At 68.0% G+C, this 114,602-nt stretch carries 100 protein-coding genes, 1 tRNA gene and 2 riboswitches (1 of these 103 running past the window's edge); of the genes, 54 read left to right on the forward strand and 47 right to left on the reverse strand.

Annotation, left to right across the window (positions count from 1 at the left end; translation table 11 throughout):
- Window positions 1–383 precede the first annotated feature (383 nt).
- Window positions 384–908, forward strand: a complete 525-nt coding sequence (locus AB0M24_RS31555) for a hypothetical protein (protein ID WP_363776089.1) — start codon at window positions 384–386, stop codon at window positions 906–908.
- Window positions 909–931: 23 nt separating this feature from the next.
- On the opposite strand, the gene AB0M24_RS31560 is transcribed toward AB0M24_RS31555, so the two are convergent.
- A complete protein-coding gene (locus AB0M24_RS31560) occupies window positions 932–1,282 on the reverse strand; it encodes a hypothetical protein (RefSeq protein ID WP_363776092.1) in 351 nt (116 codons plus the stop codon).
- Window positions 1,283–1,343: 61 nt separating this feature from the next.
- On the opposite strand from AB0M24_RS31560, the gene AB0M24_RS31565 reads away from it, so the two are divergent.
- Together AB0M24_RS31565 and AB0M24_RS31570 are read left to right on the forward strand one after the other, a co-directional pair.
- A complete protein-coding gene (locus tag AB0M24_RS31565) occupies window positions 1,344–1,880 on the forward strand; it encodes a DM13 domain-containing protein (RefSeq protein ID WP_363776095.1) in 537 nt (178 codons plus the stop codon).
- Between the two features lie 214 nt (window positions 1,881–2,094).
- Window positions 2,095–3,045 carry an AraC family transcriptional regulator gene (locus AB0M24_RS31570; RefSeq protein WP_363776098.1) on the forward strand — a complete coding sequence of 317 codons (951 nt, stop codon included), beginning with the start codon at window positions 2,095–2,097 and terminating at the stop codon, window positions 3,043–3,045.
- Between the two features lies 1 nt (window position 3,046).
- Here AB0M24_RS31570 and AB0M24_RS31575 read toward each other — a convergent pair whose 3' ends face one another.
- The 4 genes from AB0M24_RS31575 to AB0M24_RS31590 are packed head-to-tail and all read right to left on the reverse strand — an operon-like array spanning window position 3,047 to window position 6,957.
- Complete coding sequence (locus AB0M24_RS31575; protein WP_363776101.1) at window positions 3,047–3,196, reverse strand: hypothetical protein; 150 nt, start codon at window positions 3,194–3,196, stop codon at window positions 3,047–3,049.
- A gap of 35 nt (window positions 3,197–3,231) precedes the next feature.
- On the reverse strand, window positions 3,232–5,262 hold the full coding sequence (locus AB0M24_RS31580) for a 3-hydroxyacyl-CoA dehydrogenase NAD-binding domain-containing protein (protein WP_363776103.1): 2,031 nt from the start codon (window positions 5,260–5,262) through the stop codon (window positions 3,232–3,234).
- A 1-nt stretch (window position 5,263) separates the two neighbouring features.
- Window positions 5,264–6,466, reverse strand: coding sequence for an acetyl-CoA C-acetyltransferase (locus AB0M24_RS31585; protein WP_363776106.1), 1,203 nt, complete (start codon window positions 6,464–6,466; stop codon window positions 5,264–5,266).
- A gap of 56 nt (window positions 6,467–6,522) precedes the next feature.
- Window positions 6,523–6,957, reverse strand: coding sequence for a GNAT family N-acetyltransferase (locus tag AB0M24_RS31590; RefSeq protein WP_363776110.1), 435 nt, complete (start codon window positions 6,955–6,957; stop codon window positions 6,523–6,525).
- Between the two features lie 107 nt (window positions 6,958–7,064).
- Here AB0M24_RS31590 and AB0M24_RS31595 point away from each other — a divergent pair, with 107 nt between their 5' ends.
- The 8 genes from AB0M24_RS31595 (at window position 7,065) to glyA (ending at window position 13,964) form a co-directional block, all read left to right on the forward strand.
- The gene (locus AB0M24_RS31595) at window positions 7,065–8,201 is read left to right on the forward strand and encodes an acyl-CoA dehydrogenase family protein (RefSeq protein ID WP_363776113.1); all 1,137 of its coding nucleotides are present in this window, start codon (window positions 7,065–7,067) and stop codon (window positions 8,199–8,201) included.
- Entirely contained in the window at window positions 8,198–9,322 is a 1,125-nt protein-coding gene (locus tag AB0M24_RS31600; protein WP_363776116.1) for a CaiB/BaiF CoA-transferase family protein, read from the forward strand. Before AB0M24_RS31595 ends, AB0M24_RS31600 begins: the two co-directional genes overlap by 4 nt.
- A 329-nt stretch (window positions 9,323–9,651) precedes the next feature.
- On the forward strand, window positions 9,652–9,849 hold the full coding sequence (locus AB0M24_RS31605; RefSeq protein WP_045318201.1) for a hypothetical protein: 198 nt from the start codon (window positions 9,652–9,654) through the stop codon (window positions 9,847–9,849).
- Between the two features lie 164 nt (window positions 9,850–10,013).
- Entirely contained in the window at window positions 10,014–10,508 is a 495-nt protein-coding gene (locus AB0M24_RS31610; RefSeq protein ID WP_045318190.1) for a hypothetical protein, read from the forward strand.
- Window positions 10,509–10,565: 57 nt separating this feature from the next.
- Window positions 10,566–10,949: a hypothetical protein gene (locus tag AB0M24_RS31615; RefSeq protein ID WP_363776119.1), complete on the forward strand. Its 384-nt coding sequence runs from the start codon at window positions 10,566–10,568 to the stop codon at window positions 10,947–10,949.
- A 14-nt stretch (window positions 10,950–10,963) separates the two neighbouring features.
- Entirely contained in the window at window positions 10,964–11,266 is a 303-nt protein-coding gene (locus tag AB0M24_RS31620) for a DUF3817 domain-containing protein (protein ID WP_363776122.1), read from the forward strand.
- A 45-nt stretch (window positions 11,267–11,311) separates the two neighbouring features.
- Window positions 11,312–11,402, forward strand: a riboswitch (glycine riboswitch).
- Window positions 11,403–11,494, forward strand: a riboswitch (glycine riboswitch).
- A 96-nt stretch (window positions 11,495–11,590) separates the two neighbouring features.
- Window positions 11,591–12,685: a glycine cleavage system aminomethyltransferase GcvT gene (gcvT, locus tag AB0M24_RS31625; RefSeq protein ID WP_363776125.1), complete on the forward strand. Its 1,095-nt coding sequence runs from the start codon at window positions 11,591–11,593 to the stop codon at window positions 12,683–12,685.
- A 13-nt stretch (window positions 12,686–12,698) separates the two neighbouring features.
- On the forward strand, window positions 12,699–13,964 hold the full coding sequence (glyA, locus tag AB0M24_RS31630; protein ID WP_363776128.1) for a serine hydroxymethyltransferase: 1,266 nt from the start codon (window positions 12,699–12,701) through the stop codon (window positions 13,962–13,964).
- A 170-nt stretch (window positions 13,965–14,134) separates the two neighbouring features.
- Here glyA and AB0M24_RS31635 read toward each other — a convergent pair whose 3' ends face one another.
- Window positions 14,135–14,803 carry a hypothetical protein gene (locus tag AB0M24_RS31635; RefSeq protein ID WP_363776131.1) on the reverse strand — a complete coding sequence of 223 codons (669 nt, stop codon included), beginning with the start codon at window positions 14,801–14,803 and terminating at the stop codon, window positions 14,135–14,137.
- A 160-nt stretch (window positions 14,804–14,963) separates the two neighbouring features.
- Between AB0M24_RS31635 and AB0M24_RS31640 the strand changes: the two genes are divergently transcribed.
- The 4 genes from AB0M24_RS31640 to AB0M24_RS31655 all read left to right on the forward strand — a co-directional run bounded on the left by AB0M24_RS31640 (window position 14,964) and on the right by AB0M24_RS31655 (window position 19,985).
- Window positions 14,964–16,190: a cyclopropane-fatty-acyl-phospholipid synthase family protein gene (locus AB0M24_RS31640; RefSeq protein ID WP_363776506.1), complete on the forward strand. Its 1,227-nt coding sequence runs from the start codon at window positions 14,964–14,966 to the stop codon at window positions 16,188–16,190.
- The gene (locus AB0M24_RS31645) at window positions 16,187–16,957 is read left to right on the forward strand and encodes a DUF1295 domain-containing protein (protein ID WP_363776134.1); all 771 of its coding nucleotides are present in this window, start codon (window positions 16,187–16,189) and stop codon (window positions 16,955–16,957) included. Before AB0M24_RS31640 ends, AB0M24_RS31645 begins: the two co-directional genes overlap by 4 nt.
- 539 nt (window positions 16,958–17,496) lie before the next feature.
- A complete protein-coding gene (locus AB0M24_RS31650) occupies window positions 17,497–19,545 on the forward strand; it encodes a prolyl oligopeptidase family serine peptidase (RefSeq protein WP_363776137.1) in 2,049 nt (682 codons plus the stop codon).
- A gap of 59 nt (window positions 19,546–19,604) precedes the next feature.
- Entirely contained in the window at window positions 19,605–19,985 is a 381-nt protein-coding gene (locus tag AB0M24_RS31655; protein WP_363776140.1) for a hypothetical protein, read from the forward strand.
- A 63-nt stretch (window positions 19,986–20,048) separates the two neighbouring features.
- Here the strand turns inward: AB0M24_RS31655 and AB0M24_RS31660 are convergent, their stop codons facing one another.
- The 4 genes from AB0M24_RS31660 to AB0M24_RS31675 all read right to left on the reverse strand — a co-directional run bounded on the left by AB0M24_RS31660 (window position 20,049) and on the right by AB0M24_RS31675 (window position 23,783).
- A complete protein-coding gene (locus AB0M24_RS31660) occupies window positions 20,049–20,864 on the reverse strand; it encodes a spermidine synthase (protein WP_363776509.1) in 816 nt (271 codons plus the stop codon).
- A 29-nt stretch (window positions 20,865–20,893) separates the two neighbouring features.
- On the reverse strand, window positions 20,894–21,289 hold the full coding sequence (gene speD, locus AB0M24_RS31665) for an adenosylmethionine decarboxylase (protein ID WP_363776143.1): 396 nt from the start codon (window positions 21,287–21,289) through the stop codon (window positions 20,894–20,896).
- 34 nt (window positions 21,290–21,323) lie between these two features.
- The gene (locus AB0M24_RS31670; RefSeq protein WP_363776146.1) at window positions 21,324–22,490 is read right to left on the reverse strand and encodes a type III PLP-dependent enzyme; all 1,167 of its coding nucleotides are present in this window, start codon (window positions 22,488–22,490) and stop codon (window positions 21,324–21,326) included.
- 108 nt (window positions 22,491–22,598) lie between these two features.
- Complete coding sequence (locus AB0M24_RS31675) at window positions 22,599–23,783, reverse strand: metallophosphoesterase (protein ID WP_363776149.1); 1,185 nt, start codon at window positions 23,781–23,783, stop codon at window positions 22,599–22,601.
- Between the two features lie 157 nt (window positions 23,784–23,940).
- Between AB0M24_RS31675 and AB0M24_RS31680 the strand changes: the two genes are divergently transcribed.
- The 4 genes from AB0M24_RS31680 to pabB all read left to right on the forward strand — a co-directional run bounded on the left by AB0M24_RS31680 (window position 23,941) and on the right by pabB (window position 29,077).
- Window positions 23,941–25,635 carry a glycoside hydrolase family 97 catalytic domain-containing protein gene (locus AB0M24_RS31680; protein ID WP_363776152.1) on the forward strand — a complete coding sequence of 565 codons (1,695 nt, stop codon included), beginning with the start codon at window positions 23,941–23,943 and terminating at the stop codon, window positions 25,633–25,635.
- Window positions 25,636–25,677: 42 nt separating this feature from the next.
- Window positions 25,678–26,175 (forward strand): SigE family RNA polymerase sigma factor, encoded by a 498-nt coding sequence (locus AB0M24_RS31685; protein WP_363776155.1) that lies wholly within the window; start codon window positions 25,678–25,680, stop codon window positions 26,173–26,175.
- The gene (locus AB0M24_RS31690) at window positions 26,172–26,999 is read left to right on the forward strand and encodes a hypothetical protein (protein WP_363776158.1); all 828 of its coding nucleotides are present in this window, start codon (window positions 26,172–26,174) and stop codon (window positions 26,997–26,999) included. Before AB0M24_RS31685 ends, AB0M24_RS31690 begins: the two co-directional genes overlap by 4 nt.
- Before the next feature lie 92 nt (window positions 27,000–27,091).
- Window positions 27,092–29,077 carry an aminodeoxychorismate synthase component I gene (gene pabB / locus AB0M24_RS31695; protein ID WP_363776160.1) on the forward strand — a complete coding sequence of 662 codons (1,986 nt, stop codon included), beginning with the start codon at window positions 27,092–27,094 and terminating at the stop codon, window positions 29,075–29,077.
- Window positions 29,078–29,187: 110 nt separating this feature from the next.
- Here pabB and AB0M24_RS31700 read toward each other — a convergent pair whose 3' ends face one another.
- Window positions 29,188–29,529, reverse strand: coding sequence for an Lsr2 family protein (locus AB0M24_RS31700; protein WP_030466676.1), 342 nt, complete (start codon window positions 29,527–29,529; stop codon window positions 29,188–29,190).
- Between the two features lie 324 nt (window positions 29,530–29,853).
- Between AB0M24_RS31700 and AB0M24_RS31705 the strand changes: the two genes are divergently transcribed.
- The 10 genes from AB0M24_RS31705 to AB0M24_RS31750 all read left to right on the forward strand — a co-directional run bounded on the left by AB0M24_RS31705 (window position 29,854) and on the right by AB0M24_RS31750 (window position 37,959).
- The gene (locus AB0M24_RS31705) at window positions 29,854–30,135 is read left to right on the forward strand and encodes a metal-sensitive transcriptional regulator (protein ID WP_030466675.1); all 282 of its coding nucleotides are present in this window, start codon (window positions 29,854–29,856) and stop codon (window positions 30,133–30,135) included.
- 51 nt (window positions 30,136–30,186) lie between these two features.
- A tRNA-Leu gene (locus tag AB0M24_RS31710) sits at window positions 30,187–30,260 on the forward strand.
- Between the two features lie 131 nt (window positions 30,261–30,391).
- Window positions 30,392–31,636, forward strand: coding sequence for a tetratricopeptide repeat protein (locus tag AB0M24_RS31715; protein WP_363776165.1), 1,245 nt, complete (start codon window positions 30,392–30,394; stop codon window positions 31,634–31,636).
- A gap of 115 nt (window positions 31,637–31,751) precedes the next feature.
- Window positions 31,752–33,053: a LamG domain-containing protein gene (locus AB0M24_RS31720; RefSeq protein ID WP_363776168.1), complete on the forward strand. Its 1,302-nt coding sequence runs from the start codon at window positions 31,752–31,754 to the stop codon at window positions 33,051–33,053.
- A gap of 239 nt (window positions 33,054–33,292) precedes the next feature.
- The gene (locus tag AB0M24_RS31725; protein ID WP_363776171.1) at window positions 33,293–34,153 is read left to right on the forward strand and encodes a cellulose-binding domain-containing protein; all 861 of its coding nucleotides are present in this window, start codon (window positions 33,293–33,295) and stop codon (window positions 34,151–34,153) included.
- A 77-nt stretch (window positions 34,154–34,230) separates the two neighbouring features.
- Window positions 34,231–34,995 (forward strand): hypothetical protein, encoded by a 765-nt coding sequence (locus tag AB0M24_RS31730; RefSeq protein WP_363776174.1) that lies wholly within the window; start codon window positions 34,231–34,233, stop codon window positions 34,993–34,995.
- Window positions 34,992–35,894 carry a sugar kinase gene (locus tag AB0M24_RS31735; protein WP_363776177.1) on the forward strand — a complete coding sequence of 301 codons (903 nt, stop codon included), beginning with the start codon at window positions 34,992–34,994 and terminating at the stop codon, window positions 35,892–35,894. Before AB0M24_RS31730 ends, AB0M24_RS31735 begins: the two co-directional genes overlap by 4 nt.
- Window positions 35,891–36,703: an SMP-30/gluconolactonase/LRE family protein gene (locus tag AB0M24_RS31740; protein ID WP_363776180.1), complete on the forward strand. Its 813-nt coding sequence runs from the start codon at window positions 35,891–35,893 to the stop codon at window positions 36,701–36,703. Before AB0M24_RS31735 ends, AB0M24_RS31740 begins: the two co-directional genes overlap by 4 nt.
- Window positions 36,704–36,760: 57 nt before the next feature.
- Entirely contained in the window at window positions 36,761–37,375 is a 615-nt protein-coding gene (locus tag AB0M24_RS31745; RefSeq protein ID WP_363776183.1) for an ATP-dependent Clp protease proteolytic subunit, read from the forward strand.
- The gene (locus AB0M24_RS31750; RefSeq protein ID WP_363776186.1) at window positions 37,372–37,959 is read left to right on the forward strand and encodes an ATP-dependent Clp protease proteolytic subunit; all 588 of its coding nucleotides are present in this window, start codon (window positions 37,372–37,374) and stop codon (window positions 37,957–37,959) included. Before AB0M24_RS31745 ends, AB0M24_RS31750 begins: the two co-directional genes overlap by 4 nt.
- A 58-nt stretch (window positions 37,960–38,017) precedes the next feature.
- Here AB0M24_RS31750 and AB0M24_RS31755 read toward each other — a convergent pair whose 3' ends face one another.
- On the reverse strand, window positions 38,018–38,371 hold the full coding sequence (locus tag AB0M24_RS31755) for a helix-turn-helix transcriptional regulator (RefSeq protein WP_363776189.1): 354 nt from the start codon (window positions 38,369–38,371) through the stop codon (window positions 38,018–38,020).
- Window positions 38,372–38,520: 149 nt separating this feature from the next.
- Here AB0M24_RS31755 and AB0M24_RS31760 point away from each other — a divergent pair, with 149 nt between their 5' ends.
- Window positions 38,521–39,324, forward strand: a complete 804-nt coding sequence (locus AB0M24_RS31760; RefSeq protein ID WP_363776192.1) for a hypothetical protein — start codon at window positions 38,521–38,523, stop codon at window positions 39,322–39,324.
- Between the two features lie 106 nt (window positions 39,325–39,430).
- Window positions 39,431–40,168 carry a hypothetical protein gene (locus AB0M24_RS31765; protein WP_363776195.1) on the forward strand — a complete coding sequence of 246 codons (738 nt, stop codon included), beginning with the start codon at window positions 39,431–39,433 and terminating at the stop codon, window positions 40,166–40,168.
- Here the strand turns inward: AB0M24_RS31765 and AB0M24_RS31770 are convergent.
- The 4 genes from AB0M24_RS31770 to AB0M24_RS31785 are packed head-to-tail and all read right to left on the reverse strand — an operon-like array spanning window position 40,140 to window position 46,116.
- Window positions 40,140–43,109: a BTAD domain-containing putative transcriptional regulator gene (locus AB0M24_RS31770; protein WP_363776198.1), complete on the reverse strand. Its 2,970-nt coding sequence runs from the start codon at window positions 43,107–43,109 to the stop codon at window positions 40,140–40,142. The genes AB0M24_RS31765 and AB0M24_RS31770 overlap by 29 nt on opposite strands.
- A 43-nt stretch (window positions 43,110–43,152) precedes the next feature.
- A complete protein-coding gene (locus AB0M24_RS31775; RefSeq protein WP_363776202.1) occupies window positions 43,153–44,649 on the reverse strand; it encodes a tripartite tricarboxylate transporter permease in 1,497 nt (498 codons plus the stop codon).
- Entirely contained in the window at window positions 44,642–45,133 is a 492-nt protein-coding gene (locus AB0M24_RS31780) for a tripartite tricarboxylate transporter TctB family protein (protein WP_363776205.1), read from the reverse strand. The genes AB0M24_RS31775 and AB0M24_RS31780 overlap by 8 nt, the downstream gene beginning before the upstream one ends.
- A complete protein-coding gene (locus tag AB0M24_RS31785) occupies window positions 45,130–46,116 on the reverse strand; it encodes a tripartite tricarboxylate transporter substrate-binding protein (protein WP_363776208.1) in 987 nt (328 codons plus the stop codon). Before AB0M24_RS31785 ends, AB0M24_RS31780 begins: the two co-directional genes overlap by 4 nt.
- 144 nt (window positions 46,117–46,260) lie before the next feature.
- Between AB0M24_RS31785 and AB0M24_RS31790 the strand changes: the two genes are divergently transcribed.
- Complete coding sequence (locus AB0M24_RS31790) at window positions 46,261–47,820, forward strand: sensor histidine kinase (protein WP_363776211.1); 1,560 nt, start codon at window positions 46,261–46,263, stop codon at window positions 47,818–47,820.
- Window positions 47,817–48,485: a response regulator gene (locus AB0M24_RS31795; RefSeq protein ID WP_363776214.1), complete on the forward strand. Its 669-nt coding sequence runs from the start codon at window positions 47,817–47,819 to the stop codon at window positions 48,483–48,485. The genes AB0M24_RS31790 and AB0M24_RS31795 overlap by 4 nt, the downstream gene beginning before the upstream one ends.
- Here the strand turns inward: AB0M24_RS31795 and AB0M24_RS31800 are convergent.
- Window positions 48,470–49,198 carry a hypothetical protein gene (locus AB0M24_RS31800; RefSeq protein WP_363776217.1) on the reverse strand — a complete coding sequence of 243 codons (729 nt, stop codon included), beginning with the start codon at window positions 49,196–49,198 and terminating at the stop codon, window positions 48,470–48,472. The genes AB0M24_RS31795 and AB0M24_RS31800 overlap by 16 nt on opposite strands.
- A 119-nt stretch (window positions 49,199–49,317) precedes the next feature.
- On the opposite strand from AB0M24_RS31800, the gene AB0M24_RS31805 reads away from it, so the two are divergent.
- Window positions 49,318–49,770 (forward strand): Lrp/AsnC family transcriptional regulator, encoded by a 453-nt coding sequence (locus tag AB0M24_RS31805; RefSeq protein ID WP_363776220.1) that lies wholly within the window; start codon window positions 49,318–49,320, stop codon window positions 49,768–49,770.
- Here AB0M24_RS31805 and AB0M24_RS31810 read toward each other — a convergent pair.
- Window positions 49,763–50,902, reverse strand: coding sequence for an NAD(P)/FAD-dependent oxidoreductase (locus tag AB0M24_RS31810; RefSeq protein WP_363776223.1), 1,140 nt, complete (start codon window positions 50,900–50,902; stop codon window positions 49,763–49,765). The genes AB0M24_RS31805 and AB0M24_RS31810 overlap by 8 nt on opposite strands.
- Window positions 50,899–51,489 carry a PadR family transcriptional regulator gene (locus AB0M24_RS31815; RefSeq protein ID WP_363776226.1) on the reverse strand — a complete coding sequence of 197 codons (591 nt, stop codon included), beginning with the start codon at window positions 51,487–51,489 and terminating at the stop codon, window positions 50,899–50,901. The genes AB0M24_RS31810 and AB0M24_RS31815 overlap by 4 nt, the downstream gene beginning before the upstream one ends.
- 150 nt (window positions 51,490–51,639) lie before the next feature.
- Here AB0M24_RS31815 and AB0M24_RS31820 point away from each other — a divergent pair, with 150 nt between their 5' ends.
- From AB0M24_RS31820 to AB0M24_RS31830, 3 genes are all read left to right on the forward strand, one after another.
- Complete coding sequence (locus AB0M24_RS31820; RefSeq protein ID WP_363776229.1) at window positions 51,640–53,985, forward strand: glycosyl hydrolase family 18 protein; 2,346 nt, start codon at window positions 51,640–51,642, stop codon at window positions 53,983–53,985.
- A gap of 94 nt (window positions 53,986–54,079) precedes the next feature.
- Entirely contained in the window at window positions 54,080–57,301 is a 3,222-nt protein-coding gene (locus AB0M24_RS31825; RefSeq protein WP_363776232.1) for a S8 family serine peptidase, read from the forward strand.
- A gap of 51 nt (window positions 57,302–57,352) precedes the next feature.
- A complete protein-coding gene (locus AB0M24_RS31830; RefSeq protein ID WP_363776235.1) occupies window positions 57,353–58,498 on the forward strand; it encodes an acyl-CoA dehydrogenase family protein in 1,146 nt (381 codons plus the stop codon).
- Here AB0M24_RS31830 and AB0M24_RS31835 read toward each other — a convergent pair.
- The 3 genes from AB0M24_RS31835 to AB0M24_RS31845 form a co-directional block, all read right to left on the reverse strand.
- A complete protein-coding gene (locus AB0M24_RS31835; protein WP_363776238.1) occupies window positions 58,490–58,786 on the reverse strand; it encodes a DUF6506 family protein in 297 nt (98 codons plus the stop codon). The two genes, AB0M24_RS31830 and AB0M24_RS31835, sit on opposite strands and share 9 nt — an antisense overlap.
- Window positions 58,749–58,943: a hypothetical protein gene (locus AB0M24_RS31840; protein ID WP_363776241.1), complete on the reverse strand. Its 195-nt coding sequence runs from the start codon at window positions 58,941–58,943 to the stop codon at window positions 58,749–58,751. Before AB0M24_RS31840 ends, AB0M24_RS31835 begins: the two co-directional genes overlap by 38 nt.
- A gap of 74 nt (window positions 58,944–59,017) precedes the next feature.
- The gene (locus AB0M24_RS31845; RefSeq protein ID WP_363776245.1) at window positions 59,018–59,884 is read right to left on the reverse strand and encodes a hypothetical protein; all 867 of its coding nucleotides are present in this window, start codon (window positions 59,882–59,884) and stop codon (window positions 59,018–59,020) included.
- Window positions 59,885–59,999: 115 nt separating this feature from the next.
- On the opposite strand from AB0M24_RS31845, the gene AB0M24_RS31850 reads away from it, so the two are divergent.
- The 4 genes from AB0M24_RS31850 (at window position 60,000) to AB0M24_RS31865 (ending at window position 62,512) form a co-directional block, all read left to right on the forward strand.
- The gene (locus AB0M24_RS31850) at window positions 60,000–60,722 is read left to right on the forward strand and encodes a serine protease (RefSeq protein WP_363776248.1); all 723 of its coding nucleotides are present in this window, start codon (window positions 60,000–60,002) and stop codon (window positions 60,720–60,722) included.
- Between the two features lie 77 nt (window positions 60,723–60,799).
- Window positions 60,800–61,381 carry a DUF4232 domain-containing protein gene (locus tag AB0M24_RS31855; protein ID WP_363776251.1) on the forward strand — a complete coding sequence of 194 codons (582 nt, stop codon included), beginning with the start codon at window positions 60,800–60,802 and terminating at the stop codon, window positions 61,379–61,381.
- Window positions 61,381–61,863, forward strand: a complete 483-nt coding sequence (locus AB0M24_RS31860; protein WP_363776254.1) for a GNAT family N-acetyltransferase — start codon at window positions 61,381–61,383, stop codon at window positions 61,861–61,863. The genes AB0M24_RS31855 and AB0M24_RS31860 overlap by 1 nt, the downstream gene beginning before the upstream one ends.
- Window positions 61,864–61,903: 40 nt before the next feature.
- Complete coding sequence (locus AB0M24_RS31865; protein ID WP_363776257.1) at window positions 61,904–62,512, forward strand: LysE family translocator; 609 nt, start codon at window positions 61,904–61,906, stop codon at window positions 62,510–62,512.
- A gap of 193 nt (window positions 62,513–62,705) precedes the next feature.
- On the opposite strand, the gene AB0M24_RS31870 is transcribed toward AB0M24_RS31865, so the two are convergent.
- The 4 genes from AB0M24_RS31870 to AB0M24_RS31885 form a co-directional block, all read right to left on the reverse strand.
- Window positions 62,706–64,943: a LuxR C-terminal-related transcriptional regulator gene (locus tag AB0M24_RS31870; RefSeq protein ID WP_363776260.1), complete on the reverse strand. Its 2,238-nt coding sequence runs from the start codon at window positions 64,941–64,943 to the stop codon at window positions 62,706–62,708.
- A 145-nt stretch (window positions 64,944–65,088) separates the two neighbouring features.
- A complete protein-coding gene (locus AB0M24_RS31875; RefSeq protein WP_363776263.1) occupies window positions 65,089–67,530 on the reverse strand; it encodes a rhomboid family intramembrane serine protease in 2,442 nt (813 codons plus the stop codon).
- Window positions 67,527–68,825 carry an alpha/beta hydrolase-fold protein gene (locus tag AB0M24_RS31880; protein WP_363776266.1) on the reverse strand — a complete coding sequence of 433 codons (1,299 nt, stop codon included), beginning with the start codon at window positions 68,823–68,825 and terminating at the stop codon, window positions 67,527–67,529. The genes AB0M24_RS31875 and AB0M24_RS31880 overlap by 4 nt, the downstream gene beginning before the upstream one ends.
- Window positions 68,826–68,915: 90 nt before the next feature.
- Window positions 68,916–69,908: a maleylacetate reductase gene (locus AB0M24_RS31885; protein WP_363776269.1), complete on the reverse strand. Its 993-nt coding sequence runs from the start codon at window positions 69,906–69,908 to the stop codon at window positions 68,916–68,918.
- 24 nt (window positions 69,909–69,932) lie between these two features.
- On the opposite strand from AB0M24_RS31885, the gene AB0M24_RS31890 reads away from it, so the two are divergent.
- Window positions 69,933–71,783 (forward strand): Xaa-Pro dipeptidyl-peptidase, encoded by a 1,851-nt coding sequence (locus tag AB0M24_RS31890; protein WP_363776272.1) that lies wholly within the window; start codon window positions 69,933–69,935, stop codon window positions 71,781–71,783.
- Window positions 71,784–71,822: 39 nt separating this feature from the next.
- Window positions 71,823–73,814, forward strand: a complete 1,992-nt coding sequence (recQ, locus tag AB0M24_RS31895; RefSeq protein WP_363776275.1) for a DNA helicase RecQ — start codon at window positions 71,823–71,825, stop codon at window positions 73,812–73,814.
- A 1,307-nt stretch (window positions 73,815–75,121) separates the two neighbouring features.
- On the opposite strand, the gene AB0M24_RS31900 is transcribed toward recQ, so the two are convergent.
- From AB0M24_RS31900 to AB0M24_RS31925, 6 genes are all read right to left on the reverse strand, one after another.
- Window positions 75,122–77,137 (reverse strand): hypothetical protein, encoded by a 2,016-nt coding sequence (locus AB0M24_RS31900; RefSeq protein ID WP_363776278.1) that lies wholly within the window; start codon window positions 77,135–77,137, stop codon window positions 75,122–75,124.
- A 75-nt stretch (window positions 77,138–77,212) separates the two neighbouring features.
- The gene (locus tag AB0M24_RS31905; RefSeq protein ID WP_363776281.1) at window positions 77,213–78,718 is read right to left on the reverse strand and encodes a discoidin domain-containing protein; all 1,506 of its coding nucleotides are present in this window, start codon (window positions 78,716–78,718) and stop codon (window positions 77,213–77,215) included.
- A gap of 161 nt (window positions 78,719–78,879) precedes the next feature.
- On the reverse strand, window positions 78,880–79,224 hold the full coding sequence (locus tag AB0M24_RS31910; protein WP_363776284.1) for a hypothetical protein: 345 nt from the start codon (window positions 79,222–79,224) through the stop codon (window positions 78,880–78,882).
- A 42-nt stretch (window positions 79,225–79,266) separates the two neighbouring features.
- Window positions 79,267–79,455, reverse strand: a complete 189-nt coding sequence (locus AB0M24_RS31915) for an antitoxin (protein WP_363776287.1) — start codon at window positions 79,453–79,455, stop codon at window positions 79,267–79,269.
- Window positions 79,456–79,509: 54 nt separating this feature from the next.
- Window positions 79,510–81,285, reverse strand: a complete 1,776-nt coding sequence (locus tag AB0M24_RS31920; RefSeq protein WP_363776290.1) for an FtsX-like permease family protein — start codon at window positions 81,283–81,285, stop codon at window positions 79,510–79,512.
- Window positions 81,282–81,965: an ABC transporter ATP-binding protein gene (locus tag AB0M24_RS31925; protein ID WP_363776293.1), complete on the reverse strand. Its 684-nt coding sequence runs from the start codon at window positions 81,963–81,965 to the stop codon at window positions 81,282–81,284. The genes AB0M24_RS31920 and AB0M24_RS31925 overlap by 4 nt, the downstream gene beginning before the upstream one ends.
- A 108-nt stretch (window positions 81,966–82,073) precedes the next feature.
- Here AB0M24_RS31925 and AB0M24_RS31930 point away from each other — a divergent pair, with 108 nt between their 5' ends.
- From AB0M24_RS31930 to AB0M24_RS31945, 4 genes are read left to right on the forward strand one after another with little or no spacing between them, the layout of a single operon-like run.
- Window positions 82,074–83,150: a histidine kinase gene (locus AB0M24_RS31930; RefSeq protein WP_363776296.1), complete on the forward strand. Its 1,077-nt coding sequence runs from the start codon at window positions 82,074–82,076 to the stop codon at window positions 83,148–83,150.
- Entirely contained in the window at window positions 83,147–83,773 is a 627-nt protein-coding gene (locus AB0M24_RS31935) for a response regulator transcription factor (RefSeq protein ID WP_363776298.1), read from the forward strand. The genes AB0M24_RS31930 and AB0M24_RS31935 overlap by 4 nt, the downstream gene beginning before the upstream one ends.
- A 60-nt stretch (window positions 83,774–83,833) precedes the next feature.
- Complete coding sequence (locus tag AB0M24_RS31940) at window positions 83,834–84,163, forward strand: hypothetical protein (protein WP_363776301.1); 330 nt, start codon at window positions 83,834–83,836, stop codon at window positions 84,161–84,163.
- A 51-nt stretch (window positions 84,164–84,214) separates the two neighbouring features.
- Complete coding sequence (locus tag AB0M24_RS31945; RefSeq protein WP_363776304.1) at window positions 84,215–84,916, forward strand: peptidylprolyl isomerase; 702 nt, start codon at window positions 84,215–84,217, stop codon at window positions 84,914–84,916.
- Here the strand turns inward: AB0M24_RS31945 and AB0M24_RS31950 are convergent.
- From AB0M24_RS31950 to AB0M24_RS31980, 7 genes are read right to left on the reverse strand one after another with little or no spacing between them, the layout of a single operon-like run.
- Window positions 84,903–85,511 (reverse strand): TetR/AcrR family transcriptional regulator, encoded by a 609-nt coding sequence (locus tag AB0M24_RS31950; protein ID WP_363776307.1) that lies wholly within the window; start codon window positions 85,509–85,511, stop codon window positions 84,903–84,905. The genes AB0M24_RS31945 and AB0M24_RS31950 overlap by 14 nt on opposite strands.
- 34 nt (window positions 85,512–85,545) lie before the next feature.
- A complete protein-coding gene (locus AB0M24_RS31955) occupies window positions 85,546–86,709 on the reverse strand; it encodes an acyl-CoA dehydrogenase family protein (protein WP_363776310.1) in 1,164 nt (387 codons plus the stop codon).
- A 1-nt stretch (window position 86,710) separates the two neighbouring features.
- On the reverse strand, window positions 86,711–87,871 hold the full coding sequence (locus tag AB0M24_RS31960) for a CoA transferase (protein ID WP_363776313.1): 1,161 nt from the start codon (window positions 87,869–87,871) through the stop codon (window positions 86,711–86,713).
- Entirely contained in the window at window positions 87,868–88,020 is a 153-nt protein-coding gene (locus AB0M24_RS31965) for a hypothetical protein (protein ID WP_363776316.1), read from the reverse strand. The genes AB0M24_RS31960 and AB0M24_RS31965 overlap by 4 nt, the downstream gene beginning before the upstream one ends.
- Window positions 88,017–89,135, reverse strand: coding sequence for a Glu/Leu/Phe/Val dehydrogenase dimerization domain-containing protein (locus AB0M24_RS31970; RefSeq protein WP_363776319.1), 1,119 nt, complete (start codon window positions 89,133–89,135; stop codon window positions 88,017–88,019). Before AB0M24_RS31970 ends, AB0M24_RS31965 begins: the two co-directional genes overlap by 4 nt.
- Window positions 89,136–89,145: 10 nt before the next feature.
- Window positions 89,146–90,306: an FAD-binding oxidoreductase gene (locus tag AB0M24_RS31975; protein ID WP_363776322.1), complete on the reverse strand. Its 1,161-nt coding sequence runs from the start codon at window positions 90,304–90,306 to the stop codon at window positions 89,146–89,148.
- Entirely contained in the window at window positions 90,287–91,771 is a 1,485-nt protein-coding gene (locus AB0M24_RS31980) for an aldehyde dehydrogenase family protein (RefSeq protein ID WP_363776325.1), read from the reverse strand. Before AB0M24_RS31980 ends, AB0M24_RS31975 begins: the two co-directional genes overlap by 20 nt.
- Before the next feature lie 81 nt (window positions 91,772–91,852).
- Between AB0M24_RS31980 and AB0M24_RS31985 the strand changes: the two genes are divergently transcribed.
- Window positions 91,853–92,770, forward strand: coding sequence for a LysR family transcriptional regulator (locus AB0M24_RS31985; RefSeq protein WP_363776328.1), 918 nt, complete (start codon window positions 91,853–91,855; stop codon window positions 92,768–92,770).
- 7 nt (window positions 92,771–92,777) lie between these two features.
- Window positions 92,778–93,506 (forward strand): HEAT repeat domain-containing protein, encoded by a 729-nt coding sequence (locus AB0M24_RS31990; protein WP_363776331.1) that lies wholly within the window; start codon window positions 92,778–92,780, stop codon window positions 93,504–93,506.
- Window position 93,507: 1 nt separating this feature from the next.
- On the opposite strand, the gene AB0M24_RS31995 is transcribed toward AB0M24_RS31990, so the two are convergent.
- From AB0M24_RS31995 to AB0M24_RS32025, 7 genes are all read right to left on the reverse strand, one after another.
- Window positions 93,508–93,996, reverse strand: coding sequence for a DinB family protein (locus AB0M24_RS31995; protein WP_363776334.1), 489 nt, complete (start codon window positions 93,994–93,996; stop codon window positions 93,508–93,510).
- Between the two features lie 19 nt (window positions 93,997–94,015).
- The gene (locus AB0M24_RS32000; RefSeq protein WP_363776337.1) at window positions 94,016–95,392 is read right to left on the reverse strand and encodes a glycosyltransferase family 39 protein; all 1,377 of its coding nucleotides are present in this window, start codon (window positions 95,390–95,392) and stop codon (window positions 94,016–94,018) included.
- A gap of 29 nt (window positions 95,393–95,421) precedes the next feature.
- Complete coding sequence (locus AB0M24_RS32005) at window positions 95,422–97,008, reverse strand: thiamine pyrophosphate-binding protein (RefSeq protein WP_363776340.1); 1,587 nt, start codon at window positions 97,006–97,008, stop codon at window positions 95,422–95,424.
- Window positions 97,009–97,073: 65 nt separating this feature from the next.
- Window positions 97,074–97,883, reverse strand: a complete 810-nt coding sequence (locus AB0M24_RS32010; RefSeq protein ID WP_363776343.1) for an alpha/beta hydrolase — start codon at window positions 97,881–97,883, stop codon at window positions 97,074–97,076.
- Entirely contained in the window at window positions 97,883–98,179 is a 297-nt protein-coding gene (locus AB0M24_RS32015; RefSeq protein WP_363776346.1) for a phosphopantetheine-binding protein, read from the reverse strand. The genes AB0M24_RS32010 and AB0M24_RS32015 overlap by 1 nt, the downstream gene beginning before the upstream one ends.
- A complete protein-coding gene (locus AB0M24_RS32020) occupies window positions 98,166–102,083 on the reverse strand; it encodes a beta-ketoacyl synthase N-terminal-like domain-containing protein (protein ID WP_363776349.1) in 3,918 nt (1,305 codons plus the stop codon). Before AB0M24_RS32020 ends, AB0M24_RS32015 begins: the two co-directional genes overlap by 14 nt.
- 3 nt (window positions 102,084–102,086) lie before the next feature.
- Window positions 102,087–108,680: an SDR family oxidoreductase gene (locus AB0M24_RS32025; protein WP_363776352.1), complete on the reverse strand. Its 6,594-nt coding sequence runs from the start codon at window positions 108,678–108,680 to the stop codon at window positions 102,087–102,089.
- A gap of 456 nt (window positions 108,681–109,136) precedes the next feature.
- Here AB0M24_RS32025 and AB0M24_RS32030 point away from each other — a divergent pair, with 456 nt between their 5' ends.
- The 4 genes from AB0M24_RS32030 (at window position 109,137) to AB0M24_RS32045 (ending at window position 111,752) form a co-directional block, all read left to right on the forward strand.
- Window positions 109,137–109,493 carry a PLDc N-terminal domain-containing protein gene (locus tag AB0M24_RS32030; RefSeq protein ID WP_363776355.1) on the forward strand — a complete coding sequence of 119 codons (357 nt, stop codon included), beginning with the start codon at window positions 109,137–109,139 and terminating at the stop codon, window positions 109,491–109,493.
- A 59-nt stretch (window positions 109,494–109,552) separates the two neighbouring features.
- Window positions 109,553–110,095: a hypothetical protein gene (locus AB0M24_RS32035; RefSeq protein ID WP_363776358.1), complete on the forward strand. Its 543-nt coding sequence runs from the start codon at window positions 109,553–109,555 to the stop codon at window positions 110,093–110,095.
- Between the two features lie 184 nt (window positions 110,096–110,279).
- Window positions 110,280–111,098, forward strand: a complete 819-nt coding sequence (locus tag AB0M24_RS32040) for a hypothetical protein (RefSeq protein ID WP_363776361.1) — start codon at window positions 110,280–110,282, stop codon at window positions 111,096–111,098.
- 42 nt (window positions 111,099–111,140) lie between these two features.
- The gene (locus AB0M24_RS32045; protein WP_363776364.1) at window positions 111,141–111,752 is read left to right on the forward strand and encodes a response regulator; all 612 of its coding nucleotides are present in this window, start codon (window positions 111,141–111,143) and stop codon (window positions 111,750–111,752) included.
- Here AB0M24_RS32045 and AB0M24_RS32050 read toward each other — a convergent pair.
- Window positions 111,733–113,370, reverse strand: coding sequence for a hypothetical protein (locus AB0M24_RS32050; protein WP_363776367.1), 1,638 nt, complete (start codon window positions 113,368–113,370; stop codon window positions 111,733–111,735). The two genes, AB0M24_RS32045 and AB0M24_RS32050, sit on opposite strands and share 20 nt — an antisense overlap.
- A 226-nt stretch (window positions 113,371–113,596) precedes the next feature.
- On the opposite strand from AB0M24_RS32050, the gene AB0M24_RS32055 reads away from it, so the two are divergent.
- Window positions 113,597–114,602, forward strand: partial view of a branched-chain amino acid ABC transporter substrate-binding protein gene (locus AB0M24_RS32055; RefSeq protein ID WP_363776370.1) — the 5' portion only. It continues 221 nt past the right edge of the window; the window shows 1,006 of its 1,227 coding nt (coding positions 1–1,006); the start codon lies at window positions 113,597–113,599; the stop codon falls past the right edge of the window.

Genomic DNA, 114,602 nt, shown 5'->3' on the forward strand with positions numbered 1-114,602 from the left:
AGTCGACGAAAAGCGTGTCGACTTGACCCAACCCCTCTGGCGCGGCCAACGATCAGCCACGACTCGTGACGGGACCCACCCCACCTGTTCGTTGTGAGGCAAGGGCAGCTCGGCTTCGCCGTCGCCAAAGCACCTCGGCTTCGCCTTCGGCACTGCTCGCCTTCGGCATCGCCAAACCGCCTTGCCCTCGCCCTCGGTACTTCTCGTCCTCGGCATCGCCAAACCGGCTCACCTTCGCCTTCGCCCTCGGGTGCTTCTCGCTCCTCGGCATCGCTTGCGGTTGCCTTGGGCATTGCGACTGCCCGGCACTGTCAGACCCGCTCTGTACGTTGGGTCGCGGGGGACTCGAAATCCAAGGGGACCTTTGCGCGAGCCTGCCCGGCGTGGCGAAGGCCTCGGCGGGCTACTGGCCGTCTTCCAGGTTTTTGCAGGTGGGTGGGGGCAGCGGGTTCAGGGGGCTGCACGGCCATCCCGACGTCTGCGGCGGGGTGGTGGTGGCCGCTGGTGGGGGCGGCGGGGCCGGGTTCGTCACGGCCGGGGGTGGGGTTGTGGTCTTCTTCGTCGGTTGTTGCGTGTCTGAGGTCGAGGGCGGGCTCGACTCCGTGGTGTTCGACTGGGTGGGGTTTTCTGTGGAGCTCGGCGAGGTTCTCGGGGTGGAGGTGGTCCAGCTCGAGGACGGGGTTCTGTTCGGCGGGGCTTCTTCTGCCACGCCGTGGATCGCCATTCCGACCAGGACACCTAGCAACGCGGAACCGAGCACGGCGGAGCCACCTGCGGCCCACAGTGCGCGCACAGCAGTCCTCCTTGAAATGCTCACGGGTTGTGGTCGGGTGATCACGCCCTCGGCACAGTACCGGGTAGGCCGGTTGCAGGAGAACGCTCACCTGCTTGCCTTATCGGCTCCTTGATGGCCCCGGTTGAGTGATCGCCGTCACTGATCTGTTATCCGGGCGAGTACCAAACTGGCCCCGGAAAGGCCTGCCACCAGCACGGTTCCGGTCAGGTGCCACGTTGGAGCGTCACCCGTGCAGGTGAACACCTCGGTGAAGCGTTCCGAGGAGCAGGTGACGAACGGGACTGAGCAGAGGGCGATCGAGGCTGCTGCTACGCCGCCCAGGAGGGCGGAGCCGAAGGTGCGCATGAGCGGGAAGGCGGCGTTGGCCGTGCCCACGGCGGCTATGGCGAAGAGCAGGGGGACGGGTTTCGGGAAGAGGCCCGTCAGGGCGCAGCCGACCATCAGGACACCGAGCACGGCCTGGCCGATCCTCGCCTGCGTCGCCACGGGGAGGACCCTAACAACTCCGTAAGCTCTTTTTGGCCCGGTTTGGGCCAGTATTTTCGGTATGCCGCATCGTCGAATTCTGATACCCGTCGCCGTCGTGCTGGTGGTCGCGCTGGGCGTCGGGTTGTACCTGTTCCAGCCGTGGCGACTGCTCACGGTTCGGGAAACGCACGAAGCGCTGCTGGTGCCTGCCTCGACGCCTGCGCAGACGCAGACTCAGGCGGCGACTGAGACGGCGGTGAAGGCGCCGGAATCGCCCAAGGAGGTTGCGACGGGTGAGTGGCGCTCGCTTGAGCACGCGACCACCGGTAAGGCGAGCCTCATCAAACTGCCGAACGGTGCGCATTCCGTCCAGTTCGCCTCGTTGGACACGAGTGATGGCCCTGACCTGTACGTTTACCTGTCGCCGCACGCGTCGAGCTCGTCGGAGAAAACGTTTGGTCAGGGATTCACGAGTCTCGGCAAGTTGAAGGGAAATCGTGGCGATCAGGTGTACGAAATCCCGGCCGGTGTGGACGTCTCCACCATTCGGAGTGTCGTGATCTGGTGTCAGCGGTTCTCGGCGGGGTTCGCGGTGGCGCCGCTGGAACAAGCCTGAAACCTGCAAACGGACTTGGGCTGTTCACACTATTGACTTTCCTGGTCTAGACCACATAGCGTTAACAGCAGGACACAACATCGTCCCTTGCCGATGGGCGTGCGGAAGCCCCGTTGGCGAGGAGTACGGCTCACTGGGTGGGCCCTCGCCGGCGGTGACGCGACTCCAACTCTCCCCGGAGCCGCGCCACCGCCGGTGGCGTTTACTGTGGTTCGTGCACACCCGGACCGTGGCGATCCACTACGTGCGCGCGGCACTGCGCGCGTGTCCGTCGCCGTCCGAGGTCATGGCGGGAGCAGGTATTCCGCCGAGCCTTCTCGCGGACGACAGGGCCCGCGTCACGCCCGCTCAGTACACGAAGCTGATCCAGACGTTGTGGGAAGTCCTCGACGACGAGTTCATGGGCTTCGGACCGCGTCCGTCGAAGCGCGGCACGTTCGCGATGATGTGCTTGCTGGCGGTGCATTGCCCGGATCTGGAGTCGGCGCTGAGACGCGGCTTGGCGTTCTACGCGTTGTTCGACGAGCCGTTGGACCTGTCGCTCAACGCGGGACGGTTCGAGCTGCACGTCCCCGGCGACCCGGATCACTTTCTGACGGAGTCGCTGCTGGTGCTGTGGCACCGCTTCTCGTCGTGGCTGATCGGCCGCCGCATTCCGTTGCAGGAGGCCGGGTTCGCCTACCCGGAACCGGTCCACGCCGCCGAGTACCACCTGATTTTCGGGTGCCCGCTGACGTTCGACGCGCCCGCCACCGCGATCGCGTTCGACCCGAAGTTCCTGCGCATGCCGGTGGTGCAGGAGGAAGCGGCCCTGCGCAGGTTTCTGCGGCACTCGCCGGCGGAGCTGTTGTCCCGCCGGGACCACGGGGCCGACACGGCGGGGCACGTGCGGCGGTTGCTCGGGCGCGGGATGACCGGGCTGGAGGCCGTGGCGGCGCAGCTCGGGGTGTCGGCGCCGACGTTGCGACGACGGCTGGCCGCGGAGGGGACGTCGTTCCGCGAGGTGCGCGAGCAGTTGCTGCGCGACCAGGCGGTGGCCTCGCTGGTGCGGGGCGGTGAGTCGGTGGAGGAGTTGGCGCTGCGCCTCGGGTTCTCCGAGGCGAGCGCCTTCCACCGGGCTTTCAAGCGGTGGACCGGGTCGTCGCCCGGTTCCTACCGCGCCTGACTCACCAGTCCCAGGAGTCGGCGGCCACCGTGTCGGTGCTCGGCAGCAGGGTGTCGATCGACGCGGGTCCGGCCAGCGCCAGCATCGCGGCGGCGGCGGACACGAGTGCGGTGAACATCTTCTTCATGGCGACGAGCTTGCGGTCGTCCATCGACGACCGCAAGCACATCAAAACGTCGCAAAACCTCAGAAACTGTCGCGCTCCCGCAGCGAGGTCGGCGGACGGAACCGCTCCCCGTAGGTGTCCGCGAGGTAGTCCGCGCGCTCCACGAACGCTTGCACGCCATAGGAGTTGATGAACTGCAACGTGCCACCGCTCCACGGCGCGAACCCGAACCCGAAGATCGAGCCGATGTTCGCGTCGGCCACGGACGTCAGCACGCCCTCGTCCAGGCACCGCACGGTTTCCAGCGACTGCACGAACAGCAGCCGGTCCCGCACGTCCTGCTCGGACACACCCGCGTCGGTCTTCACGAACCGGGTCGTGAGCTCGGGCCACAGGAACTTCTTCGAGCCGTCGGACGGGTACTCGTAGAAGCCCGCGCCGGTGGACTTCCCGGCGCGTCCCAGCCCGACCATCTCGCGGATGAGGTCGTACGCCGCGCTGTCCGCCACCAGCGACGGGTCGTCGGCCAGCGTCTGGTCGTGGATCTTCAGCTGCAACGACAGCGTCACCTCGTCCGAGACCGCCAGCGGGCCGACCGCCATGCCGGCCTTCTTCGCCACGTTCTCGATCAACGCCGGCGCGACGCCCTCGGCCAGCATCGAGATCGCCTCGATGACGTACGTGCCGAACGTGCGCGAGGTGTAGAAGCCGCGCGAGTCGTTGACCACGATGGGCGTCTTGCCGATCTGCCGCACGTAGTCCAGCGCCCGCTGCAACGTCTCCGCCGACGTCTGCTCACCGCGGATGATCTCGACGAGCCGCATCTTCGGCACCGGCGAGAAGAAGTGCAGGCCGATGAACCTCTCGGCGTCCGGCACGGCGGTGGCGAGCCCGGTGATCGGCAGCGTCGAGGTGTTCGACGCGATCACGGCGTCGGGCAGGGCGGCGGACTCGGCGGCACCCAGAACCTTGTTCTTCAGCTCGCGGTTCTCGAACACCGCCTCGATGATCAGGTCGCAGCCCGCGAGGTCCTCGTCGGAGTCGGTCGGCTTGATGCCTTCCAGGCCCCCAGCGCCCTTCTCGGCGGCTTCGAGGGTCACGTCCTTCAGGACGACCTCGATACCGGCCTTGGCGGACACCTCGGCGATTCCAGCGCCCATCATGCCCGCGCCGAGCACCCCCAACTTGGCCACGCGCTTGCCGGACGACGACGCGCGGCCGTTGACCTCGTTGAGGTTGAACCAGAACGCCGTGATCATGTTCTTGGAAACCTGACCGGAGGCCAGTTCCACGAAGTAGCGGCCCTCGATCTTCAACGCCGTGTCGAAGTCGACGTAGGCACCCTCGACCGCCGCAGCCATGATCTTCTCCGGCGCCGGGTACGCACCGTGGGACTTCTTGCGCAGCACGGCGGGCGCCGCGCCCAGCAGGCCGTAGCTGTTGGGGTCGCCGAACTTCAGGTCCGGCACACCGGCACCCTGCACGTCCCACGGCTGCACCGGAGCGGGGTTCGCGAGCACCCAGGCACGTGCCTCCGCAAGGAGTTCCTCGCGCGACGACACCAGCTGGTGCACGATTCCGGCCTGCAGCGCGCGTTCCGGGCGAAGCTGCTTGCCCTCCATGAGCAACGGCAACGCCTTCTGCACGCCGAGCAGCCGCACCATGCGCGTCACGCCACCGCCGCCGGGCAGCAGGCCCAGAGTGGCTTCGGGCAGACCGATCCGGATGCTGTCGTCGTTCAGCACGATCCGGTGGTGCGAGGCCAGCGCGATCTCGAACCCGCCACCCAGCGCGGAACCGTTGATCGCGGCGACGACCGGCTTGCCGAGCTTTTCCAGGCGCCGCAACTGGGACTTGAGCTCCTCGACGCCTTCCAGCGCCTGAGCCGCGTTCTCCGGCGTGATCGCGATCAGCACGTTCAGGTCGCCGCCGGCGAAGAACGTCTTCTTGGCGGAAGTGATGATCACACCGGTGATGTCGTCGCCCTCAAGACGAGACACGGCCTCGCCCATCAGCTCGCCGTACTCGGTGTTCATCACGTTGGCGGAGCCGGACATGTCCATCGTCAGCGTGACGATGCCGTCGGAGTCCTTGTCGTAGTGGAACGGCATGTCAGACCCTCTCGATGATCGTCGCGATACCCATGCCGCCACCGACGCACAGCGTGGCGAGGCCGCGGCGCAGGTCGCGGCGCTCCAGCTCGTCCAGCAACGTCGAGAGGATCATGCAGCCGGTCGCGCCCAGCGGGTGGCCCAGCGCGATCGCGCCGCCGTTGACGTTGACCTTGTCCTCGGCGATGCCCATGTCCCGCACGAACTTCAGCACCACGGACGAGAACGCCTCGTTGACCTCGAACAGGTCGATGTCCTCCACCGAGAGCCCGGCCTTGTCCAACGCCTTGCGCGCGGACGGCGCCGGTCCGGTGAGCATGATCGTCGGCTCGGTGCCCACCACGGCAACGGAAACGATGCGGGCACGCGGCGTGAGACCCAACGCCTTTCCGGCCGCGGCAGAGCCGATCAGCATGGCCGCGGCGCCGTCGACGATCTGCGACGAGTTGCCCGGCGTGTGCACGTGGTTGATGCGCTCGACGGTGGGGTAGCGGTCGATCGCCACCGTGTCGTAGCCGAGGTCGCCGTGGAACTGGAAGCTGGGCTTGAGACGACCCAGAGACTCCACAGTGGACTCGGGCCGGATGGTCTCGTCCTCCTTCAGCACGACCGTGCCGTTCTGGTCGACGACCGGCACGACCGAGCGCTCGAAGAAGCCGTTCTTCTGCGCCGCGAAGGCGAGTTCGTGCGAACGGGCCGCCCACGCGTCGACGTCCGTGCGCGAGAAGCCTTCCAGCGTCGCGATCAGGTCGGCCGACACGCCCTGCGGCACGAAGGAGAGGTCGAAGTTGGTGCCGGGGTCGATCGCCCACGCGCCGCCGTCGGACCCCATCGGCACGCGCGACATCGACTCGACGCCACCCGCCACCACGAGGTCCTCGAACCCGGAGGCGACCTTCGCGGCCGCGAGGTTCACCGACTCCAGGCCGGACGCGCAGAAGCGGTTGAGCTGCACACCCGCCGGGCGCTGGTCCCAGCCCGCGGCCAGCACCGCCGTGCGGGCGATGTCACCGCCCTGCTCGCCGAGCGGTGACACCACGCCGAACACGACGTCGTCCACCGCGGAGGTGTCGAGGGAGTTGCGTTCGGACAGCGCGCGCAGCACACCGGCGGCCAGCGCGACGGGCTTGACGCTGTGCAGCGACCCGCGCTTCCCCTTGCCGCGCGGCGTGCGCACCGCGTCGAAGATCAAGGCTTCGCTCATGGACCTCACGCTAGGCCCGCTCAGTGGAGCTGGCCATGACCGTGAAGGGTGACCGATTAGCTCACCACCAACTCCATGTGCTCGGGCTCCTCGGCGTCCACGAACCCCAGCCGCTTGTAGAGGCGCCGAGCAGGCAGGTTGTCGTCGTACACGCGCAGCCGCACGACCTTCCAGCCCTGCTCCGCCGCCCACGTCAGCACGCCGTTGACCAGTGCTTCCCCGACCCCGCGGCCCCGGTGGGACCTGCGCACCCACATCGAGTACAGGTGCAGGCCGGTGGGCTGGGACGCGGCACCGACGAGTCCGACCGGTTCCGGGGTCAGCGCGACGAGCTTCAGCCCCCGTTCGACGGAGTCCCGCCAGTCGTCCTCGGTGTAGGCCTGCTCGCGGGCCAGCGTCGATCCGAACCCGTCCGGATCCGAGGCCAGCGCCTCCAGGCGGACGTCCCGCCAGAGCTCCCAGTCGTCCGGCGTGACCTGGTGGATCTGCATACAGGGCAGTCTGAACGACCGGGGTGGGAATTTCGCTCACTTTTTCGGGCGACGGCCTGGCGCGCCGGTCATGGCGTGGATCACGGGCCGGTGGTTTCGTTGAAGGCATGGCAGAGCGTCGATCGCGGTGGATGGACAGCGACCTGGACCAGTTGCGCCAGCTCGCCCGCACGTTCATGGAGAAGGAGGTCGCGCCGCACCAGGAACGCTTCGCCGAGCAGAAGCAGGTCGACCGCGACCTGTGGCGCAAGGCCGGTGACCTGGGGCTGCTGTGCCTGAGCATCCCCGAGGAGTACGGGGGCGGCGGCGGCACGTTCGCCCACGAGGCCGTGCTGCTGGAGGAGCAGGCACGCGCCGGCGACAGCGCCTGGGGCAACAGCGTGCACAGCGGGATCGTCGCGCACTACCTCAACTCCTACGGGTCCCACGAACAGAAGCAGCGCTGGCTGCCCAAGCTCGCGTCCGGCGAGTACGTCGGCGCGATCGCCATGACCGAACCCGGTGCCGGCTCCGATCTGCAGGGCATCCGCACGAAGGCCGTGCGCGAGGGCGACGAGTACGTCATCAACGGCTCGAAGACGTTCATCACGAACGGCGTGCACGCCGACCTGGTGATCGTGGTGGCCAAGACCGACCCGGCCCAGGGCGCTCAGGGCATCTCGCTGATCGTGGTGGAGAACGACATCCGGCGCGGCCGCGTGCTCGACAAGGTCGGCATGAAGGGGCAGGACACCGCCGAGCTGTTCTTCGACGACGTCCGCGTGCCGGCCGCCAACCTGCTGGGTGACGCCGAAGGTCTGGGGTTCATCCAGCTCATGCAGCAGCTGCCGCAGGAACGCCTGATCATCGGCGTCTGCTCGGTCGCGGGCATCGAGGCGGCCGTCGACGTGACGCTGAAGTACGTGAAGGAGCGCACGGCGTTCGGCAAGGAGCTGATGAAGTTCCAGAACACCCGGTTCAAGCTCGCCGAGTGCGCCACCGAAGCGGCCGTGACCAGGGCGTTCATCGACGAGTGCATCGAGAAGCACCTTCGCGGCGAACTGGACGTGCCGACCGCGGCGATGGCGAAGTGGTGGGCCAGCGACCGGCTCGGTGTCGTCGTCGACGAGTGCGTGCAGCTCTTCGGCGGCTACGGCTACATGAACGAGTACCCGATCGCGCGTGCCTGGTCCGACGCCCGCGTCCAGCGGATTTTCGGCGGCACGAACGAGATCATGAAGGAAATCATCGCGAGGTCCCTGTGACGGGCCCGCTGGCAGGACTGCGCGTCATCGAGCTCGCGGGTCTCGCGCCCGCGCCGTTCGGCTGCATGGTGCTCGCCGACCTGGGCGCGGACGTGATCCAGGTGGCCAAGCCGGGGAGTCACTCGACCGTTCCCGGCGACTTCCTCGGCCGCAACCGGCGCTCGGTCGCGATCGACACCCGCAAACCAGAGGGCGCTGAGCTGGTCTTGAGGCTCGTCGAGCAGTCGGATGTGCTGGTAGAGGGCTTCCGGCCGGGCGTGACCGAGCGGTTGGGCATCGGTCCGGCGCAGTGCCTCGCCCGCAACCCGCGCCTTATATATGGACGCATGACCGGCTGGGGTCAGGACGGGCCGCTGTCCGACCGCGCCGGGCACGACATCAACTACATCGCCATCGCGGGTGCGCTGGAGCCGCTGGGGCGTGCCGGCGGGCCGCCGTCGTTCCCGATCAACCTGCTCGGCGACTTCGGCGGCGGAGGGATGCTGCTGGCCCTCGGCGTGCTCGCCGCACTGTACGAACGCGAGCGCTCCGGGCGCGGCCAGGTCGTGGATGCCGCGATGGTCGACGGGGCGGCGTTGCTGACGACGTTCCTGCACGGGATGCGCGGCGCGGGCATGTGGAAGGGCGGGCGCGGCGAGAACATGCTCGACGGCGGCATCCCGTTCTACGACGTCTACGAGGCCGCGGACGGCAAGTACGTGGCCGTCGGCGCGCTGGAGGAGAAGTTCTACGCCGACCTGGTCCGCGTGCTCGGGCTGGAGGACGCGCCGACGCGCAACGACCCGGCGAACTGGCCTGAGCTGCGGGAACGCATCGCGGCGGCGGTGAAGACCCGGCCGCGGGACGAGTGGGCCGACCTGGCGCGGGACACCGACGCGTGCCTGGCGCCGGTGCTGACGCCCGCCGAGGCGGCACGGCATCCGTACAACGAGGCGCGGGCGACTTTCGTGGACGTCTCGGGCTCTCTGCACCCGGCGCCGGCTCCTCGCTTCGACCGGACTCCGACGTCGGTTCCGACGCCTCCGGTTTCGACCGGGGTGAACACCGCGGAAGTGCTTGCCGACATGGGTGTGGCGGACGCCCAAATTATGGAACTGCGTCGGTCAGGAGTTATTGGATGAATGCTCGCGTGCGCATTAATAAGGACACGAAGGGGTGACAGAGCGTGATGCCGACCGGTCGGCATCCGGGTGAGTCCGGGTGAGGCTCAGCTCAACTGGGTCTGGTCCAAGCTGTGGGATGCGAGGGAGTCCGTGTTCACCTCGTGCCCAGGACATCGGCGCAGTTGAGGCCCCTCTTTAGCCGCCATTCGGGTGACATTCCCCGTCGCGCAGGCGTGCGTCGCTGGTAGATCCTTGCATCGGTTTGGCGTGGTCGTTGTTCATCGGCCGGGTGAATGAGGGACCATGTCGGGTGACACGGGCGGTCTGCCGCCTCACCTGTGAGCGAGATGGACGGAGAGGTACCTGTGAACCTCAAGAAGGTGCTAGTGCTGGCGGGCGTCGCGCTGGTGCTGTTCCTCCTGATCACCCAGCCCGAGCAGTCCGCTGCCGCGGTCCAGCAGGTGCTCGGCTGGCTGCGTCAGGGCGCGGAGTCGATCATCACCTTCATCAGGAGCCTCTTCGGGACGGCGACCCCCGTCGCCTAGTGACTCTGGGTGAGGAACGACCGTTCGCGTTGAGCCGGACGGGTGGAATGCGGCCAATCACGCACTGGTAACGGGTGTTCTGGGGATTCAGGGTCTGGCGATTGTCAGACCTACCGAATACCTTCCGCTGCAATGGCCGATCCCCGACCGACGAGGAGGCACATATGGTCGAGGACTCCGGGGTCCACGAGCTGTTGCAGCAGTGGGCGGCTGAACGGTCTGATGACGCAGAGATGCAGGAGGTGAACCGGATCAAGAACGCGTGGCTCGCTGAGGCACCCCCCTCGGCGCCAGGCATCCCCGTGCAGCGGGGAGGCAGGGGCGGGTCGTCGCGTGGCTTGGTCAAGGTCGACTCGGCGGATCCGGCCTACGTGGCCGCGATGCGCAAGCGGGCGCCGGAGGCACCCGAGGCTTTGCTCGCTGCCGCGGCGAGCTACTGGCAGTTGGTGGGCGACGTCGCAGAGGCCGAGCAGTGGTGGGACGCGGGCATCAGCCCGTTGGACCAGCGCGCGCTCGACTACCGCGCGGCGGGCCTGACCCCTGCCGACCTCGGACGGCGCTTGGGTCCGATGACGGTTCTCCAGCACCTTCGCCGCGGTTCCGCCGCAGCCTGGTGCGTCGCACGTCTGCAGAGGCAGCGCCGGGACGGCGTGGCGTAGGAAAGGTGGACGGGCTGTCTTCACGGGGCAGCCCCGTACCCAAGTAGTCTGGAGGTCGTGCGCGGCCTCCTTACTCCCCAGCGAGTGTTGATCGGACTTGGCTGTCTGGTCGCACTGATCGCTTGTTGCGGGCTCGCGTACTGGCAGTGGCAGCGCTTCGAGTCCGCCAGCGGCACGTTCCAGAACCTGGGTTACGTGCTCCAGTGGCCGCTGTTCGGCCTCTTCCCGGCCTTCATGGTGTGGCGCTTTCGCCGTCTGGCGCGCCAGCGTCGTGACGAGCCTCTCCCCACGCCGGAGCCGGTTGCACCCGCCGCGAAGCCGGTGACTACCGTTGACGCCGTCAAACCCGCGCCTGTCGAGCACTTCGACGATCCTGAAGACGCGGAGCTCGCGGCCTACAACCGCATGCTCGCGGACCTCAACGCGCGGGACGGTCGTTGAGCGAAGGCGGGCAGATGAAGGGTGCGTTGACCCGGTTCCGGGTCATGGCTTACGTGGTCGGTGTCTTCCTGCTGCTCCTGGTCGTGGCGATGGTGCTCAAGTACGCCGCGGACATGGGTGGCGCGATGAAGGTCGTCGGCCCGGTCCACGGCTTCCTCTACGCCATCTACCTGGTGATTTCGGTCGACCTGGCACTCAAGCTGCGCTGGTCGATCAAGGGCACCGCCCTCGTGCTGCTCGCCGGGACGATCCCGTTCCTGTCGTTCTGGGCTGAGCGCAAGGTGGTCGAGAAGACTGCGCAGGGCGTGCCGCTGTGACGTTTGGCCTGCTAGCGTCTGGGGCTACCAACTGAACACGGCCGTCGATGTCGCGCGGAAGAGACCCCTCTCGCGGGGGCGCCGAAGGAGCAATCCCTCCCCGGAATCTCTCAGGCACAGATACCGCACGACGAAGGCAACTCTGGAAAGCAGGCCCATCGGCCTCGCCCACGGTGCAAGTCGCGTCCCGCGCGGCGAAGCTCTCAGGCTCATGACAGAGGGGGAGGCTCGCTCTAGTGAGGAGTCTCCGATGGACCGTGTCATTCTTTCGTTGCCTCAGCCGGCCTGGTCCGGCTCTTCGGCGCACCCAGGAGGAGCGTTCTGATGTCCCGCCTCACGCCTCTGAACGCCGAGCACGAGCAGCTCGGCGCGATGTTCACCGACTTCGCGGGCTGGCGGATGCCGCTGCGCTACTCGTCCGAGCTGGCTGAGCACCACGCGGTGCGCACCACCGCGGGCCTCTTCGACCTCACGCACATGGGTGAGATCGTGCTGACCGGGCCGCAGGCGGGCGAGGCGCTCGACTTCGCGCTCGTCGGCCACATCTCGGCGCTCGCGGTCGGCAAGGCCCGCTACACGATGATCACCCAGGCCGACGGCGGCGTGATCGATGACCTGATCGTGTACAGGTTGGGCGACGAGGAGTTCATGGTCGTCGCGAACGCCTCCAACGCTCTCGTCGTCGCCGAGGCCCTCGTCGAGCGCGCCGCCGGGTTCGACACGGTCGTCACGGACAAGTCGACCGAGTACGCGTTGATCGCGATCCAGGGCCCGAAGTCGGTCGAGATCCTCTCCGGGCTGACCGACACCGACCTGTCGACGGTGAAGTACTACGCGTCGTACCCGTCCACCGTGGCCGGTGTCGACGCGCTGCTCGCGCGCACCGGGTACACGGGCGAGGAGGGCTTCGAGCTGTTCCTCGCACCGGCCGACGCTCCGGCCGTGTGGGCCGCGCTGCTGGAGGCGGGTTCGTCGCACGAGCTGAAGCCGTGCGGTCTGGGCTGCCGCGACACGTTGCGTCTCGAAGCCGGAATGCCCTTGTACGGCAACGAACTGACCACGTCGCTGACGCCGTACCACGCGAACCTCGGCCGCGTCGTGAAGCTCGACAAGCCGGGTGACTTCGTGGGCCGCGACGCGTTGACGAAGGTGTCGGAGTCCGGTGTGGACTCGGTCCTGGTCGGACTGAAGACCCCCGAGCGCCGCGCCCCGCGGCACGGTTACGCGGTGCTGAACGGCGACGAGGTCGTGGGCGAGGTGACGTCGGGCGCGCTGTCCCCGACCCTCGGCTACTCCGTCGCCATGGCCTACGTGACGAAGGCGAGTGCCGAGCCCGGCACCCAACTGCTGGTGGACGTCCGCGGCAAGAAGCAGCCGGTCGAGGTCGTCGCACTTCCGTTCTACAAGCGCGCCAAGTAGGGAGATCTTCCAGATGTCCGACCAGTTCAACGCCTCCCTCGCGGAGTACGACCCCGAGGTCGCCGAGGCCGTCGCGGCCGAGCTGGCGCGCCAGCAGGGCACTCTCGAGATGATCGCCTCGGAGAACTTCACGCCCGTCTCGGTGCTGCAGGCGCAGGGTTCGGTGCTCACCAACAAGTACGCCGAGGGCTACCCCGGCCGTCGCTACTACGGCGGCTGCGAGCACGTCGACGTCGTGGAGCGCCTCGCCATCGAGCGCATCAAGTCGTTGTTCGGCGCCGGTTTCGCCAACGTCCAGCCGCACTCGGGCGCCCAGGCCAACGCCGCCGCGATGTTCGCGCTGTTGCAGCCCGGCGACACGATCCTCGGCCTGGACCTCGCGCACGGCGGCCACCTGACGCACGGCATGCGCATCAACTTCTCGGGCAAGCTCTACAACGTCGTGCCGTACCACGTCTCGGACGGCGACGGCCGGGTCGACATGGCCGAGGTCGAGCGCCTGGCTGTCGAGCACAAGCCGAAGCTGATCGTCGCGGGCTGGTCCGCCTACCCGCGTCAGCTGGACTTCGCCGAGTTCCGCCGCATCGCGGACTCGGTCGAGGCCTACCTGATGGTCGACATGGCGCACTTCGCCGGCCTCGTCGCCGCTGGTCTGCACCCGTCGCCCGTGCCGCACGCGCACGTCACGACGACCACGACCCACAAGACCCTCGGCGGTCCTCGTGGCGGCGTGATCCTGTCGAACGAGGCGGACATCGCCAAGAAGATCAACTCGGCGGTCTTCCCCGGCCAGCAGGGCGGCCCGCTGGAGCACGTGATCGCCGCCAAGGCCGTGGCGTTCAAGCACGCCGCCTCGCCGGAGTTCGCCGACCGCCAGCGCCGCACCCTCGAGGGTTCGCGCATCCTGGCCGAGCGCCTGTCGCAGCCCGACGTGGCCGCGGCCGGCGTGAAGGTGCTGACCGGCGGCACGGACGTTCACCTGGTGCTCGTCGACCTGGTCTCGTCGGAGCTCGACGGCAAGCAGGCGGAGGACGTGCTGCACCAGATCGGCATCACGGTCAACCGCAACGCCGTCCCGAACGACCCGCGCCCGCCGATGGTCACCTCGGGTCTGCGCATCGGCACGCCGGCGCTCGCCACCCGCGGTTTCGGCGAGGTGGACTTCATCGAGGTCGCCGACGTGATCGCCGAGGCCCTGAAGCCGGGTGCCGCGGTCGAGGAGCTGCGCGCTCGCGTCGAGGTGCTGGCGGCGAAGCACCCGCTGTACTCGACGCTCTGATCTCGTGCTGACGAAGGGCCCCACCGGAATTCCGGTGGGGCCCTTCGTTTTGGTGCTTGTGGAGCCAGAGCGAAACGACGGGAACCCCGGCCCCTTCCCCAGGGCCGGGGTTGTCACCGTTCAGGGTGTTGTGTGTCTCAGATGGACCGTCCTAACGCGATGCTGTGGGGTTACGCCGCCGGAGCCGTGACGCCAGGGGGCAGGCATTCCACGTTGCGCTTGCCGTCGGGCTGGATCACGAACCAGGTGCCACCAACGCCCTGGCCCTTCCACTTGCCCGGGCCCGGGTCCTGCGAGTAGGTGTAGACACCCCAGCCGTCGATCGCGACCTGCTTCTTGCCGTCCGCACGGGTGATCAGCGACACGAGCTTGGAGTCGATGCCCTCCAGCTGCGGGATCTGGTCCGACAGGAACGGCGGCCACGTGATCGCGCACTGGCCGTTGCAGTTCGACTTGCCTTCGGGCTTCGGGGTGTCCTTGTCGAAGCGGTACAGGGTCCGGCCGTCACCGTCCTGGACGACCATGCCCATCTTGTCGACTGCCTTGCCGACCAGCTTCAACGAGCTGACTGGTGCGGCGGCCGGCGGCTGCGCGGCGGGAGGCTGCGCGGCCGGGGTCGGGGTTTCCGGTGCTGCCTGCTGAGCAGGGGCCTGAGCGGGCTCCTGGAGTACCGGTTCTTGACCCACGTCGCCGTAGTCACCGAGGACGCCCAGATCGGTTTCGGTTTGTGCCACCGGCTTGGAGTTCGTGCCACTGCCCGTGGCGCTCCAGACACCCAGACCCAGCACAACTGCGAGTCCCGCGGCGAGCCCGATGGCAATGCGGTTACGTCGGATCACACTCATGTCCTCCTTGTCCATCCGTTCGCTCTATCGAGGCCATACGGGCGTGGTTGCGTCTCGGTTCAGAAACGAACCGAACCTCTTGTCGTCCCGAACGTCTGGCGGAGCCAGGTTCCGCAGGAGGTGCAGGGTGGTCGTCGCTGGTCAGCTGGCAGGAATGGCCGAACGCGTGCTGGGCGCGCCGTTGCCGATCGGAATTCGGGCGTGGGACGGGAGCGTGGCGGGGCCGCAGGACGGCACCGTGCTCGTGATCCGCAGTCGCGACGCTCTCCGCCGGCTCGTGTGGAGTCCGAACGAGCTCGGCCTCGCGCGCGCGTACGTGAGCGGGGAGCTCGATGTGGAGGGTGATCTCGCCACTGGGCTGTCCGAGATCTGGGGGCTCGTGCGTCGCGGCGTCACGCGGCGGCCCCGTGTGGCGGAGGTCGTTCGACTTGCATTGCAACTGAAAGTATTGGGCCCCAACCCATCGGCGCCTCGCGAGGAGGCGCGGTTGCGCGGCGCGTTGCACACGCTTCGCCGCGACCGGGATGCCATTTCGCACCACTACGATCTGAGCAACGAGTTCTACCGGCTCGTGCTCGATCCGAGCATGGCGTACTCGTGCGGGTACTTCACGTCCGCTGAGGACTCGTTGGCGCAGGCGCAGCACAACAAGCTGGATCTGGTGTGCCGCAAGCTCGATCTGCAGCCGGGGATGAGGCTTCTGGACGTCGGGTGCGGTTGGGGCTCGATGATCATCCACGCGGCTCGCGACTACGGCGTGCGCGCCGTGGGCGTCACGATCTCCGCGCAGCAACGCGCGCACATCCTCTCGCGGGTTGCCGCCGAGGGTTTGGAGGACCGGGTCGAGGTGCGGCTGCAGGACTACCGCGAGGTGACGGACGAACCGTTCGACGCGATCTCCACCATCGAGATGGGCGAGCACGTCGGCGAGCGCAACTACCCGACGTACGTCGCCACCTTGTACCGGTTGCTGAAGCCTTCCGGCCGTCTGCTGCTGCAGCAGATGTCGCGCGGTGCGAACGCTCCCGGCGGCGGCGCGTTCATCGAGTCGTACGTCGCGCCGGACATGCACATGCGCCCTGTCAGTGCCACGACAGGGTTCTTGGAGGCCGCCGGCCTGGAGATCCGCGACGTGCACGCCTTGCGGGAGCACTACGTCTGGACCGTGCGGGCGTGGGCGCAGACACTGGAAGATCGGTGGGACGAGGTCGTCGCGCTGGTCGGCGAGGGTCAGGCGCGCGTGTGGCGGCTCTACCTCGCGGGTGGTGCGCTGACGTTCGAAGAAGGGCGGATGGGCGTGGACCAGATCCTGGCGGTGCGCAGGAGCTCGAACGGCAGGAGCGGCATGCCGCGCGTGCGTCGTGAGCTGGTGTCGCGATGAGCTTCCTGATCAGCTTTCTGGCCGTGTTCGTGCTGCTCAGCGGCCTCTTCCTGTACGCGGACGCACGCAAGCGCTACGACCTGATCGACTCCTTCTGGGGTCCGGGGTTCGCCGTGATCGCGGTGGTCACGCTGCTGTTCGCTTCGGGCGAACCAACTCGCCAATGGCTGGTGGCCGGGCTGACGGTCGTGTGGGGCGTACGCCTGGGAGTGCACATCTTCGTGCGCAACTCGGGCAAGGAAGAAGACCCGCGATACCAGGACATCTTGAGGCGTGCCAAGGGAAACCCGCGCCTGCGGATGTACCGGGTGTATTTGCTTCAGGCCGTGCTGATGTGGATCGTGGCGCTGCCGGTGCAGGCCGCGATGCATCTTTCGGCCCCGTTCGGAGTGCTAGATTGGGTGGGCACTGGCGTGTGGATGGTCGGCTTCGCTTTCGAGGCCGTTGGCGACTGGCAGCTCTCCCGGTTCCGGGCGGACCCGGCGAATTCCGGTGCCGTGATGGATCGCGGACTCTGGCGCTACACAAGGCATCCGAACTACTTCGGCGACGCCGTCGTGTGGTGGGGCCTGTACCTCTTCGCACTGCACTCGTGGCTCGCCGCGCTCACGATCGTGGGCCCGGTGATCATGACGCTGCTGCTCGCGAAGGGCACCGGCAAACCGTTGCTGGAGAAGGACATCGTGTCGCGCCGCCCTGGGTACGCCGAGTACGTCCGGCGGACGAGCGGGTTCGTGCCGCTGCCCCCGAAGAGTCGCGTGGGGTAGGGCGGTCCGTAGTCCCGGCGGGATTTGCCGGGGGACGTGTTCTGTGGCCCGGTGGTGTCAGGGCTGCGGTGGTGCGTGCATGTCCGCGATCCTGGAGGTGTTCGGCAGGCGGCAGGACCGCAAGCCCTGCGATGTCAGGGTTTCGCGGGCTGTCGTTCCGCAGGTGCGTTGGCCGGGCTTGGTGCGCGGCAGGTGATGGTGGTCGTGTGTTCGCGGCTTCTGCTGGGCTGGGTTTGTGGCCTGAGATTGCGGCGTTGCGCCCGCGGGCTCTGCCGGGCTGCGTTTGTGGTTTGCGGCTGCGGTCGTGCGTTGGTGGCATCTGCCGGGCTGGGTTCATGGCCTGAGACTGTGGCGTTGCGTTCGCGGGCTCTGCCGAGCCGGGTTTGTGTTTGCGGTCGTGCGTTCGCGACCTCGGCCGTGCCTGGCTCGCGAGGTGCTGTCCTGTCCGCGCGTCCGCAACCCCCTGTGGGTCTGTATCGCGCCAGCCTGCGCCCGTCGCGACGCCGGTCGTGAGCTGGGCCTCGGGTTAGTGTGGGCGGGTGGGCAACGACATCTCCTTCCCGCGCCAACAGGCGCGCACCCAGCGGTTCACCGTAGGCGCACCCAGGACCTTCGCGGTGTCGTCAGACGGGGACCGTGTCTTCTTCCTGCGTCCGGCGACGGCCACGAGCCGTGCGAACGGGCTCTGGGAGCTGAACACGGCCACCGGTGTCGAACGGCTGCTGGCCGACCCGGCCCAGTTGCTGAGCGACCCGGAGGACCTGCCTGCCGAGGAGAAGGCCCGCCGCGAGCGCACGCGGGAGTCCGGTGCGGGCATCGTCGGGTACGCGCTGTCGAAGGATGCGACGGTCGCGTCGTTCGCGCTGTCCGGGCGTCTGTTCGTGGCCGACCTCACCAACGGGGCTGTTCGCGAGCTGCCGACCGGCGGTGGCGTCATCGACCCGCGCGTCGACCCGACGGGCACGCGTGTGGCGTATGTCACCCGCGGCACGCTTCGGGTGGTCGAGCTGGCGTCGGGCGACGACTTCGCGGTGGCTGTGCCCGACGGCGAGGACGTTACGTTCGGCTTGGCCGAGTTCATCGCGGCCGAGGAGATGTCGCGGTATCGCGGCTACTGGTGGGAGCCGAACGGCACCCGCCTCATCGCCGCGCGCGTGAACAACGCGCCGGTGCAGCGGTGGTACATCGCGGACCCGGCCAACCCCGGCACGGCTGCCACCGAGATCGCGTACCCCGCGGCCGGCACCGCCAACGCGAACGTGTCGCTGCACGTGGTGTCGTTGGACGGCACGTTTGTGCCGGTGCTGCTCGAGTTCGACTACCTCAACGACGTGCACTGGTCGTCGGGCGGGGCGCCGCTGATCACCACGCAGAGCCGGGACCAGCGGACCCGTCGGATCTACTCGCTCGCCGCCGAGACCGGGGCCGTGGCCGAGGTCGCCGTCGAGACCGACCCGGTGTGGGTCGAGGTGACCGCGGGTGCTCCGGCATGGACGCCGGACGGCCGGTTGGTGCGCATCGTGGGCAACGGCGACGAGTACGCGCTCCAGGTCGGCGACGACGTCGTGACCTCCGGGCTGCAGGTGCGCCGGGTCCTCGACATCGCGGACGACTCGATTCTCGTTGCCGCGTCGGGAGACGACCCGACGCAGACCCACGTCTACTCCGTCGGCGCGACCGTGGAGCAGGTGTCCACTGAGGATGGTGTGCACACCGCTGTTCGGGGCGGTGAAACGGTTCTCCTCGCATCGGCCACTGTGGACCGGTTCGGCGTCAAGGTCACCGTCGGCGACCACGAGATCGAGTCGTGGGCCGACACCCCGGTGATCAAGGCCGCGCCGCGGATGCTGACGTTGGGGGAGCGCGGGCTGCGTGCCGCGCTGCTGTTGCCGGCCGGACACACGCCGGGCACCAAGCTGCCGGTGCTGATGGACCCGTACGGCGGGCCGCACGCTCAGCGCGTTGTCTCGTCGCAGAACGCGTTCCTGGCTTCGCAGTGGTTGGCGGACCAGGGGTTCGCGGTGATCGTCGCCGACGGGCGGGGGACTCCGGGGCGGGGACTCGCGTGGGAGCGGGCGATCGCGCACGACTTCGCCGGGGCCACGCTCGAGGATCAGGTCGACGCTCTGCACGCCGCCGCGGCTGTCGAGCCCGACCTGGACCTGACCCGTGTGGCCATCCGCGGGTGGTCGTACGGGGGCTACCTGAGCGCGCTGGCTGTTCTGCGGCGGCCGGACGTGTTCCACGCGGGCATCGCCGGGGCGCCGGTCACCGACTGGCGGCTGTACGACACGCACTACACCGAACGCTACCTTGGGCACCCCGACGAGAAGCCGGACGTCTACGACACCAACTCGCTGATCGACGACGCGGACAAGCTGTCGCGGCCGTTGATGATCATTCACGGGCTGGCTGACGACAACGTGGTGGCCGCGCACACTCTGCGGTTGTCGAACGCGCTGCTGGCTGCTGGGCGGCCGCACACGGTGTTGCCGTTGTCCGGCGTCACGCACATGACGCCGCAGGAGCAGGTCGCTGAGAACCTGTTGCTGCTTCAGGTCGATTTTCTCAGGCAGGCGTTGAGCTGAGGCCGAGGTAGGGACAGCCCCAGTGTCCCGAGTTCCTCCCCACGGCACGCTGCGTCGTCATGGGGAGGAACATCAGCGTTCGTACTACCTCTGTTGCGCTGTACGTGCTTTGGGGGCTGCTGCACATGGGGCTGGGGGCCTCGATGGTCATCGGGGACTTGTCCGATGGCGCTCCCGCGGGAGAGATGGCCGCGGAGAGCTTGTTGTACTTCGTGGCGGTGACCGTATTGGGCGGGCAGGCGATCTACGTCGCGTTGACGTTGACCCGGCTGCGGAGTCCGGTCGGGTTCTGGCTCAACACGGTGGTGTTGGGAGTCGTTGACGTGGCCTTCGTGGTGTACCTGGTGCTGCCTGGCCACGTCGACCTGCTGGGCGGCCTTGCCGGGCCTGTCATCTGGGTCGCCGCGACGGTCTGCGCTGGTGTCGCGCTGAGGAAGTAGCGCGTGGAAAGCAAAAGGCGCGCCTCCCGCACAGGGGAGGCGCGCCTTCTGGCTGAGCCGTCGTTATGCCAGCGACTGGCGGACCCGGTACGGCGGAATGCTGTTGCCCAGGAGGGCCAGGTCGTCGATCGACTCCGGCTGGTAGCCCGCCGTCTTCAGGCGGTCGACCATCAGGGCGGTCGGGTCTTCCACCACGTCGGCGCGGCCGAAGAGGTAGGCCCACTCGTGCTCGTCCGAGCCGTAGTAGGCGACCGTCTCGAACACCTCGTTGAAGCGCTGCCAGGAGCGGATCAGGGTGGTGTTGCGCCACATGGTCTGGCAACCCGACTGGTTGACGACCACGCCGCCGGGGCGGAGCAGGGCCTTGCACATGCGCAGGAAGTCGGCGCCGTACAAGCGGTTGTGCTGGGCTTCCTCCTCGCGCTCGTCGGGGAGGTCCACCAGCACGATGTCGTACTTCTCCGACGTCGTGCGGATGTACTCGAAGCCGTCGATGTACTGGACGCGGATCGGGCCGGAACCCTCTTCCGCCGCAGCCAGTTCTTCGACGGTGTAGCCGTACGGGAGGTGCTCCGCGCAGAGCTTGACGGCCTGCTCGTCGATGTCGATGTGGTCGACGACGGTCGCGCCGTGCTGGACGGCCATCTGGCAGACGACGCCTTCCGAGGAGCCGATGACCAGCACGCGCTCGACGGTGTCGGCGAGCAGAAGCGCCGGGACCATCAGGGCCTCGTGGTAGGTCAGCTGGCTGAACTCGGTGGACTGGCGGTCGTTGTCGCAGAACAGGGAGATGCCCTGGGCCGTGCGGGCGATCACCAGGTGCTGGAAGTCGGTTTTGGTGTCGACCAGCACCTCGTCCACTTGCCAGTGGCGGGTCATGCCGTCGGCGAGCGGTTCGTTGATCGTGTTCACGCGGCGTGCTCCTTGATGCCTCGAGTGACGAGGTCCGTGCTCACGTGAGCGGCGCCCAGGGCGTCAGCGAGTAGCTGGACGGCGAGCGCGGGTTTGGCACGAGTACCGCAGGTGAACACGTCGACGAACACCGACCCCACTTCGGGATAGGTGTGGATCGACGCATGGGACTCCGACAGCAGTGCGAGCACGGTGACTCCTTGAGGATCGAACTTCTTGGAGATCACCTCCAGCACCGTCGCGTCGGCCTGCGTCAGAACCTCACCGAGGGCGTGCTTGAGGAACTGCTCGTCGTCGAGCAGTTCCGGACTCACACCCGAGAGCTCTGCAAGTACGTGCTGTCCCGCGAACAAACCGACGGTTTCCTCGGTCTGACAGGGCGCTTCGGACATCAATCACTCCAAACTATGTGAATTGCAAACGGACTTAGACGCAGTACGTGGCCAACGGCGGGAAGCCGTTGAAGCACACGGACGAATAGGAGGAGGTGTAGGCGCCCGCGCAGAGGATGTCCACGTGGTCGCCGGCTTCCAGGTCCAGCGGCAGGTCGTAGCGGGTGTGCTGGTAGATCACGTCGTCCGCGTCGCAGGTCGGGCCTGCCAGCACGATCGGGCCGACCGGGCCGCCGTCGCGCGAGGTCCGCAGGGCGTAGGCGATCGCCTCGCCCTCGGTCTCGGCGAGGCCTTGGTAGCGGCCGATGTCGATGTACACCCAGCGGCGTTCGTCCGAATAGGACTTGCGCGAGACGAGCACGACGGACGAGCGGATCATCCCGGCCTCGGCGGACACCGCGCGGCCGGGTTCGATCATCACTCGCGGGCGGGTTTCGCCGAAGTGTCGTGCGAGTGACGCCTCGATGGCGGACGCGAAGGACTCGAGCGAGGGCGTGTCTTCTTGATACACCGCGGGAAGGCCGCCGCCCAAGTTCACGGTGGTGGTCTCAATGCCTTCCGCACGAAGTTTTGACGCGATCACAGCGGCGTCGGCGATACCGGAGTCCCAGCCCGCGGTCGAGAGTTGTTGCGAGCCGGCGTGGAACGCGACACCAAGAGGAACGAGGCCCAACTCGTGCGCCAGCCGCAAGAGATCCGTCGCCATCTCGGGATCGCAACCGAACTTGTTGCCGAACGGGTACGTGGAACCCTTGCTGTGTACAAGGATTCGTACGAGCACCGACGAACCTGGTGCGTGCTCGGCGACGAAGCGCACGTCCTGCTCGCTGTCCGACACGAACAGTCGCACCCCGCGCGAGAAGGCGTACGCGATGTCCGCGGCCTTCTTGATGGGGTTGCTGTACGAGATCGAGGACGGTGCAGCGCCGCGTGCCAGGCACAGGTCGATCTCCGCGGGCGACGCCACGTCGAACTGCGAACCTTCGGAAACGAGCGTTCCCACCACATCCGGCTCGGGGTTCGACTTGACGGCGTAGAAGATGTCGACGGACGGCAGCGCCGCGTGAATCGCCTGGTAGCGCGTGCGTATGGTCTCGAGGTCGATCACCAGACATGGTGTCGACGGGTTCTCCTGGTCCAGGAAACGCCGAATACGAGCCTCTGCCTCGTTGCGCCGATCGACGGCGAAGCTCTCGGTCATTTCCCCAGGGGTCCCCCTTCATCCGCCTCGCGGTCCGTACGCGGGCACGGCCGTCCACTCTACGGCCTCCACACCGCAATCGCGCAATCCAGTCCGCGCGAGTGTGATTTAGCCAGCAGAACGAAGCTCGATCATCGTGATGTCCGGCGGGGCGCCCACGCGCACCGGCGGACCCCAGAAACCCGCGCCACGACTGACGTAGAGCCACGTGTCGTCCACCTTCGACAGCCCCGCGACACTGGGTTGCTGCACCGGCACGACGAAGTTGAACGGCACCATCTGTCCACCGTGTGTATGACCGGACAACTGGAGGTCTACGCCGTGTGAAGAGGCGTCGCCGACCTGCACGGGCTGGTGTGCCAGCAGGACGAGCGGGTTGTTCTTGTCACGCCCCGCGAGAGCGCGGTCGAAGTCCGGTCCGTCGCCGTACGACTTCCCCGTCACGTCGTTCACACCCACGAGCTCGAGTCCACCGGCAACTGTCAAACCCTCGTTGCGCAACGGGTTCACGCCGAGCCTGTCGAGCTCTGAGATCCACTGCTCGTGGCCGGAGAAGTACTCGTGGTTGCCCGTCACGAAGAAGCTGCCGTGCCTGGACACCAGGTCCCGCAACGGTGCCGCGGCCTCGCCCAGTTCGGCGACCGAGCCGTCCACCAGGTCGCCGACGATCGCGACGAGGTCGGCCTCCTGCTCGTTGATCATGCGCACGATGCGTTCGGTGTGCGAACGGCCGAGCAGCGGGCCGAGGTGGATGTCGCTCACGACCGCGATCCGGAAGCCCGACAGCGACTTCTGGAGCTTGTCCAGCGTCACGGGCACCTGCAGCAGTTGCGGTGCGCCCAACGCCTGCGTCATGCCGTAGCCGACGACGCTGCCCGCCGCGATGCCCGAGCCGATCGCGACCGAGCGCGAGATGAACAGCCGGCGACCGGGATCCGGCACGACCTCGACGGGCTCGACCGGATCGGCACCGACGCCGACGGCCACCGGTGCGAGAGTCGCTCGCTTCAGCAGGATCCGGCGCGGAATTTCGGCGATTCCCAGTGCGATGGCCAGGTAGAACAGCACCGCGAGCCACACGAACCCCGGCCAGGCGAAGAACTTCCCGAACTCCGGCGGCACCCGGCGCGTCACGACCAGCGTGGCCATCAGCAGCAGGAACATCCCGGCGACGGCCAGCCCGCCGACGCGGCGCCCGAGCGTGCGGGGGCGCGTGGTGTCCACGACCAGCCGGCGCCACAGGTACAGATGGCCCAGTGCGACCGGGACTCCGAGGAGCAACAGGAAAATCACGACATCAGTATGCTTTTCGCTGCCGCGGGCGTGATCGTTGGAGGGACCTATGAGGTCCGCAATACCCGTGGCAGTGTTACTGATGGTGTCGGTTTGCACGCCATCCGCTCACGCCGCGCAATCGTGGCAAGTGGCACATACCGACGTCAAAGCCACCGTGACCTTGGCGGATAACGGCACGCTGTCGATTTCGGCGGCCAAAGCTGAGAAAACCGTTCTGAACGCCTCCGCACTCGGTCTTCGCACGACGAATGCCGACCTCAGCGCCGGTCTGCAGTTCGTCAGCCGCAGCGACAGGGCCGTGCGCGAGCAGTACGCGACCACCTCCGGACGCCGTCGTCAGCACGACGTGGACGCGAATGAAACAACACTCCGTTTCACAAAAGGCAGCGAACGGCTCGACGTCGTTCTCCGGGTCTCGGCGGACGGCATCGGATACCGGTACGTGCTCGGGAAGTCCGCGACGGTCACCGGTGAGGCCACCGACTTCGCCGTGCCGGCGAACGCGAAGGCCGTGCTGCTGCCGTGGGACAACGGCAGGCAGGACTACGAGAACATCCACACCCACACGACGGTCGGACAGGCGCCGCAGGTCGCGTACGGCTACCCGTCGTTGTTCCAAGTGGACGGAACGTGGTTGCTGCTCACCGAGTCCGATCTGACCGGCGACTACGGAGCAAGTCGGATCACGTTGCGGAACAACAGGTTCCAGCTCACGTTGCCGGACGCGCAGACCCAGAGCAACGGCACCACCCCGTGGCGCACGTTGATCATCGGCGACCTCGCGACCGTCGTCGAGTCCGACCTGACCACGGACCTGGCCGCTCCCAACAAGGCCGGCGACGTGAGCTGGGTGAAGCCCGGCATCTCCGCGTGGTCGTGGTGGGGCGACGGCACGGGAGACCTGGCGTTGCAGAAGAAGTACGTCGACTACGCGGCGAGACAGGGCTGGGAGTACGTCCTCGTCGACTCGGGGTGGAAGAACTGGGGGTCTGGCCAGGTTCAGGAGCTCATCAGGTACGGCGCGCAACGCAAGGTCGGCGTCCAGCTGTGGGTGCACTACAGCGACCTCGACACCGCGTCCGAACGCGACTCCAGGCTGCCGCAGTGGAAGCAGTGGGGCGCGGCCGGTCTGAAGATCGACTTCATGAACTCCGACTCTCAGGCCAGGATGCGCTGGTACGACGCGATTCTGGCGGCGACGGCGAAGAACAAGCTCATGGTGAACTTCCACGGCTCGACGATCCCGCGCGGCACCGAACGCACCTGGCCGCACGTGATGAGCTACGAGGGAGTGCTCGGCGCGGAGACCACCAAGCCGAAGCCCGGCAGGGAACCGAAACCCGTCTCGCACTACCTCACCCTGCCGTTCACCAGGAACCTCGCCGGCTCGATGGACTTCACCCCGGTCACCTTCAGCGGGGTGCGGGCGAACAGCGACGCCGCCGAGCTGGCGTTGTCGGTGATCTACGAGTCGGGTCTGCAGCACTTCGCGGACAAGGTCTCGAACTACCCGAAGTACCCGATCGCGGAACGGCTGCTGAAAACGGTGCCGTCGGTGTGGGACGAGACGAGACTGCTGGCCGGTGATCCGGGCGCGCTCGCGGTCATCGCACGCCGCAACGGTGCCGAGTGGTACGTGGGCGCGAACGTGGCCGGCGCCGCGCGCACGCTCGACGTACCGCTCCGGTTCCTCGGCACGGGCACCTGGACGGCCGAGATCTACTCCGACGGTCCGGATCGGAAGCTCACGTTCGGCACGCGCACCGTCACCGCCGGTGGGACCCTCTCGCTACCGGTCGCGAAGGACGGCGGATTTTCTGTGAGGTTCGTGCAACCCGCGAGGTCGTAGGTGGCGTGACTAGCCCGGTACCGCAGGTGGGGAGGAATCCGGATGAGTGAGCGGGACGCCGCGTTCCAGGAGTACTTCGCGGCTCGCTCCGACGTCATGCGCGGCACGGCATATCTGCTGTGCGGCGACTGGCATCGCGCGGAAGACCTCGTGCAGACGACGTTCACGAAGATTTATCTCGCGTGGCGGCGCATTCAACGGCACGAGGCCATGGACGCCTACACCAGGCAAACCCTGGTGCGGACGTACCTGTCCGAGCGGCGGCGCGGGTGGTTCCGGTTCGAGGCGGTGAGCGAGGAGCTCGCCGACTCGCCCGCTCCACCGGGAGTGTTCCCGGAGGAGCGCATGGTGCTGCTGGAGGCATTGGCGAAGGTGCCTCCCAAGCAACGTGCGTGCCTCGTCCTGCGGTACTGGGAGGACCTGTCGATCGAACAGACGGCGGAGATCCTCAAGTGTTCGGAGGGAACGGTGAAGAGTCAGGCCGCGCGGGGGCTGCAGACGCTGCGCGGTCTGCTCGTGGGTCAGGAGAGGGTTCGATGAACGAACAGGACCTCAGGAATGCTTTCGAGCACGTGCTGGTGGCGAGCAGCCCGCCGCCGTCGATGGACCCCGGCCAGGCCCTCGACGTCGCACACAGGGCCAGGTCGAAGCGCAGGGCCTCGCTGGTGGGTGCCGCGGTCGCGGTGCTCGTCGTCGGGCTCGGCGTCGGTTCGGCGCTGGCAGCGAACCCGGGTTTGGGCCGGGACATCATGATGGGTGCCGGAAAGCTGTTGCCGCAGACGGAATGGGGCCCGGAATGGCCGATCGGCCAAACCGACCGCACCGCCACGAACGGGCCGCAGGCGGACCGGGCGCAGAAGCTGCTCGACGAGCTGAAAGGCGTTGTGCCGCTCGGCTACGACACCCCTCAGCTGAAGACCAGGAGCGGGTCCGACATGCAGCGGACCCAGGCGCAGGTGGCGTCCGACAAGGGCGAGACGCCCGAGATCTGGGAGTACATGGCCGAGACGCCGATGCGCAAGGACGGCAAGGTGGGCTGGCTGCTCGCCGAGGTGTCCATGCCCAACAGGGCCCTTCCGGAGGAGCCGTGCGAGCTGGCCAAGACGTTCTGGGGCATGGGCGGTGACTGCCAGGTGCTGGACGTCAAGGGTCTGCGGGTCGGTGTGGTGCGGCACAACACGAGTGATCGCGACCAGTTCGACAAGTGGGCGACCTATCGCGCGCAGGACGGCACGATCGTGACGATCGCGCAGGACGACAAGTACAACGGTGGCGACGACTACCCGGAGCTGGACGTGCCGGTTTTCACCGAGCAGCAGCTGGCGGAGTTCGCCATCGATCCGAGGTTCCGCGTCACGAGCTGAGTTGGTCCGTTGTGCGGAGGGCGGTCACGTTTGTGGCCGCCCTCTCTCGTTGCTCTTTTCGGGTGTTTTGCCAGGTAGAGTGCCGTCCTGCAATGCGCACTCTTCTCATCGACAACTACGACTCGTTCACGTTCAACCTCTTTCAGCACCTGGCTGAGGTGAACGGAGTCGAGCCCGTGGTCGTCCACAACGACGACCCGCGCTTTCGGCTTGCCTCGCTGCGGTCGTTCGACAACGTGGTGATCTCGCCGGGACCCGGCCGGCCCGGCAATCCCGCCGACTTCGGCATCTGCCGCGCGGTGATCGACCACGCCGAGATTCCGTTGCTGGGCGTGTGTTTGGGGCACCAGGGTCTGTGTCTCTCTTATGGCGCCGTCGTGGGTCCAGCGCCCGTGCCGCGCCACGGGATCGTCTCGCCTGTCACACACACGGGCGTCGATGTGTTCGACGGGTTGCCATCGCCGTTCGACGTGGTGCGCTACCACTCGTTGGCGGTCACGGAGCTGCCTTCCTCGTTGGAGGCCATCGCGTGGAGCGACGACTCCGTGCTGATGGGTGTGCGCGCGCTCGACAGGCCCGCGTGGGGTGTGCAGTTCCACCCGGAGTCGATCTGCACTGACTTCGGACGCGAGATGCTCGCGAACTTCGCCGCGCTGACGCCCAGTCGAACCGCCGCGGTACCGGAACTCACGCAGGTTCGTCCACGGCCTCAGAAGCGCCCTGTGCACGTCCGGCGGCTCGACGCGGCCGCCGATGCCGAGGAAACGTTTGCGGCGCTGTACGGAGCCTCTGAGACGTCGTTCTGGCTGGACAGCGGGTCCGGTGGACGCTTCTCGTTCATGGGGGACGCTTCGGGGCCTCTCGCACGCGTCGCGCAGTACTCCGTGCCGGACCAGGTGCTCACTCTCGACGGCGAGCGTGTGCCGTGTACGTCCTTCTTCTCGTGGATGGACGACGACATCGCGGCTTGGGGAGTCGAACAGCCCGATGTGCCGTTCGACTTCGCACTCGGGTGGGTCGGGTACCTCGGCTACGAACTGAAGGCGGAGTGCGGCGGCGACTACGCCCACCGCGCGGAACAGCCTGACGCGTCGTTCGTGTTCGCGGACCGTGCGGTGGTCATCGATCACGTTGATGAGTGCGTCTATTTGCTGTCTCTGACAGATGACACGTGGTTTGGCCAGGTTTCGGTCGTTCTGAACGCTCTGAAGCCGTTGGAGGAGCCTTCCCTGCCCGTCGTGTCGGCGGTGACGTTGCGCCATCCGCGCGCGCACTACCTGAAGCTGATCAGCGCGTGCCAGGAAGCGATCACGGCCGGCGAGACGTACGAGGCGTGCCTGACGAACATGATGTCGTGGCACGGCTCCCTCGACCCGTGGGGGACTTATCGGCTGCTTCGTGCCGCAAATCCCGTTCCGTTCGGCGCGTTGCTGCGTTTCGGTGAACTGTCCGTGCTCAGCACGTCACCCGAACGATTTATCCGGGTCGACCGACATGGTGTCGTCGAGTCATCGCCGATCAAGGGGACACGTCCGCGAGGTGTTGATGAGGCGGACGACGAGATGTTGCGCACAACACTGGCCCGTTCGGTCAAGGACCGGGCGGAGAACCTGATGATCGTGGACCTCGTCCGCAACGATCTCGGCACGTGCGCGGAAGTGGGTTCGGTCGAGGTGACGCGGTTGTTCGACGTCGAGACCTACGCGACCGTACACCAATTGGTGAGCACCGTGCGGGCACGCCTTCGGGCGGACAGTTCTGCTGTCCGATGTGTTCGAGCCGCGTTTCCCGGTGGTTCGATGACCGGTGCCCCGAAGATCCGGACCATGCAGATCCTTGATGGCTTGGAAGCCGGTCCACGCGGGGTGTACTCGGGAGCCCTCGGTTACTTCTCGCTCAACGGCGCCGCCGACTTCAGCATCGTCATCCGAACGCTCGTGACGAACGGCGACCAGGTCAGTTTCGGCGTGGGCGGAGCTGTCATCTCGCTGTCGGACCCCGACGAGGAATTCGAGGAGACAGCGGTCAAGGCGACTGCGGTGTTACGCCTGTTCGGAGCGCACTTTCCTGGTCGTTGATCCCACGTTCCGGGGATAGTGTGAACAGACCGGGATGTGTACGTCCTTGATGGTTAACACGTCGGCCGGCGGCCCGGCCGACGTGTGGAAACCTCGCGTGTTCGCGCAGGTCAGGAGGCGTGAGCTTCCTGGAACTGCACAACCAGGTTCTGCGGAATGCGGCCGCGGTCCGAGATCTGGTGCCCCTGTGCACGGGCCCAGTCACGAATGCGCTGCGCCTCAGCCTTGTCGCTGGCCTTCACCGTGGACTTGCCGGTGCCCTTGCGCTGCTTGCGGCCACCCGCACGACGAGCCTTGGCGACGAAGTCCGCCAGCGACTCGCGAAGCCGCTCCGCATTTCCCTTCGACAGGTCGATGGCGTACTCGACACCGTCAAGTGCGAAGGTCACGGTCTCGTCGGCTTCTCCGCCGTCGAGGTCGTCGATGAGTTGGACGACGGTCTGCTGTGCCACTGTTCCTCCGTTGGGTACTCACATAGCACGCGGATCCTCGACGTAACCACGTGCTCCGACAACACCATAGTCCAGATGAGGAAAAACGGCGAACCTTTCGCCGCTAAAATGTGACCCAACCGCCCAGTCGGGTCATTTACCCCGGGAAACCACAGGGGTGTTATGGGTCCAAAATGCCCCGCAAGTCGTCTCACTTCGGGCCGTTGCTGGGCTTGCTGGCCGCTTCACCATTCCCGCTGACGGAGCAGCGTTGCACATAACGCACCCCCATCCGGTGCAGGTATCCTCGACATACCCGCCAGGGGTAGGGAAGGTCAGGGGCCGATGCACGGGTACACCGCGGACAAGGACGCATACCTCAAGCGACTGCGCCGCATCGAGGGACAGATCCGCGGCCTCCAGCGCATGGTCGAGAACGACGAATACTGCATCGACGTGCTGACTCAGATCTCCGCGGCCACGAAGGCGCTGCAGGCCGTCTCGCTGGGGTTGCTCGACGAGCACCTGAAGCATTGTGTGGCGCAGGCAGCCGCTGAAGGTGGTCCGGTCGCCGAGGAGAAGCTGGCGGAGGCGTCTGCGGCCATCGGACGCTTGGTGAAGTCCTAGAGGGTCGGTGCTAAACCCCGTGGACTGATCCGCTAGAGTTCACTCCGTTAGGCCCCCGTAGCCCAATCGGCAGAGGCAGCGGACTCAAAATCCGTCCAGTGTGCGTTCGAGTCGCACCGGGGGCACGATCGAAGGGCGAGGTGCGGTTCGCACCTCGCCCTTCGCGTTTCTACGGCGTCCACTGTGGACGTCATATCGCTGATGTATCGAAATCCGGATACGTCGTGGCAACGTCATGCCGTCTTGACTGGCCGCCATGACTGGGGACGGGAACTGGGATCGGCGTTCGGTGCTGCGCGCGGCCGCCGTGATGGCCGCCGCGACACCCTTGCTGGGCGGGACGGCGGTGGCGCAGGCGGGTGACGCCGACGCGTTGTTCAAGGCCGGGAAGTTCGAGCAGGCCGGGCGTGCCTACGAGGAAGTGCTGAGGCGCGACCCGCAGAACGTGCACGCCGCGACTCGGCGTGGGTACGTGGCGCTGTTGAGCAACAGGTTCGCGGACGCGGAGAAGTATCTCGGCAGGGCTGTCGCGCTGGCGCCCGGTGACAAGCAGGTCAACAGGATGCTCGCCGACTGCTTCACGCGGCAGGACGAGTTCGGCCGGGCCGCGCCGCACTGGCGCGCGGCCGGCATGGAGTCCGAGGCCAAGTGGTACGAGGCGTTTCAGGGGCGGCCGTACGAGATCCTCGGTGACGAGGCGCGGTTGCCGTGGCTGCAGATGGACCCGATTCCGCAGGTCGAGGGGTCGCTCAACGGTGGGCCGCCGAAACGGCTCTCCTTCTACACGCGTGTCGGGCCGTTGAACGTGTCGGCGAGAACCGCGGAAGAGGCCGGGCTGCGGGTCGTGGCCAAGGAGAAGATCGAGTACGTCGGCGAGGAGCTCTGGTTCTACTACGGGGTGCTCGACTCGTTGCGGCTCGGCGGGATCGAGCTGCGCAACATTCCCGTCAACTGGTCGGACGGCGACTCCGGCGACGACTCCGACGGCATCTTCGGCACGTCGATCTTCTACCACCTGCTGACGACGGTCGACTACGCCGGCCGGAAGCTCGTGTTGCAGCGCAAGACCGCGGCGAGGCAGGTGAGTGGTGAGGTTTTGCCGTTGTGGCTGGCGGACGACCACCTGACGTTCAGCCGGGGCAGCTTCGACGGTTCCGGGCAGCGGGTGGTGGCGCTGCACGTCGGCGGAACCGGCAACAACGTCGCGGGCATGTACGAGGGCACCGCGAAGGCGCTGAAGATCCGCATCGACCGCGACCGTCCAGAAGAGACTGCGGCCGGGGGTCAGGCGGTCAGCGTCTACCCGTGCTATCCGCGGGAGGTTCGGCTCGGTGGTGTCACCGCGCGGGACGCCTACAGTCTCGCGGGTCAGCAGCCGGGGCACGAGGGGCACGGGTTCGACGTGCTGGGCGAGTTCGCGCACAGCTTCTTCAAGCCCTGCAGCGTCACGTTCGACTTCGCCGCCATGAAGTTCTCCATCGCGCGTGTGTCCACTATTTGACAGTTGCCCGGAACGTGTTCGCGTGTAAGGCTGCGCGCAGAATGACGTTTCGCGTGTTGTCGGGGGGCGCGCGCGGATCTTGTTGGGGGGCTTCACCTTGATGCGTGGCTTTGGCATGCGCGTTTTGCCTTTGGTGGCGGCGTTCTCGCTGCTGCAGGTGGTTCCGGCTCTGGCGGCTCCGTCCATCAACGTGGCGTCGTGGTTCAACGGCGACGACCCCGCGTTCGACGGCACCGGCAACGGCCACGACCTGGTGCTGACGGGCCTGGACACGGCTCGTGCCGGTCGCACCGTCGGCGGGTGGGGTGCCATCGGGTTCGACGGCGTGGCTTCCAACGGGGCGACGACGGCGAAGGTGGTCGAAGGCGGCGAGGGCATCTCCGTGTCCGCCTGGGTCCGGCTGACCGACGACTCGGTGAGCCGCACGGTGATCAGTCAGCAGGGGCAGGCCGAGTCGGCGTTCCGGCTTGGCTACGACGCGGTCTCGCACAAGTGGACGTTCGCTCTGGCCGAGCGCGACGCCGCGGACTCCGCACAGCGGACCGCGAAGTCGAACGCACCGGCTGCCAAGGGTGTCTGGACGCACGTGGCCGGCACTTACGACAACTCCAGTCGTGAGGTGCGGCTGTACGTCGACGGCGTCGCGCAGAACAAGGTCGCCTTGGTGCGCAACGGGTTCGCTGCCGAGGGCGAACTGTGGATCGGCAAGGCGCTGCGCGGTTCCGCTGCCACCGAGGCGTGGCACGGCGACCTGTCCGAGGTCCGTGCGTGGAACAGTGCCATCACTCCGGAGGAAGTCCGGGAGATGACCGAGGCCAGCGGCGTCGGTGAGTGGAAGTTCAACGAGGGGAGCGGGTCGTTCGCCCGCGACTCCTCGCCGTACGCCCGCGACCTGGTGCTCAGCGGTGGTGCCAAGTGGGGGCAGGGCGTCGGCGGGGCCGGAGGTGTGGAGCTCGTCGGTGGCACCAGCGCCGTGAACGCGAGCGAGCCGGTCCTCTACACCGACCAGTCGTTCACCGTGGACGTGTGGGCCAAGCTCGCCGAAACCGGTACCGCCCGCACGATCCTCGCCCAGCGCGGACCGTCCGGAGTGGACCCGTTCACGCTGAGGTACGACGGTGAGCGGTGGAGCGCCGAGATGCCGGACGCCGCGGTGAACCCGTCGAAGTACTGGCGGGCAACGGGAACCGCGGTCGCGAACAAGTGGACCCACCTCGTGGTCACCTACAACGCGAGCACGCGCACGCTCACGTTGACGGTCGGTTACCAGGACACCGCCGACACGCAGAAGAGCACCGTCACCTGCGTGGCCGGCTGGAACTCCACCGGCGTGCTGTCGGTCGGTCGCGGCAGCACGGGTGAGTCGTTCCTCGGCAACATCGACGAGCTGAAGATCCTGCAGGGCCCCCAGGCCTGAGACCAGCGGGAAGTGGAGCGGGTGGCGACGTGTGCGCCACCCGCTCTTCCGTCTCCTGAGGACATTCAACATCGCTTTGCCCACAACGAACTTTGGTCTGAACCACACCGGACTCCCTTTCGCGCAGTTGATCAACTCCGAACGGCGGAGTCCGCGCCACGTGCGAACCGCTACGGTCGTCAAGTATTCAACGACCGCGTCGGGAGTCCTTGGTGGTGCGGAAGTTCTTGTCGTTTCTCATGGTTCTCCTCACGTGCGCGTGCACGGCGGAGAGTCCGGCACCACCGCCGTTGACCACTCGGGCGCCGTCGCGGCCGCCGACGCTGGTCACGGAGGCGCGGGGGAACGTGCCGCGGGTCGTGCGCGAGGTGGTCGACGCGCGCACGGTCGAGCTCGACGACGGTCAGCGCGTCCGGATCTCGTTGCTCGCGGAGCCTGCCGTGTGCTGGGCCGCCGCCGCGATCGCCTTCGCCACCAGGACTTTGCTGGTGCGACCGGTTCGCGTCACGACGATTCAGCCGGGCGAGGTGAACCTGGAGCTCGAGGACGGCACCGACTACGCGCTTCTCGCCGTCCGGCAAGGTGTGTTGCGGGCACAGGGTGCGGCGGGGGAGATCGCCGAGGCTGAAGCCGTTGCGGCGCGCGAAGATCGTGGGTTGTGGGGGCCGCCGTGCAACGGCATGGATCTCACCGCGCCCGCCACCACCAAGCGCATTCAACCGCCGAAACCCGTGACGACAACGCCTCCCGCTGTCACGACCACCGCCACCCCGCCGCCTCCGCCGTGCACTGTGGCCTACCGGATCAACGCCCAGTGGCCGGGCGGGTTCCAGGGTGGCGTGACGATCCGGAACACCGGCCGCGCGGCGATCACCGGGTGGACGTTGCAGTGGTCGTTCCTGGACGGTCAGACCGTCCAGCACATGTGGAACGCCTCGTTGTCGCAGCGGGGTGCGGCGGTCAGTGCGGCCAACGCGTTCTACACGGCGACGATCGAGTCCGGTGACGAGGTGTCGATCGGGTTTCTCGGGGCGATGCGCGACCAGAACGCGGCTCCGCAGTCGTTCACGCTCAACGGAACGGCCTGCGCGACGGGCTGAGGTGTTGGTCCCGGCGGTCGAACGTGGCAAGATAAATTATTAATTAACCACGTACTCGATCATGTCAGGGACTAACCGTGCAGGTCACGAGGACTGTGCCGCTGTACGTCGAGGTCGACAACGCGCTCGGCGGACGCTGGACATCAGTGCGCACCGCACGCCGCGAGTGGCTCTGGCGGCGGCCTGACCCGGCCAGGGAGAGGGTGCGGCCGGGCGATCCGTTCGTCGACGCGGGCGGGCTCGAGGAGTGCGTCCCGACCGTCCGGGGCGTTCCTGATCATGGTGACGCGTGGAGCCGGCCGTGGGACGAGACCGGTGTGTTCTGCCCCGAGTTCGCGCTCGGCCGTCGCATCGAGATCAAGGACGGCGCGATCATCGCGGACTACGCGCTCACGGCCGAGCCCGGCTACCGGTTCGTCTGGGCCGCGCACGCACTGCTCGACGTCAGCCCTGAAGCCCGCTTGGTCGCGCCCACGCGCACACCCGTCCTGATCACGGATCCGGAGCCTGTCCTCCGCGAGTGGCCGGCGGGACTGGACACCCTCGGTCCGGACGACGGCACGGCGGTGGGCGCGATCGTCGAGAGCGACCAGATCCGTGTGGTGGATGGAGATCATCAACTGCACATGCACGTCGAATGCGCCGACCAACCGGTGTCGATCGCGCTGTGGCGAAATCTTCGCGGCTGGCCGGACATAAGTCCCTATCGCAGCGTCGGTGTGGAACCCATGCTCGGCCGCACCTTCGACCGCGACGACCGGACTCGGCCCGTGGCGGTCGTGCCCGCGTCGGGAACCGTGCGCTGGCGCTTGACCCTCACCGCTGAGGAAGGAACGGCATGACCGACGTGCTGACCCCGGGCGAGACCATGGGTGCGTTCCGCGCCGCCGGGCCGTTCCGCCTCGGTGGCACCGCGGACCTCACGATCGCGGGCGCGGAGTCCAACGTGGCCATCGGCCTCGCGCGCTTGGGGCACCAGGCGCGGTGGGTCGGCGTCACCGGTGAGGACGAGATCGGCGCGCTCGTCCGCCGCACGTTGTTCGCCGAGCGGGTGGACGTCAGCGGCCGCACGGCGCAGGCGAGCACCGGCTTGATCCTCTTCGAACCGCGGACCGCCGACATCACGCGGGTTCTCTGCTACCGCAGCGGGTCCGCGGGGTCGCAACTGTCCGCTGAGGACGTCAAGAAGGCGTTCGACATCAGCGTGCCCAAGATCGTCCACGTCACCGGCATCACCTGCGCGCTGGGTGAGTCGGCGCTCGCCGCCGTCACCGAGGCGGTCCACCTCGGCCACGAAGCCGGCAGCACCGTGAGCCTCGATGTCAACTTCCGTTCGAAACTTTGGTCGGAAAGGCAGGCCGCGATGGCCATCCGTCCACTTTTGACACGTGTTGACCTGCTGATCGCTTCAGATGACGAGCTGCCGATCACAGGTGATGATCACAACATCGGACAAGTCGTTGTCAAACACGGCGCGGACGGCGCCACCGCGCGTACTTCAGAAGGTGAGTGGAAAGCACCGGCCCACCGGGTCACGGCCGTCGACACCACGGGCGCGGGGGACGCGTTCGTGGCCGGATATCTGTCCGGCCTCCTCGACGGTCTGAGTCCCGCCGACCGCCTGCACCGCGGCACCGCCGTCGCCGCGTTCGCCGTCGCCACGCCCGGCGACTGGCAGGGCCTGCCCACCCGCACCGACCTCGCCCTTCTGGACCTGCAATCAGGGAGCACCGTCCGATGACGCTGACGCAGTGGAACTTCGAGCAACTGGAACTCGGCGAAGGCGCTCGCTGGATCGACGGCACACTCGTCGTCGTCGATCTTCTGGCCGGACGCGTGCTGCAGACCCGCGGCGACGTTCCCGCGCCGTTCCAGGAGATCGCCAAGCTCGACGTCCCGGTCGGAGCGGTTGCCCCGTCCGAAAACGGGCTCATGGCAGCCAAGGGAACCGGCGCCGGACCTCTGCAAGGACCGGTTCTGGAGTCCTTCGCGGGCGAGGGTATGCGCGTGAACGACGCAGTGGCGGACCCGCACGGACGTTTCTGGGTCACGACGATGGCGTACGACACCGAACCGGGAACCGGCTCGCTACACCGCCTCGGCACGCCCTCTCCTGTCCTCAAAGGACTAACGATCCCGAACGGCCCGGCGTTCTCCCACGACGGCAAGCTGATGTACCTGGCGGACAGCGCCCGCGGCATCGTGCACCGCTTCCACGTGGACGACGACGGTGAGCTGAGCGGGCGCCGCGTCTTCCTGCACACCCCGCACCACACCCCGGACGGCATGACCACGGATGTCGCGGGCAACGTGTGGATCGCCTTCTGGGGTGCGAGCGTCGCGCGCCGCTACCGCCCGGACGGCCGGCTGGACCGCGAGATCCGGCTGCCCGCCAAGCAACCCACGAGCGTCTGCCTCGGTGGCCCGGACCTGGGCAGGCTCTTCATCACCACCGCGAAGTACGGCCTGCGCCGCCCGACCCTGCACGACGGCGCGCTGTTCGCGGTCGACGTCGACGTGCCCGGCCGCCCGGCGAACGCTGTGAGCTGATCTGCCCACAGCAGAGAAAGCGGCGCCGGGCAAGGACAACCCGGCATCGTCGAGGGCATGACGAACAACGAGAGGCTCTTCAGCTCTGGGCTGCGGGAACGGTTCTTCGCTCAGCGGGTGCTGATTCTCGACGGCGCGCTCGACGACGACAACGGGACGGTGCTGGCGACCCAGATGCTGTCCCTGGCGAGCGAGGATCCACGGCAGGACATCGCGCTGTGGATCCACTCGCCGGGTGGTTCGGTGCCCGCGATGCTGGCGATCCGCGACGTGATGCGGCTGGTGCCGTGCGACATCGCGACGCTGGCGCTGGGGCTCGCGTGCAGCGCGGGCCAGTTCCTGCTTTCCGCCGGTACCAGGGGAAAGCGGTTCGCGTTGCCGCACGCCCGGATCCTGATGCACCAGGGCAGCGCGGGCATCGGCGGCTCGGCCGTCGAGGTCGAGGTGCAGGCGGACGACCTGCGGCACACCAGGGACACCGTGCTCGGCCTGATCGCCGAGGACACCGGCCAGGAGTTCGACCGGATCTTCACCGACTCGCTGCACGACAGGTGGTTCACCACCGCGCAGGCCCGCGAGTACGGGTTCATCGACCACGTCGTCAGCGATCTCGCGCAGGTCGTTCCGGTTCGCACCCACAAGCTCGGACTGCACTCGGGAGCCGTCGCATGAGCACCTACACGATTCCCAACGTCATCACGCGGGACGCGCGCGGCGAGCGGATCATGGACGTCTACTCGCACCTGCTGAGCTCGCGGATCGTCTACCTCGGCACCGGGATCGACTCCGGCGTCGCCAACGCGTTGATCGCGCAGCTGCTGCACCTGGAGTCCGACAACCCGGACCTGGAGATCAACCTCTACATCAACTGCGAGGGCGGCGATCCCTCGGCGATGCTCGCGCTCTACGACACCATGCGCTACATCAAGGCACCGGTGGCGACGACGTGCGTGGGGCAGGCGGTCGCGGCGGGCGCGGTGCTGCTCGCCGCGGGTGCGCCAGGACGCCGGGCGGTGTTGCCGCACAGCAGGGTCGTGTTGCACCAGCCCGCGGCGCAGGGGCGTGGCGCGATTCCCGACCTGATCCTCGCGGCGGACGAGGTGGTGCGGGTGCGCACGCAGCTGGAGGAGATCCTGTCGCGGCACACCGGCCGGAGCGTGGACGAGCTGCGCCACGACACCGACCGGGACCGCGTGTTCGACGCGGCGGGCGCCGTCGAGTACGGGCTCGCGGACCAGGTGCTGGAGCAGCGTTAGGCCGTCGTGTGCGGGCTTGGGCGACGGGTGCCGCGCGGGCCCAACGCTCGAACAGCGCCTAGGCCGCCAGGAGCGAAACCATCGCCACGGGCCCGGAGGGACGTCCGATGGGCCGCGAAGTGTGGAACTGGTTGCTGCGCACCACGTACTGGGAACGGACCTGGCCGGCGACACCGATCAGCAGGTCGGCCAGGTCGATGCCCAGCGCGCCGGCGACCGCCGCGATCATCTCGCTCGACGGCTCCTTGCGGCCCCGCTCGATCTCGGACAGGTACTGCACCGAGATGCCCGCGCGTTCGGCCACGTCGACCAGCCTGTCGCCGCGCGCCTCTCTGGTCTCGCGCAGCTTGCGCCCGAGTGCCTCACGCCAGAGCGGCTCGGGTGCGTGCTTGAAGTCCAGGATCTCCGCCATTTCCTCATCGTGACAGCACCGCGACCCCGGCAAACGGGGGTTCTGCTGTCAGCAGAAAGATGACCCTAAAACCACTCAAAGGTGGCTGAAAGACCTCTGAGCAGGCTCTTCCCCGCACAGCAACACAAACACCAAGGGGAGAAACCAGCATGAGAATGCTCATCGGTCTGGGCGCCGCGACCCTCGCCGCGATCGCGATGCCGGCCGTCGCGCATGCCGCGCCGCACACCACGGTGTACGTGAACGGCCACCAGCTCGTCATCGACGCCGAGGCCGGCAAGACCAACAACATCGTGGTCGCACTGGACACGGCGAACCACCGCCTCACCGTCACCGACTCCGGTGACCTGTTGGCCGTCGGTGCCGGGTGTGCGCTGACCAACGACATCGTGCGGTGCACCTACGAGTCCGGCGCGACGAAGCTGATCACGTCGGTCCGGGTCAACGCGGGTGACCTCAACGACCGCATCGCGATCAACTACGACAACACGAACGCCGACGCGATGCCGGCGTACGTGTACGGCGAAGAGGGCAACGACGTCATCGAGACCCGGGCCAAGGGCACGATCAGCGGTGGCGACGGCGTCGACACCCTGCGTCCCAAGCGCGGCGGCGTCAACGTGTACGGAGGTGCGGGCGTGGACCGCGTCGACTACAACAACGGCAGCGTGCTGCACCCGAACTCGGGTGTCTCGGTGACCATCGGCTCCGGCACGGATGACGGCTACGACACGTTGGCGCTCAAGGACTACGTGGCGAGCGACATCGAGAACCTGACCGGCACCAACTTCGTCGACCACCTGGTCGGCAGCGCGGTGGCCAACAACATCCTGGCGCTCAACGGCAACGACCTCATCTGGGGCCTCGCCGGCAACGACACGCTCAACGGCGGCAACGGCGTGGACACCTGCCTCGACGCCGAGGACGGCGACGTCCTGGTCAGCTGCCCCTGACCTGCGAAGACACCGACCTTAAGACGGCTTTAAGCGAGCGCGGCATCCTTCGGGTCCGCGGGCTGAACCCAGCCCGCGGACCCGAAGGGGGATGGACGTGAAGGTGATGAGCACGGCCCTGCTCGTGCTGGGTCTGACCAGTCCGGCGGTCGCGTTCGCGGAGACCGACGAGGTCGTCGCGGTGCAGGCCACCAGCCCGGAGTCGTCCGCGGCCAAATCCGTGTCGGTCAGCTGCCCGGACGGCACGAAGGTCGTCGGCGTCGGCGGTTCGGTGACGGGCGAGCGCACGACGATCACGCGGGTGAGGCCCAGCGACGACCTCACCAGCGTCGAGGTCACGGCGGTCGAGCACGGAGCGGGGACCGTGCAGCAGTGGACGGTCAAGGCGCGGGCGAAGTGCGCGTCCGGCGAGGTCACCCTGGTGGCCAAGAGCGCCACGAAGAACGCCGAGGCCTCGTGCCCCGGCACGCAGAAGACCCTCGGTGTCGCGGGGGAGACCGACGGCGTGCACCTGACCAGGCTCGCGCCCAAGGGCAACCTCAAGGGCGCGTTGGTCGAGGCACCCGACAACGCCACCGTCACGGCCTACGCGATCTGCGGCAGCAGGCCGGGACTGGTGCTCCGCGGCGGCACCTCGTCGATCGTGATGAGCCCGACCGGGTCGAAGTCCGTCGCCTGCCAGAGCGGCGAGCAGGTCCTCAGCGCCGGTGGTGCGGTCGGTGGCGCTGTCATCGACGACGTCGAACCGGTCGGGCCCGTGGCGATCGTCTCCGGTGAGTCGGCGGGCGCTCAGGGGCAGGCGATTCGGTGGTCGATCACGCCCTACGTGGTGTGCTCGCAGTGAACGGGCGCGGATCGACCTCGATCTCGCGCATCCGCGTGACGTAGGTCTGGTAACACCTCCTCGCCTCGCCGTGACTCCCTCCGGCGGCGAGGACGCGCACCAGCATCAGGTGCGCGGGCTCGTCGTACGGGTCGCGTTCCAGTACGCGCAGGCAATACCTGCTTGCCAGTGCGTACTCCCCACCGGACTCGGCCCGTGCGGCGAGCACCTGCACCACCTGCAGATAGATCAGCCTGGCTTCTTCTCGCAGCCTTCCCGCCCAGTCCTCGTACGGGTCTTCCTCCAGGAAGTCGCCGTGGTACGCGGACTCCGCGGCGGACAACAGCGAGTGCGCCTCGGACGAGTTCCGTTGTGCCGCAGTGAGTCCCGCACGTGCGTCGGCGAGGAACGCGACCACGTCGACGGGCAGGACGTCCGGGTCGAGCCGGATCGCGTCACCCTCGGCCACGATTCCCGCGCCCGCCCTCAGCACACTGCGAGCCGTGGACAACGCCACCGCGAGCCGGTTCGCGACCTTCTCCGGTTCCTCGTCCGGCCACAGCAGGTTTCCCAGCGCCTCACGGGTGATCGGCCGTCCGCGCCGGGCGATCAGGATCTTCACGAGGTCACGAGCCTTGCGAGACTGCCAGGCCGCGGGAGGCAGCGGGTCGCCGTCGCGCAGCACCCGGAACCCGCCCAGCGTCTGGATGAACAGCTCGGGCCTGCTCTCCTTGCGGCACGTCTCGGCGACCCCCGCCGCGGCTTCCGCGAGAACCCGTGCGCCGAGATCCGCTGCCTGCTGCCGTGCCTCGCCGGCGAGCTGTTCTCCTGCCGCACCACCGATCAACGCGGCCTGCGCCGTGCGCACCCGGATCTCGCCGAGCGGGTTGCCGATCTCCCTCCACAACGTCAGCGCCTGGTCGAGCAGCACGGTGTCGCGTTCCAGCACTCCCCGCAGCCGCAACGCCCGCGCGAACCCCGCCCGGTCACCTCGCCGAGTCGCGATCTCCGCGGCCTCCTGACACCGGTCCTTGTCGTGGTCGAGCCAGCCCAGCACGAGCAGTGCCGCGACGCTTTCGCCCAGCTCCAACGCTTTGCGGGCGTGCTCACGGGCGAGGTCGGGGTCGTCCTCGGAGAAGAGCTCGGCGAGTCCGACGTGCGCGAGGATCATGTGCGGCACGGTGTTCTTGGCGGACGCGAGCCGCAGAGCCTCGTGCAGCGCATAGGCCGCCAACGCCCGGTCGCCGCGCTTGCGGTGCACCTCGCCCAGGTAGACCAACGGCGCGGCCGCGAGCCAGCTCCCCGCCGCGTCGAACACCTTCTGCGCCGCCAGGAAGTCCGCGGCCGCCTCGTCCAGCCGGCCGAGCCCGAGCAACGCCTCGCCGCGGTTGTGCAGCCCGATCGCCCGGTACGTCGCGAATCCCGTGACGTCCGCGAGCGGCAGCATCTCCTCGATCTCCTGCAACGCCGCCCGGTGCTCACCGGCCTCGACGTGGTGCGACGCCCGGTTGCTGCGAATCCGGATGACGCCGAGCACGTCACCGGCCTTCTGCGCATGATCCAGCGCGATGTCGTAGTGCTCGGTCAGCTCGTCGCGCTTTCCTTGTGCCGCAGCGACCATCGCCAGCACGGTGTGCGCGGTGCCGATCGCCGCGTCGTTCGTCGTGTTCAGCGCTTCGAGAGCCTTGCCAGAAGCAGCTTCCAGGTTTCCCAACGCCCAGTGCGCGCTGGCCGCCGTGCTCAGCAACATCGACTCGGCGGTCGGGTCGGACCCGTCCGGCACGTAGTCGTCGCAGATCTTCAACGCGTCCTCTGGCCCGCCGCGCAGGTGCTGGATCCACGCCATCCGCCAGGCGAGCTCGGCGGTCAGCCCGTCCTCGGTGGCCTTCGTGAACCGGTCCGCCGCCTGCCGCCACTCGCCCCGCAGCTGGTGCGCGACCCCTTCGAGCTGCCAGACCTCGGCCGTGCGTTGGTCATCCGGCACCCGCTGCGTCGCCGTGAGCACGGCGTCCGCGCCTCCCGTGCGCAACACGTCGTCGAGCAACGCGGTGACGCCGTGCCAGTCCTCCAGCGCGGCAAGGGAATTCACCGCGCGCACGTACTCTCCGCGGTTCGTGAACCACCGCGCCGCCGTCCTGTGCACGCCGGTCGCGGGTTCCACGTACTCCCGCGCCAACGGCACCAGCGTGAACCAGCCCGGTTCGGCCCGGACCTGCTCGACGAACAACCCGCGTCGCGCGAGGTCCGGCAGGATCGTCGACGCCTGCGAATGGCCAAGCTCCACCAGCAGATCCGTAGTGAATCGATCGAACGCCGCAGCCGTCCTCAACAGATCACGCGTCTGTTCCGGTTCCCTGCCAACGACTTCGTCGACCAGATCGGCGAGCTCTTCGACCGTCCCCGTCTCCGCGACGAGCCGCACCGCGATCGGCCACCCGCCGGTCACCTCGTGCACGTCGTGACCAGCGACCACAGTGGTCTCCTCCGCGCTGAACGCCAGTTGAGACGCGGTGATCTCGGTCAGCTCCCCGTCGATCTTCAAGCGCCGCAACGAGAACGGCGGCAACGCCCGTCCGGACAGGACCATCCTGGCGGTCGGCGGCAGCTGCAGGCACAGCGCCTCCAGCAGCTGAACGGCCGAATCCCCTTGTCTCAGCACGTGCGTGTCGTCCAGCACGATCAGCACGTCCGACGGCCAGGCGTCGATCAACAGCCCGGCGAGGGCGTGCGCGCGTCCGGCCTCGTCCTCACCGGACACCGCCGGCACGCTGGTCCACCCGGCCGCCAAAGCGGAGGCCATCGGCTGCAACAGCCGATGGCCTTCCTGGCAGGTGTGCCACACCACCGCACGGTCGGTGTGCGCCTGGGTCAGCAGCGTCGTTTTGCCGTAACCGGCTGGTGCGACGAGAGTCGTGAGCCTCGTCGTGCGGAGCAGCCCCTCCAACCGGGGCCGCCGGATCACCGTTGTCCTCCCACGCCCCAAGATCGTTGCTCAGGCGCGAGCGTTACACCGCGGACTCCACCTTCTTCCTCCGCAGCCGCATCACCGTCGCCACCACCAGGATGATGAGCAGGATGCCGTACGCGATCGCCGCGAACGGGCTCGCCACCAGCGCGGTGAGAGAGCCTTCGCTGATCTGCAACGTCCGGCGCAGCTGTTCCTCCGCCATCGGCCCGAGGATCATGCCCACGACCAGAGGTGCGACCGGATATCCGTGGCGCCGCATGAAGAACCCCGCGACACCGATCACCAGCAGCACGATCAGGTCGTCGACCACGAAGTTCACCGCGTACGTTCCCAACGCGGCGAACAACAGGATTCCCGCGTACAGGTACGGGCGGGGGATCTGCAGCACCTTCACCCAGATCTTCACCAGCGGCAGGTTCAGCACGAGCAGCATCACGTTGCCGATGTACAGCGACGCGATCAACGCCCACACCATCGCCGAGTTGTTGGTGAACAGCAACGGTCCCGGTTGGATCCCGTAGCTCTGGAACGCCGCCACGATCACCGCCGCCGTCGCGGTCGTCGGCAGTCCGAGAGTCAGCAACGGCACCAGAACACCTGCCGCGGCAGCGTTGTTGGCCGCTTCCGGACCCGCCACACCCTCGATCGCCCCGTGTCCGAACTCCTCCGGCCGCTTCGACAGCTTCTTCTCCGCCGCGTACGACAGGAACGTCGACACGTCCGCACCACCGGCGGGCACGGTGCCGATCGGGAAGCCGATCGCGGTGCCGCGCAACCACGGTTTCCAGGAGCGCGCCCAGAACTCGCGCGTCATCCACTTGCCGCCAACAGGAACGACCTCGATCGGTCCGTGCCGCAGCCGTGACGCCACGTACAGCGCCTCACCGACCGCGAACACGCCGACCGCCACCACGACCACGTCGATGCCGTCGGCCAGCGTCGCCACACCCAGCGTGAAGCGTTGCTGCCCGGTCAGCGTGTCCGTGCCGACGAGGCCGATGAACAAGCCGAGTCCCAACGACGCCAGCCCGCGCACCGGTGACGATCCGAGCAGAGCAGCGACAGTCGTGAACGCGACCACCATCAACGCCACGTAGTCGGCCGGGCCCAACGTCACCGCGATGTCCGCAATGGACGGTGCCAGCAACGTCAGCAGCACGGTCGCGATCGTGCCCGCCACGAACGACCCGATCGCGGCCGTCGCCAGAGCGGCCGCGCCACGTCCTGCGCGAGCCATTCTGTTGCCTTCCAACGCTGTCACGATGGAGGCCGACTCGCCGGGTGTGTTCAGCAGGATCGAAGTGGTCGACCCGCCGTACATGCCGCCGTAGTAGATGCCCGCGAAGATGATCAAAGCAGCCGTGGGGTCGAGCGTGTACGTCAACGGCAGCAACAGGGCGACCGTCATCGCGGGCCCGATGCCCGGCAGCACGCCGACCGCGGTGCCGAGCGTGACGCCCAGCAACGCGTACAGCAGGTACATGGGTTGCGCGGCGGTCGCGAAACCCTCCAGGAGAGCGTTGAGGTCACCCATCGAGGAACGGCACCCCTTCGAAGATCCCGGCGGGCAGCGACAGGCCCAGTCCGTACGCGAACACGACCTGCACCACCAGCGCGAGCACCACCGCGATCGGCAACGCCTTCCACCACACCGCGCCCAAGGCCCAGGCGGCACCGAAGAACAGCACCGCCGCCGCGACCGGCCAGCCGAGCAGTCCGATCAGCACCAGGTGCACGACGAGCACCGCGACCAGCTTGGCCACGGTGACCCAGTCGGTGCGGACGGACGCGTCGACGTCCTCGCCTTCTTCGGCTTCACCGAGCTTGCCGCGCACGGTGGCGATGATCGTCGCGATGCCCGTGACGACCAGCAGAGCTCCTACGGCGTAGGGAAAAACACGCGGGCCGACCGCGTTGTCGTCACGTGCGACGATCGTGGTCGCGTCGACCAGGGTGAAGACCCCGATCGCCGCGACCAGACCGCCGAACACGTACTCCTCGAGCTTGGCAGCAATCACTTCACGAGCCCGATGTTCTGCAGCGCCGGGCGGATGCGGCCGATCTCCTTGTTCAGGAACGTGGAGAACTCGCTGCCGCTGAGGAACGTGTCGGTCCAGCCCTTCTTCGTGAGCTCGGTCTTCCACTGCTCGCTCGCGTGCATGTCGGTGACGAGCTTGGTCAGCCGCTCCTTGGCCTCCGGCTTGATCCCGCCCGGCGCCACGACACCGCGCCAGTTCGTGAGCTCGACGCCCAGGTTCTGGTCCTTGAACGTCGGCACCTTCAGCGTCGGCTCCTGGTTGGGCCCGGACGTGCCGAGCGCGCGCAGCTTGCCCGCCTTGATCTGCTCGCGGTACTCGCCGACGCCCGAGATGCCCGCGTCGACCTTCTTGCCGAGCAGCGCGGCCAGCGACTCGCCACCGCCGGAGTAGGGGACGTAGTTGAGCTTGGCCGGGTCGATGTTCTTCGCCTTGAGCAGCAACCCGGCGAGGATGTGGTCGGTACCGCCGGCCGAACCACCGGTGATCGAGATGCCCTTGCCCTTCTCGGCGATCGCGTTCAGCAGGTCCTCGGTCGTCTGGTACGGCGAGTCGGCCGGCACGACGAGCACCTCGTCCTCCGCGGTCAGCCGTGCGATCGGCGTGACCTCCTCCAGGCGCGCCGCGGAGTTGTTGGTCTCGACCGCGCCGACCATCACCAGGCCGGTGATCATCAGGAACGACTCGGAGCGCTCGTTGGCGAGCTTCTGGAGGCCGACCGTGCCTCCGGCGCCACCGACGTTGCTGACCTGCACCGATCCGGCGAGCTTCGCCCCGGACACGGCGGTCTGCATGGCCCTCGCGGTCTGGTCCCAGCCGCCGCCGGGGTCGGCCGGTGCCATGATCTCGAGCTTGCCGATGGTGCTGTCCTTACCACCAGAGCTCTTGTTCGCAGCCTGACCGCATCCCGCGAGCACCAGTCCGACGGCCGCGATCGCCGCCGCACGTCTCCAGCCTGCACTCATCGAGCTCACTCCTCAGCTTCGTTGCCGATGTTGGGCGGGAACGGTAGGGAGCGGCAGGTCACGAAACGGGGCATAGGTCGTAAGGGACGTATTGGTCGTTAAGTTCGTGACCCAGTTCACATGTATTGCGTAAGAATGCCCCTCATGTTTCGCAGGTCGGTCTCGCTGGGCGTCTCGCTCCTGGTGTTGCAGGTGGTCATCGTGCTGATGACGACCTGTGCCGCCGGGCTGCTCGCGGCCAAGCTGCAGAGCGACCGCATCCGCGAGGCGTACAAGGACCGGATGCTGTCCGTGGCGGAGAGCGTGGCGCGGTTGCCGACGGTGGTGCAGGCGTTCGACTCGCCCGACCCGTCCGCGACGATTCAGCCGCTGGCCGAGCTGATCCGCAAGGCTTCGCAGGTCACGTACGTGGTCGTGACCGATCGCAACGGTGTCCGCTACGCCCACCCCGATCCGAAGCGCATCGGCGAACGCGTCTCCACCGATCCGACGGCGGCGTTGTCCGGCGAGGTGTTCGTGGGCACGGAGACCGGCACGCTCGGGACGTCGTTGCGCGCCAAGGTTCCGGTGCGGGCGGCCGACGGGCGCATCATCGGCATGGCGTCGGTCGGCATCCTGGAAAGCCAGCTCGCGGACGACCTCGCCGAGGACCTGCCGGAGCTGATCGGGTGGCTCGCGGGTGCGGCGTTGATCGGCGTGCTCGGAGCCGCGCTGGTCACGCAGCTGGTGCGGCGCCGGACGTTCCGGCTCGAACCCGCCGAGATCGCGCAGCTGCTGGAGACGCGCGACGCGATGCTGCACGGCATCCGCGAAGGCGTGGTGGCGGTCGACGATCGGCAACGACTGGCGCTGGTGAACGACGAGGCGTTGCGGTTGCTGGGGCTGTCGGAGAACCCGACGGGACAGCCCGCGGACCAGGTTCTCGACGAAGGCCTGCTGGAGTTGGCGAGGGCCGAGGACGACCGTTCGGACCGGCTCGTGCTGGCCGGCGAACGGGTGCTGGTCGCGAACCGGATGACGGCCAAGACGCACGATCGGGCAGTCGGCGTCGTCCTGACCTTGCGTGACCGAACCGAGTTGCACGACGCGTTGCGCGAACTCGACGGGCAGCGGACCGTTACCGAGGTGCTGCGCGCGCAAGCCCACGAGTTCTCGAACCACCTCCACGTCATCGGCGGTCTGCTGGAGCTGGACCGCCGGTCGGACGCGGTGGCTTACATCGAACGCGTCGGCGGGGCCGGATCGATCACCGCGGACATCATCGACGGCGCCAACGCCGATCCCGCGCTGGCGGCGTTGCTGCTCGCCAAGTCCTCCACCGCGCACGAACGCGGTGTCGAGCTCCGGCTGGACCCGGACAGCGCGGTCGACATCCGCGCGGGCGACGACGCGTTGACGGTGCTGGGCAACCTCGTGGACAACGCCGTGGACGCCGCGGAGACAGGTGGCACCGTGCGCGTGCTGGTTCGTTCGTCGGCACAAGGAGTGCGGATGGTCGTGGACGACGACGGCTCAGGGGTGGACGAGTCGCAACGCGGCCGGATCTTCGATCTGGGCGTGAGTTCCAAGGGCGCCGACCGGGGGATAGGACTCGCATTGGTGTCGAGGGTGGTCACCCGCCGCAGCGGGCACGTGGCGATCACCGACTCGGAGATGGGCGGCGCGTCTTTCGACGTGTGGCTGCCGGAGACGGGGAACCGATGAGCGTGCGGACCCTGGTCGTGGACGACGACTTCGCCGTGGCGGCGATCCACCGCGGGTTCCTGGAGGCGATGCCGGGGTTCGAGGTGGTCGGCGAGGCGCACCGCGGTGGTGAGGCGTTGCGTGCCGTGGAGGCGTTGCGACCGGACCTCGTGCTGCTGGACATCCACCTGCCGGACATGTCGGGGCTGGAGGTGCTGGCGCGGTTGCGTGCTCGCAACGGACCTCCCGTCGACGTCATCGCGGTGACGGCCGCGCGCGAACGGGAGACCGTGCGGCAGGCCATGTCCCGCGGTGTCGACAACTACCTCGTGAAACCCTTCACCCGCACGGCTTTCCTCGACCGGATGCGGGAGTACCTGGCCCAGCGGACCGAGGTGCAGCGGCTCGGTCAGGTGCTGGACCAGGACGAGGTCGACCAGCTGATGCACCACCGGCCACGAGTGGTGCTGCCCAAGGGTTTGTCGGCCGTGACGCTGCGGTTGGTGACGGATGCGTTGAAGGACAGCGAGAACGACCTGTCGGCGCAGGAGGTCGGCGATCGGGCCGGGTTGTCGCGGGTCAGCGCGCGGCGGTACCTGGAGCACCTCGTGACCATCGGGATGGCCGAGGTGCAGCCCAGGTACGGCATGGCGAACCGGCCCGCGCACGGTTACCGGCTGACCTGACCCACCACCTGGTCGACGACGATCATTCCGGCGACTGCCGCGCCGAACGCGACGACCGGTCCGAAGTGGGTCAGGCCGAAGGCGACGACCACGGCGAACGTCAGGGTCGCCGGCGCGGAGCGCAACGCCCCGCGCACCAGCGACTCCGCGGCCGGGAAGCCCGAGCGGCGGTGGGTCGACGACGCGAGGATCGTCAGCACCACCGGGATGCACGACAGCAGGCCGGCCAGGTGCGGCCCGAGAAACCGCGCCACCACCGCGAGTCCCGCCAGCACCGCCACCGTGACCAGCACGCGGACCGGTGCGTCCCAGCGCGGGATGGGCGTGGACTCGACGTGGTCAGGCGCCGGCCACGTCACGAGTCCGGCGATCGCGACCGCCAGCGTCACCGGCCACGCGGAACTGTCCGCGACCGAGAACGCGGCGGCGGCGACCACCAGCGCGACCACCACCGGAGTGCGCGCCCACCGGCCGAGCCGCCCGTACCCGAGGCAGAACGCGACGAACACGAGCTGCCCCGCGACGATTCCCTTGGCCGCCTGAGCCGCGGCTTCCGCGCCGTCCAGGAGCACCAGGGCCAGCAGCAACGGGAAGGTGGTCGTCGGGAATCCCGCCAGCCGCCCGCCCAGACGGTGACCGAACCGTCGTTGCACCACTGTCAGCATCGGGATCGTGAACACGGGCAGGACCAGCGGAAACAGCAGGACTTCCATGGTCAGAACGTTTCCACGTCTGGCGGCTCACATGGCTCGGAATTCCTGCTCGGATGGTGAGATCTGCCGAGTTTTCCTCAGCACTTGTGTTGTTTGGCCGAGTTCTTCACGATGGGGTGGTGGACGCCATCGACCGCGAGCTGGTGCGACTGCTGGAACGGGACGCCCGAGCCACCTACAACGAGCTGAGCACGCAGGTGCGCCTGTCCGCCAACACCGTGGCGGACCGGGTGCGCCGGCTGCGGGCGTCCGGGGTGATCAGCGGTTTCCGTGCCGAGATCGACCCGGCGGCGCTGGGCAGGGGCCTGAACATGGTCAGCGACATCCGTCTGCGCGAGGACGCCGACCGCGCCCGGTTCGAGCAGGCGCTCCAGCTGCTGCCGCAGGTGGTGTCCGGAGCGCGCATGACGGGGGAGTACGACTACCAGATCAGACTGGCGTGCGTGGATCCCGCCGAGTTCGAGACCGTGGTCAACCGGCTGCGGCAGGACCACGGGGTGCGGGAGATCCGCAGCCGGCTGGTGTTGCGCGACATCGCGATCAACGCCAGCGACCTGCTCGACCTCAGCTGACCTTGGCGTCCCAGTCGATGCGGTAGTTCTGGTCCTTCGTGAATGCCCGTGCTCCGAAGGCTTTCATGGCGAGCGGCATCAGCAGGCGGGTGATCGGCCCGATGCCGCGCTTGTTGCTGTTGGTGCGCGCCGCGCGAGCCGCGATCCGTTCGACGCGTGGCCTGCGCAGTTGTTCGTAGGTCGCGAAAGCCGTTGGGATGTCCGGGATGTCGCGCAGGCAGCGCGCGAGCTGGACCGCGGACTCGGCCGCCAGTGACGCGCCCTGACCGGAGCTGGCGCTCGGTGCGTGGGCCGAGTCGCCGACGAGCACCATGCGGTCGCGGTGCCAGCGCGGCACGCTCGGCATGATCTCCAACGGGATGCCGGCGACCACGGTGTCGCTGTGCGCCAGCAGTTGCTTCGCCGGCATGTCGTCGCCGTAGGCCTCGCGCAACCGGGCCATCCAGGTGTCGGACGGGACCGCCGCGATCTCCGCCGCCGTCATGGGTTCCGGGACCGCGAGGTTGTTGAACCACGCGACGGTGCCGTCCGGCTGGGACCAGTAGCCGAGGAACGAGTTGCCGAAGACGAAGTACATCGTCTCCGGATCGCCCTGCACGCCACTGCCTTCGGCGTACGAGCCGAATCCGAGCAGGCCGACGTACTCGGGGCCGGGCGCGGACGGGTCGATGATCGTGCGGACCGTCGAGCGGATGCCGTCGGCGCCGATGAGCACGTCGCCGGACTCGCTGCTGCCGTCTTCGAACGTTGCCGTGACACCGTCTTCGCGGGTCTCCACGTCCACCAGGCGCTTGCCGTGCTCGACCTTGATCCGTTGCGCCGTCGCGAGTTCCCGCAGCCGCCGGTAGAGCTCGGTGCGCCACACGACCCGGCTCGGCTCACCCTCGACGCTGCCCAGCACGTGACCCTTGTTGTCCGTCATCACCATGCGGCGCACGGGTTCGCCGAAGTCGGTGTCCACGCCGACGATCCGCAACGCCGCCAGGCCGTTCGGTGCGACGTTGAGGACTCCGCCGACGCCGTCCGCCGTGGTGTCGTACGCCTCGAACACCGTCGAGTCGATGCCGGCCTTCTGCAGAGCGAGCGCGGTGACCGGTCCCGCGATGCCGCCCCCGATGACTAACGCTTTCATCTTTCCCTCCCGAAGTGCTGCCGCCACAACGCCTGGTACTTCTCGTCTCCCAGCTGGCCGACCAGCTTCGCGACGAACCGCGACTCGGCCTCCAGCAACGAGATCCGGTACTCCTCCTCGACCAGGAAGATCCACTCGACGCCGTCCTCGGTCGCCTTGGTCATCACCTCGCGTGCCTCGGCGAGCTCTCGTGCGAGGACGTCGTCCCGGGTGCGCAGCAGGTCCGCGGCCTCCGCCGGGTCCAGCACCGAGATCAGCGACAGCGCGACCCCGAACTGCGGGTACTCGTGGACTGGGTCGCGAACGAGCTCGCGCATCCAGTCGTAGAGCTCCGTGCGTCCCTCGTCCGTGAGCGCGTAGACCGTGCGCTCGGGCCGTTGGGTGTCCTTGACGGTCTCCTGCTCAGCGACGAACCCGGCCTTCTGGAGCTGTTCGAAGACCATGTAGAGCGAGCCGCGGTTGAACTTGATGTTGCGGTCCTTGCCCGTGTCCTTGAGCTGTTTGCCCAGCTCGTAGGGGTGCTGCGGACCCATCACGAGAAACGCCAGCACCGCCAGCGCCAGCGGGTTCGACACCTTGCGCCGCATCCGTCCATCCTCCTTGGTCGATGTCAACTATCCGACTCTGACTAGTCGATGTCAACTAATTGGTGAATTGGTCTATACCTCGTATTGACCGTGAACTTTCCCGGTTCCAGACTGGGTGGACAGGCCGCCTCCCTGCACAGGAGGTTCGGCGTGCGCAGAAACCTCTCCAGAAAGATCCTTCCCCTCCTCGCCGCTCTCGTGACCACCGCCGGTCTCGTCGTGGTCGCGCTCGTGAACCCGGCACCGTCGTCCGCCGCTGGGCACGAGGACTGTCGTCCGGACGGCCTGTACCGGACGCCCGGCGTCGACACCCCGTACTGCACCGTCTACGACACCGACGGCCGGGAGAAGATGGGCGACAAGTCCCGTCGCGTGATCGGCTACTTCACCAGCTGGCGCACCGGGAAGAACGGCGCGCCCGCGTACCTGGCGAGCAACATCCCGTGGACCAAGGTCACCCACCTCAACTACGCGTTCGCGAACATCGGCACGGACAACCGGATCTCGGTGGGCCCTGCCGGGGCCAACAACGCGTCCACCGGCATGGAGTGGCCGGGTGTGCCGGGCGCCGAGATGGATCCGTCGTTGTCCTACAAGGGGCACTTCAACCTGCTGACCAAGTACAAGAAGCAGTACCCGAACGTGAAGACGCTGATCTCGATCGGTGGCTGGGCGGAGTCGGGCGGCATCCTGAACCCGGACGGCACCCGCAACGCCACGGGTGGTTTCTACAAGCTCGCGCAGTCGCAGGCTTCGATCAACACGTTCGCGGATTCAGTCGTGGCTTTCCTGCGGCAGTACGGGTTCAACGGCGCGGACATCGACTACGAGTACGCGACGTCGAACAACTACGCCGGGAACCCGGACGACTTCTGGATCTCGAACGCCAACCGCGGCACGTTGTGGACGGGCTACGAGAACCTGATGAGGACGTTGCGCGACAAGCTCGACCGCGCGGGTGCGGCGGACGGCAAGCACTACCTGCTGACGGCGGCGGTTCCGGCCAGCGGTTGGTTGTTGCGCGGCCAGGAGGTCTACGGCGTCACCCGTTACCTCGACTACGTCAACATCATGAGCTACGACCTGCACGGCGCGTGGAACCACTTCGTGGGCCCGAACGCCGCTCTGTACGACAACGGCCAGGACGCCGAACTGGCCCACTGGCAGGTGTACACGACGCCGCAGTACGACGGGCAGGGTTATCTGAACACCGACTGGGCGTACCACTACTTCCGCGGTGCGATGCAGGCCGGTCGGATCAACATCGGTGTCGGTTTCTACACGCGTGGATGGAGAGGTGTCACCGGTGGCACGAACGGGTTGTGGGGCCGCGCCGCCTTGCCCAACCAGGCGCAGTGCCCGCCCGGCACCGGAGGAACCGTCGGGTCGACCGTCCCCTGCGGCAACGGTGCGATCGGCATCGACAACCTGTGGCACGACGAGCTCAACGGCATGGAGGTGCCGTCGGGCGTGAACCCCATGTGGCACGCCATGAACCTGCAGAACGGCATCACGCCGGACTACCTCACCAAGTACGGTCTCGACCCGGTCAACGACCCCGACGACCGGCTCACCGGCACGTACGCCCGCAACTACAACAGCACGATGGTCGCGCCGTGGCTGTGGAACAGTTCCAAGGGTGTGTACCTGTCCACTGAGGACGACGTGTCGCTCGCCGCGAAGGCCAGTTACGTTGCCGGCAAGGGCATCGGCGGCATCATGATCTGGGAGTTGGCGGGCGACTACGCCTACGACAGCGCCAAGTCCCAGTACTACATCGGCGACACGCTGCTCACGAAGATCAACGACGGTCTGCGTGGTGCTGCGCCTTACGGTGCGTCGAAGGCCGGTCGGACGATGCCTTCGAACGTGTTGAACGTTGGCGTCTCGTTGTCCGGCTTCGCGTTGGGCGACAACAACTACCCGATCAACCCGACGATGCGGATCACGAACAGCTCGACCGTCACGATCCCCGGTGGCACGCGCGTCGAGTTCGACTACGGCACCAGCGCGCCGGGCAGCATGACCGACCAGTCCGGGTTCGGGTTGTCCGTGGCGACACGTGGGCACAGTGGTCCGAACGTCGGCGGGCTGCGCGGCGACTTCCAGCACGTCGTCGTGACTTTGCCTTCGTGGCAGACGATCGCGCCCGGTGCGTCGGTGGACGTGCGGCTGAACTACTACATGCCGATCGCGTCGCCGTCGAACTTCACGTTCACCTTCGGTGGCAACAGTTACGTGATCGCGGGTGATCTGCCGCGCGGTAGTGGCAACCCGCCGACGTCCACCACGACGTCGACCACAACCTCAACCACCACAACGACAACGACAACGACGACCACGTCTCCCGGTGGTAGTGCGTGGGCGCCGTACACGACGTACGCGACCGGGGCTCAGGTGACCTACGGTGGCATGACCTACCGCTGCCGTCAGGGCCACACCTCGTTGCCCGGCTGGGAACCGCCGAACGTTCCCGCGCTGTGGGAACGAGTCTGAGCCGGTGAGGACACGACCGTGTTTGCGGCGATGTCGCAAACACGGTCGTGCGCGGCGGTTCCGTCGCTTTCGGCTCAGTGCCACGGTCAGGACTGTGAAACTGATACCCGCACTGATCCTCCTACTACCGGTCGCGACCGTCGGAGTGAGTCATGCCGCCGGTCACATACGCGCTGTACCAACGAAGAAGTCGGACGACGCCGTCGTCACTCTCGTCACCGGTGACAAGGTGACGTTGTCGAAAGCCGGCGGCAGAACTATGGCGCTTGTCAAGGCGGGGCAAGGCAGAGAGCACATCAGGTTCTCCACGCGAGCCGTCAACGGACATGTGCGCGTCGAGCCCTCGGACGCCACCGTGCTGATCAACCAGGGCCGGGTCGACTCGCGGCTCTTCGACGTCACCCAGCTCGTCGAGTGGGGCTACGACGACGCGAAGCGCACCACGACACCGTTGATCGCGACGGGGGAGGTGGGCGCGTTCACGGCGGCGGGCGCCCAGGTCACCCGGCAGCTGCGCAGTGTCGGTGGGGTGTCTTTGACGGCGGCCAAGGACACCGCGTTCTGGGAGTCGTTCAAGACCTCACGGGCCAGGATCTCGTTGAGCGGCAAAGCGAAAGTGCTCGACGCCGAGTCGAACGCGCAGATCGGTGTGCCGAAGGCGCGTGAGGCCGGGTTCGACGGCAAGGGTGTCACGGTCGGTCTGCTCGACACCGGTGTGGACACCGGCCATCCGGACCTTCAGGGCGTCGTGACGGAGGTGCAGGACTTCACGGGGTCCGGATTGAAGGATGGCGTCGGGCACGGCACGCACGTCGCGTCGATCATCGCGGGAGCTGGTGCCGCTTATGGTGGCGTGGCGCCGAAAGTGTCCGTCGTCGCGGGCAAGGTGTGCGGTGACGAGTACTGCGAGGAAGCCGCGATCCTGGCCGGAATGGAGTGGATCGCGGGCAAGGCCGAGGTCGTGAACATGAGCCTGGGCAGTGACTACGGGACGAACGACGATCTGCTTTCGCAGGCCGTGAACAACCTGACGGCGTCGACCGGCACGTTGTTCGTGGTGTCCGCGGGCAACTCGGCTCGTCCGTACACGGTCGCCTCACCGTCCACTGCGGACGCCGCGCTGTCGGTCGCGAGCGTCGGACGCACGGACGAGGTGAGCGGGTTCTCGTCGAAGGGGCCGCGGACCGGTGACCACGCGCTGAAGCCGGACATCACGGCGCCGGGGGAGAACATCGTGGCGGCGCGAGCGTCCGGTACGACGATGGGCACGCCCGTCGGGGATTCCTACGTCGCTGCAAGCGGAACGTCGATGTCCTCGCCGCACGTCACGGGCGTCGCGGCGTTGGTGGCGCAGGCGCATCCGGACTGGACGGCCGCGGAGCTCAAGGGCGCGTTGATGTCGTCGACCGCCGGGAGTCTGCCGGTGTTCGCGGCCGGCGCCGGACGGGTGGACGCGGCACGTGCGGTGGCGCAGGGCGTTTTCGCGGACGGCAGCGTGAGTTTCGGTCAGCTGCCGTGGCCGCGGCCTGTCGAGCCTGTCACGAAGTCGTTGACCTATCGGAACAAGGGGGCTGCTGACGTCACGTTGGCGCTCTCGGTGACCGACGAGGCGTTCGCTCTCAGCGCATCTTCTCTCGTTGTGCCTGCGGGAGGCCGAGCTGGCGTGGAAGTGTCGGTGCGGCCCGGTAAGCTTCCTCCCAACGGTGGCAGTGTGGGTGCTCGTGTCGTGGCGACGGCGGGTGCTGTGGTGGTGCAGTCCGCCCTGGGCGTGGTGGCGGAGCCCGAGTCGTTCGACCTCTCGGTGCAGCTGCTCGACCGCACCGGTGCCGTTGCGAGCAACGCCGTGGCGCAGCAGGTGATCGTGCTGCACCACACGTACGACGGTGAGTGGGACTTCCGTCCGGTGGTCGTGGACGGTGTGGCGAAGGTGCGCGTGCCCAAGGGCGACGTGACGATCTACGCCTCCACCGGCACACCTGCGGCTGAAGGGCGTCCCGAAAGTGTGACGGCGCAGGTCATCACGAAGTTCGCGCTCTCGAAAGACAGCGCGTTCGTGCTGGACGCGCGCAAGGGCAACAAGGTCACGTACACCGTGGCGGACCGGCATGCCGAGAAGCCGCATCTCACGACCGTCGACACGCTGACCGAGTTCGGGCAGCGCGGGCTCTCCGGCATGGAGTTCGTGACGGGCGACAGCGAGGTGTACGTCGTGCCCGCGAAGGCCGAGCCGGGCACGACGCTGCGGTTCGGCACGTCGATGGTGCTCGGCGCGCGGGACTCGCGGTACTACCTGACCGGGCTCGGGCCGGAGAACGAGATCCCGGCGAGGCCGTCGTTCCGCACGCACACCAGGGAACTGGCGCGGCGGGACGTGAGGTTCTCGGCTCAGGGCGCACCGGCCGACGCGGAGTTCGCCAGGGCGCCGTTCTACTTCCCCGGCCAGTTCTTCTCGTTCGGTGCCTACGAGACGGTCACGATGCCGCGTGGCCGGACCGACCACCTCAGCGCGACGGACTGGGTGTCGGTGCTGACGTTCCAGCGCACGGTCGGCACGCCGATGACGGGGCCGTGGGGCCAGGTGACGGACGTGACCGGCGTGGTGTCGGCGGGCAGGCCGGTGCCGGAGCACTGGAACGCGCCCGTGATCGCGCCGTCGCTCGCGCTGGCACCCAACTTCAACACGCAGGTGTACCGCTACGAGGACGGTCTCGGCGCGAACATCGGCATGTTCTCGCCCGCGGCGGGAGGTCAGGGCAACAACCCGAACTTCCAGGCCTTCACCGCGACGGGAGACACGACCCTGGAGCTGCTCGGCTCCGAACCGGTGCCGAGCGGCTATCCCGGCCTGGGCGCGTGGGCCGGGCTGCCGGACGAGAAGGCGCGGTACAAGCTGACCGCCAAGGCCACCAGGGCGGACGCGGTGCCGTTCGCCGAGCACTCGCTGACCACCGAGGCGAGCTGGACGTTCAGCTCGGCCAAGGCGGACGGCTATGTCGGGCTGCCGTTGATGTTCCTGCGCACGAACGGCGCGTTCGACGGCCTGGGCAAGGCCAAGCCGGGCGCGTTCCCGCTGTCGGTCGAGGTGCTGCGCCAGCCCAGGACCACGACTGAGGCACGCGTGACGAGTGTGACCGTCGAGTACTCCACCGACGAAGGTGCGACGTGGAAGCGCGCGCCCGTGGCCGGTCAGGGGAACCGGTGGTTCGCACTGGTCCAGAACCCTCGCAGCGGGTTCGTCTCGTTGCGAACCAGCGTGTCCGATTCGGCCGGTGACACGCACAGCAGTTCCGTTCTTCGGGCCTACAGCGTCAAGTAGCCCGTCGCAGTGAGCGTCCCCTTGCTAGCTTCGGCCGGCAAGGGGGCGTCTATGCGCGAATCGACGGAGTTCGTGGAGGCAGCGGCCGCGTTGAGGCCGGTGCTGGAACGTGACCAGGCAGCCGGTGACCGCGACCGGAGGCTGAGCGACGACGTGATGGCGGCGATGCGGGACGCCGGGATGTTCCGCATGTTCGTGCCCAGCTCGTTCGGCGGTCTGGAACTGGGGCTGCGGACCTCTGTGGACGCGCTGGCGGCGTTGGCGCACGGCGACCCGTCCGCGAGCTGGGTCGTGATGATCCTGGGCGCGGCGGATCTGGTGGTCGCCCAGATGCCGTCCGATGCGCAGCAGGAGATCTACGCGGACGGCCCGGACACGCACGTCTGCGTCGTCCTCACGCCCCATGCGACGGCCGAGCGCGTCGACGGCGGCTGGCGGATGTCCGGTGAGTGGGTCCCGGCTTCGGGCTGCCTGCATTCTTCCTGGGGCGTGTTCGGGTTCCCGATCGCGGAGGGAGACGTCGGCGTCGCCGCGGTTCCGTTCAGCGACCTGCGGGTCAAGGACACCTGGCACACCGTCGGCATGCGGGCGACCGGCAGCAACCTCGTCGTGGGGCAGGACATCTTCGTGCCGGACCACCGCGTGATGCGGCTGGCCGACGCGATCGCGGGGCCGTTGGGCACAGGTGCCCGGTTCCGGTCGGCGCTGGTTCCGACGGTGCTCACGTACATGACCGGCCCGTACCTCGGGATGGCGTCGTCGGCTCTGGAGCACGTGATGTCCAAGGCGCACAAGCGTCCTGTGTCGTTCACGACCTATCAGCGGCAGAGCGACTCGCCGGCGTTCCAGATCGCGATCGCCGAGGCGACCGCGAAGCTCGACGTCGCCCGGCTGCTGGCCCACTCGTGCGCCTCGCTGGTCGACGACCACGCGATGGCCGGCACGTTCCCGGACTACGAGACCCGCGCGCGGCACCGCCTGCACGCGGCCCACGCCGTCCGTCAGTGCGGGGAGGCCGTGGAGATGCTGGTCTCCGCACACGGCGCGGCGGCCGTGGCGGAGTCCAGTCCTCTCAGCGTTCTGCTGCGCGACATGCAGACGGCGCTGCGGCACGCGATGATCAACCCGTCGTGGAACATGGAGGCGTGCGGTCGCGCGTTGCTGGGCGTCGAGCCCAACATCGTCGCGCTACTGTGAGGCCTCGTAAGCGGCCCTGAACGCAGATGCGCCGTGCACCGACTCGAACGGCCAGCTCACCGGAACACGGCCGCCCAGCTGTCGTTGAACGGCGGCGGCCGTCGTGAGGTCTGCGCCACCGCAGAACTCGATGAGCTCGGCACCTTCGTCGACCAGTGGTAAATCGTTGCACTGCGCCGAATCGGTCCGTCGGCGACACCTCGGTCGAAGCTCGCCCTGCCCACCGGTGCGCGTGGCACAACCCGTTCGATCACCTGCACCGCCTGCCCGAGACCGAATCCCCGACACAATTCGACGAGCCGCACCCGTGCTCGTCCACCGCCAGTGCCGCGACCTCGGCGGCCTGATGGGCATCGGACACCCACACGAGCAACGTGCGGCTGTCCGCGCTGTGCCCGATCATCTGCCGCGCGACCGCCGGATCCGCACCCGGCTCCAGGAACACGAACAACTCCCCAGTCTCGAGTAATGTCGAGGTTCACTCGGTGCTGCCAGGTGCAACGGCGGAGGCGATCTCGTTCATTCCCACTCCCAGTTGACGCCGATCACGCCGGAGGTCATGCCGGTCGTCGTCACGTGCACTGAGTTGTGCACGGACAGCGGCAGTTCGGTCAGCACGTGCTGCTCGACGAACAGATCGGCGCGGAAGTACTCGTACACGCGGCAGGGCAGTGCGTCGGGGTGGAACCGCACCTCCAGCAGACAGGTTCCCTCCGGCCGTCGAAACGCACGGGCGCAGTCAGTGCGAGAGGCCACCGGGTCGCGCACCTCTTCTTCCCACACCCACGTTTCGCCGGCCTGAAGCCGTTGGCCGAAAAGGATTTCCGCCGCGAGCACCCGACCCTCGCGGTGGCGCAGAACCGTGCCGAGCGCGCAGTTGCGGGAAGGCACGACCTCGACCTGGTCGATGTCGCACTCCGGCCCGCCGTAGTACCGGACCACCGTCCGATCCACGCCGTCGTGGCGTGCACGCGCTACTGAGCGGCCCGCGATCCGCGACGGGTTGCGGTCCGGTCCGACGTGCACGACCTGTTCGGACGTCAGCATCTCCAGCCGCCACGCCCGTGCGCCGGGCAGCTCGTCCAGGAGCTCCGCCATCGGCCCGCTGTACTCGTCCACGCCTTGCCGAGGCCGGAACGGTGGTGGCTGGTGCGAGCAGAGCAGGTTCGTCAGCGTCTGCTGTGGCAGGTCGAGGATCTCTTCGAGCGCTTTGATGGCCTGCAACGACTTCGGCCGTCGGGGCCACGCGCGTCCGTGCTGCCAGTCGCTCAGACTCGCGAGTCCCACGGCGATCCCGCGCTCGGCGAGGCGCGACCGCAGGCGTTCCAGCGGAAGCCCGCGCTCACGGATCGCGTCGCGCAGCACGAGGTGAAACGGTCCGGTCATCGCACATCGAACCTACCGCCGCGACGACCGGCGAGCGATCCGAAATTACGGCGATAGCGGAGGAGCCTTCTTGCTCCGAACACTCGAAGATCCCTGCACCCCGAGGAGATCTTCCATGCGCAACACGATCTACGCCGCTCTGCTGGCGCTCGTGTTCCTCACTCCCACCGCGAACGCGGATCCCGTGTCGCCGTACGTCATCGGCGGACGCCCGGCGACCGAGGCCTACACGTTCGTGGCTTCCCTGCAGTCGCGCGGCGGTGACCACTTCTGCGGCGGAATCCTGATCCGTCCGCAGTGGGTCGTCACCGCCGCGCACTGCCTCGAAGGCAAGAACCCGTCGGGCGTCCAGGTCCGCGTGGGTTCCACCAACCGCACCAGCGGCGGCACCGTCCGTCCCGCTGTCCGGCTGATCCGCCACGGCAGCGACGACCAGGGCCTCGTCCAGCTCAGCGCCCCGGTCACCCACCAGCCCGCGCCGATCGCCGCGGCCGCGCCGACCGGACTGCAGATCCGCCTGCTCGGCTGGGGCGCGGTGAAGGATCCCGGCAACGCCCCGGCGCCCGCCGTGTTGCAGGAACTGGACTCCCGCGTGCTCGCGGACAACGCGCCCGGCTGCCACACCAACGCGGCCACGCTCTGCACGCACAACCCCGACGGCTGGCGCGGTGTCTGCTACGGCGACTCCGGCGGCCCCGCCGTCACCAGGACCGCGACCGGCTGGGCGGCCGTGGGCACCGTGATCGGACAGATCGGCGGACGCTGGTGCGCGGACGCTCCGCAGGTCTTCTCCGACGTGCCCGCCCACCGGGCCTGGATCGAGTCCTACCTGGGGTAGGGCTCCGGTGGCGGTCTCGAACGCGGTCACCGACGAGGCCGCCACCACTCTCTTCGTCCTGTGGCATAGTCGGCAACATGAGAACTGGGGGCAGGATTCTCGTGTTGCTGGCCGCGCTCACCGGGCTGGCCGCCTGCGGAGCACGTCCGGAAGCACTGCCGGTGCCACCACCGGAAGCCGCACGGCCGGTCTCCCTGAGCACGCCGACGACGGGCGAACCGTCGTGCGACACCGGCGTGCAGATCCGTTCCGGCGCCACCGACGCCGCGATGGGCCTGCGCATCATGGGCGTCGAGCTGTTCAACTGCGGCACGCAACCGGTGCAGCTCAACGGCTACCCGCAGGTGAAGCTGCTCGACGAGCACTGGCAGCAGCTGGACGTCCAGATCCTCCAGGGCTCCGGCGGCATCGCGTCGGTCGAGGGCTTCGACACCCCGCCGCAGCCGATCGTGGTGCAACCGGGCGAGCGGGCGAAGAGCGCGTTCCTGTGGAGGAACACCAACACCTCCGTCGAGCCCCCGCAGATCGGCAGCCACGCCGACCTCGCGCCGTCACCGGGCAGCACCTTCCAGTCGCTCCTCACCACCCCGGCCGACAAGGACCTCTTCATCGACCTGGGCAGCACGGGCCGCATCGGCGTCCGAGCCTGGTACCTCTGATGATCGAGCTGCGGCGCGCGACCCCGTCCGACGCTCCGGCCGTCGCCAGGATCTGGTACCCCGGCTGGTGCGACGCACATCTGGGCAACGTGCCGCAGCAACTCGTCGACGCACGCCCGGAGTCGTCGTTCGAACCGCGCGCTTTGGAGCACGTCCAACACACGACGGTCGCGGTCGTGAACGGCGATGTAGCCGGGTTCGTGATGGTCATCGGCGACGAGGTGGAGCAGGTCTACGTCTCGTCTGCCCACCGCGGCTCCGGCGTGGCCTCAGCTCTTCTCTCCGCCGCAGAAGAGGCCGTTGTGGCCAATGGCCATGCGGTTGCGTGGCTCGCCGTCGTGGCCAGCAACACCCGTGCCCGGCGCTTCTACGAACACCAGGGCTGGACCGACGAGGGCCTCTTCGACCACCAGGCACCCCACCCGGACGGCCCGATCCCCGTCCCGGCCCACCGCTACGTCAAGCCGTGTCAGCCACGTTAATTCTTCCGGCTGCCCGGCGGTTCCGTGTTCTGATGACCCCATGTCGACCGCCGCACTCCTGAGCTTCACGCTGGTAGCGCTGCTCACCGTGATCACGCCGGGCCTGGAGACCCTCCTGGTGCTGCGCACCGCGGTCCTGGTGGGCCGCCGTCCCGCTCTGGCCGTCGTGGTCGGCAGCACCCTCGGCTGCCTGGTCTGGGCCACCGCGGGCCTGGTGGGTCTGACCGCCCTCCTGCAAGCCTCCGAACTGGCCTACAACATCGTCCGCTGGCTGGGCGCGGCCTACCTGATCTACCTGGGTGTCAAGGCGTTGTGGACGTCCCGCCGCCCGTCCGAGGCAGCCGAGCCCGCTCCGGTGCCGTCGTCCCGCGCGGCCGTCCGGGTAGGACTTCTCACCAACCTGCTCAACCCGAAGCCGGGCATCTTCTACATCTCGCTGCTCCCGCAGTTCCTCCCGGTGGACCAACCGGCGTGGGGCGCTGTTCTGGTGGCCATCCACCTCGGCATCGGCCTGCTGTGGTTCCCGATCCTCATCACGGCGGCCGGCCGGGCCCGCGCTTTCCTGCTCCGCCAACGAACTCTGCTCGACCGCGTCTCCGCCACCGCCCTGATCGCGTTCGGCCTCAAAACGGCGGCGGACGCCCGCTGATAGCCCGGTCGGGTGAACCTGCTGCCGCCGATCGGAATGCGCAATTTTGCCGATGCGCCCGGTTCAGCTCGCGAGTGAGATTGATGGTCCGGCGTCGAGCTCAGCGTCGGACGGGCACTCCCGGTGTGTTGGGTCGGCCACGGTGATGACCGTGATCATCCGGGGGGAAGTGATCGCGGGGCGTTGGCTCAGCTCACCGGGTGCCCGTGTCAGTGGCCGACCGGTGCCAGGCGGCCAGAGCCACCCGGTTCGGCAGGCCCAGCTTCGCGCGGATGTTGACCACGTGCCGGTCCGCCGTGCGCGGTGAGATGAAGAGCCGCGCACCTATCTGCTTCGACGTGAGCCCTTCCGCCACCAGTCCGGCGATCGTGAACTCCTGCCTGGTCAATCCGCCGGGCAAGGTGGCCTTGACCGGCCGGCGCTCGGAGTCCGGCACCGGCTCCAGCGCGAACTCCATCGCCTGCTCCTGCCTCAGGTCCGCGCCCAGCGTCGTGATCACCTGGTAGTCGTCGCCCAACGCCCGGCGCACTGTGCGGTCCGCGCGTTCCAGCATCTTCTGGAACGGCCGCATGCTCCAGAACGAGATCCGCGAGACCCGTTCCTGCGACCGCAACGCGCCCAGCAGCCGTGCCGCCCGGTCGTACGCGCCCAGTTCGGCGCACGTGCAGGCGAGCAGCCACAGGCTGTACGCGGGACCCCAGGTGTCGCCGAGCACCAGCTGGATCCGCAACGCCTCCACCGCGAGCGGATGCACCAGCGCCGGATCACCGTGCAACAGTTCGTAGAGCGCCTGGTGCCACAACCCCCACGCGTGCGACCAGTCCACGCCGTTGTTCTCCGCCAGCCTGATCAACCCGGTCGTGGCCTTGTCCGCGGCCTCCGCGTCCATCAGGAAGCACACGGCCATCGCGTGCATCAGTTCGGTGATGTAGGTGTCACCGGGCGATGCGAACTCACGCGACAACTCGACGACGTGCGCGTACAGCGGCACACAGTCCGGTGAGCCGTCCACGTAGAAGAGGTTCGTGGCCTCGACGAACACCACATGCACGTCGGACATCGGCGTCCGCGGCAGCGCACGCGCTTCGTGCATCAGCGGAACCGCCGCCGACATGTCGCCCTGCGTCTGCGCCAGGTACGCGCAGTGCGCCAGCAGGGACGTGCGCAACGGCGGCTCGGTGATCACCTTGCGCGCCACCGCGAGCAGGTCGCGCGCCTGGCCGAGCATGCCCGCGAACGACGTGAAACGGCTCCGCTGCACGTTCATCGCCATGACCGTGCCGGCTTCGGCGAGGTCGGGAGTGCCGAGCGCGAACCCGACCGCGGCACGGATGTTCGGCCACTCCTCCCGCAGCCGCGCCATCCACAAGGCCTCGTCCGGCGAGAACCACGAGCGGGCCGCTTCGTCCACGAACTCGCTGTAATGCAACACATGCCGCCGCAACGGTTCGTGCTCGTCCGCGAGCAGACGCACACCGAACTGCGACACGGTGTCCAACAACCGGTAGCGCGTCCGCCGCGTCACGGGGCTGGTCGTCGCCACCACGATCGACTTCCGCACCAACGCGGACAACGGCGCCAGCGCGTCCCCGCCCGCCACCGCCTCTGCCGCCGTGCGATCGAAGTCGGCGGGGAACACCGACAACGTCCCCCACAGCTGCCGTTCCTCGTCCGTGCACTGCCGCGCCGACCACTCGAACGCCCGCTCCAGCGTGACGTGGTGCGCCGGCCCGTGCGTGTCGCCGACCAGCAGGTCGAACCGCCGGTCGAGCTGCTCGAGCACGTCCGTCAGCGACATCTCGGCGAGCCGCGCCGCCGCCAGTTCGATCGCGAGCGGCAACCCGTCCAACGCCCGGCAGAGCGCTTTGACTTCCGGCAGGTCGACCTCGGTCAGCACCGCCCCCGCCGCTTCGGCGCGCTCCAGGAACAGCTGCACCGCGTCCTCGTCCAACGGCGGCACCCGCAGCAGATGCTCGCCGTAGACACCGAGCTGCTCCCGTGACGTCGTGAGGACCGTCAGCCCCTCGCAGTCCCGCAACAGGTGGTGCACCAGATGCCGCACCGGCTCCAGCAGGTGCTCGCAGTTGTCCAGCACGAGCATCAAATGCTTGTCGTACAACGACTCCACGAGCCGCCCGAGTCCCGCGTCCGGCGAGTTGTCGACGATCCGCAGCTCGGCCGCGACCGTGCGCGCCAGCAACGCCGGGTCCTTGAGATCCGCGAGCGGGACCACCCACACCCCGTGCCGGAACGTGCCCGCCCGCGCGACCGCCCGCCCGGTCTCCACCGCGATGCGCGTCTTGCCGACACCGCCGGCACCCACCAGTGTGACCAGCCTGGACTTGCCGAGGAGTGCCTCGGTTTCGGCGAGCACGGCTCCGCGGCCGATGAACGTCGTGGTCTGGGCAGGCAGATTGCCCCGCACGGTCATCGGCGCATCTTCGCTCAGTGACGCTCGGCGGTGACGATGAGGATCACCTCACCACCCTTTCGGACTAGCGGGTTCGACCGTGCGTGGTCACGCGCTCACGCCGAGCACGACGAGCAGGACGGCGAACCGTTCCCCGCTCGCAACCTCACCGAGTGGCCACGCGCTCCCGAGTCCGCACGATCATCTTGCCGGCGAGCCGAAGTCCCTGGCGCGCGTTGAGGTGCGGCAGGTACGCGCGGCTCACCGCGTTCGCGATGCGAGGCAGTGCCGCCGAGTCCGGGTACGCCATGAACATCGGGCGGTACGACGGCTGGAACTTCGCCTTGAACGCGAACAGCGAGCGGAACCCGTACACCGGCTCCAGCACCTGCCCGGTGAAGTCGAGGACGCGCTGCAGCGCCCTGGGCCGCTCTCCGCGGTCCAGGCGGGCCAGTGGCGCGCCGGACAGGCTCAGGAACCGGGCGCCCTCGGTCTGAAGTTGTTGTGCGGCAGAAGCGATCAGGAACTCCATCGAGCCGCGGAAGCCGTTCGCGCGGCGGCGCATGAAGTCGAGCGTCCACCCGACGACCTCACCGTCCTGGTACACCGGCAGCCAGCTCGTGATGCCGTGCACCGTGCGGTCGCCGTCGACCGCCAGCAGGCAGCGGACACCGTCGCCGGTCAGCTCTTCCAGGCCGCCCAGCGTGAAGCCCATCTCCGGCAGGCCCTTGTCGGCCACCCACTCCGCCGAGATCGACCGGATCTGGTCCGTGATCGCGTACGGCGCGTCGGCGTACGTGCACCACTCCGCCGTGATGCCGGCCTTCGCGGCCTTGTTCAGGGCAGTGCGGACGTCCTGCCACTTCTTGCCGGTGAACGCCAAAGTGTCCAGCTCGATCACGGTGTCCTCGGCGACCTGCACCGCCGACCACCCGAGACCCTCGACCGCCTCCTTCGTCTCCGTTCCCACGCTGTAGAGGCACGGCGTCCACCCGTTGCGGGCGCAGAACTCCGCGAACCCGCGCACGGCCTCGACCCGCGAAGGGCCGATCGGGTCGCCGACCGTCAGCGCGATCGTCGCCACCACTCGGTACGCGATGGCGTTCTCACCGTCGGGCGTGAACCAGTACTGGTTGCCGCGCCACGTCGTCATGTACGACAACGACGAACCGCCGTGGCGCCGCATCAGGTCGCGAGCGTGCGCCGCCTCCTTCTCGCACGACGACGGCCACGCGCGCCACGACGCCATCAGCAGACCGGCCAGCACGATCAGCCAGAACACCACGCCCGTGTACTCGAACAGCAGCGCCCCGACGAACCCGTCCGCGGAGAACTGCAACGGCACCAGGCCGAGCAGGTAGCCCGGCGGCAGGAACCGCGTCGGCAGGTCCGCGAGCAGCTCGGCGAAACCCGGCTCCGGTGAGAACTGGTCGCGGACCAGGTACCCGCCGAAGACGTACAGCGCCGACAGCAACGCCACGCTGCCCAGCGTGAACCGCCAGAACTTCCTGACGGCGTGCCGAGGCAGACGCACGGCGAACTGCTTGCGCGTCAACAACAACACCACGGTGATCGCGAGCGGCGCCAGCATCGGGATGCTGTAGGAGAACACGACCTCCAGCGCGCCGATGTCCGGAATCCGCGCGGCGTCCACGACGTACCACCCGATGAACGCGGAGTACGCCGCGTTGAGCACCAACGCCGACCACCACGCGAACCGCCGGCCGCGCCGCAGCCCTTCCGCGAGCACGAGCAGCAGCAACGCCGGCAGCAGCGACATAACGAACGCGGGGAACCTGCCGTACGACAGCTGAACCATCATCGTCCGGCACAGCTCCACCATGTCCGACCCGCACAGCGCGTCGACGTCCTCCTGCGAGGGCTGCACGACCGCCACGACGTCCGCGAACCACCACAGAGGCCCGTTGGGGGACGGCGACATCATCGCCACCACCGGCCCGAGCGCCGACGCCGCGAGCAGCAGCGCCACCAGCACGCGCGTCTCCTGGAACGAACGCGGTTTGTGCTCCGCGCCGCGCTTCAGGAACAACGCCCCGATCACCAGTCCGGCCACGCCACCGGACAACCTGAGCAGGTCTTCAAGCCAACCTGAGTACAGCGTAAGCACCAGCACCGACAAGATCATCAACAGCCGGACGCGACGTCTCCACAGCGGCGGCATCCGGAACGTCAGCGCGAGCGCCAGCCCCACCCCGCCGATCGACGGTCCTGCCGCGACCTCGCCCACCAGCGACTCGAGCCACGACCAGTGCACGTCGCGCCCGAGCAGCACCACACCGAGCCCGAAGAACGCGCCCAGCACGTGCGAGGACAGGAAGATCGCCGCCGTCCGCAACGCGCCGAACTCCCGCTCCGCCAGCGGTCCGAAGACCAGCAGCAGCACCGTGGTCGCCAGGTAACCCAGCAGGTCCATCGACCACAGCGCCGAGCTGAGCACCGTCCACAGCGGACCGTCGGTGCCGAACCCGACCCGCCCGAGCAGCTCGTCGTTCGGCCCGGCGATCGCGTTGGTCAACGCCCCGACGGTCCAGAAGACGATCAGGAACGTGCACGTCAGGGGAGCACTGCGGAAGAACCGCGTGATCATCTGGCCAGCCCGGCTCGTGCCGCGAGCCGCGGCAGCGAGCCGAAGAAACCCTCTCGCGCCATGTTCCAGTCGTGTCCCGCCGGCAGTTCTTTCCACAGCACGTCCATTCCAGCCTTGCGGCAGGCCTCGAACACCTCGGCGTCCGCTTTGCGGTACGTGGCGTCGTCGCGGCCCGCGACGATGGTGCCCGCGGTCTGCGGGAAGGTCTGGCGCGCAAGGACGTCCATCGGGTTGACCCGCTTGAACGCGGCCTCGTCGCCGCCGAATGCCGCCTTCACGGTGTCCTGCCGGGTGCCGAGGGTCGGCTCACCTTGAGGAGCGAGGGCGACGAAGTTTCCGTACACGTCAGGCGCGCGCACGGCGAGCTGCACCGAGCACGTGGCGCCCTGGGAGAAGCCCGCGATGGTCCACGCCTCGCGGCGCTCGTCGACGGTCAGCCGTTGCTTGATCCACGCCGGCACCTCGCGGGCCAGGTACGTCTCCGACTTGCCCAGCGCGGAGTCGAAGCACATCGGGTTCGCCGTGGGCGTGCCGAGCTGGTCGGCCACCACGACGATCGGCGCGAGACCCTGGTGTTCGCGCGCGTAAGCATCCATGTTGTCGGTGATCCGGCCGCCGTCGAACCAGTCGCGCGGGCTGCCGGGCTGACCCGCGAGCAGCACGACGACGGGCAGCTTCGGCCGCGGCGTCGCGTGGTAGGCGGGCGGCAGGTAGATCCAGGCCGGACGCGCGGGGAACCCACCGGGGATGGTGGTCTCGGACACCGTGCCCTTCTCCGGCAGGCCTTCAGGTTTCTTCCACACGTCCGCGAGCGTCTTGCCGGGCGGCACCTCGATCACCCCGGACGGGGGAGGCGAGGCCTCGTGGAGGTCGACCCGGTCGTTCCTGAAGAGGTCGAGCACCGCGCGCGCCGTCTGGTACTGGCCGAAGTGCACGTTCGTGGCGACCATCGCGCTCGCGGCGACGCCCAGCGCCAGCAGCACGTTCAGCACGCTGAGATACCACCTCGACGAACGCAGCCGGACGGCCGCGAGCGACAATGCGGTCAGCGCGGCACCGGCCCAGATCATGAGGATCGCGGGCAACGGCTCCGGCCAGGGTTTCCACACGTGGTCGACCACGTAGCTCAGCCCGAACACGACCACGACGCACGCCAGCACGACGATCGGCAGAACCCTGGTCCACCAGGTCCGGTTCTTCCTGATCGCGAGGTATGTCAGTGCGCCACCAGCGGCGACGGTCGCGAGAGTGGGGATCGGCCCGTGTAGCAGAGACAGATCCAGGGGGTTGAGCATGCCTCTATTTCATCAGCAGATCTTCAGGTCCACATCGGAGATAGGTCTTGATTCAGAGGTGTGAACATCAGCCTAAAGAATGACAACTCGTCAGTCGGTTGACGCGTCGCGCCATGCGTTCGTCAACACCCGCAGTGCGTCGGGGTGATCGGCGATCTCCGCAGCTCGGGACAAATCGGACTCCATCATCCCCAGTTCCCGCAGCGATGTCGCCGCGCCGAACCGGGTGGCCGTCTCGTGGATCCGTGTGGCCAGGTCAGCGGGTGCCGTGTGGGAGAGCAGCGCCGTGTGTGTTGCGGCGTGCGGCAAACCGAACGAACCACCCAGAACGTGCGCGAGCTTGTGGTGCAGTCCCATGGGAACACTGGCGAGACAGGTTCCGGCGAGCCACGCGGAGTGAAGCAGTTCGGTTCTTGCATCCACTGTGGATGGATTTCCCCCCAACGAGTGCAAAATGCCGTCGATCGCCTTGGTGGCGATGGCGTCGATCAGCGGGTTCTCGTTGCCTCTCGCGGTGACGGCGTGCGCGAGAGCGTTGAGCGCGCTTGTCACCGTGACGTCCAACGGCAGGTCGAGCGTGAGGTCGACGTCGTAGATCACGGTGTCCGGCTGGATCGCCGCGTCACGCCGCGTCTGCTTCAGCCCCGACGCCGTCTCGCCGAGCACCGGCGTGACCTCGGAGCCCGCGTAGGTCGTCGGAAGGATGATCTGCGGTACCCCGGCACGTACTGAGAGCGCCTTCGAAAGGCCTGTGCTCGACCCGCCGCCGACCGACACCACGCAGTCCGCGCCGTGTTCGTGCAACAACGCGAGCGCGCGCTCCGTGACCTCTACGGGGGTGTGCATCGCGGCGCCGGTGAACCGTGCCGCGAGCAGGTCGCCGAGCTCGGCCGCCACCTTGTCACCGCCGTGCCGGGCGATCAGCAGAACCCGTGTCCCGCCGAGCCGCTGCGTCTCGTCGCGCACCGACGCAGCGGTGCCGCGCCCGAAGACCACACGGGTGCGCGCAGGTTCGAAGGTGAAGCTCACGAAGGTCGAATATAACCGCGGAGGGTCAAGCCTTTCGGCTCTGACGAGTGACATCGTCACTCCTTAGCGTGAAGGTTCATGAAGCGTGTTCGTGTTGTAGTGGCGTTAGCAGGGGCCCTGACCCTGACGCCAATCCCTGCCACAGCGGCGACACCGGCGTTCTCCCTGTCCGGCGGCGTGTCCGCACCGATCCACTCGATGGCCGACGCGGTCCGCGAGACCGTCTACGTCGACACCGGCCTCGACGCGGACGGTGACGGCACTCCCGACCGGGTGACCGCGGACATCATCAGACCCTCCACCACCGGCCGCGTGCCGGTGATCATGGAGGCCAGCCCGTACTACCAGAGCACGGGCCGCGGGAACGAGAGCGAGGTCAAGACCTACGACTCGGCCGGCGTGCCGGTGAAGTTCCCGCTCTTCTACGACAACTACTTCGTGCCGCGCGGCTACGCCGTCGTGCTGGTCGACTTCCTCGGCACGAACCGGTCGCGCGGCTGCGTCGACGTCGGCGGGCAGTCGGAGATCGCGTCCGGCACCGCCGTGATCGACTGGCTGAACGGCCGGCGCACCGGCTACTCGACCCTGACCGGCACGACGACGAAGGCCGCTTCCTGGTCGACCGGCGCCGTCGGCATGATCGGCAAGTCGTGGGACGGCTCGATCGCGAACGGAGTGGCGGCCACCGGTGTCGACGGGCTGAAGACCATCGTGCCGATCGCGGCCATCAGCTCCTGGTACGACTGGTTCCGCTCCGACGGAGTCTCGTTCACCGGCTACGGCTCGCCGACCAGCCTGGGGTCGAACTTCGAGAACTCCAATGCGCGCTCACGGTGTGGTGCGGTGCGCACGGCCATGACGAACGGTTCTCCCGCCAACGGCGACTACACGGCGATGTGGCAGGCGCGTGACTTCGTGCGCAACGCCTCGCGCGTGAAGGCGTCGATCTTCGCGATCCACGGGCGCAACGACCTCAACGTCAAGACGCTGCAGTACGGCCAATTCTGGGACGCCGTGCCCGCGTCGGTGCCGAAGAAGCTGTGGTTCTCGCAGACCGCGCACGTCGACCCGTTCGACTTCCGGCGTGCCGAGTGGGTGCCGACGCTGCACCGCTGGTTCGACCGCTGGCTGCTGAACGTGCAGAACGGCATCGAGAACGAGCCTCAGGTGTCCGCAGAGCGCGCGCCGAACCAGTGGGCGGATGACCAGACGTGGCCGCCTGCAGGCACCGTCAGCACCGTGCTGCGGCCGTCTTCTTCGGGGCTCGGCACGGCACCGGGCACCGGTACGGCCGCGTTCACCGACAACGGCAGCGGTACCCCGACGAACTGGCTCTCCGGCTCGAACACCGGCCGGGCGGTCTACTCGACGGCACCGCTGACGTCGGACCTGCGCATCGCCGGCACGTCGTCGATCACGGTGGGTGTGTCGTCGTCGACGCCGACCGCGCACCTGACGGCGTACCTCGTCGACTACGGCCCGGCTACGGTGCGGACCGGAGAGGGCATCCGGACGCTGACCGCGGAGTCGTGCTGGGGTGAGAGCCGTACGGGCGATGACGCCTGCTATCGCAACACGGAGGCAACGTCGGGCAACGTCGACGCGCAGATCATCGCGCGCGGGTGGGCGGACCTCGCGAACTACGCGTCGCTCTCCACTCCGCGCACGATCACGCCGGGAACCAAGTACCGCATGACGTTCCGACTGTCCACAACGGACCATCTGGTCCCGGCGGGCCACCGGCTGGGCCTGTTGCTCGCCGGAACGGACTCGAGCGCGACGGTGCGCCCGAGCCAGCTGCCCAGGCTGACCTACGACCTGGCGGACACCTCGGTGCGGGTCCCGATGCGGGGCTCGCTCCCGTCGGCCTCCACCGACCAGATGATCGCTACCAGCGTTTCCGCAGGTGTGAAGGGCGCGTTGGGCTAGCGCCCCGGACTGTCGGTGCGGCTCGCTAGCATCGGCGCCATGGGTTCAACAGACCACGGGGACGCGCTGCAGGTGCTGCAGCGCGTCTTCGGGTACCCCGAGTTCCGCGGTGACCAGGCCGCCATCGTCGAGCACGTGATCGCGGGTGGCGACGCGCTCGTGCTGATGCCGACCGGCGGCGGCAAGTCGTTGTGCTACCAGGTCCCTGCCCTGGTCCGGCCAGGCACCGGCGTGGTGATCTCTCCGCTGATCGCCCTGATGCAGGACCAGGTCGACGCTTTGCGCGCCCTCGGCGTGCGCGCGGGCTTCCTGAACTCCTCGCTGTCGTGGGACGAACGCCGCATGGTCGAGGCCGAGTTCGTCAACGGCGAGCTCGACCTGCTCTACCTGGCCCCGGAGCGCTTCACGTCCGAGGCCACCCTGCGCCTGCTCGACCAGGGCGACATAGCCCTGTTCGCGATCGACGAGGCGCACTGCGTCTCCCAGTGGGGCCACGACTTCCGGCCCGACTACCTCTCCCTGGCCCAGCTGCACGAACGCTGGCCGAAGGTCCCGCGCATCGCCCTCACGGCCACCGCGACCGATGCCACGCGCCAGGAGATCCTCGGCCGCCTCGACCTGGGCGACGGCCGCCAGTTCGTCTCGAGCTTCGACCGCCCGAACATCCAGTACCGCATCGTCGCGAAGAAAGAACCCAAGAAGCAGCTCCTCGACCTGCTCCGCACCGAGCACAGCGGCGACGCGGGCATCGTCTACTGCCTCTCCCGCGCCTCCGTGGAGAAGACCGCGGAGTTCCTGGTGGCCAACGGCATCCCGGCCCTCCCGTACCACGCGGGCCTCGACGCCCAGGTCCGTCAGCGCAACCAGGCCCGCTTCCTGCGCGAGGACGGCCTGATCATGGTCGCCACCATCGCGTTCGGCATGGGCATCGACAAACCGGACGTCCGCTTCGTGGCCCACCTCGACCTCCCGAAATCAGTCGAGGGCTACTACCAGGAAACGGGCCGAGCGGGCCGCGACGGCCTCCCGTCCACCGCCTGGCTCGCCTACGGCCTCAGCGACGTCGTCCAGCAACGCAAGATGATCGAGTCGTCCGAAGGCGACCTGGCCTTCCGCCGCCGCTCCCAGGCGCACCTGGACGCGATGCTCGCCCTGTGCGAGACCATCACGTGCCGCCGCACCATGCTGCTCGACTACTTCGGCCAGACCGGCGTCCCCTGCAACAACTGCGACACCTGCCTCACCCCGCCGGAATCCTGGGACGGCACGGTCGCGGCCCAGAAGATGCTCTCCACGGTCTGGCGCCTCCGCAAGGAACGCAACCAGAAGTTCGGCGCGGGCCAGTCCATCGACATCCTCCTGGGCCGCAAGACGGCCAAGGTCATCCAGTTCGACCACGACCAGCTCAGCACCTTCGGCCTGGGCGAGGACCTCAACGAAAGCGAATGGCGAGGCGTAGTCCGCCAACTGCTGGCCCAAGGCCTTCTGGCCGTGGAGGGCGAGTACTCGACCCTCGTCCTGACCGAGGCGAGCGCGGAAGTCCTGGGCCGCAAACGCGAAGTCCACCTCCGCAAGGACCCGACCCCGGCCCGCTCCACCACCCGAGCAGCCGCCTCGACCGCCGCCGCCAAGCAAAAGGTCGACCTCACCCCGGAAGCCACCCCGCTCTTCGAAACCCTGCGCGAATGGCGAGCCCAACAAGCCCGCGAACAAGGCGTCCCGGCCTACGTAATCTTCCACGACGCCACGCTGAAATCCATCGCAGCCAGCCGCCCCGCCTCCATGGCCGCCCTGGGCGCGGTAAGCGGTGTGGGCCAAGCGAAACTCACGAAATACGGCGACCAAATCCTGGAAGTTGTAGCAGGCAACGCCCCCACCGCGACTGCACCACCCACCACCGCAGCCGAGCCCGCAAAACCCAAGCCCAGGCCCAAAACCACCCCGCAAGGCGCCGCAGCCTGGGGCTCCAGCACCTCAGACGAAGACGAATGGCCAACCCCAGAAGAACCAGACGAGCCAATGGACTGGTAGCCACCCACCCACCAACCCACAAACCCCCACCCGCGTGGCCACCCGGCCACCTGGCCACGCGGCCACGCGGGCCAAATCCCGCGAAGCCGAAGGCAAGCGGCGATGGCGAAGCCGAGCCGACAAGCCATCCACCGCGGCGATGCGAAGCGAGCCCCAAATCCGCGTGGGCGATGCGAAGCGAGCCCGAACGAGAGCAAGCACAACGCGGGAAACCGGTGATGACCGCAGCTCAACAACCTGAAGTGCCCACGCTGCAAGGCGATTGGGCTTGACTTTGGGTTCGAGGTGCTACCGTTTCGCGGATCGGACGGGCGCGAAGCGTCCGCCCTTTTCCGCCCGACAGAGCGCCTCGTAAGGGCCCCGAAGTCAAGCCCAATCGCAATCGTCGCGAAGCGGCGATGACGAAACCCAAGCTCGTAAGGACCCGCGCGCCCACCTACGCAAGGTGAGAGCACGCACGGCAGGCGACCACCCCGCTGGAACCGCCGCCCAACCACAAGACAGCACCACCACAAAAGCAACCACCGCAAGGCGCGTCAGCGCCCACCCCTCACGTCACCTTCTCAATCTGCGCCCTCTTGATCAAATTCTTCCCCGACTCCCCGACCACCCCAAAAGCCGCACTGTTCAACACAACACAAGCAGACCCGACCCCGACAATCCGGAACGTGGCCTGCTTCCCGTTGTCCAAATTCGTCACCCGAACCGAAGTCCCCACCGGCAACGACGAAGAAAAAGCCCCAGGAGCCCCACCGACAGCGGACAACCCGACAGTCGCCCCATCGCAAACGACCTGCCCGACCACCCCGGTGGTCCGCACCCGAGGCACGGAAGTAGCCGAGGCAGAACTGCGCGCCGGCGCAGGAGCATTCCCCACGATCTCCACCCGAACCCGCCGGAGAACGTTTTCCGCCCCGCCCCGTCCCGCTTCCGGTGTCCGCAGCAAATCGAACGCCGCGGTGTTCAGCGCCGCGCATCCAGGAGTAACGCCGGCAACCGCGACAGTCGCGGCTCGCCCGTTGGCGAGGTTCGTGATCCGCAGAGAAGTCCCGACCGGCAACTGATCCGACAACACCCCGGCCGGGCCGGTGGTGTCGACGAGGGCGACAGGCTGCCCCGCGCAGACCTCTTTGCCCGCCACCCCGGACTGGGAAGCTGGAGCTCCTGAACCGGCAAGGGCGAAGGCGGCACCCCCGATGGCCGCGACTACCGAGAACACCCCGGCACCCGCGATCCAGCCCTTCGACCAGCGCATGCGCAACACCCGACCTTTCTGTCAGGCCGTACGGCCCGCAGATCGGGAAGGTTCAACGACGCGTGGCGCGAACGAGCACGGTTGGGTCACAGTTCGCCAAATGATCACGGAGTGCCACATGAGCGAACCGGTACTCGCCATCGACTCGGGTGAGCAGCAACCGGTCCTGGGCGAGATGCAGCAAAGCCTTGCGCCGGAAGGACAACTCGCCCAACGACAATGGGCGCGTGAGTCCTTCCGCGGCTACCTCTGCCAGTGCGTCGAACGGCCAGAGGTAGTCGCGGGCGGCGGTCGGCGTCACCAGCAACCCGAGCGCCACACCCAGTGCGGTGCCCCAAGATCCAAAGCCGCCCAGCCCTCCGAGCACTCCGGCCAGGCCGAGCACCGGGACGATCGGCTGCACCCACCACGGGCGCCCCAGTCGCATGCGTTGCTGTTGTCCCGGGCGCACCGTGCGCCACACACGTCCCACGGCAGCAGCGAAAACACCGCCCGCCACACCCGCGGAGAAACCGATGCCCATCCCCGCCAGCACCGCGTACGGGCCGGTCCAGATCATCGACACACCCGGCGCGGCGGCGATCAGCACGGCCCACGGCACCGGCGCGTCGCCCGGCACGAATCCCAGCGCCAGGAAAAACGACGCCACCACGACGAACACGTACGTCACGGCGTACGGCCACGGCGTGCCGATTCCGCCGAGCCACAATCCAGCCAGGGCGACCAGGAAACCCGCGACCACGCCGGCCACGAATCCCAGGGCGGCGGTGATGATCCCGTGCGCGCGTCCGGGCGGGTGAAAGACGCGCGGCAGCCTGTTGACCAGAACCAGCAACAAAGAAGCCGCGACCGCGAACACCAATGCCGGCCACAATCCGAGCTGCAGCCCGGTAATGAACGCCACGGCACACACACCACCGGCATATGCGGCCGGCACCGCGCGCACGAACAACAACCACAACGGGCGCGTCGGCAGCAGCGGGAGCCACGCACGGCGGTGTGGCATGTGCACGGGCGCACCGAGGTCAGGGCGTCCCAACCGCGCGAGGAACTTCAACGCGCGGATGGTCGGGCCCGCGGCGCGTTGGGCGGAAAGCCTTTCCACCACGAAGGAGCCCACGAAGTCGGTGCCGATCGTGTCGACCTGGCGATCAAGATGTGTGAGCGCCAGGAGGTTCAGCGCCAGCGGTGAGTCCAGTCGCTCCCAGATCGCCGGCGTCAGAGCGGATTCCAGGCCGTCGAGACGAGGGCTGACCGACGCGATGTACTCCAGCACCTGCCCGCGGGACAACGGGTCGACGTGCACGGACGGCAGGTTGTCGATCGGCTCGGTCGAGCACACGACCGACGCGAACGGCGCGAGCTCGGACTCGCAGTGCGCACGGTCCATTCGCGGCACCTCGTCGAGGCCGTCGATGAGCACGGCCACTCGTTCGCGGCGCAGCCAGATCGTGCCCGCCGAGCGGCTGATGCCGTAGCGGCGGTTCATCTCGCGCAGCAGCCACGCGGTGAACTCGGTCGGCTTGCGCGAGCCGTACGCGCGCCACGTCGCCAAGTCCACGACAACCGGAATCGGCGCGTCCGGGTCGTTGCGCGCACGCTCGACCAACACCAGACAAAGCTCGCGCAACAACGTGGACCGCCCGCTGCCGACCGGTCCGACGAGCACCATCGCGTGGCCGAGACGGTCGTAGACGGCTTCCAGGTCCGAAGAGGAGACTTCCTCGCCCTCCCCGCGCACGGAAAGCTTCGGCTGTCGCAGCACCCCGAGCTTGATCTGGGTCTGCGCGGCCAGCGACGAGGCGAGCAACGTCTTCACGCGCGCCTCGACGCGGTCCAGGGCGGCGGTGCGGTTGCTGGTCTCGTGACCGCGGACACGTTCCCAGACTGCGAGACCGATCGCGACGAGGATCATCACCCCGACCGCGGGCCACAGCCACCGCCCGAACTCGCCGAGGAACGCCGGCACGGCCCCGCCGGTGCTCACGCTGATGGCCGCCGGAAGCAGTAAAACGACGGTGACCAGGCACAACGCGGCTAGTGCGGTCAGCCGTGCAGCTCTCGTCACCCCGCTCGGATCCACCTTCACCTCCGCGATCCCGGCGAACGACGGTAACCGTGCCGCCGGGATCGCGGAAGTGACTCAGAGGCGCTGCCAGAGCGATGCCGCGTTCGGTGGTTCCCAACTGGTGATCGAGGTGTGTGCCTGGAGGCACTGATAGTCCAATCCGGCGTAACTCACACGCGAACCAACCGCATACGCAGTCCCAGGCGCCCACCCTGGGTATGTCCCGCCACCCGGAGGTTGCGTCGTTGTGGTGGTTGGCTGTGATCCACACGCGCCGAACACCTCGAACTCCCAGAACGAGAACCCGTACACGGTCGCCCGCTGGGTCCCGTTGAACCTCACGTAGCGCGCAGACCCGGAAATTCCTATGTCCTCGACGCCACCTGAGCCGGAGAAGGTGGAATACGCCTCACGCCACGTGCTCCCGTTGTCGGACAGCTGGATCGAGTACGCCCGCCCGTACGCGGCCTCCCAGTTGATCCGCACGCGTGACAGGGCGCGGGACGACCCAAGGTCGACCTGCCACCAGTGCGGTTCGCTGTGCGCGGACGACCAGCGCGTCGCCGTCGAGCCGTCGACCGCGAACGCCGCCGCCTGGTTGCCGCTCTCCACACTGGACGCCGACGTCGGCCGGCCCTGTGAGACCAACGGCCCGCACGTCGGCGGGGGAGTGGTGGTGGTCGTCGGACCACCGCCACCGGAGCCGCTCGTCCACACGCCCACGTAGTCGATGACCATCGGAATGCCGGGGACGATCCCGGGACCCGGCGTGCGCGTGCCGGAGTAGTTGTCCGGGAACTCACCGCCGATCGCGACGTTCAGGATGATGAAGTACCCGGCGTGCCCGGTCATCTGGTTCCAGGTGTCCGCGGGCAGCTGGTTCTGGTTGACCTGGTGGAACAGCTGGTTGTCCACGTACCAGCGGAACTGCTGCGGTGAGGTCGAGGCGTCCCACTCGAACCGGTACGTGTGGAAGCCGCTCTGGCACGAGCCACCAGGACACGGCCTGCTGTTCGCGATGCCGTTCTTCTCGTTGCACGGCCCGCCGGGTGAGACACCGCAGTGCAGCACGCCCCACACGCGGTCGACGCCGTTGACGTTCTCCATGATGTCGAACTCGCCGACACCGGGCCAGTTCCACCAGTTCCCGCGGTACGGCGACCCCAACGCCCAGAACGCCGGCCAGTACCCCAGCGCCGCGGCGCCGGAGACGTTCGGCATCTGGATCCGCGCCTCCATGCGCATGATGCCGCCGCTGGGTGCCTTGAAGTTCTGCGCATTGGTCTCGATGCGGGCGGACGTCCAGTTGCCCGCGCCGTCACGACGTGGCGTGATGCGCAGGTTTCCACCGCCGTCCAACGACACGTTGGCGGGGTTGTTCGTGTGCGCGGCGATCTCGCCGGTGCCCCAGTTCGCCGGTCCGCCCGGATAGCCGTGACCCAACGAGAACCGCCAGTTCCCCGTGTTGGGCAACGAGTTCGCCGGTCCGGTGAAGTCGTCGCCGAACACCTGCGTCCACCCGGCGGGGGGAGGTGGAAGCGCGGCGTTGGTCTGCTGGGCGACAGCGACCAGACCGCTCACGGTGAGCAGACTGGCCGCTGCCAATGCGATGGATGTTCGTTGTCGAGTGAGCCTCATTGCCAACCCTCCGAACGAGCGCGTGAGAGCGCTCCCACGGATGATGGTGGCAGGCCTGTCAACGGTGAGGAGACATCACTTTCCGCGGTACCGGTTTCGTGCGATCACTCCGCCGGACGGAGCTTTCCCCGAGTGCGAGGACGAGGCACGCCGTCAACCGCGATGCACAGGCCGAAGATGCGGTTGTGCCCGCTCCACCCGTTGACCCGGCCGCGGTTGTTGCTGATCTGCACCCGGTCCCCGTTGATGGCGGACACCAGGTGCAGATACGTCGTGCCGGCGACGCGGCACAGCACGATGTCTCCCACCTCGACGGCGGCCGGGTCGACAGGAGCGACGGTGACGAGCTGCCGGCTGCGGATCAACGGCACCATCGAGTTGCCCGTCGGGCGGAACTCGACCTGCCGGCCCGCCGCGACCTCGGCGGCCATTCCGTCCAACATCCCCATGCGATCAGTGTGGGGCAGTGCGGCAACCGATTTTGGGCGTGATCACTGCTGGTCCCCGAACTTGCGGAGACCCTCCTTGAGCTTGTCCTCGCCCTTGTCGATGTGTTCGCCGTACTTGCCGCCGGTCTTCTCGTCGGCCATCTGCCCAGCGCGTTCGACGCCCTGGTCGACCTTGTCGCCGTGCTGGCCGACCAGGTCCTTCGCCTTGTTCTTGAGCTCGTCGAAACCCATGACTGCATCACCTCCCGATGCAGTTCGGGTACCCGGTCTGGTATCCCGTACACCTCACTGGATCGAGTGAAGCGCCGCCACCGGGCTCACCCGTGCCGCGCGGCGGGCAGGCAGAAGCCCCGCACCCGCGGTGAGTGCGGCCAGGGCGAGCACCACCACGCCGACGGAGACGACCGGGACCTGCAACGGCCATTCGACGCCGAGCGAGATGATCGCGAGCCACGCGTAGGGAACCCCGATGACGAGTCCGAGCAACGCGCCGACGATCCCGTACAGGCCCGCCTCGGTTGTGATGAGACGACCCAGTTCCTTGCGGGTCAAGCCGATCGCGCGCAACAACCCGGACTCTCGAGTCCGTTCGAGCACCGACAACGCCGTGGTCGATCCTACGCCCACCACGGAGATCAACATGGTCAGGAACAGCAGTCCGACCGCGATTGCCACCAATGTGGTGAACCAGTTCTCCTGGGCGAGCCGGTGGTCGGTGAGCGACTCGACCTCGAACCCCGCCGGCACCTTCTCCTTGGGGCCGTTGGCGAGCGCACCGATGGGCTCACCGTCCACATCGGATGGGTGCAGCAGCGCGTGGCCGAGCGGGACGCCGCCGAACACCGTCGCCGCAACGGTCATCTGCTCGCCGTTGATGTCGACCTGGGTTCCCGCCGTCACCCCGAGCCTGCTCGCGGTGTAGGTCGAGAGGATCACCTTGTGCGGACCCATGTCGGCAAGAGAACCGGTGTCGACCTTGAAGTCCGAGAGGTCGCGGAGCTTGCTCATGTCCAGGTCGCTGGCCTGCATGGTGAGCCGTCCGTCGATGGTGATCTCGGTGCGCCGGTACGGGAGCACGTCCGTGAGCCCGGCCGCCCGCAACGCCCGCACGTCGATCGGCCCGGTGATCTCCAGATCGGCGGGATAGGCACCCGCCATCTCGGCCTTCCCCAGTCCCTGCAACGTGTTCGCGCCGGTCAGCGTCGCGATGATGAGACTGACCCCGAGCGCCACGATCGCGGTGACCGAGGCCGCCCGGCGCGGTGCCCCGCCGACTCCGCTCACCGCAAGCGACCCGATCGTGCTGCGCCGCAACGGGATGCTGACCATCCGCAGCACCGGTGAGATCAACGCCGGCCCGAGGGTGATCAGCGCGCCGAACGCCAGCGTGCCGCTGATCGTGGTGCGCAGCAACAGGTCCTCGGTCATCCCGGCCGGCCGCTGCTTGGTCGCGAGCCCTTCCACGACGACGTTGACCAGCAGCACTCCCGCGCCCGCAGCCATCAGAAGCCCGAGCACCCAGCGCAGACCACCGACGCGGCTCTTGGTGTCCTGGACCGCCGACGTCCGAAGAGCCTCCAGCGGCGAGACCTTGGCCGCGGACCACGCGGGCGCCAGCACGGCCAGCGTCGTCAGCACGAACGACCCGAAGACCACGATCAACGCGGGTGTCAGCGGGAATCCCGGCGCCTCGAGCCCGAACAACGGCACGAGCTGCCCGGCCCCCGCCGCCAGGACGACGCCGGCGATCGACGCGAGCAACCCGACCGCGGCTCCCTCGACGACCAATCGGCGGGCCAGGTGACCTCGCGTGGCGCCGATGGCGCGCAGCAGAGCGAGCTCCCGCATCCGTTGCGCGAACACGATCCGGAACGTCGAGGTGGAGACCAGCGCCGCCACGATCATGGCGACGGTGACGAACGCACCGAGCAACGCGAACACCTCGACCAGCTTCACGGCCTTGACCGCGAGCGACCGTTCGGTGATGTCCTTGGCGAGCACCGTCGAATAGGCGAAGAACGCCGCGATCGTGATCGACAGGACGGGCAGGAACTTCCTCATGCCGCGACCGCCTGCACGACGCGCCCGTCGGCCATCCGCACCACGACGTCGGCGTACGAAGCCGCCCGGTCGTCGTGCGTGACCATCACGATCGTCTGCCCGAACTCGCGCACGGCCTGCCGCAACAGGTTCAGCACGTCCGCGGACGACCTGGAGTCCAGGTTGCCGGTCGGTTCGTCGGCGAAGATCACGTCAGGCCGCGTGGCGAGCGCGCGGGCCAATGCCACGCGCTGCTGCTGCCCGCCGGACATCTCCGACGGCCGGTGCGTCAGCCGTGACGACAGTCCCAGCACCTCCACGAGCTGCGTGAACCAGGCGCGGTCCACGCGTCGCCCGGCCAGGTTCAGCGGCAGCAGGATGTTCTGCTCGGCGGTGAGCGTCGGCAGCAGGTTGAACGCCTGGAACACGAAGCCGATCCGGTCGCGCCGCACCTTGGTGAGCGCGTTGTCGGAAAGCCTCGTCAGGTCCTTGCCGCCGAGCAGTGCCGCGCCGGACGTGGCCGTGTCGAGCCCGGCCAGGCAGTGCATCAGCGTCGACTTGCCGGACCCGGACGGCCCCATGATCGCGCTGAAGGCGGCGGGCCGGAACCCGATGGTCACTCCGTCGAGTGCTCGAACCGAGGTGTCGCCGGAGCCGTACACCTTCACGAGGTCGACCGCGGCGGAAGCGTAGTTGTTCACATGGTCAGCAAAGTCCAGAACGGAGGCGAGAACCTCCGTCCCGAGCAGGGCCTGCCTCTGTCTTTCGGCCGATCTGCGGAACGCGCACAAGTGCATAAGGTCATGGCCATGCTCTGGAAGTCCGGCGCGATCGCCGCACTGGTCGCCGCCGCGTTCGTGGACGCCTACTACGGTCTTTTCAACTCGCCGGGCCTGTACCCGTGGACGGGCTGGGCCTCGTTCGCGTGCATCGTGCTGCCGACGCTGGCCTGGCTGCTGCCGCACAACCGGGTACTGGTCGCCGTGGCCGCCGCCGCGTGCCTCACCCTCACCGTGGTCGACCCGACCGAGAAGGAGTTCGGCCTGGCCGAGGGCCTCGCGTTGGCCGGTGTCCTGGCGGTGACCACGAACAGGGCGAGGTCGTGGTGGGACGCGCCCCTGGTCGGCTTGGTCCTCGTCGCGCTGGTCACCCAGCCGCTCAGCTCGTCGCCGACGGGTGGGGATCTCACCCAGGCGATGGCCCTTCTGGTCGTGGCGACGAGCGTCCTCGCGCTCGTCGGATACCTGCGACTGCTCAACAACGCCCGTGAAAAGCAGGTCACGGCGGTGAAGGCCGAGCAGAAGGCCGAGTTCGCGCGGGACCTGCACGACTTCGTGGGCCACCACATCACCGGCATGGTCGTGCTCGCCCAGGGTGCGAGCCGGATCGTCGAACGCAATCCCGAACAGGCGAAACAGGCCCTCGAACGCATCGAGCAGGCTGGTGGCGAAGCCATGACCGCGATGCGTCGCATGGTCGGCATGCTCCGCGACGACGCCCCCGTGGCACCGGTCGCGGGCATCGTCGACATCGAGCCGCTCGTCGAGGCCGAACCCCGAGCGACCCTCGAAGTCCACGGCGACACGGCGAACCTGCCGTTGGAAGTCGCCAGCTCCGTGCACCGCGTGGTGATGGAGTCGTTGACCAACATCCGCAAACACGCCCAGGAAGCGACCAAAGTGGACGTCCACATCCAGACGTCACCCGACTGGGTCACGGTCAGGGTCGCCAACGACGGCAAGCCCGCGAGGCAGGGCAACGGTTTCGGTCTCATCGGACTCACCGAACGCGTGCAGGCGCTCGGTGGCAGGATCAAGGCGGGGCCCGGCATCGACGGCGGATGGGTCGTCGACGCCGCACTCCCGACAGGAAAGGCGACTGCGTGATCAGGGTTCTCGTCGCGGACGACCAGGCGATGGTGCGCACCGGGTTCGGCATGATTCTAGGAGCCGAGCCCGACATCGAAGTGGTGGCGGAGGCGCAGGACGGCGTCGAGGCCGTGTCCGAAGCACGCCGCACCAAGCCGGACGTCGCGTTGATGGACATCCGCATGCCCCGCATGGACGGACTCGAAGCGCTCAAACAGATCGCGAACGACGTGCACGTAGTTGTGTGCACGACGTTCGACCACGACGAGTACGTGCACACAGCGCTCAAGAACGGCGCGTGTGGCTTCCTCCTGAAGGACGCGGGCCCGAACCTGCTCATCGAAGCGGTTCGTGCTGCTGTCACTGGAGATGCGCTCATCAGCCCGTCAGTCACCGTCAGGCTGTTGCAGCACATGAACGCGCCGACAGCCCAACAGCCGCACAACCTCTCCGCGCGTGAGCTGGACGTCGTGCGGTTGGCGGCCATCGGCAAGACGAACGCGGAGATCGCGCAAGAGCTGTTCATCTCCATCGGCACGGTGAAGACGCACCTGGCGAGCGTTCAGTCCAAGTTGGACGCCCGCAACCGCGTCGAGATCGCCGCCTGGGCCTGGGAGTCCCGCCTGGTCGGCCAAAAGTAGGACCCACAACCCGTCTGCAGACAGAAGTACCGGCGCGAGCCGATCACCAGAATTCGAGTCATGAAGAAACTCCTCCTGCTGCTTCCCGTGCTGGCGCTCGCTGCTTGTGGCCAGAAGAGCTACACGTACGAGGCGTTCTACGACATCGAGGGCACCGGCAAGGCCGAGCTGAGCCTCGTCGTTCCGGGTGGCGCGTCCGAGACGGAAACCGTTGACCTGCCGGTGAAGAACCGCGCCATGCTCGCCAACTCGCTCGGCAAGATCAGCCTGAAGGTCAAGTCGGACAGCCAGGTCACCTGCAAGCTCCGCGTCGAGAAGGAGAAGGAGATCTCGAACGCCGGCAAGGAAGCCGCCTGCGAGTACGAGATCACCGAGGACACGGACAACTGAGTGATTGGTTAAACCTTGCCGGGTCGCGGTCAGCTCCACTAGGAAACGCGCATGAGGCGAATCGCAGCTGGTCTGGCAGTGGCGGCCCTGGCCGTCGGATTCATCACGACTGGAACCGCTTCGGCCCAGGTCGAAGCCCAGGACGCGCAAGGCCGGATCGACTGCGGCATCACGAAGACGCCGGAGGAGCCTCCCGCGCGTCCGGTGCCCGTGCTCAAGGACCCCAAGCGTACCAAGGGAAAGGTGTTCGTCCAGATCAGGACGAACCAGGGGGACATCCCGATGATCCTCGACCGCTCCCAGGCGCCCTGCACGGTGCACAGCTTCGTTCACCTGGCCGAGCACCGGTTCTACGACAAGACCGAGTGCCACCGCCTCACCGCGTACCCGACGCTGAAGGTGCTGCAGTGCGGCGACCCGTCCAACACGGGCGAGGGCGGCCCCGGCTACAAGTACAAGGACGAGCTGCCGACCGACCTGAAGCCCGCCCCGAACGACCCGACCGGCCTGCGCCGCATCTACCCGCGCGGCACGCTCGCGATGGCCAACGCCGGCCCGGACACGAACGGCAGCCAGTTCTTCCTCGTGCAGACCGACTCGATCCTGCGCCCGAACTACTCGGTGTTCGGCGCGATCCTGCCGGAGGGCCTGAAGACCCTCGACAAGATCGCCGCCGGTGGCATCGCGGGGGAGAACCCGCTGGACGGTCGCCCCAACCTCAAGTCGGAGCTCAAGCGCGTCACGGTGTGTTAGCCCACCCCCGCAACGCTCCGTAGAACGCATCCGAGAGCCGCCGGACCACCTGCTCGTCAGGGAGTCCGGCGGTTTTCATGAGGTCGTTGATCTCCCTCGGGTCGAACATGGCCTGGTGCAGGAACTGGGCTACGGTCAGCAGCACGTCCGGCAGCGCCAGGTCCACCAGCACTCCTCGCAGTGCCCGGTCCCACGCTTGGGATGACAACGTTGTCATGACATCGGCGGACTGCAGGCGTTCCAGGAAACCGCGCTGGGACCAGAACCGCACGATCACCGGACCGTGCACGTTCTGCATCTTCACCCAGCGCGTCACCTGGTGTTCGAACAGCTCCTTGCCGTCCTTGTGCGACCGTTCGCCGTGTTCGGCCAACGACGTCATGACGTCCTCGTGATAGGCCGCTACGAGCGCTTCCACGGACGGGAAGTGGCGGTACGCCGTCGCTTGCGAGAGCGCGGCCTTGCGGGCGATCGACTGCATCGTCGCCGTGGCAGGTTCAGCCCGCAGGACGTGCGTGGCCGCGTCCAGCAATCGCTTGCGGTTGCGGCGCGCGTCACTGCGGCTGCGTGTCTCTTCCGGCAGGGCATCCTCCAACCCGCGTACGACGGCGAGTGCAGGATAAGGTGAACTATCCGCGGAATGAGGCGATTCCGGTCAATGCGTGGCCGATGGATAGCAGGTGGATGTCAGAAGTGCCCTCGTAAGTGAGGACCGACTCCAGATTGTTGGCGTGCCGCAAGGGTGAGTACTCGAGCGAGATGCCGTTCGCGCCCAAGATCGTCCGGCTTTCCCGTGCGATCGCGATGGCCGCCTCCACGTTGTTGTATTTGCCCATGCTGATCTGCTCGGGCTTCAGCGTGCCGGCCTCCTTGAGTCCCGCGAGGTGCAACGCCAGCAGCATCGCGTTGCTGACCTGCACGGACATGCTCGCGAGCTTCCGCTGAGTCAACTGGAACGCGGCGATCGGCTTGTCGAACTGGATTCGCGTGCCGGAGTAGTCCAATGCGGCCTGCAACGAATCACGCGCGGCACCGACAGCGCCGAACACGATCCCGAAACGCGCCTCGTTCAGACACGAAAGAGGAGCGCGAAGGGAGGTCGCAACGGGTAGTCGTGCGCTTTCGGGGAGTCGCACGTCCGTCAAAATCAGTTCGGAAGTGACGGATGCTCGCATTGACAACTTGTGTTTGATGTCCTGCGTCTCGAATCCCGGTGTCCCGCGCGGAACGAGGAATCCCCGAATTCCTTCCTCTGTCTGCGCCCACACCGTCGCGACGTCGGCCAGACCACCATTGGTGATCCACATCTTGGTGCCGTTCAGCACCCAGTCCGACCCGTCCCGGACAGCCCGCGTGCGCATCCCGGACGGGTTCGAGCCGAAGTCCGGCTCAGTGAGCCCGAAGCAGCCGATCGCCTCACCGGCGGCCAGGCGCGGCAGCCACTCCTGCTTCTGCTCCTCCGACCCGTACTTCCAGATCGAGTACATCGACAGCGACCCCTGCACCGACACGAAGCTGCGGATGCCGCTGTCCACCGCCTCCAGCTCCAGGCACGCGAGCCCGTACGCCAGCGCGGACGTCCCAGCGCACCCGTAGCCCTCGAGGTGCATGCCCAGCACCCCGAGCTTGCCGAGCTCCCGCGCCAGCTCGCGCGGCAGGATGCCCTCCTCGAACCACGCGCCGATGTGCGGCCGCACGTGGTCCGTCAGGTACGCCGCGACCGTGGCCTGGATGTCGCGCTCCTCGTCGCCCAGCAACGACGGGATGTCCAGCAACTGCAACGGGTCCTGCACTTCACGGCTCCAGCTTCGGCGGGCGCAGCCGGTAGGTGACCGGCGTGCGCGACAGGCGGATGGGGTTCGCGACGAGCGTCATGTCGTCGATCGTCGCGGTGGGGCTGAGGTCGAGCGACTCGGCCAGCGCGAACGCGTGCGCGATGTCGTTCACAGGACCGCACGGCACACCGAGCGGCGTCAGGGTCTCGAACCAGTGCTGTGCCGGACGCGTGCGAAGCCGCGCCTGCAGCACCTCGAACAGCGCGTCGACGTGTTCGACCCTGTCGGCGTTCGTCAGGAACCGCTCGTCCGTGGCCAGCTCCGGCACGTCGAGCACCGAGCACAGCCGCCGGAACTGCCGGTCGTTGCCCACCGCGAGCACGATCGGCTGGTCGGCCGTAGGGAACACCTCGTACGGCGCGATCGACGGATGCCGGTTGCCCATCGGCTTCGGCACCGACCCCGCGAGCGTGAACCCGGCACTCTGGTTCACCATGCTCGACAGCAGCACGGACAGCAGGTCCAGCTCGACCAGCTGACCCCGCCCAGTCGCCTCCCGGTGCCGCAAAGCCGCCAGGATCCCGACGCACGCGTGCAACCCGGTCAGCACGTCGACCAACGCCACCCCGGTCTTCACCGGCTCGTACGGCCCAGGCCCGGTCACGCTCATCAACCCGCCCACGGCCTGCACGAGCAGGTCGTAGCCGGGCAGGTCCGCGCCCTTGCCCGAACCGAACCCGGAGATTGAGCAGTAGACGAGGTCGTCACGCCCCAACGACTCGTAGTCCAGCCCGAACTTCTTCATGGTGCCCGGCTTGAAGTTCTCGACCACCACGTCCGCCCGAGCGATGAGCGCGCGCGCCTGCTCCCGGCCTGCCTCCGTCGACAGGTCGATCTGCACCGACGACTTGTTCCTGTTGACCGACAGGAAGTACGTCGCCTCGTCCTCGTAGTGCGGCGGACCCCACGTGCGAGTCTCGTCGCCACGGCCGGGCTGCTCGACCTTGATCACCTCGGCACCGAGGTCGCCCAGCATCATCGTCGCGTACGGGGCGGCCAGCACCCGGCTGAAGTCCGCGATCACCACACCGTCGAGCGAACCCGCCGCCGACGTGGCCGTGTTCGGCTCGCCGGACGTCGCGTCCACCTCGGGCGCCGTCCCGTCGTCGATGCCGCTCATGCGCCGCACCTCCGGAGTTCCGACGCGTCCACACCGAACGCTCCTGCGGTCGTCACGTCGTCGAGTGGGTTCGTGCGACCCCGCTTCCGGAGTTCCGACGCGTCCACACCGAACGCTCCCGCGATCACCACTCCGCCGAGCGAGCTCATGCGACCCGCCCCCGCAGCTTCATCGCGGCCAGCACGCGTTCCTGCGCCAGCTCGCGCGCGGCCACATGTGTTGTGGTGCCTCGTTCTCTGGCCTCCACGACGATGTGCGCCGCGTTCGCCCTCAGCTTCGAAGACACCGCGTCCAGCACCGTCGCGGGGTTCACCGGGAACGGCGAGTATCGCGCGTCCATCCCGAACGCCGCCGCGACCACGCCGCCCGCGTTCGCGATGAAGTCCGGCACGACCGTGATCGCGCGCGCGGCCAGAACCTCCTGCGCCGCAACGGAAGTCGGCAGGTTCGCGCCCTCGACCACCAAGGTGGTGTCGAGCTCGCCCGCGAGATCCGCGTCGATCACGTCCTGCATCGCGGCCGGCACCAGCACGTCGCACGACGCCCGGAGCTCGGCACCCAACGCCTGCACGGGGCCGTACTCCTTGACCGCGAGATCACCGGACGACGCTCGCAAGTCCAGCAGCCGTGCCACGTCCAGACCATCGGGATCCACCAACGCGCCGTGCACCGACGACACCGCGACGACGACCGCACCCAGCTCCACGAAGCGTCGAGCTGCCGCGGCACCGACCGCGCCGAAACCTTGAATCGCGATGCGTTTGCCGCGCAACGACATCAGTTCGTCCGCCACCTCGGCCACGCCAAACCCGGTGACGCCCAGCTCGTCGTACGGAAGACCGCCGAGTTGAGCCGGTGCGCCCATCATAGCGCCGCGGTCCGACAGTTCGTCCTGGACGATCGCGGCATCCCGTTCGGTGAGGCCCATGTCGAGCCCGAGCACGTACTCGCGCGGCACCTCGTTGGAGAGCTTGCGCGCGAACGCCCGCAGCGCCGCTTCCTTGTCGGGAGAAGAAGGATCGAACACGATCCCGGCCTTCGCCCCGCCGAAGAACAGGTCGACTCCCGCCCACTTCCACGTCATCACGCGCGCGAGGCGGGCGATCTCCGCGACCGTCACGGAAGGACTCATCCGCGTGCCGCCCTTGCCCATACCGCGCGCGGTGTTGTCGATGACGAGCACACCTTTCATGCCGGTGCGCCGGTCGGACACGCAGACGACCTTCTCGGGTCCCCACTCGTCCATGAGCTGGAGAACGTCCATCAGCATTCCCTCACACGCAGTTGAGTTCCGGCCGCGCCTGGTCGGCGGCGAAACGGGAGGCGTCCAAACTGGACACGTCGACGAAGGGCTCGCGATCCAGCACGAGGTCGCGCACGACCTCGCCGACCGCCGGGCCCTGCAGGAACCCGTGCCCGGAAAACCCTGTGGCGTAGAAGAACCGGCCCACCGAACCGATCAGCGCGTTGTGGTCCGGCGTCACCTCGTACAGCCCCGCCCACCCGTTGCGCACACCGACGTCCAACAACCTCGGCGCGCGCCTGCCGATCGCTTCGGTGAGCCGTGGCAGCCACGCGTCGGACATATCGAGCTTGAAACCCGGTGTCTCGTCGGGGTCGGACATGCCGAACAGCAACCCCTGGCCCTCGCGGTGGAAGTAGAAGGTGCTGCCGAAGTCGATGGTGAAGGGAGTCACCCGTTCGTGTAGCTCGGGCATGGGCTCGGTGAACATGACTTGTCGCCGCAAGGGAGAAACCGGCAGGTCAACGCCCACCATCTCGCCGATCTCCCGCGACCACGCACCGGCCGCGCAGACCAAATTCGGCGTGGAAACCGCGCCCCGGTCGGTCTGCACGCGAAAAGTGTCAGACCCCGTCCCTACGATCGATCTCACGGTGGTTCTGGTGTGGAAGCGGACACCGAATCGGCGGGCCGCGGTGGCATAACCGAGGACGACGGACTCAGGAGTGCAGTGTCCGTCGTCCGGAGAGAAGGTCGCCGCGAGCAGGCCGTCCGTTTCGATCAACGGCGACATCTGTCGTGCTTCCTCGACAGTCAGCATTCGACTGCGCACTCCGAGGGAGTTCTGGAGGTCGACGTTGCGCTCGAACGCCGTGACGTGTTCCCGAGAAGAAAGGAGGAACAGATAGCCGACCTGGTGCAGATCGATCTCCTGCCCGGGCCGCTGCGGAAAGCGCTGGAACGCTTCGAGTGATCGGGCACCGAGCCTGATGTTCAGCTCGTCGGAGAACTGGGCGCGCACCCCACCCGCTGCCTTGCAGGTGGAGCCGGAACCCAGCTCATCCTTCTCCACGACCACGACATCCCGGACTCCTGCCTCGGCGAGGTGAAAGGCGATGGATGTCCCCATCACCCCGCCGCCGATGACGACGACCTCTGCCTGAGCGGGCAGCTCAGGTGAGGCGGAAGTCAAGGTTCGCCCCGATCTCGAGCGTGTCCATCTGCGCCTTCTGCAGCTTCCCGGAGTAGTCCCAGTTCATGGACTGCCAGCGGGTGAACTGGTCGAGCACCCACACGCCCGACTGCCGGGAGCCGTTGCCGCTCTTGCCGTTTCCGCCGAACGGCAGGTGCGCTTCGGCCCCGGACGTCGAGTTGTTGACGCTCACCATGCCGGCGGAGATGCCGGCGCGGAACCGGAAGGCCTTGTTCGGGTCCGTGGTGTAGATCGAGCACGACAGGCCGTAGCCCGGCTTGTTGCCGAGCTCGATCGCCTCGTCCAGGTCCGAGTACTTCATGACGCCGACGATCGGGCCGAACGTCTCCTGCAGGAACAGCTCGTCGTCGGCACGCACACCGGACACGATTGCGGGGTGGTAGAAGAAGCCGTTGGCACCGGTGAAACCGTTGCGGGGGCTGGAGTCCGTGATGCGGCCGGTCGGGCCGTGCACCGTGTGGTGCTCGCCGACCCAGCCGAGGTACTTCTCGTACGCCAGCGCGAACTTCTCGTCCAGCAACGGTCCGTAGAGCACATCGCCGGTCGGGTCGCCCACGGTGGCGGCGGCGACGGCGTCGACGAACCGCGTGAGGAACTCGTCGTACACCGACTCGTGCACGATCGCCGTGCCGAGCGAGGTGCACCTCTGGCCGGCGGAACCGAAGCCGGCGAACAGTGCGCCCTGCACGGCCAGGTCGAGGTCCGCGTCCTCGGTGACGACCATCGGGTTCTTGCCGCCCAGCTCCAGGCACGGTGTCTGGAGGTGCCGGCCGCACAGTTCGCCGATCCGCACGCCGACCTCGCTGGACCCGGTGAAGCCGACCTTGTCGACCAGGCCCTGCTGCAGCGCCTGCTCCAGGCCGTTGAACGTCTCCGACCCCTCGGCGAAGACGATCTCGAACACGCCGTCCGGGATGCCGGCTGCCTGGAACACGTCGTAGAAGGCCTGGGCGGACGCGGCGGAGTACTCGGCGGGCTTCCACACGACGGAGTTGCCGCACAGCAGCGCCGGGATGATGTACCAGGACGGCACGGCGACGGGGAAGTTGCCGGCGGTGATGATCGCCGCGACGCCGACCGGGTTGCGGAAGGTGAAGAGCTGCTTGTCCGCCATCTCGGACGGGACCGTCTGCCCGTAGAGGCGCCTGCCCTCGCCGACGAAGAAGTTGGCGGTGTCGACGATCTCCTGAACCTCGCCACGCGCCTCCGCGATCGGCTTGCCGATCTCGCGGGTCACCAGCTGGGCGAGCGCTTCGAAGTTCGCCTCGACGAGCCGGCCGATGTTGCCGATGACCTGTCCGCGGACGGGAGCGGGTACGCGAGCCCACGCGCGCTGTGCCGCCTTCGCCCGCTGTGCTGCGTCGACGAAGGTGCGGCTGGTCCCGAGCTCGATCTCGGTGACCACGTCGGAGGTGTTCGACGGGTTCGTGGAGACATACGGCATGCCTCCACCCTGGTAGTTACCTGGTGGTTCCGCCAGGGGTTGCAGAATGAAACCTCGCGACGTCGAGCATAAGCTGTCCTGGTGCTCAACCCGGTGCATCTCCGCACGCTCGTCGAGGTCGTGAAGACGGGCTCGTTCGCCGAGGCGGCCCGCCGTCTCGGCTACACGTCGTCGGCCGTGTCGCAGCAGATCTCCGCGTTCGAACGCGCTGTCGGCGTGGAGCTCTTCGAACGTGAGGCGCACTCGATCAGGCCGGCCAGCGCCGCCCTGCTCATCGCCGACCGCGGGGGCGAGCTGCTCGCCGCGTTCGACGGCTTCGAGCACGAGGTGAAGGCGATGGTGCAGGGCCTGCGCGGTCGCTTGCGCATCGGCACGTTCCCGACGGCGAGCTCGCGGGTGGTGCCCAAGGCGCTGGCGAAGCTGTCCGCCGACCTGCCGGACGCCGAGATCCGGCTGGACGAGGCGGAGCCGGAGGACGTGCTGCCGCTCGTGCTGACCGGCGAGCTCGACCTCGCGCTTGTCTACGCCTACGACCTGGTGCCGCAGACCTGGCCGGAAGAACTGACGGTGCTGCCGTTGCTGGACGAGTCGCTCCTGGTCATGGTGCCGGCCGAGCACCCGGCCGCGAAGAACAACGTCAGACTCGAAGATCTCAAAGACGAACGCTGGATCGCGTCGCGCGACGGCACATCCGGTGCCACCTGTCTCACGCGTCTGTGCGCGGCGTCGGGATTTGCGCCGAGAATTGCTTTCCGAAGCAACGACTACGAAGTCGTGCAGTCTCTCGTCGCAGCCGGGGTCGGTGTCGCACTTGTACCCGCTCTCGGTTACAAGGCGCTACCGGGCACGCACGCAATGCCGTTGCGGCACAAGCCCTTGCGCAGGCACGTGCATGTTGTCCACCGCACGGCGAATACCAACCCGTTGCTGCGCGACGCGGTAAACGCTCTCCAGGAAGTTTGCCAAAACGCTGTGGGCGGCTTCATAAATCGGCCATGATGGAGAAATGGGGGAACTCAGCAGCGATGGGGCGCTGGCTGGGATCCGGGACTGGGGTTCGCCGGATCTGCGTGCGCACATCAGAATTCTGATCGACAGCAACGAACCGGGTGTCGAGGAAATCATCCTCGACAGCCTCGACGAAGCGGGCCCGGCGCGCCCGCTGCTCTGCCGGGTGCTCGCGGAGCGCGATCCGCACCGCGACCCGGGCTACGCCCTGCGTCATTTCTACGAGGAGACCGACGGTCCGGTCCGCCGCTGGCTCGGGCAGGAGGTCTACCGCAGCCCGTGGGTGTGGCTCTACGGCATCACCAGGCTGCGCGACGCACATCCGGTCGAGCGCGTCACGCCGGACGCGACGCACTGGCTCGCCACTCGCCGCCAGATAGCGGTCACGGCGCTGGGGGACACAGCTGACCCGGCCGCCCTCCCGCCGATCATCGGCCGCCTGCGCGACCCGAAGTGGTGGGTCCGCACCGAGGCGGCGGCAGCGGTTCGCCGTCTCGCGAGGTCTGGCGTGCAGATCGGCTCGGCGGCCGAGGCGTTGGTGCGGTGCCTGCACCACGACCGCCAAGAAGTGATCGAGCAAGCCGCCGCGGCATTGGCGTTGCCCGCGTTGCGTGAACGCCTTCTCTGGTCGCGAGCAACGCTCATGCCGCTGGCCGGTGCCGTCGTCGACAACGCACTGGACGGCGTCGTCGCTCCCTTGATCCCGCTCTGGCAAGGCGAAGAGTGACCTACTCGCCGGTCTGACCGTCCGCGAGCTCGCGAAGCAGATCCAGATGGCCCACGTGCCGCGCGGTCTCCTGTGCCACGTGGGCCAGGATCCACCGAACGGTGAACTTGTCGTTCGCCGCGTTGTCGTCCGGGCTGTGCTTCTTGAGGGCCTCGGCGTGGGCCCATTCCTCTTGGTAGGCCTCGATGAGCGACTCAGGCGTGTCGTCGTCGGTGAGGTCCCACGACGGGTCGGGGCTGCCCTCCCAGAGCGACGGCAGGTCGAGGCCCGCGCCCGCGATGCCCAACCAGTAGCGTTCGACGGCGACGAGGTGCTTGAGCACGCCGAGCGCGGTGAGCTTCGGCGACGTGGCGATCGGGGCCGCCACAGCCTGGTCGCGGGTCAAGCCGTCGACCTTCATCACCGCGGTGTTGCGCAGGAAGTCCAGGAACTCCCACGCGAGCACGCTTTCGTCCGTCGCGCGGGAGTTCGGCCAGGTGCGTTCGATCATGCCTGGATTCTGGCTCAGATCAGTAGTAGCGGCGCAGCGTCGGCCAGATTTCGTCCCATGTGCCCGCAGGCGCCGTGCACATCCACAGCTCCGTGCCGTCCTCTTCGTTCTCGATGACGTTGCGGTGTTGAGCAACGCGTTTGCACCCGTCGAACGGCAGCCTGCCGAACCCGACGAGCAGCACCTTCTTGTCCAACGTCTGGGGCGGTCCCCAGTCGTAGAAGGACATGTGGCCCGAGTACACGGGAACGTTCGTATAAGCCTCGACCGCGCCGGCCTCGCCGTAGTTGCTGGTGATGACGACGGGGCGGCCGTTCGCCTGCCACGCCTTCTGCACGGTGCTCGCCAGCTCCGGCCAGCCCACCTGCTCGCCCTGTTCGGGGTTGATGGCGATGACCGGCCCGAGCGCGCTGGGCGGCAGGATCGGCAGTGAGCCGATCATGGCCGGCAGGTGCAGCGCCACGAGCACACCACCGAGCACCTTGCGGCGCAACAACCATTCCTGGACCTGACGTGCGCCGGCGGCCAGCAGCACGAGCAGAAGCGGTACCGCGTAGTAGGGCTTGCCGCCCGTCACGAGACACAGCACGCACAGGATCGGGTAGGCCAACGCCAGTGAACGGAACGTCCTGTCACGCCACAGGTTCCGGAAGCCGATCACCCACACCGGCACCAGCAGAGGTGCCAGCAGCACGAGCTGCATGGGAACGAACATGACGCGGTTCTCGAAGCCGTCGTCCTCGCTGATGCCGCGCGCCACCGTGAGCAACGGGAAGTCGTGCATCGCCTGCCAGAGCACGACCGGCGCGGCGATCACCGCGCACACCGCCAGCCCGGCAGGCAGCCACCACGTGCGGAACACGTCCCGCGGCCCGGTGATCAGCAACGCGACCGCCAGAGCGGCGAGCAGCAGGAGCAGCAGCCACTTGTTGGACAGCCCGACACCGGCCGTCGCACCGAGGGCGAGCCACCAGCGACCGTCCCTCGTCTTCAGCAGCTTGACCGCGAAGTACCCGATGAGCACCCAGATCAGCAGGTCGATCGTGGCCGTCGACAGCATGTGGCTCACCGCGAGCACGAACGTCGACGTCGCCGACGCGGCGGCCGCGAAGACCGCACCGCCTCCGAACTCCTTCGCGATCAACGCGACCACCACCGTGATGGCGAGCGCGAGAATCGTCGCGATCACCCGCAGGCCCATCGGAGTCTCGCCGAACACCTCGGTGCTCAACCGGGCGAGGATCGGCGTGATCGGCGGCTGGTCCACGTAGCCCCAGGCGGGCCGCTTTCCCGCGGCGATGAAGTACAGCTCGTCCCGGTGGAACCCGTAGCGCCCCGACAACGCGGTCAGCACCACTGCCTGCACAGCGAGCACGATCCCCAGCCCACGTCTCATGGGCCGGACGGTACCGAGTGGACGGCTGATCAGGAGGTGTTTTTCCGGTACCAGCGGGGTGAGGTGTTGACGGGCGGCTTGAGGCCCGCATTGACCACGATCATGGCTGGTCCGGAGGTGTTGCCCAACGCTTCCTTCAGCCCGTCGAACCCGTCGAGCGTGACCGCCGGAATCCCGAAGCTCTCCGCGAGCTTGGCGAAGTCGGGCCTCGTCAGGTCCACGCCGCTGATGGTGTGGTTCGCGATCTGCTGGTCGTACCGGAGCATGCCGTACCCGCCGTCGTCGACGAGCACGATCGTCAGCGGCAGGTTCTCCTGCTTCAACGTCGCGAGGTCTCCGCAGGCGAACAGGAACCCGCCGTCGCCGACCACCGCGATCGTCCGGCCGTCGACCGCGGCCCCGATCGCCGCGGGGAACCCGAACCCGAGCGTGCCCCAGCCCACCGGGTACGCGAGGCCGCGTTGCTTCGTGACGTGGTGGAAGCCGCCGATCCAGTAGCCGGGGATGCACATGTCCGCGACGATCGTGGCCGTCTCGCCTTCGAGGGCGTCGAGGAGCTTCGCGGCCTCAGCGGAGTCCGCCTCCACGAGCGCCCTGACTTCGGCGTTGACCGACTCGACGTCGACCACGCCTGCCTTGCCCACGACTGCGGCCGTGAGCGACTCGGTGACCGCTTTCGCGTCGCCTTCGACCGTGACGTCGGCGGGGTAGTTCTTGTTCGCCTCGGCCTTGTCGATGTTGATCGCGAGAAGCCTGGGCGGCTTGGGCTGCAACCAGTTCTGCGTCATCATGCCGTCGAAGTCGGTGCCGATCGCGATCACCAGATCGGCCTCGTCCCACAACTTTCCGACCGGCGGCGCGTGCACCGGCCCCTTTACGACGTGCGCACTGTTCGTGAAGCCGCGCGCCCCGTACGTGGTGATGATCGGCGCGTTCAGCTTGTCCGCCAACGCTCCCACCGCGGCGCCCGCTCCCGACCGTGCCGCGCCGCCACCCGCCCAGATCAACGGCCTTTCGGCTGCCGCGATGAGCTTCTCGGCCTCGGTGAGGTCCGGGACGAGGTGGGCTTGGTCGACCCTGGCCGGTGTGTGGCCCGATACGTCCGCGGACAGAAAATCCGTTGGCACGCCGAGATAAACAGGCCCGTGCGGACTCTGCGTGGCCGCCTGGACCGCCTTGTCGGTGAACGCGCCCAGCTCCTGCGCGGACGGCACGTCGAACGACGCCTTGGTGACCGGCCCGAACATGGCCTTCTGATCACGCGTCTCGTGCAGCACGCCTCGGTACACGCCTGGCTGCCGCAGCGTCGACGGAATGTCCGTCGCGATGACGAGCACCGGGCTGCCCGACGCCCACGCCTCACCGGTCGCCCCGAGCGTGTTGGCGGCGCCGGGCCCGGTGGTCACCACAGCCACACCGAGCTTGCCCGTGGCGCGTGCGTAACCATCGGCCGCGTAGACCGCCGTCTGCTCGTGGCGCACCCCGATCATGCGGATGCCCTTGTGCTTCTCGAGTGCCTCCCAGATGGCGAGGTTGTGCACGCCGGGCAGGCCGAACACGACCTCGACGTCGTGTGCGGCCAGCACTTCCAGCAAGCTCTCGGCACCCTTGGGCATGACCTCGACGCTAAGGCCTGCTTACGGCCTCGGCAACGGGTGCGCAGCAGGTCTGGTGCTCAGCGTCAGGCGTAGGACGGCTCGAACACCCACTCCTTCACGAGAGCGACCACCTCCTTCGTCGCCTCGGCGAGGATGAAGTGGCCGAGGCCGTCGATCACCTCGATTCGCGCGTGCGGCTGGACGTCGCGCAGCACCGGGGCGAGCGGGACCATCCACGAGCGGCTGCCGAAGATGCCGAGCACCGGGCACGTGACACCGCGGATCTCCTCCTCGGTGTTCGGGGCCGACCACGGCAGTTCGGTGGCGATGCCGGTGCGGCGCAGGGTCTGGCCGGACAGCTTCATCATGTGGTCGACGCGGGCGCCGTCCGGGACGTTGGACTGGCTGAGGATCTCGTCGCGGACGGACGCCCGGTGCTTCTCGACGTCCTCGTGGTCGCCGTCGATCTCGCCGGTGAACAGGTAGGCGATGCCGGCCGACCAGTTCTCGCCGAACGCCGGCATGGACTCGACGAGCGTGATCGACGCGACGCGAGAGGGCTGGGCCGCGGCGACGCCGAACGCGATGCAGCCGCCGTAGGAGTTGCCCACGAGGTGCACTGGCTCGTCGACGTCCATGGCGTCGAGGAGGGCGATCAGGTCGTCGACGGTGTCGCTGAAGCGGTAGCCGGTGAGCGGTTTGTCGCTGCGGCCGTGGCCTCGCAGGTCGTAGGTGATGACGCGGGCGCCGGCCTCGGAGAGCGGGGCGGCGAGGGTGAAGTAGAAGGACGCCAGCGTGTCCATGCCGAGGCCGTGGATGCAGACGACGACCGGGGAGCCCTCGCCGAGCTCCTGGACGTGGAGCCGGACGCCGTTCGCTTCGTAGTGCGCCATCAGCCCACCTGCCGGAGCACGTAGTCGACGAGTTGGCCGACGGTGAGGCTCAGGATCTGCTCGGCGTTGAGCTCGGCGGCGAACGCGGCGAGCTTCACCGACGCGCCGTACTCGCCCTCCAGCATGCCGGCCAGCACGACCAGGTCGATGCTCTGCAACTCGAGGTCGGCGTGGAAGACGGTGTCGCGGGTGATCTCGTCCTCCGTCTCGCCGAGACCCGCCTCGTCGAGGATCTGCTCGATCATGGCGGCGATCTCGCGGAGCACCGTCTCACCGCGAACTTCAGTGCTGGTCATGGGATTCCTCCTGATCCACCTTCACGAGCACGCGAGCGCTGCCGAAGCCCGGCGTCTCGGTCTCGATCGACAACTCCAGTTCCGGCAACGTCAAACCGTGCAGCCCGCTCACCGCGTGGCCCGAGTCCGTGTCCCGCACCAGGATCTCGGCGGGGAACAGCGGGCCCCAGCCCTCCTCCCACAGCCAGGCGCGCACCGCGTCCTTCGCGGCGATGCGACCCAGCAGCCATTGGCGCTGCTGCCGTGGCGAGCAACGCTCGTAGTCCCCGCGTTCCTGCGCGCCCAGGTACTTGCGCACGTAGAGGCCGCGCGAGGCGACCGTCGGCCATTGCTCGCGCACCTGCCACCAGCCGTCGTCCTGTAGGCGGGACAACGTGTTCATCTCCGGGAAGTAGTACGCCTGCTGGTGTTCGGGCGCGCAGTGGAACCGGCGGTCGCGCCAGCCGCCGATCTCGCACCACACCGCGCCGCGCACGGTGAGCTGCGCGTCGAACGTCGCCTCGTCGTCCATCAGGTCGCGCACCCGCAGGACGCACTCCACGTCGTCGCCGGGAGAAGGCTCCACGCCGAAGAAGCGGACGCGCTGCACGTCCATCGGGAACACGATTCGCTTGTCCTGCTGACGTTCCACCATCCAGTGCGCGAGCAGTTGGCCCACGGCGTCGAGCAGGCTGCCCGGCGCGAGCGTCGCCTGCAACGTCGCGCGGATGCCCGCCTGACTGATGCCGTGCACCGTCCGCACACCCTGGAACAACGGGCCGTGGAACAGCCACCGCTTGTCGTACACCTGCGCGGCCGTCAGCTTCGGCGGCTCGTCCGCCTGCTCGAACCACCTTGCAGGGAGTCGCTCGGGGAACCTCGGCGCCGTGGTCACGACCGCGGCCGCGAATCCCTCCGCCACCACGGTGCACTGGTTGCCCGGCAACGGGGTGACGATCACGTCGACGTCCAGCGCCGGCGCGGCCACCAGCCAGTCGAGCAGGCGGATCTGCTCGACCGCGACGACCTTCTGCCCGGTCGCCCGTTCGGCCGCGTCCACGATGAAGTGCAGAGTCGTGGTCGCGGGCACGACCGGCCGCCGGTCCGTCAGGTCCGGCCAGCCCTCGCGTTGCCGCACGAGGGTGTGGTCCAGCAGGTAGGGCATGGACTCCACGGACACCCGGAACGTCGTCCGGGAGGCCTTGTTCCGCGGTGCCGGCGACCGCCTTGCCGCCGCCAGCACGTCCGCGGTCGCCGTCGAGGTCTCGCGCAACAACGCGTCGAGCTCCGCCGCGACCGCCGGATTCAGTCCATCTGCGACGGTAGCAGGGGCCACCGACAGTTTCGGCGCGCGATCTCCCATCCGCACCAGAGCGGAGCCCAGATCGAGCCGCATTCCGCGTGGCTCGGCCGAAAAACCCTGCAACGCCTCGAACCTCGGTGCCGCTCCTTCCACCCACAACGCGGTCGCGACGCGCCGCAGCTGGTCGAGGCCGCTGCGGTGCGGGCCGTTCGCGGCGACCGCCATGTGCGGGCGGCCGCGCAGGGTGTCGTCGATCAGAGACGTCAGCTGGCCGACGCCGACCTGGACGAAGACACGCGCGCCGTCCTCGTACATGGCCTCGACGGTCTGGCGGAACCGGACGGGTTCCAGGAGGTGCCGGAGGAACAGCTCGCGGATCTCCCGTTCGGCTGCCGGATAGGGAGAAGCCGTTGTGGCGGACCAGATCGGGACCTGCGCCGGGCGCATCGGAGTCCGCCCGATTTTTTGTGTCAGACCCCCGAGGTATGGTTGCAACATCGGCGTGTGGAAACCAGATCGGAACGGGAGCACCTGACCGAAGACGTTGCGGTCGCGCAGCTCCTGCACAACTTCATCCACTTCGGACGGCGGTCCGCAGATGATCGTCTGGTTCGGTGAGTTCTCGTGGGAGACCACGATGTCCGGGTACTCCGGCAGCACGTCCGCGAGTCGTGCGGTGTCGCAGCCGAGCGCCGCGAACGCCACGTCGGGCGCCCGGAACGGCTCGCCCTGCCAGAAGGCGTCGGCCGTCGCGTCGGACAGCACTCCGGCGCTCAGCATGGCGTTCCATTCGCCAACGCTGTTGCCGGCGACCATGTCCGGCCGGATGCCGAGGTGCTGCAGTGCCGTGTCGAGCAGTCTGCCGACGGCGAACACCGAGCCGCCGTGCTGGGTGATGTCGGCGTGCGAGGTCTGCGGTGCCGTGAGCCCGAAGTGAGCGGCAACGTCATCAACGCGTGGGGTGAAGTCTGCCTCGAGCCCGGTGAACGTGAAGGCGATTTTTCCTTCTCGTAGCAGAAGTTCTGGGCTGAACCAGACATCACCGCGTCCGTGCCAGGGGAGAGCCTTCGCGACGGCCTTGCGAGCCATCTTGAGGTTCTTCGCGGTCGGCTCCACGATGCCCAGCCGGCAGCCGCCGGAGTCCGTGATCACGTCGCGCAGTTCGGCGTCGTCGCGGTCCAGCAGCTCGGCCATCTCGGCCGGGGTGCGGGCGCTGAGCAGCAGGACGCGTTCCGGTTCGCGGACGGCGATCGGCGGTGCCGTCGACGGGCCCTGCTCGATGACGACGTGCGCGTTGATGCCACCGAACCCGAACGCGTTGATGGCGGCGCGGCGGTGTCCTTCCCAGGGCTCCGCGGTGTCCGTCACGCGGAACCTGGTGCGGTGCAACGCGGGGTGCGGGTCGTCGCAGTGCAGTGTGGGCGGCAGGACGCCGTGATAGACCGCGAGGGCGGCCTTGACCAACGACGCGATGCCGGCCGCTGGCATGGTGTGGCCGATCATCGACTTCACCGAGCCGAGCACCGGGCGGGTCTTGCCCGCCGGGCCGAAGACGCGCGCGATGGTGACCAGCTCGGCCAGATCACCGGTCGGGGTGGCGGTGCCGTGCGCCTCCAGGTAGCCGACCGAGTCGGTGTCCAGGGGATCGAGGCCCGCCATCTCCCACGCGCGGCGGACGGCGAGCTCCTGGCCGTCGGGCTCGGGGTTGACCACGCTGCCCGCGCGGCCGTCGCTCGCCACGCCCGTGCCGCGGATGACGGCGTAGACGCGGTCGCCGTCGCGTTCGGCGTCCTGGAGTCGTTTCAACACGACGATTCCGGTGCCTTCGCCGATCAGGATGCCGTCCGCGTCGCGGTGGAACGGCCGGATCCGGCCGCTCCCGCTCAGCGCTTTGAGGCGGGAGAAGCCGTTCCACAGCGAGATGTCGTGGCAGTGGTGGGTGCCGCCCGCGAGCATGACGTCGCTGCGGCCGCTGACCAGCTCGGTGACGGCCTGGTCGACGGCGAGCAACGACGACGCGCACGCGGCGTCGACGACGTAGGCGGGGCCGCCGAGGTCGAGCCTGTTGGCGATGCGCGAGGCCGACAGGTTGGGCACCATGCCGAACGCCGACTCGGTCTGCAGCGGTCCGGTGGTCTCCCGGAACGCCTCCTTGACCTGCCTGAGCTGGTCTTCGGTGACGTTCGGGATGACCTCCCTGAGCGTCTGCAGGACCTGTTCGGTGCCGCGGAGCTGGCTGTCGACCTTGGCGGTGCCGGACGTGAGGTAGCCGCCGCGGCCGACGATGACGCCGACGCGTTCGCGGTTGGGCAACCGGTCGGGTCCGCCCGCGTCGTCGATCGCCTGCGCGGCGACGTGCAGCGCGATGAGCTGGTCGGGTTCGTTGGCGCGCGCCGAGGCGGGCATCATGCCGAACTGCGTGACGTCGACGTGCGGGGTGACGAACCCGCCGCGCCGGGTGTGCACGCGGTCGTCGCCGATGCCGAAGAACACCGGGTCGAGGCGGTCCTCCGGCGCGTCGCTGATCGCGTCGACGCCGGTGCGCAGGTTGTGCCAGTAGGTGGAGAGGTCCGGTGCTCCCGGCAGGAGCACCGACATCCCCACGATCGCGATGGCGACCACGGCTCACCAGCCAGACGCGGTGTAGACCACGGACCGCAGTTTCTCGTCGCCCCACGCGAGCTCGCGCAGCAGGCTGAGCGCGCCCTCCTCGGGGTCCATCAACGAGATGCCGCGCCGTGCGTACTCGGCGCTGAGCTGCTCGGTCACCATGCCGCCGTGGGACTTCGTCGGCGCCCACGGTCCCCAGTGGACGGTCAGCGCGCGGCTTCCGGTCCTGTCGGCCCACTGTCCGCCGAGCGTTTCGAGGGCGTCGTTGGCCGCCGCGTAGTCGACCTGGCCGCGGTTGCCGAACGTGCTCGCGATGCTGCCGAACAGCACCGCGAACCTCGGCCCGTTCGGCAGGTCGGCAGTGGCGTCGAGCAGTGTCCTCGCGCCCTCGACCTTCGTGCGGAACACCCTGCGGAACGACTCGGGGTCCTTGTCCGCCACCAGCTTGTCCTCGATGACGCCGGCCGCGTGCACGACGCCGTCGATGCGGCCGTGCTCGGTGTGGATCTCCTTGACGAGCGTCTTGACCGCGTCTTCGTCGAGCACGTCGGTGGCGTGGTAGCGGACGTCGCTGCCGAGCCGGCTCAGCTCGGTGATCGTGGCTTCGAGCTCGCGCTGGGCCAGGATCAGCTTGGCCTGCCTCTCGATCTCCGCGGGCTTCCTGACGTTCCGCGCCAGCACCTTCCGCAGTTCCCGCGCGTCCTGGGCCGCAGCGATCTCGGGGCTTTCCGGTGTGGTGGCACGGGGTGTGCGGCCGACGAGTTCGATGCGGCACCTGCTGGCCGCCGCCATGACCTTCGCGCAGTGCACCGTGACGCCTCGTGCGCCACCGATGAGGAGCAGCACCGAATCCTGCGTCAGTCCCAGCGCTTCCGCCTCGGCCACGCCGTCGCCCGCGGGCCCGGCGCCGGTGTCCGCGAGCGCGCCCAGGGTCTTCTCGACCGGCTGGGGTGCGAACCGCTGTCCGTCGCGCAGGACCACGACCGGTTCGTCGTCCTTGATCAGCAGCTCGTTGACGACGTCCTCGGGCGAGCCGTTCTCGACGAGGCGGACCTGGCTGTCGGTGTACTCGCGGGCGAGGGTCCGGAACAGACCGCGCATGCCGAGCGCGTTGCCGCCGCCGATCACCCACTTCGGCCTGCGGGCGAGCTGGGTCTTCAGGGCGGGGAACACCTCAGAGAGGTCCGTCTCGGCGCACCCGATGAAGATCAGGCCGTCCGCCGGTCCGTCGTCGGTGCGGACCGTGACGCCGAGGGAGGTGAGCTGCTCGGTGACATTGCCGAGGTGGTCGCCCTCGATGCCCAGCACGCAGAAGGTGGTGCCGTTGAGCTCCTCGGGGTCGCGTCGCTCGAACACCGTGATGACGCTGTCGAGCATCAGCAAGCGCTTCGGTGGCAGGGCTTTCGCGCCTTCTTGCCTCGGTGTTGTCGCTTCCTGCGGAGCGGTGCCTTGGAGCTGGTCCGCGAGGGCCTTGGCGGTGCGGGCCTTGGCGAGGTCGTCCAGGAGGTCGTCGCCGAGTCCGAGGCGGTGGATGAGCTCGCCGGCGATTTCGGTGCGTTTGATGCTGTCGATGGAGAGGTCGGCTTCGAGGTCGAGGTCGGGTTCGATCATGTCGATCGGGTAGCCGGTGCGGTCGGCGATGACCTCCAGGACCGTGGCTGTGGCGTCCTTGGCGGGAGGTTCGCTGGTCACGCGGGCTTCGAGCCACTGCGCAATCGCTTGCGCGGTGCGTTGCTTGGACAGCTCGTCGAGTTCGTCGTCGGCGAGTCCGAGGCGGTGGACGAGTTCGCCGGCGATTTCGGTGCGTTTGATGCTGTCGATGGAGAGGTCGGCTTCGAGGTCGAGGTCGGGTTCGATCATGTCGGCCGGGTAGCCGGTGCGGTCGGCGATGACTTCCAGGACCGTGGCGGTGACGTCCTGCCGCTGGGGCTCTTCGACGACCTTCGGCGCGGGCAGCGCAGGCACGGTGAGGGGAGCGGGCGCCGCGGGCACGCTGCCGAGGTGGGCGAGGAGCACGTCGCGCTGGGCGGCGACGATCTCCCGGTTGGCGCGCAGGAACTCGGCGATCAAGGCGTCCTGGTTGACGATCTGCGGCACTGAGATCTCCACGAGCTCGGCCGGGGCGAGGCCACCGGGCAGGTAGTTGCCGTCCGCCGTGCGCACGAGTTGGCCGTCGAGGGTCCAGCCGGGCTTGGCGGTCTTGACGGGCTCCTCGGCGCGACCGGTGAACAGCCAGCCGGTGCGAACGTCCACTCCGGACACAGCGAGCTGGGCCACCGCGTTGAGGAAGCCCTTGAGTCCGCCGTCGGTCTGCACGACCGTGTGCGGGCGGTCGCCGAGGATCTTGGCCGTGAGCCGCCCGAGCACGGTGCCGGGTCCGGTCTCGACGAAGACCCGCGTGCCGGCGGCGTACATGTCCTCGATCTGGTCGACGAACCGGACCGGCGCGCCGACCTGCAGCGCCAACTCCTCGCGGGGATGCGCGTGGTACTGGCCGGCGGTGCGGTTGGACCAGACCGGCAGCTTCGGCTCACCGATCTTGGCCTCGGCCAGCGTTTCCGCGAACAGCGTGCCCGCTCCGGCGATCACCGGGCTGTGGAACGCGCAGGCGACCTCGATCGGCTTCACGGTGAGGCCCGCGTTGCGGAGTGCTTCGACGGCCTTGGTGACGGCTTCGGTCGCGCCGGAGATCACGACCTGTTCGGGCGAGTTGTGGTTCGCGATCACCACGCCCTCGGTGAGGTGTGGCTGTACTTCTTCGGCCGTGGCGGTGACGGCGGCCATTGTGCCGGGATCGCCGTTGGCGGAGTTGAGTATGGCTTCGGCGCGGGCCTTGCTGAGCTTCAGAAGTGTTGGGGCGTCGAAGGATCCCGCTGCCGACAGCGCGGTGAGCTCGCCGTAGCTGTGGCCGGCGATGAGGTCGGGGGTGATGTTGAGGCGGCCGAGGAGGTGGTGGACGGCGAGACCGGCGACGCCGAGCGCTGGTTGGGCGACTCGGGTGTCTTTGAGGTTGGCGGCCTGGTGGTCGGTCGTGGCTTCGTCGAACGTGGCGCCGGGGAAGATCGCGGTGGCGGGTGCTTCGGGGAGGTGCAGCAGGTGCTGGATCTCCGGGAAGTGGACGAAGAGGTCGGCGAGCATGCCGACGCGTTGTGAGCCCTGGCCGGGGAAGAGGAACGCGACCTTGCCCGCGCCCGCTTGGCTCGACTGGCCCGGTTGGCTGGTGGCGCTCGCCTGGATCGATACCGATTGGCTGGCCCCCTGGGGGGAAACACCCCCCATCCCAATCGTCTCAGAGGGGTCTGACAATTTCGGACGGTGGAATGTGCCCCGGGGTTCGTCGCCGGAAAGGGTGGCGGTGAGGAGGGTGCGGAGTTCGTCCACTGTGGAGGCGACGAGAGCGAGCTCGATCGGGGTGGAGCGGGTGTCGGAGCGTTGGGAGGCGCTGAAGGCCAGGTCGCGCAACGGGATGTCGTCCGACACCGTGGTGAGGAACGAGGCGGCGTCGGCGTGGGTGCGGAAGGTGAAGAGTTCGTGGGTCCACGACGTCAGGCCGTGGCGTAGTGGGGTGGAGGGGTGGGCGGCCAGGACGGCGTGGAAGTTGGTGCCGCCGAAGCCGAACGCGGAGACGCCGGCGTGGCGCGGGCCGGTCCAGGGGCGCGCGGTTGTGGCGAACTGGAACGGGGACGTGGTGGGGTCCCAGGCGGACTGCGGGGAGGAGAGCTGCAGGGTTGGTGGGGCGATTCCGGTGTGCAGCGCAAGAGAAGCCTTGATCAAGCCTGCCAGGCCCGCGGCGCACTTGGTGTGGCCGATTTGGGATTTCACCGAGCCGAGTACGGCTTGGCCGACAGACGCGCCGTGGTCCAGGAAGACTTCGGTGAGGGTCGTCAGTTCGGTGCGGTCGCCTACTACTGTGCCGGTGCCGTGGGCTTCTACCAGGCCGACGGACGCCGGGGAGATGCCTGCTCGGGTGTAGGCGCGTTCCAGGGCGAGGCGTTGGCCTGCTGGGCGTGGGGCGGTGAGGCCCAGGGACTTGCCGTCGGACGACGAGCCCATGCCCTTGATCACGGCGTAGACGCGGTCGCCGTCGCGTTCGGCGTCGGCCAGGCGTTTGAGGACCACCACGGCTACGCCTTCGCCCAGGGCTATGCCGTCGGCGGATGCGTCGAACGGGCGGGAGCGGCCGGTGCGAGAGAGCGCGCCGACGCTGGTGAAGAGCAGGTAGTCGTGGGCTGTGTTGTGGAGGTCGGCGCCGCCGCACAGGACTAGGTCGCTGGTGCCGGCGACCAGTTCCTTCACGGCAACGTCGAGGGCGGCCAGGGAGGAGCCGCAGGCGGCGTCGACCGTGTAGTTGGTGCCGCCGAGGTCCAAGCGGTTGGCGATTCGGCCGGAGATGACGTTGGCCAGGACGCCGGGGAACGTGTCCTCGGTCAGCGACGGTAGCTGGGACGCCAGAGCCGGTGGGATCTCACCCACGTAGGAAGGCAGGGTGGAGGCCACGATGGCGGCGTTCGCCAGGTCGCTGCCGGACTCCGCGCCGAAGACGACCGAGGCTCGCGAGCGGTCGAAAGTCGTTGCGGCGTCGGCCAGAGCGCGTTGGGCGACTTCGAGCGCTAGGAGTTGGGTGGGCTCGATGCTCGGCAGCGCCGAGGGCGGGATGCCGTAGGTCAGCGGGTCGAAGGGGATCTCCGGGAGGAAGCCTCCCCACTTCGACGCGGACTTGCCGGTGTCGTAGTAGATCGACGGGTCCCAGCGGTGCGGCGGGACCTCGGTCACCGAGTCGACGCCGTGGACCACGTTGGACCAGAAGGACTCCAGGGTGGGAGCGCCGGGGAAGACGCACGCCATGCCGATGATCGCGATGTCGGCCGGGACGACAGCGGGAGAGACATCGGCGGAGGGACGGTTGACGAGTGCGGCGGCTTCGGTGGTGACGGATTCGTGCAGGGCGGCCACAGAAGTCACCGCGTCGCGCAGGACGGCTACCTGGCCCGCCATGAAGAGGCCGCTGCGGAGCTGGTCGGCAGGGGACACGGGGACGAGCGAAGAGCCTTGACGCTCCACGCCTTTGGAGGCGATGCGGAGGCGGCCCACGTTGAACTGTTCGAGCGCTTCCCAGATCTCGCGGTCCGGAACACCCGAGGAGCGCAGGCGTTCTTCGGTGGCGGCGAAGTCCGAGGTGATCGGACTGGAGACGCACCGGGTCGCGTGGCCGGGCGCGGACACCAGCAGCTCGGTGCCGGAGGCGAGCACGACCTGGTCCTGGAACGTCGGCTGGATCGCGCCGCACGCCACGGCTTCCTGCGTGAAGAGGTACGCCGTGCCCATCAGGATGCCGACGTTCGCACCCCGCACCTGCAAAGAGCCTGACAACACGTCGACCATCGCGGACGAGCGGGCGTCGTGGATGCCGCCGGCGAACAGGACGTCGACCGAGGCGTCCGGATGAGAGTCGAGGAAGTCTTCGAGGACCGCGATCTGGTCCTCCCACAACGGAAAGCTCGTCCGCGGGCCCACGTGACCACCGCACTCGGAGCCCTCGAAGATGAACCGCCGGGCACCGCTCGCCAGGAACTGGGTCAGCAGACCGGGGGAAGGCACGTGCAGGAACGTGGTGATGCCCAGCTCTTCGAGTTCGCGGGCCTGGGACGGGCGGCCACCGGCGATGATCGCCGCGGCCGGGCGCAGTGAGCGGATCACGTCGAGCTGCGCGTTGCGGATCTCCTCGTTAGCGAAACCGAGGACACCGACGCCCCACGGCAGTGAGCCGAGCAGCGAAGCGGTGGATTCCATCAGCGAACGGGTGCGTTCGGCGTCGGCGAGGGCCAACGCGAGGAACGGAAGCCCACCGGCAGAAGCAACTTCATAGGCGAACGAAGGTTCGTCGGACACACGGGTCATGGGGCCCTGTGCGATCGGCAGAGCAGTACCCAGCGATGGACACCGAAGACCGCCACCGACAACAGTCACCGCGTCGGCGATGGCGGCGACAACGCGACGCACGGTGCCGTAGCGCGAGGCGAACTGGACGGCCGCGGAGTCGGAACGGCGCACCTGGTCGCGAGCAGCGGAGTCCAGGTCGGACTCGTCCAGCAGGGCAAGCTGACTGTCCAAAACGACACCAGCGGCACCGACGGCTTTCACGGCGGCAGCGGTACGGGGGCCGACACCGCCGCGCACCCACACCGGCAGACCGAGATCCAGCGCGAGAACTGCCTGGAGCAGCACGAACGACGACAGCGAGGAGGAAGAAACCTCGCTGCCCGCCACGACGAGACCGTGGGCTCCGGAAGCAGCCGCGAGGGCCTCGTCGACGGACGTGACCTCGACCAGCGTGCGGAACCGGGTCACGTCGGCGATCGTCCAGGCGCTGTCCTGTCCGAGCAGGACTGTGTGGACACCCGTGGGAAGGTCGGATGGTGTGAACGTTCCGGTACTCGGCGCGCGAACGCCGTAGCCGGAAGGCGTCCATTGTTCGGCCAGAGCGAGTCCGGCGGGTGCGTCGGGTGCGGCGAGGTCGAGAATTCCGCACGCTCCCGCTTTGCCCAATGCGGACACCAGGCGAGCGCACGGAGAGACACCGACAACGAGGTCGCGAAGTGGTGCTGGCATGTCCATGAAACCTCATGCGGAATCGAGGGATACCGGAATTCGAGCTGACGCTGCGGCGTGCGCGAAATTCGACCTCGTCGTCGAACCATTTCACCCCACGGGGTGAATTGGTTGCTCGGGTCGGACCATAGTGGTGGACCTGACGGCCGAGCAAGACGTGATACACCTGATGTTCGGTGTGGTATGGCACACGAACCAGCCGCTGGTAATTCCACGCCCATCTGCGGCAACGCAAATGACGCCGAGCGTCTCACTCCGGCCAGCTGAGACGTCCTGGACCACGCCATTCTCAAATGGTGGAAAGAAACAGCGACGTTAACGCGAAGTGGCAACTTTTGTTTCACCGAGCTTCACGAAATCGTGAATTCACCGCCAGGTGATTGACGGGTGAACCATGTTCAGGGCACGGCCCCTTGTGCCACGATGTGCGCGACCGCACGACCTGGGGGGATGGAGATGCTGTACTTCGGTGGGCTGTTCGGAGTGGTGACGTTGTGCCTGGTGATCTTCGCAGTCGTGGATGTGATCACGACCGATGAAGGCTCCGTTCGCAACCTCCCGAAGATGCTGTGGCTCCTTCTGGTCTTGCTGTTCCCGTTGGTGGGCTCGATCGCGTGGCTCGTGGCGGGCCGTCCGGTGGTGGGGACCGGACGCGCGCGCCTCGGTGCGTACGAACGCGACGCAGCTGCTTTTCCCGAGTACAACCGGCCCGGGCGATTCGCGGCCGGCAATCCTGACGACGACGAGGAGTTCCTGCGCCGCTGCCGTGAGCGCGCGGAGGAACAACGACGCAAGGGACGCGAGAACACGTGAGGAAAGTCCTGCTGTTCTTAGTTGTTCTGCTTGCCGCCGGCTGTGGCGGCAACGCACAGATGGGGACGCAACCCACCGCTCCCCAAACGTCCACTTCGGACAAGCTGCCGCCGGGCGAGTTCCAGGCCCGCTGGTGGACGTGGGCCTCCCAGCCCTCCGGCAGCAACCCGGTCTCCGACACCTCCGGGCGGTTCTGCATGCGCGACCAGCCCGTCGAGGTCTGGCTGCTCGCGGGATCGCTGGGCGAAGGACCGGTCGAGCGGCAGTGCCGGGTCCCGGCCGCCAAGCCGCTGCTCGCCCCCGTGGTGAACCTCGCGAGCGACGTCGCCGAGTGCGAGCGCTTCATGAAGAACGCCCAGGGCGAGGTGCTGATGGACGGCTCCACGCAGGCGCTGACGAGGGTCTCCGCCACTCCGTTCACCTACGAAGCGCGCGCGGGCAACCCGTTCGACACTGCCGCCGGCCGCATCAACTCGGTCGGCTGCGGCCTGTACGCGTGGATCAACCCGCCCGCGTCCGGTGAGCACGAGCTGCACATCCGCGGTTCGGCCGACGGCAAGGACGTCGACGTGAAGTACAAACTGATCGTCGGATCCGACTAGTCCGGGTAACGTGGTCGGTGGCGTCCGAGCAGACGTGAGGCTGGAGCCGCTCCCCGGCAGTGAGCGGCACACTCCGCCGCAGTGTTCAGGAACTCCTGCTCACCGAAGCGAACCGACCACGTAGACGCGTGACACATGCGTCCTTGTCGTGCCGAGCCGGGCGGCGGAAACGAGGACTGCTGTCATGGCACGTCTGTCCATCACGGACCAGCTGGCCGACCTCCGGCGCACCTACACCGGGGAGAACCTCTCCCAGGCGGTGCCCGCCGTGCGCGACGGGGAGCCGTTGCCCGACGCCACCACCGCGGCCCAGCAGCAACTGGAAGCGAAAGTTCTGCTCGCGGGATGCGCCGCGGCGAGCATGCTCCAGCTGATGCCGCCGGCGAGCATCATCAGGCCCGCGCACGCGTTCCGGACGGTGGAGCCGGGGGAGACCCTCAAGCTCCACCTGAACGAGCGCGCGCTCGGCCCGTTGCTGTTCGAGCTGTTGCCCCGCACCGAAGCCGGCTACGGCATGGGAGTGAAAGGCCTCGAACACCGGCAGTACCGGCGGTCGTCCGAACTGACCACCGGTGCAGCGGGCATCGTCCTCGTCGGCGTGGACGAGAACGCGTGGGACCTCGGCATGCGGTACGTGCGCTGGATGCACGAGTTCCGCGGTGTCGAGTACACCGACGGCGGCGGTAACGACGACGAAACACCGGAAGCGGCCACTGGGAGCGCTCTCCTGCGCCGGGTACACCTGTGGCATGACGCGAGCTGGCTGCGAGCAGTTCCGATGGGAAGCGCGTGGTTCGTCGAGTGGCCAGGTGGCGCCACGGAGGACGAGATCAGGCGGAAGCTCGCCCATCCGGAGTTCGGGACCAGCCGCGAGATCACGCTCAGGAACACCGAAACGCCCACGCAGGACGTCGAGGAAGGCATGCGGACCTATCCGTGGCCTGAAGAGTTCGTGTCTGCCGTCACGGCCGGTGAGCCTGATCAGGGGCCTGCCCGCCGGTAGACTGCGCTTTCGCCCGCAGGAACGATCGTCAGGAGGACCCCGGTGACCCAGCAGGCTGCCGAGGCCCAGTCCGAAGCCACGCGCAAGGCTCCTCGTGTACTGGTCGCCGAAGACGAGGCGCTCATCCGTCTCGACCTCGTGGAGATGCTGCGCGAGGAGGGCTACGACGTGGCGGGTGAGGCCGCGGATGGTGAAGAGGCCATCAAGCTCGCGTCCGAGCTCAACCCCGACCTGGTGATCCTCGACGTGAAGATGCCGAAGGTCGACGGGATCGAGGCGGCGCAGCACATCGCGGGCAACCGGATCGCGCCGGTCGTGATCCTCACCGCGTTCAGCCAGCGAGACCTGGTCGAACGCGCCCGTGACGCCGGTGCGATGGCCTACCTGGTCAAGCCGTTCGCGAAGCGCGACCTCGTGCCCGCGATCGAGCTCGCGATCAGCCGGTTCACCGAGCTGGCCGCGCTGGAGCAGGAGGTCGCCGGGCTGACCGAGCGCCTCGAGACGCGCAAGGTCGTGGAACGCGCCAAGGGCATTCTCATGACCAAGCAGGGTCTGAGCGAGCCGGAGGCCTTCCGGTGGGTGCAGCGCACCGCCATGGACCGCCGCACGACGATGAAGGCGGTCGCCGAGGCCGTCATCGAGAACTTCGGCTGAGCTCGAGCCAGACGGAGTCCGTCTGCCGCTCCGGATCCTCGGGGCGCAGGCGGACTTCGACGTTGTGGCTGCCTCCGAGGGAGATCTTCAGCTCGTGCCGGCCGCCGACGCCGCCCGGCATCGGCACCGTCGCCGCGTGAGCGCTGTCCACGTACACCTCAAAGCCCGCCACGGGCGCCACTGATCGACTCGCAGCGCCGTCGAGGGTGACCACCAGGGTCGCGTCGTTTGGGGCCACAGCGGTCAGCTCAGCCGTCATCACGGGCAAAACGGGCGCGGGCTCGTCCGGGGCGAGCTCCAGCTTGAGCGGCGACTGACCCGGCACCTCCAGGTAGCTCTCGAGCACCTGGGCCTGGGACGCGCCGGGCATCCGCAGCACGAACGGCGTCAGCGCGTCGGGCCCGGACACGCCGAGCAACGACTTCGGCAGGTCTCCCGCCACGGTCAGCTCGCTGTCCTGCGCACCGGACCAGCCGCTCACGACCGGCCGCAACGGCACCCGCTCCGACCCGAACTGCGCGACCAGGCCGTTCACGTCGCCACCGTCGCCGAGCCGGATCGTCGCCTGTAATCGCGCCGATGGAGCGTCACGCAACGGTATGCGCGCTATGCCGATGCCCGGTGCCTCCTCGTCCGGCTCCAGCACGCGCAACGTGCCCGCGATGATCTGCGTCTCGATCACCTCGTCCACCGGCTGGTAGGACCCGGTGAAACCGAGCGCGTCGACCACCACGCGACCCGGATAGCTCGCCTGCGGGGTCAGTCCGACGAGCACGCTCGCCTCACGCCATTTCGGCACGACTTGGGACGCGGCGATTTGCTCGCCGTCCTGCAGAACGCGCAATCCGGATCGAGTCAGCACTACTTCGAATCGATGCAGAACGCCCGCACCGCGCGTGCCGGGGGCAACGGAGTCGTCCACCACCACTCGGATCGCATCAGCGGGAGGAATGGGTCCGACCCGGTCCGGGGTGCCGGGCACCAGGTCGAGCGTGAGCTTCCCGTGCGGTCCCGCGGCGTCCGTCACGACCACGACCCGGCCCAGTTCGTCGGCCTCGTTCAGGCGCATCGACGACCGTGAGCGCAGCACCGCGGTGTCGTTCCCGCACGGCATGTCGATCACCAACCGGCCGTTGGACCCGGAACCGAGGTTCACGCAGCCACGGCGCCCGCTGAAGTGGTAGCGGCGCTCCAGAAACGTGTCGTCGAACTCGTCGATCGGACCGAGAACCGCCCGTCGCCACGTGTCGTCACCAGGGCGTTCTTCGGCGCGAACGGGGATCGAGCGCTGGCCGAACGCGTCGACCGCCCGCACGTCGGCCCGCCCGGTTCCGGCGATCTCCGGCGACGCGACGAGCCGGCCGAACACCTCGTAGCCAGCGGCGCCGTCCACGGGCGCCCATTGGACGCGGCCGTCGCTGCTCCATACGGAGGACGGCGGAGGTGGGGCGGCCGGCAGAGCAGGCAAGGTCACGAACTCGGCCGCGTACCTGGTCAGCCGGACAGGCTCTGAGCTGCGCCTATTACCACGATCATCGGTCTCGCGCAGGACGAGGACCGCCGCGACGAGCACGGCGGCGGTACCGACAGCGGCAATCACCCGGCGACGCGGAGTCATACGTTCACGTTATGGCAGCCGTCCAAAGAGTGAACGAAGGTTACGGTATGTGACATTCCTTAAACCAAACATAACGCCGCGTTGCGTTATGGTCACGAGCCCATTGGCTTTGATGACTGCGGTCACACTCGTCGCCTAAGTTCCCGGCCATCCCTCAGGAGAGGGTCGTGGAGCGGTGCGCGGAGAACTCGCGTCGCCGGGAGCAGGGAACTAGGAGGGACGTCACGTGCGTAAGCACTCTGTGAAGTCCGCTGCGATTGTCGGCGCCACGCTGCTTGTCGTCGCAGCCTGTGGCTCGAACAAGGAAGAAGGCGGCGGCACCTCGGGGGGCAGCTGCGACACGTCGAAGGGCACTCTGACCGTCGGTGTTGTCGCCCCGCTGTCCGGGAACCTGTCCGCTCTCGGCATCGGCATCAAGCAGTCCGCCGAGCTCGCCGTGGACGAGGCGAACAAGAAGTGCACGGTGAAGGGCTACAAGCTGGCCGTCTCCGCTCAGGACGACGAGGCCAACCCCGCCAAGGGTGCCCAGGCCGCCACGAAGCTGTCGACCGACCCGACCGTGATCGGTGTCGTCGGCACGCTGAACTCGTCGGTCGCTCAGACCGTGCAGCCGATCCTGAAGGAAAAGAAGATTCCTCAGGTGTCGCCCGCCAACACGAACCCGACGCTGACCAGGGGCAACGACTTCCTCACCGCCCCGAAGCGCCAGTTCGAGAACTACTTCCGCGTCTGCACCACCGACGACCTGCAGGGCCCGTACGCGGCCAACTACCTCGTCGAGAAGGCCGGCAAGAAGAAGATCGCGATCATCACCGACGGCAAGACCTACGGTGAGGGCCTCGCGGCCGAGCTGCAGAAGCAGGTCACCAAGAAGGGTGGCTCGATCGTCGGCTCCGAGAAGGTCGGCGAGAAGGACACCGACTTCTCCGGCGTGATCGCCAAGATCAAGGCCAGCAACCCGGAGGCCGTCTACTACGGCGGTGAGTACCCGGTCGCGGGTCCGCTGTCGAAGCAGATGAAGGACGCCGGCCTGAACGTCCCGCTGATGGGCGGCGACGGCATCTTCGACGGCAAGTTCATCGAGCTGGGCGGCAAGGAAGGCGACCTCGCCACCTCCGTCGGTGCCCCGACCGAGTCCCTGGCCACGGCCAAGGCCTTCGTCGACGCGTACAAGGCGAAGTTCGGCAAGGAGGACTACGCGGCCTACGGTGCGTTCTCCTACGACGCCGCGA

The sequence above is a fragment of the Lentzea sp. NPDC051838 genome (assembly GCF_040681245.1).
In the GTDB taxonomy this organism is placed as follows: domain Bacteria; phylum Actinomycetota; class Actinomycetes; order Mycobacteriales; family Pseudonocardiaceae; genus Lentzea.

Coding starts and splice junctions, on each gene's coding strand:
- AB0M24_RS31870 (WP_363776260.1), bottom strand. CDS start 64,943: ATGACCGTGCGGGGCAATCTGCCTGCCCAGACCACGACGTTCATCGGC.
- AB0M24_RS31970 (WP_363776319.1), bottom strand. CDS start 89,135: ATGGACGTTCTCCAGCTCATGGACGAGTGGGGACCCGAGAAGGTCGTC.
- AB0M24_RS31575 (WP_363776101.1), bottom strand. CDS start 3,196: ATGGACGACCGCAAGCTCGTCGCCATGAAGAAGATGTTCACCGCACTC.
- AB0M24_RS31830 (WP_363776235.1), top strand. CDS start 57,353: ATGCGCGAATCGACGGAGTTCGTGGAGGCAGCGGCCGCGTTGAGGCCG.
- AB0M24_RS32010 (WP_363776343.1), bottom strand. CDS start 97,883: ATGGCGCACTACGAAGCGAACGGCGTCCGGCTCCACGTCCAGGAGCTC.
- AB0M24_RS31885 (WP_363776269.1), bottom strand. CDS start 69,908: ATGTCACTCGTCAGAGCCGAAAGGCTTGACCCTCCGCGGTTATATTCG.
- AB0M24_RS31765 (WP_363776195.1), top strand. CDS start 39,431: ATGAGCACGGCCCTGCTCGTGCTGGGTCTGACCAGTCCGGCGGTCGCG.
- AB0M24_RS31755 (WP_363776189.1), bottom strand. CDS start 38,371: ATGGCGGAGATCCTGGACTTCAAGCACGCACCCGAGCCGCTCTGGCGT.
- AB0M24_RS31945 (WP_363776304.1), top strand. CDS start 84,215: ATGAGGCGAATCGCAGCTGGTCTGGCAGTGGCGGCCCTGGCCGTCGGA.
- AB0M24_RS32040 (WP_363776361.1), top strand. CDS start 110,280: ATGGCACGTCTGTCCATCACGGACCAGCTGGCCGACCTCCGGCGCACC.
- AB0M24_RS31880 (WP_363776266.1), bottom strand. CDS start 68,825: ATGCTCAACCCCCTGGATCTGTCTCTGCTACACGGGCCGATCCCCACT.
- AB0M24_RS31660 (WP_363776509.1), bottom strand. CDS start 20,864: ATGACCCGCCACTGGCAAGTGGACGAGGTGCTGGTCGACACCAAAACC.
- AB0M24_RS31845 (WP_363776245.1), bottom strand. CDS start 59,884: ATGACCGGACCGTTTCACCTCGTGCTGCGCGACGCGATCCGTGAGCGC.
- recQ (WP_363776275.1), top strand. CDS start 71,823: ATGGGTTCAACAGACCACGGGGACGCGCTGCAGGTGCTGCAGCGCGTC.
- speD (WP_363776143.1), bottom strand. CDS start 21,289: ATGTCCGAAGCGCCCTGTCAGACCGAGGAAACCGTCGGTTTGTTCGCG.
- AB0M24_RS31590 (WP_363776110.1), bottom strand. CDS start 6,957: ATGCAGATCCACCAGGTCACGCCGGACGACTGGGAGCTCTGGCGGGAC.
- AB0M24_RS31645 (WP_363776134.1), top strand. CDS start 16,187: ATGAGCTTCCTGATCAGCTTTCTGGCCGTGTTCGTGCTGCTCAGCGGC.
- AB0M24_RS31725 (WP_363776171.1), top strand. CDS start 33,293: ATGGTTCTCCTCACGTGCGCGTGCACGGCGGAGAGTCCGGCACCACCG.
- AB0M24_RS31915 (WP_363776287.1), bottom strand. CDS start 79,455: ATGGGTTTCGACGAGCTCAAGAACAAGGCGAAGGACCTGGTCGGCCAG.
- AB0M24_RS31940 (WP_363776301.1), top strand. CDS start 83,834: ATGAAGAAACTCCTCCTGCTGCTTCCCGTGCTGGCGCTCGCTGCTTGT.
- AB0M24_RS31980 (WP_363776325.1), bottom strand. CDS start 91,771: ATGCCGTATGTCTCCACGAACCCGTCGAACACCTCCGACGTGGTCACC.
- AB0M24_RS31990 (WP_363776331.1), top strand. CDS start 92,778: ATGGGGGAACTCAGCAGCGATGGGGCGCTGGCTGGGATCCGGGACTGG.
- AB0M24_RS31740 (WP_363776180.1), top strand. CDS start 35,891: ATGACGCTGACGCAGTGGAACTTCGAGCAACTGGAACTCGGCGAAGGC.
- AB0M24_RS31800 (WP_363776217.1), bottom strand. CDS start 49,198: ATGGAAGTCCTGCTGTTTCCGCTGGTCCTGCCCGTGTTCACGATCCCG.
- AB0M24_RS31850 (WP_363776248.1), top strand. CDS start 60,000: ATGCGCAACACGATCTACGCCGCTCTGCTGGCGCTCGTGTTCCTCACT.
- AB0M24_RS31735 (WP_363776177.1), top strand. CDS start 34,992: ATGACCGACGTGCTGACCCCGGGCGAGACCATGGGTGCGTTCCGCGCC.
- AB0M24_RS31585 (WP_363776106.1), bottom strand. CDS start 6,466: ATGAGCGAAGCCTTGATCTTCGACGCGGTGCGCACGCCGCGCGGCAAG.
- AB0M24_RS31860 (WP_363776254.1), top strand. CDS start 61,381: ATGATCGAGCTGCGGCGCGCGACCCCGTCCGACGCTCCGGCCGTCGCC.
- AB0M24_RS31790 (WP_363776211.1), top strand. CDS start 46,261: ATGTTTCGCAGGTCGGTCTCGCTGGGCGTCTCGCTCCTGGTGTTGCAG.
- AB0M24_RS31865 (WP_363776257.1), top strand. CDS start 61,904: ATGTCGACCGCCGCACTCCTGAGCTTCACGCTGGTAGCGCTGCTCACC.
- AB0M24_RS31620 (WP_363776122.1), top strand. CDS start 10,964: ATGAAGGGTGCGTTGACCCGGTTCCGGGTCATGGCTTACGTGGTCGGT.
- AB0M24_RS32025 (WP_363776352.1), bottom strand. CDS start 108,680: ATGCCAGCACCACTTCGCGACCTCGTTGTCGGTGTCTCTCCGTGCGCT.
- AB0M24_RS31750 (WP_363776186.1), top strand. CDS start 37,372: ATGAGCACCTACACGATTCCCAACGTCATCACGCGGGACGCGCGCGGC.
- AB0M24_RS32015 (WP_363776346.1), bottom strand. CDS start 98,179: ATGACCAGCACTGAAGTTCGCGGTGAGACGGTGCTCCGCGAGATCGCC.
- AB0M24_RS31875 (WP_363776263.1), bottom strand. CDS start 67,530: ATGATCACGCGGTTCTTCCGCAGTGCTCCCCTGACGTGCACGTTCCTG.
- AB0M24_RS32005 (WP_363776340.1), bottom strand. CDS start 97,008: ATGCCCAAGGGTGCCGAGAGCTTGCTGGAAGTGCTGGCCGCACACGAC.
- AB0M24_RS31715 (WP_363776165.1), top strand. CDS start 30,392: ATGACTGGGGACGGGAACTGGGATCGGCGTTCGGTGCTGCGCGCGGCC.
- AB0M24_RS31745 (WP_363776183.1), top strand. CDS start 36,761: ATGACGAACAACGAGAGGCTCTTCAGCTCTGGGCTGCGGGAACGGTTC.
- AB0M24_RS31655 (WP_363776140.1), top strand. CDS start 19,605: ATGGGGAGGAACATCAGCGTTCGTACTACCTCTGTTGCGCTGTACGTG.
- AB0M24_RS31605 (WP_045318201.1), top strand. CDS start 9,652: ATGGACGGAGAGGTACCTGTGAACCTCAAGAAGGTGCTAGTGCTGGCG.
- AB0M24_RS31760 (WP_363776192.1), top strand. CDS start 38,521: ATGAGAATGCTCATCGGTCTGGGCGCCGCGACCCTCGCCGCGATCGCG.
- pabB (WP_363776160.1), top strand. CDS start 27,092: ATGCGCACTCTTCTCATCGACAACTACGACTCGTTCACGTTCAACCTC.
- gcvT (WP_363776125.1), top strand. CDS start 11,591: ATGTCCCGCCTCACGCCTCTGAACGCCGAGCACGAGCAGCTCGGCGCG.
- AB0M24_RS31720 (WP_363776168.1), top strand. CDS start 31,752: ATGCGCGTTTTGCCTTTGGTGGCGGCGTTCTCGCTGCTGCAGGTGGTT.
- AB0M24_RS31705 (WP_030466675.1), top strand. CDS start 29,854: ATGCACGGGTACACCGCGGACAAGGACGCATACCTCAAGCGACTGCGC.
- AB0M24_RS31965 (WP_363776316.1), bottom strand. CDS start 88,020: ATGAGCTCGCTCGGCGGAGTGGTGATCGCGGGAGCGTTCGGTGTGGAC.
- AB0M24_RS31565 (WP_363776095.1), top strand. CDS start 1,344: ATGCCGCATCGTCGAATTCTGATACCCGTCGCCGTCGTGCTGGTGGTC.
- AB0M24_RS31890 (WP_363776272.1), top strand. CDS start 69,933: ATGAAGCGTGTTCGTGTTGTAGTGGCGTTAGCAGGGGCCCTGACCCTG.
- AB0M24_RS31960 (WP_363776313.1), bottom strand. CDS start 87,871: ATGAGCGGCATCGACGACGGGACGGCGCCCGAGGTGGACGCGACGTCC.
- AB0M24_RS32035 (WP_363776358.1), top strand. CDS start 109,553: ATGGGGACGCAACCCACCGCTCCCCAAACGTCCACTTCGGACAAGCTG.
- AB0M24_RS31690 (WP_363776158.1), top strand. CDS start 26,172: ATGAACGAACAGGACCTCAGGAATGCTTTCGAGCACGTGCTGGTGGCG.
- AB0M24_RS31930 (WP_363776296.1), top strand. CDS start 82,074: ATGCTCTGGAAGTCCGGCGCGATCGCCGCACTGGTCGCCGCCGCGTTC.
- AB0M24_RS31920 (WP_363776290.1), bottom strand. CDS start 81,285: ATGAGGAAGTTCCTGCCCGTCCTGTCGATCACGATCGCGGCGTTCTTC.
- AB0M24_RS31610 (WP_045318190.1), top strand. CDS start 10,014: ATGGTCGAGGACTCCGGGGTCCACGAGCTGTTGCAGCAGTGGGCGGCT.
- AB0M24_RS31595 (WP_363776113.1), top strand. CDS start 7,065: ATGGCAGAGCGTCGATCGCGGTGGATGGACAGCGACCTGGACCAGTTG.
- AB0M24_RS31685 (WP_363776155.1), top strand. CDS start 25,678: ATGAGTGAGCGGGACGCCGCGTTCCAGGAGTACTTCGCGGCTCGCTCC.
- AB0M24_RS31580 (WP_363776103.1), bottom strand. CDS start 5,262: ATGCCGTTCCACTACGACAAGGACTCCGACGGCATCGTCACGCTGACG.
- AB0M24_RS31815 (WP_363776226.1), bottom strand. CDS start 51,489: ATGCGGCGCAAGGTGTCGAACCCGCTGGCGCTGGCGGTGCTGGCGTTT.
- glyA (WP_363776128.1), top strand. CDS start 12,699: ATGTCCGACCAGTTCAACGCCTCCCTCGCGGAGTACGACCCCGAGGTC.
- AB0M24_RS31785 (WP_363776208.1), bottom strand. CDS start 46,116: ATGAGTGCAGGCTGGAGACGTGCGGCGGCGATCGCGGCCGTCGGACTG.
- AB0M24_RS31855 (WP_363776251.1), top strand. CDS start 60,800: ATGAGAACTGGGGGCAGGATTCTCGTGTTGCTGGCCGCGCTCACCGGG.
- AB0M24_RS32030 (WP_363776355.1), top strand. CDS start 109,137: ATGCTGTACTTCGGTGGGCTGTTCGGAGTGGTGACGTTGTGCCTGGTG.
- AB0M24_RS31810 (WP_363776223.1), bottom strand. CDS start 50,902: ATGAAAGCGTTAGTCATCGGGGGCGGCATCGCGGGACCGGTCACCGCG.
- AB0M24_RS31775 (WP_363776202.1), bottom strand. CDS start 44,649: ATGGGTGACCTCAACGCTCTCCTGGAGGGTTTCGCGACCGCCGCGCAA.
- AB0M24_RS31910 (WP_363776284.1), bottom strand. CDS start 79,224: ATGGGGATGTTGGACGGAATGGCCGCCGAGGTCGCGGCGGGCCGGCAG.
- AB0M24_RS31795 (WP_363776214.1), top strand. CDS start 47,817: ATGAGCGTGCGGACCCTGGTCGTGGACGACGACTTCGCCGTGGCGGCG.
- AB0M24_RS32000 (WP_363776337.1), bottom strand. CDS start 95,392: ATGAGACGTGGGCTGGGGATCGTGCTCGCTGTGCAGGCAGTGGTGCTG.
- AB0M24_RS32050 (WP_363776367.1), bottom strand. CDS start 113,370: ATGACTCCGCGTCGCCGGGTGATTGCCGCTGTCGGTACCGCCGCCGTG.
- AB0M24_RS31995 (WP_363776334.1), bottom strand. CDS start 93,996: ATGATCGAACGCACCTGGCCGAACTCCCGCGCGACGGACGAAAGCGTG.
- AB0M24_RS31640 (WP_363776506.1), top strand. CDS start 14,964: ATGGCCGAACGCGTGCTGGGCGCGCCGTTGCCGATCGGAATTCGGGCG.
- AB0M24_RS31670 (WP_363776146.1), bottom strand. CDS start 22,490: ATGACCGAGAGCTTCGCCGTCGATCGGCGCAACGAGGCAGAGGCTCGT.